Below are 114,549 nucleotides of genomic sequence, written 5' to 3'. Positions count from 1 at the left end.
TCGTCGTCGTCGCACCGGGTCAGGCCACCGAGCCGCTGCTGGAGGACCTACGCGGATTGCTCGACGGATTCACAGACTGTTCGGCCGGGGCCGGCCGCCTCCCTCGTCAGGCCGGGGTGTTCGTCCGTCTCACGGCGCCGGGCGCGCCGGAATTGCACCGCGCGCGCCGCCAGTTGTTCGACACCGCCCGCGCGGCACTGCTCGCGACGCAGGGAAAGGAGACCACGTGAAGGTCGAGTCGATCCTCGGAGACCACGATGAGCTGCGATTCCACCGGCGGCGCCGCCGGCACGTCGACATCAGCTGGGGCGATGCCGCCAAACACCGCCAGGTGGTGACCACCGACGACGGCGTACGCGTCGAGATCAAGCTGCCCCGGGGCAGCTTCCTGCGCGACGGCGCGGTGCTCGCCGACGACGGCGACCACATCGTCGTGGTGCGCCGGCCACCGGAGCCGGCCATCACCGTGCGGTTCGCCGACAACGACGGCGTGCACGGTGCGCGGCGAATGCTGCTGCTGGGTCATCTGCTGGGCAACCAGCATGCGCCCATCGACGTCGGCGACGAGCAGCTCGCTGCGCCGCTGTTCACCAGCGCCTCGGCTGCCGAGGAACTGTTGGCCGACCTCGGTGTCGTCGGCGCCGTCACGGCCGTCCCGATGGCGACCCAGGGGTGGTCGCGCACGTCAGCGGATTCCCGTGCCGGCCACCACCACTGATCCGGCGGTGGCGCTGGCGCTGTGGATGCAATTGCAGGACAGCGCCTTTCCCGCCGGAAGAATGGTGCACAGCAACGGCCTGGAGCAATGGCTGTCCCAGCACTCCGATGCCGGACCCGACGACATCGCCGCCGTCGCCCTGCAGTACCTGGGCCACGGTTTCGCGCCACTGGATGCGACGATCACCGCCGCGGCGTGGCGAGCGGACCCCGACCTCGATGCGTTGTGCGGACTCGACGAGCTCACCGCGAGCTACAAGCTGTTCGACAACGCCCGCACCGCGTCGGAGTCGGCCGGCCGGCAACTCGCCACCGCCGCCGGCCACGTCGGTCTGGCCGACGGGTCGCGTTATCTTGCCTCAGTGCGGGACGGCGCCACTCCCGGGCACAGCGCGGTGGTCGACGGCGCGCTGCAGGCGGCGCTGGGCATCCCGCAACACACCTCGGTGCTCGGGTCGATCCGGTCGATGCTCGCCACCATGCTCAGCGCAGCGGTGCGGCTGGGGCGGCTGGGACCGTTGCAGAGCCAACGCATCCAGGCCGGTGCCGCCGCCGAGCTCGTCGAACTGGCCGAGCAGGCCTGCCGCCGCGACGTCGACGACGTGTGGAGCACCGCCCCGGCACTCGAGATCAGCGGTATGCGGCACGAAACCCGCACCGGGCGGCTCTTCGCCACCTGAGTGCAGCGCTAGGCTTCGAAGCCGTGACGGTTCCACGGTTGCAGCCGTACGCGGTGACGATTTTCGCCGAGATGTCGGCGCTGGCCGCCGAGCTCGGCGCGGTCAATCTCGGCCAGGGCTTCCCGGACGAGGACGGACCGGCGGCGATGCTCGAGGCCGCGCGACAAGCCATCGCCGAGGGCGTCAACCAGTACCCGCCCGGACTGGGCATCCCGGCGCTGCGTCAGGCGATCGCCGGGCAGCGCAAGCGTCGCTACGGCACCGAATACGACCCGGACAGCGAGATCCTGGTGACGGTCGGCGCAACGGAGGCCATCGCGGCGTCGGTGCTCGGCCTCGTCGAGCCGGGTTCGGAGATCCTGCTGATCGAACCGTTCTACGACTCCTACTCCCCCGTGATCGCCATGGCCGGTTGCCACCGCCGCGCGGTTCCGCTGACCACAGCAGGCAACGGGTTCGCCATCGACGTCGACGCGCTGCGCGCCGCCGTGACACCGAACACCAAGGCGTTGATCGTGAACTCGCCGCACAACCCGACCGGCATGGTGGCAACCGACGACGAGTTGCGCGCCATCGCCGAGCTCGCAGTGGCAGCAGATCTGTTGGTGATCACCGACGAGGTCTACGAGCATCTGGTCTTCGACGGCCGCTCGCATCTTCCGCTGGCCGACTACCCCGGAATGGCCGAACGCACCATCACCATCTCCAGTGCGGCCAAGATGTTCAACGTCACGGGCTGGAAGATCGGATGGGCCTGCGGGCCAAGGGACCTCATCGCCGGTGTGCGCGCCGCCAAGCAGTATCTGACCTATGTGGGCGGGTCGGCGTTCCAGCCCGCCGTCGCGCAGGCGCTGGCCACCGAGGACGCCTGGGTGGCCGCGCTCCGCGACTCGCTGCAATCTCGACGCGACAAACTGGGAGCGGCGTTGCGCGACATCGGTTTCGAGGTGCACGCCAGCGCAGGCACCTACTTCCTGTGCGCGGACCCCCGTCCGCTGGGCTACCACGACAGCGCGCAGTTCTGCGCAGACCTCCCGAAGCGGGTCGGCGTGGCCGCCATCCCGATGACGGCGTTCTGCGACCCCGCTGCCGCGCACGCCGACCAATGGAAGCATCTGGTGCGTTTCGGATTCTGCAAGCGCGAGGACACCCTCGACGAAGGCATCCGGCGACTGCAGGCGCTGCGCTAGCGCGACGAGGTACTGAGCACGCGGCGCCGCAGATCTTCGAGCGCGACGTCGAGCACCATCCTGCGGGCCCGCTTGAGCAGGAAATCCGGAACCGGCGCAGCCAGGTCGAGAATCAGGTCGAACCGCACCCGGGTGTGGTCCTCTCCGATGGGCGTGAGGTTGTATTCGCCGTGCTGGCCCCGCTGCCCGAGGGTGCTGGCGGCGTCCCACACCACCCAGTCGTCACCCCAGTGGTACTCGAGGATTTCCTTGTCGCTGATCCCCATGATCTTGACCGTGGCTTTCACGCGGTGCGGACGGCCGTCGGGGTGACGGTCGAGCACTTCGGCGTCCTTGTGCAGCGCCGACCAGGAGGTGATGTCCTCCACGTCGGCAAGCGCGTCGAGGATCGCTTGCGGTGGCGCCTCGATCACCGTCTCGCTGCTCGCCCGGACCGCCATACCGGCAAATGTTAGCGCGGTCGGCATCCTCGCGCAGAAGTTTGCCCAGCTAATTCTGCAAACACGTGTAATCAGCCTTTGGCGACCTTGAGCACCTGCTTGCGCAGGCCGTCGGTGGCAGTTTCCATGCCGCCCTTGAGGGCGCGCTTGACCACGAACCCCGGCAGCGGAACCGCGAGATCGAGCGCCATGTCGAACCGCACCCGCGTCGCGTTGCCCTCGGGAGTCAGCGTGTAGCCCGCGTCCTGTGCCTTCAGCTGGCCGGCGGACACCAGCGTCCATGTCACTTTGTCTGTGCCCCAGGTGTACTCGAGCACCTGCTCGTCAGTCAGTCCGGCCGCCTTGACCTTCATCTTGACCTTCTTGGGACGGCCGTCGTCGAACCGTTCGAGAACTTCGGCCTCCTGGTACTGCGGGGACCACGAGGGGGTGTTCTCGACATCGGCGATCACGTCGAGGATCTGGTCGGGCGTCGCTTCGATCACGACCTCGCGGGAGTCTCGGGTTGCCATGGCGAGACGATAGCCTGCTCAGGATCCGGCGTGGCTCAATAATGCGATGGACGCCTCGACCGCCTCGTCGGTGACGTCGCCGAGCTGGCCGCCCTCCTCGACGGTGATGGCCGTCAGCTCGCGCAGACCGCCGAGCAGCATGATGACCCGCTGCCGCGAGATGGGACTGACCCCGGCGGCCCGGAACTCATCGGTCGCAGAGATCGCGTCGACCATGCCGATGAAAGCTTCCAGCGCCTCGCGCTGCAGACCGCGGGCCGCGGCGCCGAGCGAGGGCACGTCGCGGATCCAGCTCAGCATCAGCGCGCGGCGGGCCTCGCCGGTGGCGATCCAGGCCTCGACCGCCTGCCGCACCTGCTTCTGCCACGGCGCGGTGACGTCGACGGCCTCGGAGATCTGCCGCACCTGTTCGGCGTTCGCGTCGGAGAGCAGCTCGATGAAGCAGGCTTCCCGGCTGTCGAAGTGCTCGTAGAAAGTGCGACGGGAGGTGCGGGCCCGACGGACGATGTCAGCGACGGTGGTCTTGGCGTAGCCGTCCTCGGCGATCGAGGCTTCGAGCGCGTCGAGCAGCCGCTGACGGAAACCGTTGCTTGTCATGTCGGAGGACATGATTGCACGTCAGCGGCAGTAGTTCCGGGTGGCCGTATCGAGCGCCTGCCGGTAGAGCGGGTCGAACGCGCGCGCCTGCGCGACGGTGTCCCGGGCGCGGTCCAGTTCGGCCGGGCACTGCGGCGACCGCAACGCACCGCGCTGGTCGGCGATCAGGGTGACCAGTTCGCGGTTCACCGCGTCCAGGACCGCCCGCGACGAACTCAGGTCTTCGGCGGGTGCCGGCGCGGACGCGGGGTCCAGCGTCCACTGCGACAGCCGCGCGTACTGGATGCCGACGGACGCGTCGATCTGGTCACGGAACACCGTCGTGACCAATGCCGGGTCGGCGCCGAGGGCGGACGCCTCGGCCGAGACCGCGTCGATCACCTGCTGCTCGCGTTGCGGGTCCTTGACCGGCTGGCCGTTGTGGAACTTGGTCAGCGCGACCGGGTCGGCCACCTCGAGCCGGCGTGCGGTCGCATCGACCAGATCCGTCAGGGTGCTGTGCGGCTGCGCCGCGGCGGAGGGGGCGACCAGCAGGGAAAAGATCACGGACAACGCCGCCGCCACGGCGGTCGGACGCGATCCTGTAGTGGTCATGGTGGCCAGGGCCGGGATCGAACCGGCGACCTTCCGCTTTTCAGGCGGACGCTCGTACCAACTGAGCTACCTGGCCGGACGGCACCGATCACTGAAAAAAAGTGCCTCGCCGTGATGGCGACCCTGACGGGACTCGAACCCGCGACCTCCGCCGTGACAGGGCGGCGCGCTAACCAACTGCGCCACAGGGCCTTACTCGTACTACCTTGTGCAACTCCCACTTCCATGGTCGCTACGCGTACCCCCTACGGGATTCGAACCCGCGCTACCGCCTTGAAAGGGCGGCGTCCTAGGCCGCTAGACGAAGGGGGCCCAGCCGAATCTCTCCGGGGTACTCGCAACGCTCGTGTCGTTGGGAGCTTCGATAGCTTAGGGTACGGAGGCCAAATCCTCAAACCCGCACCACACGCTATCCTTTCAAGGCATCAAGCCCCTATAGCTCAGTTGGTAGAGCTACGGACTTTTAATCCGCAGGTCCCAGGTTCGAGCCCTGGTGGGGGCACTCAGCGGAGGTACTGCTCGCGGCCGGTCGGGTAGCCGCCGCCTGTGGTGGTGATGTGGACGTGGTCGTAGTGGCCGTACCCGCCGGCGCGCACACCGCCGGGGGTGTAGTACTTGCCGCGCCAGATGGCGTCCTGGATGCCGAACCGCTCGGCGTTCTGCAGGACATAGGCCACGATTGCGTTGCCGAGTGCGATGCCGTTGGCCGATGTCGGGTTCGGGATCATCACGTCGAGCGCCAGACCGTTGGGATGCCAGCGCAACGCGTCGGACCGCACACCGCCGATGTCGTCGATCTCCGGGAACACGGCGCTGATGCTGCGGGCGGTCAGGATGGTGCGGACCTGCAGTCCGCGTTCCGGCGCCACACCGGCCGGCAGCGTCGGGCTGACCACGCGCCACCGTGACGCCGACACCAGCTCCACCGAGTCCGCCGCCGCTCCGGGCTGCGGTGCGGTCAGGTGCGCGGTCGGTGCGCCGGGGGCTGCCACGATCTCGACGCAACAGGGTTTCTCCGGTGCGACGACCGGCTCGGGTGCCTGCTGGGCGACCGGTCGTACGTCGCCCGGTTCGGCGACCGGTCCTCCGTCTGCCTTCGCGACGAGAAGCACCGCCGCAGGGGCGAGGAAAGCTCCGAGGACTACCGATGGATTGCGCCGCTCTTGGGGCTTCGAGTGCCGACCCACACAAGCAAGATACGGAAAAAGTCCGCAATGTACAGCATCGGCCACGCCAGGTGAATACGACGCGCGGAACGTTACCGGACCGCGATCACATCTTCAGCGAAGCTTCATCGAGAGCATCGCCGCAGGTCAGGATCAGACTGCGACGAGCAGCGCAGCGAACACCAACACAGTCAGTACGGCTGCCGCGGCAAGGACTCCACCGGCACTTCGCGGGTGTGTCTCGGCACCCTCGAGGGCGACCTGCATGGCCTCCGCGGTCGGGAACCGCCACCGCGGATCCGGCGACATGGCCCGCTCGATCGTGGCCGCCAGCGTGGGGTCGACGTCGGGGCGCAATGCCCGCAGGGGCGTCACCCGGCCGGCATAGATCGCGTCGGCCAGGGCGGCCAGATTGTCCTGTGGATAGGCGCGGCGGCCCGTCAGGGCCTCGTAGGCCACCACTCCGAGGGCGTACAAATCGTCGCTGGGCGTTGCCGGTCGGCCGGCGATGCGGTCGGCGGGTAGGTAGGCCATGGTGCCGAAGACACGATTGGTCAGCGTCTGCGGCGAGTCTGCGCTCTTCGCCACCCCGAAGTCGGTGATCTTGACCCCGCCGAACGGGGTGAACAGCAGGTTGGCCGGTTTGATGTCGCGGTGCAGCACCCCGCGGGCGTGCGCGGCACCCAGCGCCGACAACACGTCGGTCATGATGGCGCGCACATGGTCGGCCGGCAGCGGACCCTGCCGGGCCAGGACGTCGGCCAGGTTCTGTCCGGGCAGCCGTTCCAGGACGATGTAGTCGCGCCCCCGGTCGACGCCCTGATCGTGCACGGCGACGACGTGCGGGTGGTTGAGCAGCGCCGCGGCGCGCGCTTCGGTCATGAAGCGACGGCGCGTGTCCGGTTGCGCGCTGACGGCGGGATGAAGCATCTTGACCGCGACCGGCCGTCCCAACCGGGTGTCCCAGGCATCACGCACCTCCGCCATGCCGCCGCGGCCGAGAACACCGCGGAGTTCATAGCGGCCGCCCAGAACTTCTGGCGCCTGCATGCCTTCAAGCTAGCCGGTGCGGCCGGAAAGCAAACCTGACGCGCCGCTACCGCGCCGGCACCGTCGGCACCACCGGGGCGCCCGGCCAGCAGCCCAGCGGGCTGAGGGCTGCTTCGCGTGCGGCATCGAGACACTTGCTCACCAACACATTCGGGTTGTCCGAAACCGAGTCGGCCAGCACCTCGTTGGCCCGCGCCTCGGCCGCGGCGGTCTGGGCGCGTTGTTCGGCCACCCGGGTGTTGGCCCGCTCGGCGTTGAGCGCGTTGATGCGGCCCTGTGTGGCTTCGTCGTAGCTGACCAGCGGGATGATCACGTTGATGATGTCGACCTGGTCGCCCACCTTGGCGCGGAGCTTGTCGGCCACGTCGTCTCCGAGCGCCTGGACGTCGGTGCCCTCCACGTTCTCCGGGGCCAGCGGGTCGAAGTCGGAGAACACCTCGTTGAGCGCGGCCCGCAGCTCACGTGTCACGAGGTTCTCGCGGACGTTGTGGAAGTCGCGGTAGTCGAGGAACAGTTCGTCGGCGGCCGCGGCCTGGATGCGCCATCGCACGCTGTTGTCCACGAACGCGGTCGAGTTGTTGCCCAGCCGGACCGTGGTGGCGTGCTCGCCGGTGTGGTTGTCGATCTGGATCGCGCCGTCCATCTCGGTCACCCGCTGCCAGGGCGCCTTGAGATGCAGCCCGTTGCTCAGCGTCCCGCTGGGCCGGCCCAGGGTGGTGACGACGCCGATGTTGCGGGTGGACACCATCGTCGTCGATCCGAGGATCAGGACGACGACCGTGAGGACCCCGCCGACGACCGCGATCCGCGTGCCCCGGGTCTCACCGGCCGCATCTGATGCCATGCGGCGTGACAGCAGCCCGAATCCGGTGAGCGCCAGCAGCGCGACAGCGGCGAAGATCTCCCACGGCATGCCGTGAGTCTAGGATCAAGATCACACGTTCGGGCAGTAGAACTGCGGCTGACCGCGGTATTCGACGGGCGGCAGGTTGCGTGCGGGAGTCTCGACCAGAGGTGCATCGGCGGGCAGACGCCCCGACGCACGATCCAACGCCGACCGCTTGCGGGGGTGCATCAGCCAGCGTTTGGGCAGCACTTTGGTCGCGAAGGTGACCACGTCGCAGAACCGCTGGTGCAGGAATTCCTGGCGCGGCGACCACGTGTAGCCCATCAGCTCACGCACCGGCGGGTCGTAGAGCGCGACGGTCATGAAGTCGAGGAAGCGCTGCATCACCATCAGGTTCAACTTCCACAGCGGATCCGGAACCCATTCCAGCGACGGATGTTTGGGCATGGTGGACAGATCCATGACCTCGCGCGCGGCCCAGTTGTTCTCCAACACGTTGTTGCACATGTGGTCCCAGTACTCTTCGAACTCCTCCCAGGTCTTGGGAACCGGTCGCATGCTCATTCCGTACATGCGGTACCAGGTGACGTGCTCGTCGAAGAGCTGGCGTTTCTCGTCCTCGGTGATCCCGCCACCGAACTTCTCCGCGGCCAGCAGCGTGGACTTGAAGAACGTCGCGTGCGCCCAGTAGAAGACGTCGGGATTCAGCGCGCTGTAGCGCCGGCCCTGCTCGTCGACCCCCTTGATACCGATGTGGTAATCGCGCACTTCGGCGCCGGTCTGGGGCGCGCGGTCACCGTCGAACACCACGCCGCCGATCGGGTAGATCGAACGCAGTAGGCGCGGGATGCGTTCCAGGAAGAAGATGGAGTGATCTTTGACCGCCGCGCCGAGCTGCGGATGCATGTTCTGCATCGACCCGGCCCAGGTGCCCTGGAAAAGACCCGTCCACTGCCCGAAGTACTTCCAGGTCAATGAGTCCGGGCCGAGCGGCATCGGAAGGTCGTCGTAGCCGCCGCCGCTGACCGGGCAGCCGGCCGCCACTGCGGGCTCGACCGGTTCGGGATTGCTGTTGGCCGGGCACGCTGCGGACGTATCTTGAGTCACTGGCGCTCTTCCTGTCGACGCGTCACGAATTTGACTACACACGTTGTCACTTGAGCTTAGGAGGGTCGTGACGTCAGGTCAACGACGAGGTAGATGGTCCGGCGTTCCGTTGTCGGACCGTCAGGCGCTGCGCCGCGACGAGTTGATCGCCGCCGGCATCGCCGCCCTCGGCGATCCTGAGCGCCCCGGTCTGACGGTGCGCGCGGTGTGCCGGTCAGCCGGCCTGACCGAGCGCTACTTCTACGAAAGCTTCACCGACCGAGACGATTTCGTCGCCGCCGTCTACGACGAGGTGTGCACCGCCGCGATGTCGGCGCTGTTGAAATCCGACAGTCCACGCGATGCCGTGGAACGGTTCGTCTCTTTGATGGTCGACGATCCGACACGCGGCCGGGTGCTGCTGCTCGCCCCGGAGGCCGAACCCGTACTGGCCCGCTCCGGTGCCCGGTGGATGCCCAACTTCATCGAACTGCTCCAGCACAAGCTGACCCAGATCACCGATCCCACGGTGCAGGCGATGATTGCCACAGGGCTGATCGGGGCACTCACTGCACTGTTCACCGCGTACCTCGACGGCAGGCTGGCGGCGACCCGCGAACAGTTCATCGACCACTGTGTTGAGCTACTGCTCAGCGGCGCAACGACTTGATAACAGTTCCGACCTGCGTGTGAGCTGCGGCGCGGTGGCTTGAATGTCACCGAAAGACACAGATATATTGACTGCAACTAACAGGTACAGATAACTGGGAGGCGTTGTGTCGAAAGACCTGACCGACCTGCAACTGCTGAAAGAACTCGAGCCCGTCGTCGAGCCCTTGGTCAACCGGCACCTGCGGATGAGGAAGGATTGGAACCCCCACGACTTCATCCCGTGGTCGGACGGCAAGAACTACTACGCCCTCGGCGGCCAGGACTGGGACATCGAGCAGTCGAAGCTCTCCGAGGTCGCCCGGGTCGCGATGCTGACGAACCTCCTGACCGAGGACAACCTGCCGTCGTACCACCGCGAGATCGCGATGAACTTCAGCATGGACGGGCCGTGGGGCTTCTGGGTCAACCGCTGGACCGCCGAGGAGAACCGGCACGGCATCGCCCTGCGCGACTACCTCGTCGTCACCCGCAACGTCGATCCGGTCGAACTGGAGATGCTGCGCATCGAGCAGATGACCCGCGGCTTCTCCCCCGGCCAGAACCAGCAGGGTGGGGACGAACTGTTCGCCGAGAGCCTGTTCGACTCGGTGATCTACGTGACGTTCCAGGAGCTCGCCACCCGGGTGTCGCACCGCAACACCGGCAAGGCGTGCGACGACCCGATCGCCGACCAGCTGCTGCAGCGCGTGTCGGCCGACGAGAACCTGCACATGATCTTCTACCGCGACGTGTCCGAAGCCGGCTTCGACATCGCCCCCGACCAGGCGATGAAGTCGCTGCACAAGGTGCTGCGCAACTTCAAGATGCCCGGCTACACCATCCCGGACTTCCGCCGCCGCGCCGTGACCATCGCCTCCGGCGGTGTGTACGACCCGAAGATCCACCTCGACGACATCGTGATGCCGGTGTTGAAGAAGTGGCGCATCTTCGAACGCGAGGACTTCAACGGCGAGAGCGCCCGGCTGCGCGACGACCTCGGCCTTCTGGTCGAAGAGCTGCAGGAGGCCGTCGACAAGTTCGAGGTGGCCAAACAGCGCCGCGAGGCGCGGCTGGCCCAGATGGCCGAGAAGAAGGCGGCCAAGGCCCAGCTGGTGGGGACTTCAGCGGCATCGTGACCACCAGCGTCGACGCGCCGCGACCGGCCCGATCTGCGTTGCGGATCGGGCCGATCGCATTGCGCAGTCCGGTCGTGCTGGCCCCGATGGCCGGCGTGACCAATGTCGCGTTCCGCACGTTGTGCCGCGAGCTCGAGCTCAGCCGGGCCGGCACGGTCAGCGGGTTGTACGTGTGCGAGATGGTGACGGCCCGCGCGCTGGTCGAGCGCCATCCCGTCACCATGCACATGACGACGTTCGCACCTGACGAACAGCCGCGGTCCCTGCAGCTCTACACCGTCGACCCGGCCACCACCTACGCCGCGGCGAAGATGATCGTCGACGAAGACATGGCCGATCACATCGACATGAACTTCGGCTGCCCGGTACCGAAGGTCACCCGCCGGGGCGGCGGTGCCGCGTTGCCCTACAAGCGTCGGCTGTTCGGGCAGATCGTCGCGGCCGCCGTCCGCGCCACCGAGGGCACCGACATCCCGGTGACCGTCAAATTCCGCATCGGCATCGACGCGGAACACCACACCCATCTGGACGCCGGCCGTATCGCCGCCGAGGAGGGCGCCGCAGCGGTGGCGCTGCACGCGCGCACCGCGGCCCAGCGCTACTCCGGACAGGCCGACTGGGAGCAGATCGCCGCGCTGAAGTCGCACGTCCGCGATATTCCGGTGCTCGGAAACGGTGATATCTTCGACGCCCGAGACGCGCTGGCCATGATGGCCGCGACCGGGTGTGACGGTGTGGTGATCGGCCGTGGCTGCCTGGGGCGGCCCTGGCTGTTCGCCGAGTTGTCGGCCGCCTTTTCCGGGGCGGAACCGGCGACCCCGCCCACGCTGGGCGAGGTCGCCGCGATCATCCGAAGGCACGGCGAGCTGCTGGCCGCCCACTTCGGAGAGGACAAGGGAATGCGGGACATCCGCAAGCATGTGGCCTGGTATCTGCACGGTTTCCCCGCCGGAGCCGACCTGCGCCGGTCGATGGCGCTGGTCAAGACCATCTCGGAGCTCGACGACCTGCTCGAGCAACTCGACCACGACGAGCCGTTCCCCGCAGCCGCCTACGGCCCGCGGGGCCGCCAGGGTTCGGCCGCCTCAATCACGTTGCCGGAGGGTTGGCTCGACGACCCCGACGACTGCACCGTGCCTGCCGGCGCCGACGTGATGCACTCCGGCGGCTAGCTCGTCGAGACCATTTCGAGAGATTTCTGACACTTTTCCCGGCTGGATGTCTCTCAGGTTGTCTCAGTACGATGAAAAACCACATGTTCGGCTCCAGTGGCGGAGCCAGAACCAGTGCTTCATGACAGAAGGCACGGGTACGGCAAGTGATGTGCCGATGCGCAACGAGGCGCATGAGCACCACGGAGCCGACACAGCTGGAGGGCCGGTACGAAGATGAGCGACGGCGACAAGCAGGACGCCGCTGCAAATTCTGGCCGTCCCATGCCCGGCGACGACGACAGGTCCGACAGTGACTGGCTTACCCGAACCCCGCGGCCGACGCCAGGCGCCGCGCCGTGGGAGCGCCGAATAGAGCCTGCCGGCGACGAAGCCGACGACGAGGCGCCCCGGCCTGTCACCGTCGCCGACCTGATCGCCAAGATCCACGGAGACACCGGCCCGATCACCCCGCGGCGTCGCCGCGCCGCACCAGAACCGGAGCCGGAACCGGTGGTCGATGCCGAACCGTACCCGGTCGACGACCTGGAGACGACGGTCCTGCCCGCCGTCGTCCCCGAGCCGGAACTGCCCGTCCTCGGCGAGGCACCGCCCGCCGCGCCCCGGCTGTCCCGGACTCGGCCGCACCGACGCAGCCTGCTGGCCGGACGCACCGCCGCCGCGCTGATCGCGGTGCTCGCCCTGGTGCTCACCGGAGGTGCCTGGCAGTGGCAATCGGCCAAGAACAACCTGCTCAACAAGGTGTCGGCGCTGGACCCGGACTCGCGCGACATCCTCGATCCCAACGCGCAGTTCGGTGACGAGAACTTCCTGATCGTCGGTACCGACAGTCGCATCGGCGACAACAGCGCCATGGGCGCCGGGACCACCGAGGACGCGGCGGGCGCCCGCTCGGACACCGTGATGCTGGTGAACATCCCGGCCAACCGCAAACGCGTGGTCGCGGTCTCGTTCCCCCGCGATCTCGAGATCGAGCCGATGAAGTGCGAACCGTGGAACGCCGAGACCCGCGAGTACGGGGTGATCACCGACGAAGAGTCACCGATGTACGGCATGGACGAGGTGTACACCGAGTACAAGCTGAACTCCGCATTCGCCGTCGGCGGCCCGAAGTGCCTGGTCAAGGTGATCCAGAAGCTGTCCGGTCTGCACGTCAACCGGTTCATGGCCGTCGACTTCGCCGGCTTCTCGAAGATGGTCGACGCGCTCGGCGGTGTCGAGGTGTGCAGTACGACCCCGATCGAGGATTACGAGCTGGGCACCGTGCTCGCCCGGGCCGGCCGTCAGGTCGTCGACGGGCACACCGCGCTGAACTACGTGCGTGCGCGCCAGGTCACCACCGAGACCAACGGCGACTACGGGCGCATCAAACGTCAGCAGCTGTTCCTGTCGTCGCTGCTGCGCTCGCTGATCTCGAAAGAGACGTTCTTCTCGCTGTCCAAGCTCAACAACGTCGTCAACATGTTCATCAACGACAGTTACGTCGACAACCTGACCACCAAGGACCTGGTGGACCTCGGTCAGTCCGTGCAGGGCGTGACAGCCGGGCGCATCACGTTCGTCACCGTGCCGACTGTCGGCTACGCCGACGAGTGGGGGAACGAGATTCCCCGCACCGACGACATGCGCGCCCTGTTCGACGCGATCATCAACGACGACCCGCTGCCCGAGGAACGCAACCCCGACAACACACCGGTCCCGGGCACCCCGGAGTCCCAGACCAACGGCGTCACCGCACCGACCGAGGACCCGTCCCCCGAGATCATCAACGCCGTCACCACCGAACCCTCCGACGTCACCGTGCAGGTATCGAACTCGACCAGCCAGTCCGGGCTCGCCTCGTCGGCCGCCGGGGCGCTACAGGCGTACGGGTTCAACGTGACCAACCCGGACGACTATCCGGGGCCGCTGGAGCAGACGACGGTGTTCTTCTCTCCCGGCAACGAGGAGGCCGCCGCCACGCTGGCCGCGTCGTTCCCCGACTCGACGATCGAGCGCATCGGCGGGCTGGGCGACGTCGTGCAGGTCGTCCTCGGCACGGACTTCAACTCTGTGTCTGCACCGCGCCCGAGCGGATCGTCGGTGCAGGTCGAGGTCATCCGCGGCACCAAGAGCAGCGGGGCGACGGCCCTGCCCGAAGACCTCACCGTCACCAACGCCGCCGACACCAGCTGCGAGTGAGCAGCACCATTTCGGCAGGTGGGCTTCACCTCTCGTTCATCGTGTGCTCGTGACGGGGGTCGGTACGCGCCGTAGTCTTGACGCATGCGTACCGCGTACCACGAGCAGTTGGATGCCCTGACCAGTCAACTCGGCGAGATGTGCGGGCTGGCGGGCGTCGCGATGGAGCGCGCCACCCAAGCCCTGCTGCAGGCCGACCTGAGCCTGGCCGAGCAGGTCATCACCGACAACGACCAGATCTCCGCGATGAGTGTCCGTGCCGAGGAGAGCGCCTTCGTGCTGTTGGCGCTGCAGGCCCCGGTGGCCGGCGACCTGCGCGCGATCGTCAGCTCGATCCAGATCGTCGCCGATGTCGACCGCATGGGCGCGCTGGCGTTGCACGTCGCCAAGATCGCCCGCAGGCGCCATCCCCAGCACGCGTTGCCCGAGGAGGTCAACGGCTACTTCGCCGAGATGGGCCGGCTGGCGGTGGAACTCGGGCACAGCGCACAGGAGGTGCTGATCACCCGCGACCCGGAGAAGGCCGCGCGGATCAGCGAAGAAGACGACGCGATGGACGACCTGCACCGCCACCTGTTCTCGGTGCTGATGGACCGGGAATGGAAGCACGGGGTCGCCGCGGCGATCGACGTGACGCTGCTGGGGCGGTTCTACGAGCGCTTCGCCGACCACGCCGTCGAGGTGGCGCGTCGGGTGATCTTCCAGGTCACCGGCAAAAATCCCGACGAAGAGCAGCTGCCCGCGTCGCGCTGAGCGACGCGGGCTTTCCCGCGATCAGCCGAACCGGCCCGAGATGTAGTCCTCGGTGGCCTTCTTGGTCGGGTTCGAGAAGATCTTCTCGGTGTCGTCGATCTCGATGAGTTTGCCCGGTTTACCGGTGGCCTCCAGATTGAAGAACGCCGTCTGGTCGCTCACCCGGGCGGCCTGCTGCATGTTGTGGGTGACGATCACGATCGTGAAGTCCTGTTTCAAGGTCGAGATCAGGTCCTCGATCGCCAGGGTCGAGATCGGGTCCAGCGCCGAGCACGGCTCGTCCATCAGCAGCACGTCAGGCTGCACGGCGATGGCGCGCGCGATGCACAGTCGTTGCTGCTGACCGCCGGACAGGCCGCCGCCCGGCTTGTCGAGCCGGTCTTTGACCTCGGTCCACAGGTTGGCACCGCGCAGCGAGCGTTCGGCGACCTCGTCGAGGGTCTTCTTGTTGCGGACGCCGGCCAGCTTGAGCCCCGCCACCACGTTGTCGCGAATCGACATGGTCGGGAACGGGTTCGGGCGTTGAAAGACCATACCGATGGTCTTGCGGACACCGACGGGGTCGACGCCTGCGCCGTAGATGTCCTCACCGTCGAGCAGCACCGAGCCTTCGACGCGGGCGCCGGGAATGACCTCGTGCATGCGGTTGAGGGTGCGCAGCACGGTGGACTTGCCGCAGCCGGAGGGGCCGATGAACGCGGTCACGCTGCGCGGCTGCACCGACAGCGACACCTCGGCGACGGCGTGGAACGCACCGTAGTAGATGTTGACGTCTTTGAGATCGAGACGTTTGGCCATGTCGGTTTTCTCCTAAACCTGCTCAGACCTTTTTAGGGGCAAAGAATTTGGCGAGGAATCGCGCGCCGACGTTGAGCAGCGCGATCAGCACGATCAGGGTCAGCGCCGCGCCCCACATGCGGTCGGTGGGCACGGGGTTGGCGCCCGCGCCGGCGGAGGTCTGGTCGTACATCATGCCGGGCAATGAGCCCATGAATCCGCTGAACATGTCGAAGTTGATCGCCTGGGCGTACCCGACCAGGATCAGCAGCGGGGCGGTCTCGCCCATCACGCGAGCGAGCGCCAGCATGATGCCGGTGACGATGCCCGACAACGCCGTCGGGATCACGATCGCGGAGATGGTCTTCCACTTCGGCACCCCGAGTGCGTAGCTGGCTTCGCGCAGGTCCATCGGCACGATCCGCAACATCTCCTCGGTGGACCGCACGATCACCGGAATCATCAACAGCACCAGGGCAAGTGACACCGCGAAACCGGAACGTTCGAAGCCCAGCGTGGCAACCCACAGCGCGTAGATGAACAGTGCGGCCACGATCGACGGCACGCCGGTGAGGATGTCGACCATGAACGTGGTGACCCGCCCGAGTCGGGTGCCACCTCCGTACTCGACGAGGTAGATGCCGACGAACACGCCGACGGGGATCGAGATCGCCGCGCAGATCAGGCCTTGCAGCAGGGTGCCGACGATTGCGTGGTACGCGCCGCCGCCGGCGGCGAACGCCGTCATGCCCGCCTGCGAGTTCCACCACCAGGTGCTCGACGTGACCGCGCCGATTCCCTTGGCCACCACGGTGTAGAGCACCCACACCAGCGGCACGAGCGCCACCAGCACCGAGGCGGTCACCAGCACCGTCGCCACCTTGTCGACGGCTTTGCGTCGCAGGCTCAGCCCCTGGAAGGTCGGCGCCTTGACGGGTTGGTCGAGTGTGCTGGTCATGACTTGCCCTTCCCGGCGACCGCGGCGCGGGCCAGCGAGTTGACCACGAACGTGAGGATGAACAGCACCAGACCCGCGGCAATGTAGGCGCCGGCCTTGTACTGGTCGTTGAATTCCGATGCGGCCGAGGCGATCAGGCTGGCGAAGGTGTAGCCGCCGTCGAAGAGTGACCAGCCGAAGGCCTCCTGCGTGCCGCGCAGGATGATCAGCAGCGCGATCGTCTCGCCGAGTGCGCGACCCAGACCGAGCATTGCACCGCTGATGTAGCCGGACATGCCGAACGGCAGCACCGTCGTCCGGACCACCTCCCAGCGCGTCGCGCCCAGCGCCAGGGCGGCCTCGATCTGGCCGCGCGGCGTCTGGACGAAAACCTCGCGAGTGACCGCGGTGATGATCGGCAGGATCATCACCGCGAGCACGATTCCGGCGGTGAAGATCGTGCCGCCACCCGACACCGAGGCAGTGCCGTCGGCGAAAAGGAACATCCAGCCCAGAGAATCGTTGAGCCACAACGCAAACGGCTTGATCGCCGGCGCCAGGACATACAGACCCCAAACGCCATAGATGATCGACGGCACCGCGGCCAGCAGATCGACCAGGTAGGCCAGCGGACTACTGATCCGTCGCGGCGCGTACTGCGTCAGATAGATCGCGATACCCAGGGCCACCGGCATCGCCAGGATCAGTGCGAACACCGACACGAACACCGTCACCTGCAACAGGTCCAGGATGCCGAAGTGCATCGCCGAGGTGTCGGTGGTGATCCAGTTGCCGCCGAAGAGGAAGAAGTTCTCCTCGTTACGCGCGAGCGCCGGGACCGCGCGCCACAGCAGGAAGATCCCGATCGCGGCGATGATCGCCACGATCAGGACGCCCGAACCTTCGGCCAGGATCCTGAAGATGCGGTCGCCGAACCGCACCTTGGCGTTCTTGGCGGGGTCCGTCGAGATCGGAGTGGGCGCGGGGAGGGGTGCGGCCAACGCCTCACCCGACCCCGAGTCGGCTGGATTGGGAATCGTCACAGAAGTTCCGTCGAAGCCCTTCTCGGTTCCGTGGTACGTCATTCGGTCAGACCCCCATCCTCGCCTCGATACCGCCCCGGTGCCAAGCAGCTAGGCAGTCGAGCCGATGGCGTCGATGGACGTGAGCAACCGCTCCTTGAACTTGTCCGGCAGCGGCACGTAGCCGGCCGAGGACAGGTCGCCCTGCCCGTTGTTGGCAGCCACCGTCAGGAACGACTTCACCGCCGTCGCGGTCTCGGCGTCATAGCCGTTGGAGCAGACGATCTCGTAGGTCGCCAGCATCAGCGGGTACGCGCCCGGCTCCTGGGTGGCGTAGATCGAGTCCAGATCCAGCACCAGGTCGTTGCCCTCGGACGCGAACGCGGCGGCGTCGATCGCCTTGCCGGCGGTCTCGTCGTTGAGTTCCACCGCACCCGCACCCGTGTCGATCTGTGCGTAGGGGACACCGGCCTGGTCGGCGAAGCCCTTCTCGACGTAACCGATCGAGCCCGGGGTGGCCTGCACGGCCTGCACCACGCCGGCGGACTTCTGCGCGCCCTCCCCGGCGCCGCCCTGGAACTCGCTGCCGGCGCCCTGCGTCCACGTTTCCGGGGCGGCGGCGGTCAGGTACTTCTGGAAGTTGTCGGTGGTGCCGGACGAATCCGAGCGGTAGACCGGGGTGATCGGGCTGTCCGGAAGGCTGGCGCCCTCGTTGAGCGCCGCGATCGCCGGGTCGTTCCAGGTGGTGATCTGGCCCGAGAAGATGCGTGCCAGCGTGTCGGCGTTGAGCACCAGCGAGTCGACCCCGTCGAGGTTGTAGGCCAGCGCGATGGGCCCGAACACCAGCGGCAGGTGCCAGGCCGGATTGCCACCGCACCGCTGGGCCGCGGCGGCGATCTGCTCGTCCTTGAGCGCAGAGTCCGAACCGGCGAAGTCGACGTTGCGCGCGATGAACTGCTCGCGGCCGGCACCCGAACCGGTCGGGTTGTAGGACAGGTTCTTGCCCGGGCACGCCTGACCCCACACCTGGTTGAACACGGCGACGGCGTTCTGCTGAGCGGTCGAGCCCTCGGCGGTCACATTGTTCTTGCCCCCGCAGTCAGCGGCCGACGCCGAACCGGTTCCCGTCCCCGTGGTGGTGGGCGCGTTGTTGTCGCTGCCACACCCCGCAAGCGTCAACGCCGCGATTGCTGCGATGGAGGCGGTCGTGCCGAACGTCCTGCCGATGCTGTTGCGCTTCACTGATCCCACTTTCCTGACTCGATGCCCAGACGGCTGCGATCTCTCGGGCAACGTATGCGGCCGTGGTGGATCGTTCGCGGACTGCAAGTGAACGCGAGGTGAACGGTTCAGCGTTCTTACAGGTTTGCGGCGTAGGCCACGTCGGCGTTGGCCACGTGGAAACCGAGACGTTCATACGTCTTCACCGCGGCAGTGTTGTCCGCCTCGACGTAGAGCATCACGTCGGGCTCGACTCCGCCGACGGTCAGCCGCTCGGCCAGGTGGTGCAGACCGAGGAGCGTCAGCGCCGCACCCAGGCCGCGGCCTTGGGCGGCCGGGTCGACGCCGACGACGTACACCTCGCCCAGCGACGCCGAATGCACCTTCGTCCAATGGAATCCGAGTAGCGCACCGGATTGCTCGTCGAACGCCAGGAACAGTCCTGCGGGATCGAACCACGGCTCTGCGCGCCGCTCGGCGATCTCGGCGTCGGTCCAGCCGCCCTGCTCGGGATGCCAGGCGAAGGCGGCGTTGTTGACCCGCAGCAGTTCGGCATCGTCGTCGGGACCCGAGTAGGTGGCCAGACGCACCGCGTCGAGCGGCGGCACCGCGGGCAGGCCGGTCAGCGGGCGACTCATCTGCAGCAGTCGGCGTACCGCCACCAGACCCAGAGCCTTCGCGGTTGCGCGCGCGGGTTCGAGGTCGCCGTGTGCCCAGAAGCGGGTGCCGACGGCATCGGTGTCCAGTGCGCTGCGGATCATCGCAGAACCGATGCCGCGGCGACGGGCGTCAGGGTGCACGACCAGTTCGGCCATGGGCGGCGCGTCGTCCGCGGCGGGCGCGAGATTCAGATAGCCCAGCACGTCCCCGTCTCCCCCGGCGACCAGATGCCGGGTCCGGCTGTGATTCAGAGCGCGCAGTACCTGCTCCCCGACCGGGGCGACCCCGTCGGAAGCGGTGGCCGCAGCGACGAGGTTGCGGATCTGCTGACGCTGCTCGTCGGAGAGTTCGCGATGCCAGTCGACCGTCACGGACTCCCCAGCGATTCGGAGACGGCTTCGCTACCCAGTTCCTCGACGTCGTCGTCGTAGGGATCGTCGTCCATGTCGTCCGGCAGCGGTGTGCCTGCCGTGGCGCCGCGACCGCGGGCCGGCCGGACCGCCTTGTATCCGACGTTGCGGACCGTGCCGATCAACGATTCGTATTCGGGGCCGAGTTTGGCGCGCAGCCGTCGCACGTGCACATCGACGGTGCGGGTGCCGCCGAAGAAGTCGTAACCCCACACCTCCTGCAGCAGTTGAGCCCTGGTGAACACTCGGCCGGCGTGCTGCGCGAGGTACTTCAGCAGCTCGAATTCCTTGTAGGTGAGGTCGAGAGGACGACCGCGCAGACGGGCCGTGTACGTGCCCTCGTCGATGACGAGCTCACCGAGGCTGATCTTGCCGACGTTCTCCTGCGTGGCGAGCCCGCCGCGTCGTCCCACCAGTAACCGCAGCCGTGCGTCGATCTCGGCCGGCCCCGTGCTGGGCAGCAGGATCTCGTCGAGACCCCACTCCACGCTGACGGCGACCAGCCCGCCTTCGTTGACGACGGCCACCACCGGCACCGAGGTGCCCGTCGTGCCGAGCAGACGACACAACCCGCGCGCGGCGGCGAGGTCGGTACGCGCGTCGACGATCGCCACATCCGCGGTTCCGGCCTCCAGCAACGACGACACCTCGGTAGGTGCCGTACGCACGTTGTGCGCGAGCAGGGCCAGCGACGGTAGGACTGATTCAGGATGCGGGTCAACCGTGAGTAGCAGTAGATCCAACTGGCCCTCCAACGGTCGTGGAGATCATTCGGCAGGCCACCGCCGGTACGTCGTTGTCGCGCGGTGACTTCCCAGATTCATGCCTGACACACGGCCGTTACCCGACCGTTGATGGTCTAACGATAGCGCGCTACCTGCCTGTAAGCCGCGCGGAACGGAGTTGCTGGACCCCGTGGGCCAGAATGTCGGGGTGCGCAAGCTCCTGCTCGGTGCCCTCGCGACCCTGTCGGCATTGGTCCTCGGCGTGGTGGGCATCGACTTCGGCGCCGCGATCTACGCGGAATATCGCCTGGCCAGAAGCGTTCGTACCGCCGCAGACCTGAACTGGGACCCGTCGGTGGCGATCCTGGGCTTCCCCTTCGTCACCCAGGCGTCCCGACACCACTACGACGAGGTCGAGATCAAAGCCAGTGGCGTCGATCACGCTGTCGTCGGGAAGGCGTCGCTGGAGGCGACCCTGCACTCGGTGGAGCTGCCCGGGTCGTGGCTGGTGCAGCCGGACTCGACGCTGTCCGTCGACAAGCTGGAAAGCCGCATCATCATCGACTCCACCCACTTGGGCCGCTTCATGGGCGTTCCCGACTTGCTCGTCGAGGCACCGACCGTCGAGACCAACGACTCGACCGGCGGCACCACCGAGTCCGGCATCTCGAGTAACCGCGGGGTGGTGTTCACGGGCACCCCGGACAAGGCCGGGTTCGGCGAGCGCGTCAGCATCGCAGTGGACCTGTCGGTGACGGGGCCGCAGGACTCGACCCTGGTCCTGACGGCGACCGGAGTCTTGACCGGGCCGGGGACCGCCGATGTGGACGTGCCCGAGGAGCAGTTGCCCGCAGTGCTGGCCGCGTTCACCACCACGCTGCCCGGCCAGCGCCTGCCGTTCGGGGTCGCACCGACCAGTCAGGGCGCCCGCGGTTCGGACATCATCATCGAGGGCATCACCGAGGACATGGAGCTCCGACTCGACCAGTTCCGCCTCCCATGACCTCGACATGGGTCGCGGTCGTCGCGGTGGTGATCGTCGTGGCCGGCCTGGCGATCTTGATCGGGCGGCTCGTCGCGCTGCGCAGCACTCTGGCCAGAGGCGCCGCCGAGTGGCCCGACGTGGACACCAGCGATCTGGGTCTGTCCACGACCGGCCCGACGATCCTGCACTTCAGCGCGCCATGGTGCGGGCCGTGCGTCGGAGTGCGACGCGTGGTCGACGACGTGTGCGCCGAGCTTCCCGCCGTCGCCCACGTCGAGATCGACATGGACGCCAATCCCGAGGCGGCGCGCAAGCTTTCGGTGCTGTCGTTGCCGACGACGTTCATCTTCGACGCCGAGGGCCGGCAGCGCTATCGGACCTCGGGTGTGCCCACCGCCGCTGACCTGCGATCGGCTCTGCATCGGCTGTTGGCTTGATCACCCTGTCATTGGGTAAGCTGTGGCCCGTGTCAGCCCGCCTCGAGCCTTCGCTCACCAAGCGCCGCGCAGTTGATCTGTGCCGCGTCGCGGGTTGTTGCTGTTGTTGTTGCTGCTGAGTAGCCGCGTTTTCGCTGTGCGCCGCACTCTCGTGAGCGGCCGCCGACCGGCCCGCCAGCCCGCCAACGCACAACAGGAGCCTCTTTCATGTCGATGATCACCACCGCCGAGCGCACAACCGTGCTGCTTCGGCGACTCGTTCCCGCCCGCACGTAGCGACCCGCCCCCAACGAAAACCGGAAGGACCCCTCTATGGCACGCTCCGACGTCCTGGTCTCAGTCGACTGGGCCGAGAGCAATCTCGACGCGCCGAACACCGTCTTCGTCGAGGTCGATGAAGACACCAGCGCTTACGACACCGGACACATCCCCGGTGCCGTCAAGATCGACTGGAAGACCGATCTGCAGGATCCGGTTCGGCGCGACTTCGTCGACGCCGAGCAGTTCTCGAAGCTGCTGTCCGAGCGCGGTATCTCCAACGATGACACCGTGATCCTCTACGGCGGCAACAACAACTGGTTCGCCGCGTACGCGTACTGGTACTTCAAGCTCTACGGCCACGAGAACGTCAAGTTGCTCGACGGTGGCCGCAAGAAGTGGGAGCTCGACGCGCGCCCCCTGTCGACCGACAAGGTGGAGCGGCCGACCACGAGCTACGCCGCCAAGGCCCCCGACAACAGCATCCGCGCGTTCCGTGACGAGGTCATCGACGCGATCGGCAAGAAGAACCTCGTCGACGTGCGCTCCCCCGACGAGTTCTCCGGCAAGATCCTCGCTCCGGCGCACCTGCCGCAGGAGCAGAGCCAGCGCGCGGGTCACATCCCCAGCGCCATCAACGTTCCGTGGAGCAAGGCCGCCAACGAAGACGGCACTTTCAAGTCCGACGAGGACCTGGCCAAGCTGTACGCCGAGGCCGGCCTCGACGGGGAGAAGGAGACCATTGCCTACTGCCGGATCGGTGAGCGTTCCTCGCACACCTGGTTCGTGCTGCAGGAGCTCCTCGGACACAAGAACGTCAAGAACTACGACGGTAGTTGGACGGAATACGGCTCCCTGGTGGGAGCCCCGATCGAGTTGGGAAGTTGATATGTGCTCTGCACCCAAGCAAGGACTGACGTTGCCCGCCAGCGTTGACCTGGAGAAGGAAACGGTCATCACCGGCCGGGTCGTGGACGGCTCGGGGCAGGCGGTCGGCGGAGCGTTCGTGCGCCTGCTGGACAGCTCGGATGAGTTCACCGCCGAGGTCGTCGCGTCGGCCACCGGTGACTTCCGCTTCTTCGCGGCGCCGGGCACCTGGACGCTGCGGGCGCTGTCGAAGGTCGGTAACGGCGACGCGGTCGTCGCGCCGTCGGGCGCCGGGATCCACGAGGTCGACGTCAAGGTCGCCTGACGGAGTCGGGCAGTGGGGCCCCGCTTAGGACCCAGGTCCGGTCGCGAGCAGGATCTCGTCGGCGGTTAGACTCTCCGTCGTGGTGCTGTTCTTCGAGATCCTGCTCGTCGCGGCCGTCGTGGTGATCACCTGGTTCGCGTTGTACGCGTTGTATCGCCTGGTCACTGACGAGTCGTAATGACGTCCGGCGACGAAGCGGTCGCCGCTGCGGCCGAGCGGGCGAAAGAGACCGCTGCACGCAACATTCCGGCGTTCAGCGACCTGCCGTTGCCCGCCGACACGGCGAATCTGCGTCAGGGCGCCGACCTCAACGACGCGCTGCTCGCGCTGCTGCCCCTGGTGGGCGTCTGGCGCGGCGAGGGCGAGGGGCGCGGCGCGCACGGCGACTACCGCTTCGGTCAGCAGATCGTCGTCTCCCACGACGGCGGTGATTACCTGAACTGGGAAGCACGGTCGTGGCGGCTGACCGAGGACGGGGACTACGACCGGCCCGATCTCCGCGAGACCGGTTACTGGCGGTTCGTCACCGATCCCGCCGACCCCGGCGAGTCCCAGGCCATCGAGCTGCTGCTGGCGCATTCGTCGGGCTATGTCGAGTTGTTCTACGGCCGGCCGCTCAACCAGTCGTCCTGGGAGTTGGTCACCGACGCTTTGGCGCGCAGCAAGTCCGGCATTCTCGTCGGCGGCGCCAAGCGGCTCTACGGAATCATCGAGGGCGGTGACCTCGCCTACGTGGAGGAGCGGGTCGACGCCGACGGCGGCCTGGTTCCGCATCTGTCGGCGCGGCTGTCCCGGTTCGCGGGCTGATCCACCGACCACACCTGTGGTAGAACTGTAATTAACAACGGCCCCCCGGGGTGACCGTTGCTTTTCCCGCCGTCGTCGTCGGCAAGATTGCGCGGACGAGTGCGGCACCAACAGTTCGCAACCAGAGGAGCCGTCGATGACTCAGAATTCCTACGCGGTGGTCATCGGCGGAGCCTCGGGCATCGGCGCCGAGATCTGTCGCGAAATGGCCGCTCAGGGCTACGCGGTGGTCATCGCAGACCGGAACGTCGAGGCCGCCGAGTCGATGCTTGCCGAACTGCCCGGCGAGGGGCACGCTGCCGCGGAAGTCGATGTCTCCGACGAGTCAAGTGTCGCAACGCTTTTCGCCTCTCTTGAGCAGCGGGACGGCCGCTTCGAGGTCGCCGTCAACTGCGCAGGTATCACCGCGCTCGGGTTGGTGACCGAACTGCCTGTGGCCAAGTTCCGCCGGGTGCTGGACGTGTGCCTGACCGGAGCGTTTCTCACCATCCAGCACGCCGGCCGCCACATCGCCGACGGAGGCGCGATCATCTCGCTCAGCTCGCTCAACGCCCGACAGCCGGCGGTCGGCATGAGCGCCTACTGCTCGGCGAAGGCAGGCCTGTCGATGCTGACGCAGGTCGCCGCCCTGGAACTGGCACCGCGCGGCATCCGAGTCAACGCGATCGCACCCGGCCTGGTGCGCACGCCGCTGACTTCCGGCGCGCTCGGTGTTCCCGGCGTCGAAAGCGAGTACGTGGAGAACGTCCCGCTGGGACGTCCGGGCACTCCGGCCGAGATCGCCGAAGCCGTCATGTATTTGGCCCGAGCACAGTGGGTCACCGGTGAGGTGCTCGACATCAACGGAGGTGCGCACATGATGCGCTACCCCAACGTGCACGCGCACTTCGAGCGGTCCACGCAGTCGACCGCCGCTCGCGGCTGACATTGCGCCTGCCCGCGTCCACATTGCCGACAGTTATTCGCAATACCGGCTTTTGATAGTCCACTGCTGTTGCAATACAGCCGCATGCCTTCGTATAGTTAGTTTCAATTCTAGTTGATTGACTGTGAGGTAGAGATGCAGCGCACTGTGTGTGTGGCGGGGGTCGGCATGACTCCGTTCGCCAAACCGGGTAAGAGCCGGGACTACCAGGAGATGGGTGCCGACGCAGCACGCGCTGCGCTCGCCGACTCCGGGTTGAACTACGAGACCGTCGAACAGGCCTATGTCGGCTACGTCTATGGAGACTCGACGTCCGGTCAGGCCGCGCTGTATCACCTCGGGCTGTCCGGAATTCCCGTGCTCAACGTCAACAACAACTGCTCGACCGGTTCATCGGCGCTCTGGCTGGCCAGGCAGGCCGTCGCCTCCGGCTCGGCCGAATGCGTCATCGCGTTGGGCTTCGAGCAGATGCGCCCCGGCGCACTCGCTGCCGTGTGGGACGACCGGCCGAGCTCGACGGGCAAGTTCGAAGAGGTGGCTCTGGGCCAGCCCGGCGCCGATCCGAAGGCACCGATGGCTGCTCAACTGTTCGGTGGCGCCGGAGTGGCACACATGGAGCGCTTCGGCACCAAACCCGAGACGTTCGGCCGGATTTCGGTGAAGGCACGCCAACACGCGGCCCGCAATCCGTTCGCGGTCTTCCGCGATCCGGTGACGCTCGAGGACGTCATGAACTCACCGACGATCTGGGGCCCGCTGACCCGTCTGCAATGTTGCCCACCCACCTGTGGCGCTGCCGCGGCGGTGGTGTGCAGCGAGGACTTCGCCCGCGCACACGGGATCGATCACGCCGTGCGCATCCGTGCACAGTCCCTTGTCACCGACCTGCCCGGAGCGTTCAACGGCGACGACATGCGCCGCGTGGTCGGCTACGACATGACCGCGAAGGCTGCGGCCGACGTCTACGAAGCCGCCGGTGTCGGCCCGGAGGACATCCCGGTGGTCGAGTTGCACGACTGCTTCACGACCAACGAACTGATCACCTATGAGGGCCTCGGCCTGACCCCGGAAGGCACCGCCGAGAAGTTCATCCTCGACGGCGACAACACCTATGGCGGTCGGGTCGTGACCAATCCTTCAGGCGGACTGCTGTCGAAGGGCCACCCGCTCGGCGCCACCGGCCTGGCTCAATGCGCCGAGCTGGTCTGGCAACTGCGCGGCCAGGCCGGCGAGCGCCAGGTGGAAGGGACGCGACTGGCGTTGCAGCACAACCTCGGCCTCGGCGGAGCTTGTGTCGTCACTCTGTACGAAAGGACATCGCGATGAGTGCCGAATCCCTGAAGGGATATCAGTGGCCGGAGAGCACGGTCGACGTCGAACGGGGGCGCGTGGCGATGTTCGCCAAGGCGATCGGGGAGACCGATCCGATCTATTTCGACGTCGAAGCCGCCCGCGCCGCGGGCCACTCCGATCTTCTTGCGCCCCCGACGTTTGTCTTCGGACTCGACCTCGAGCACTCCGACACCCTCGGCGTTCTCGAAGCCCACGGCGTGGACCTGTCCACGGTGCTGCACGGCGAGCAACGGTTCACCTACCACGGCGAGGTACACGCCGGCGACACCTTGTCGCTGCGTGCGGAGTTCACCGATTACTACTCGAAACGTAACGGCGCCTTGGAGTTTCTGGTGCGTCGTTCACAGCTGACATCCGGCGGCGACCTGGTCGCCGAGATGGAAAGCGTGTCCGTCATCAGGAATGGAGCGCCCTCATGAGCACCGATACCGCCGAGATCCAGGTTGGGACTCAGTTGCCGCCGTTGCATGTGGGGCCCGTCTCTCGTACCACGTTGGCACTGTTCGCCGGCGCCTCAGGCGATCACAATCCGATCCACATCGACATCGACGCCGCCAAGGCCGCAGGTTTCGACGACGTCTTCGCCCACGGCATGCTCTCGATGGCCTACCTGGGCCGGCTGATCACCTCCTGGGTACCGCAATCGCGATTGCGTGCCCTGAGCACCCGGTTCACTTCGATCACACCGGTTCTCGCTCAACCGACCTGCACCGGGACGGTGACCAGTGTCGAGGAGGTGGACGGCGAGAAGCGGGCGACCGTCGACGTGAAGATCACACTTGCCGACGGCACGGTCACCCTCTGCGGCGAGGCGGTCGTCGCGGTCTCCTGAAAAAGGCACACGGCGGTCGCGTTCCCAAATCAGGACCCGTGCGGCGCGGTGAACTATAATCGGGGTTCACTCTTCCAGGCCAGCACATCGGCCGAACGGCAGCAAAGGGAGGACCGCCGACGTGGCGCAGACCGTTCGCCAGCACGCACGGAGTTCGGTACGCAAACTGCAGTTGTCCCAAGCTGCTGCCCGGCTCTTCACCGAGCGCGGTTACCACAACGTGAGCATGGACGATGTCGCCTCGGCTGTAGGCCTCACCGGCCCCGCGTTATATCGGCATTTCCGCAAGAAGCACGACATCCTGGCGCAGGCCATTTCGGAACAGCTGGGCGCTGTCGAGGCGGTCGCGATCCGCGCGGTGGAGTCGGACCTCGATTCGGACGAACGCACGGCGATGTTCTTGTCCGAGCTCGCCGATCTGGTCCTGGAGCGCGATGAAGTGCTGCTGTGGAAGCGCGAGCGTCGGCAGTTGTCCGAGGCGGAGCAGAATCAGTTCCGCGCAAAGCTCAACGAGGTGCTGCGTCTGACTGTGCATGCTCTCGGCCTGGGGAACGGCGGTGAGCCGTCCAGCGACGCGGAACTGCGCGCCTGGAGTGTGTTGGGGATCTATTCGAGCGTCGCACCCGCGCGCAAACGACTCGAGGATGCCGCCGCCAAGCGTCTCCTGCAGTCGACCGCCCAGGGGGTTCTGCACTGCAACCTCGACGGCGCCACCATGAGCTCAGTTCAGCGGGTACCGACCCAGCGGCGCCCACCCGGGCGGCGGGAACGCATCCTCGCGACCGCCACGCGGTTGTTCCATGCGCAGAGCTATCACGCCGTCGGCATCGAGGAGATTGCTGCCGAGTCGGACACTGCCATCGCGACGTTCTACCAGTATTTCAACGGCAAGGCCGAGCTGCTGCAGGCGGTACTCAACCGCGGCGCCGAAGGACTGCACTACGTCACCAACCACAGGCTGCCGTCGGCCACCACGCCGCAGGAGGTTGTCGACGTCATCGTGTGCACGCTCATCGAACTGGCTCTCGGCCCGCACCAACCGATCCTGGCGATCCTGGCTGCTGACCTGATCTACCTTCCCGAGAATGCCCAGGAAGCGATTCGGATGAGCGAGCGCGAATACATCGACGAATGGGTTGCTGCCATTCTCGGGATTCGACCGGAGCTGTCCCCGTCGTATGCACGGCTGCTCGCCCGGGCGTCGATCGGCCTGGTCACCGACATCACGCAGACGCCGAGCATGCGCAATCGGCCGGGTATCGCCAACGAGTTGCACCGCCTCGTCTCTGCGGTGCTGGCCGCCTAGCGACCGGGCATCACCGCAAGACCGAAGTGCGCGGCGAACTCCCGGGCACCGGTCTCGTCGAGCACGTCGCCCGTGTCGCGCACCAACCGGCAGGCACCGGCCACCGGGCTGAGTCCACTCTGCGAAACGGCTCGGATCATCATGTCCCAGACCTGGTCTCGACGTTCGAACGGGAATTCCGGGCACCGGACCGGGAGCACATGTCCCGGCCGCCGCAGATCTGCGGCGGTCGCGTCCGGGTTGCCGAGAACCCGCAGGGTCAGCGCCCGGTCGCGCGCCGAGATACCGGTGCCGACGCCGACGGCATCCACCGAGACCGTGAATCGCAGAGATCGATCCTCCGACGCCAGCACGAGCTGGTCGTGAATCCGGAGCAGGTCGAGGCGATCTGATCGCATGACGGCATGGATCAGACCCGATGAGTACCGCGTCGCGAAGCTCAGTAGCCCAGTCGAGGCGACCTCCGCGGCGAAGAACAGTAGTGCACCACGTTCGCCGTCGAGCGCGATGACTGGTTCTCCCCGCGCGATCTGGTCGATCAGCGCGGGCATGTCGTCATCCACGGCGATACATCTCATGGTCGACTCCGTCAGCTCAAAACCCGGTGGGTGCCGAAGGTCCTGGCATGGTATGTCAGCGGCGCGATGCCACATGTTTCGACTGCGCGCACCTCCCCGATCACGACGACGTGGTCGGCGGCCTCGACAGTCTGCAGTACCGTACAAGCGAACCACACTGCGGCACCGGATAATTGCGGTACACCACCGGACAGCGTCCACTCCACGCCGGCGAACTTGTCAAGTCCTTTACGAGCGAAACCGGCCGCCTGATCGGACTGATGGTGTCCGAGAACGTTGACGCCGAAGATTCCTCCCGACCGGATGAGTGCCAACAGGTCGGAACCCTGGTCAAGGCTGACGAGCAGCGACGGCGGCGACATCGACAGGGACGCGAACGCACTCACCGTAGTGCCGTGCGGTCGCTCGCCGTCCATTGCCGTGATCACCGCCACCGGTGTGCAGACAGAAGCCATGGCGTTGCGGAATGCGTCCTGGAACGCATCGATCTGTGCCCCGGTCATTTCGGACTCTCCTGCCTTCGCATCGCGGTTCGTCACAATCCTTTTCGTTCGCGTAGGACGGTCGCGACGAACTCACCGATCTCCGCGATCGCGCGCTGCGCACGCGGCATGGACGACGCGAACATCGTCCACGCGTGACACACCCCGGCGTAGACGGACAACGTCGACACCGACCCGTCGCGCTGCATGCCGTGATGCAGCATCTTCGCGTCGTCGAGCAGCACCTCCCGATCACTGACCAGGATCAGCATCGGCGGCAGTTCGTGGAAATCGCCGAACACCGGTGAGGCGAGCGGGTCACGTGGGTCGTGGCCGGCCAGGTAGGCACCCGCCAGCGACTTGACCGAACGCCTCGAGATGGCGACATCCTCGTCGGCATGACGGTCGAAACTCTCGCCGGCCGCGGTGAAGTCAGCCAACGGCGACACCAGGACCGCGCCTGCCGGGAGCGGGGTTCCCTGCTGGCGGGCGCGGATCAGTGAAGCCACCGTCAGTCCGCCGCCGGCCGAATCGCCGGCAAGGACCCAGCGGTCACCGAAAGTCTCTGCCGCCCAGTCCATCACCGCTGCGGAGTCGAGAACCGCGCCGGGAAACGGATGCTCGGGAGCTCTCCGATAATCGGGTACGAACACCGGATGACCGCATGCCGCCGACACAGCCGCGGCCATTGCGCGGTACCCGTGCGGGGATCCCATGACGTAGCCGCCGCCGTGCAGCCAGATCACCGCGGCGCTGTCGTCGACTGATCCACCGTCGACGCGCAGAGCGGGGACCCCACCGGCATCGACCTCGGTGACCACGACGTCGTCGAGGAGGGCCTGAGCGCTCATCATCTCGTCGAGATCGACGCGCATGTCGGGTAGCGGGCGCCGCCCGTCACCGAAGACACCGCCGAGCGCGGCCTCCGCACGTTCCAGGGCCTCGGCATCCGCCTCTGTCCAGCTCTCGTCAGCTACCGACAGCACGTCGGCTCCTCTCGCCATTGCGCCACCACGGAAGAATCTCTACTAACTGTAGCGCCATAATAACTTGTCAGAGCGTTGTTGACGACGACAAATGATGAAGTTAGCCTTCACATGGGTGCATTGCACCGGGTCCGACCACGGAAAGAGGATGACATGGCGCGACTGTCCGACAAGATTGCGCTGGTGACCGGCGCGACCACCGTGAATCCGGGTGGGAACAACATCGGCGGTGCGGCAGCCACACAGGTGGTCGCCGAAGGCGCCCGCGTGGTGCTCGCGGACATCAACATCGACGGGGCCTCAGCGCTGGCCGATCAACTCAACGACACCTACGGACCGGACGTGGCGATCGCCGTTCACACCGACCTTCGTGATGAGGCGGCGATTCGGGATCTGGTCGCGACGACGGTCTCGACCTACGGCGGCCTCAACATCCTGTTCAACATCGCCGGTGTCTTTCCCGCGGGAGACGGCGACGTGGCCACCATGCCCATCGAGGTCTGGGACGACGTGATGGCGGTCAACGTGCGCAGCGCGATGCTCACGACGAAACACTCGCTGCCGCACCTTCGCGCCCACGGTGGATCCATCGTCAACACCGCCTCCACGCACGCCTTCGCGGGTGACACCAGCCTGACCGGTTACGGGGCGACCAAGGCCGCTCTGCTGGCGCTTACCGCATACACCGCGACCCAATACGGTCGCGAGGGCGTGCGGTGCAACGCGATCTGCCCCGGCACCACCAGAACCCCTCCCGCGCAACAGCTCCCGAAGGAAGTCACCGACATCTATCGCCGGCACACCCTGGCGCCGGACCTCAACGGGCCTGATGACCTCGCCAAGGTCTACGCCTTTCTCGCCTCGGACGACTCGCGTGGAATCAACGGCGAATCCATCCGGGTCGACGGCGGACTGCTCGCTCATCAACCGTTCGTGCCCGACATGAACGCCCTGGGCGCGGCGACCGCGACCTCGCAGTAAGCCGGGCTGTCTATGGCCGAGCGTCAGTCCGGTCGGCCATAGACAGCGACGACCACGGTGCGATCCAGGCTGTTCTCTGACCAGACTCCGATGCGCGTATGTGTGCAGTCCGCCATGATGGCGTGGTAGGCGGGGTTGTAGAACCACAGATTGAGCAGCTCGATCCCGCTCATCGCCAAGGCCGGATGAATCGCGATGGTCTGCGCGACGGTTCCGTTGAAGCCGGCCGCCTCCGCGCGCTGCTGCGGTGTGGAACCGTCTGAGCCCACATCCGCATTGAGATGTCGATTCCCCATCAGGTCGCGTGCATGCCACTCGGCGGCCAGCAGCAGTTGGGGGCTGACGTTCAATTCGCCCTCGCAACCGGCTTCGCGTTGGATGGCGTAGACATTCTCGACCACGCTGCTGTTGAACCTTCGGTTGTCTGCAGACGCCGTGGGCACTGTCACGCCGAGGGCCAGGCATACCGGAAGTGCCACGGCGGCCGCCCACCGCGCCGTCTGTCGTCTCAAGGGGACCTCCGTCATCGTCATATCGGCTCGAAACCCGCGATCAGCCAGGAGCTTCCGACCTTCGCCATCTCGACGTGGGCGCTGGACCGGGTATCGGTCGGCGGCTCGGCTCCCACGGTCGTCGTCTGGTTGATGTACACCAGTACCTGCGCTCGGTCACCGTCTGCCGACACCAGCGCTGCGGCGGGTACGGTCGCGACCGCCGAGATCTGCTTCTCCTCGGCGCCGGGAATGACGACCTCGGTGATCAACGTGGTGAATTCGTCGCGGAATCCGCCAGTCATCCGCTCGCTCGCAGCGGTCAGGTCCTCCTGCACATGGCCGGACCGGTAGGACAGCATCTTCACCGTGCCCTCCGTCGCCGCGACGACGGCCTCCGCGGAGGCACCGTTCGTCGGCGACGCCGCCGTCTCGGTACGTACCTTCAAGAAGCCGACCCCCGAAGCGGCAGCCAGCACCAGCAGCGGCAGCACAACATAGGCGAGGACTCGGGTCCAGGGCCGTTCCTTCACCCCATCCGGCTCCCCGGCCGTTGCCTCCGCGTTCTCCGCGGCTTCCACACAGTCATCGACCTGCAGCGTCATCACACGAACTCCACGTCCGACACCCGGGTGGCGCCATCGCTGCGTTGAACGCCGACGCGCATCCGCCAGATCTGCGGCTCCTGTTGCGGTGCACCAGCACTGGACATCTTCACCGACATCACCACCAATACGCGCGCAGTGTCGCCCTCTCGTGTTTCGAGGGCTGCCGACGTCACCGAACCCTCAGACACCGACTGTGCCTGCTTGACCACCTCAGCGAACGGCACAGCACGCTTCTCGAAGTCCTCGCGGAACACACCGGTCGACGAGTCGATGATCCGCTTGACGTCGGCATCGACCGTGGCGTGACCGATCGTGGTCAAGTTGACTGCGCCCTGCCGCGCTGCTTCCAGGAACTGGCTCTGCTCGGCCGCGTCTTGACGCTCCTCGATGAGCCGATACCCCATCCAGCCCCCGAGACCACCGAGCGCTGCCAACGCCACCAGGCACACCGCGACGGCCGACCGCCAGGGCGGAACCCGCTGTGCGCCGGTTGTCTGGGTCAACGTGCCGCCGGAGGGATCATCATGCTCTCCCATGTCCTGCCTTCTGTCTGCTGAGCCAAGTCGGCTTGGGTGTAGATCTTTCCGTCGGGTGCCACGTACTCGCCGGTGGCTGGGTCGTACTGCGCCACCGCGATCGGTGCCGGCGGCTGCGCAGGCGGCGGCGGCAACTGTGGGATGCCCTGCCCCGACAGTGTGGCGTTCGGATCGCCCTTCCAGTTGAAGCCGTCGTTGAGCGGCACGTACTCCTCGTCGCTCTCGCACATCTTCACCGTCGGTGCCCGCTTGCCGGGCCGGGTCAGGCACGGATAGTTGCGGTTGCCTCGCACCACATTCCAGGAGTCTTTCGGTATCCGGCAGTAGAGGTCTCCGGGAGGGAGATCTGCAGAGGTCTCGACGTTCGGGGTCAGCTGCTGATCCACCGGCAAGAACCCCGTGGTGCACGGCGGCGGCAGGTTCAGGTTGAGATTGAAGCTCACGTACAAGCCCGGTGACTTGCGCTTGGAATTCTTGTTCGCCAGCAACGCACCCTGCAGGCTGGCGACGAGTTGCGGTTCCAACACCAGCACCTGCTCGATTGCGGGCTGATAAACCACCGCGACCTCACCGACGCTCACCAAGTTGGCCATCAACGTCGGCAAAGTCGGCTTCAGCCGGTCGAACAGTTGCCTGCCTTCCTCCGTCGCATCACCACCGCGCTCGAGCAAGCCGGCCACGGCCGGGTCGACATCGCGAACCTGCGCCGTCAGATCAGCAAGGTGTGAAGCCCACGCGTTGATCGAATCCGCGGTCTGCGTCTGCGAATCCATCAGCGGCTTGGCGTGGTCGATCAACGTCAGCAGTGAGTCGAGGTTCGCCCGGGCATCCGATGCCAACTGCGTCGATCCCTGCACGATGCGTGACAACTCGGGCCCGAGGCGCCCGACAGCGGTGTAACTCTCATCGACGACGGTCTTGACGTTGTCACCCGGAATCGCCTGGATACCCCGGTTCGCCGCATCGAGCAATGCGTTGATCGGCGGTGGCGTCGACGCGCGGTCGACGGGGATCACGTCGCCGTCCTTCAGTGGCACCGAATCGGATCCGTTGGGGACCAGCGCGACGTACTGCTCGCCGATCGCTGAGGTGCTGTGCACCTCGGCGACCAGGTCCGACGGCACCTCGGTGCCCGAGTCCATCGACAACACCGCCTCGACCCCGCCGTCGTCGGTCAAACGGACCTCGGCGACACGCCCGATTCTGGTGCCGCGGTACATGACGTTGGCGCTTTCGTAGAGGCCGGCTGCCTGTGGGAGTTGCACGGTCACCGTGTACCGGCCGATACCCAGCATTGCCGGGACCTTGATGTAGCCGAACGCCATGATGCTGCTGGCCGTCAGTGCCACGACCGCAAAGATCAACAGCTGCAGCTTGATTCGCGTGGTCAGCATGTCATGGCCCCTGATTGTGCTGGTAGGGCGCCACCAAGGGGTTTCCGGCTGTGTACGGGCTGGGGATTTGCCCGATCGTTCGGCCCCACTGCATCTCCAATTCGGTGAGGTCGCCTTCGAACCGCGTGCCGTTGAGCAGCCCGTCGCCGAGTCGACTCAACGTCAGATCGAAGATCACATCGGTGTTCAGATAGTCCCCGCGCACGACCTTGTCGATGCTTTCGATCGGCCACGGGAAAGTCGTCAGCAGGCTCAGCGACCTGGTCATGGCCGGCCCCGCATCGGCGAATGAACTCAGCACAGGGCCTACCGCCTTCATTTCGGACACCAGGTTCGTCTTGGTCTGGTTGACCACGTCCGCGGTCAACGCACTGAACTTGCCGAAGCCGTCGACCGCCTCGGTCAGGTTCTGGCGATTGTCGCTGAGGACTTCCAAGGCGTTCGGGATGGTCTGCATCGCGTTGTCCAGCACCGGCTTCTGTTCCGAGAGCTGCCCGACGAGGTTGTTGAAGCTGTCGGTGGCGGCGATGATGTCGCCGGTCTGACCGTTCAACCGTCCGACGAATTGGTCGGTCTGCTGAATCAGGCTGCGCAGTTCACTTTCCCTGCCGGTGAACGCCGTCGCCAGCGCCGCGGTGATGTCCTGCATCTGGCCGATACCGCCACCGTTGAGCAACAACGACAACGCCGAGAGGGTCTGGTCGGTGTTCGGGTAGGACGAGCCTGCGTTCAGCGGGATCAGCGAGCCGTCGGTGAGCTTGCCCTGCGGTTCGGCATCGGCAGGGGGCGCGAGTTCGACGTGCAGCGAACCCAGCAAGCTGGTTTGACCCACGGTGGCTGTCGCGTTGGCGGGCAACTCGACATCACCGTTGAGCCGAATGGTGACCAGCGCGTGCCAGCCTTGACGTTCGATTTTCGTGATCGTCCCGACGTTGACGTCGCCGACGCGGACACGCGAGTTGGGTTCGATGGTCCCCACGTCGGGCAGTTGGGCCTGCACCACGTAGGAACCGGGGCCGCCGCCTTCGGTACCCGGCATGGGCAAGGAGTTCAGCCCACGCCATTCACAACCGGTGAGCACCAACACGGTGATCACCGCGATCACACCGAAGGCGCGGACTCGCAGCTTCCCACTCGTCTTGGACACGATCATCGTCCTTCCGCGGGCAGCAGCATTCCGGGTAGCCCCGTGGGCGCGTCTGCCTCGACCGGCGCCGGCTGCTGTGGCGGCTTCGATGGCGCCTGCGGCGGCACATAGTCCGGACGCAGGCGGTCCTCGCTGTAGGTCAGCTCATTGGGTCGAGCTGACTGACCGACGAACAGGTTCTCGCCGAGCGGCGGAAAGTTCATCTGACGGTTCTTCACGATCGGTGCGAGGTACTGCGCGCACAGCTTCGACGAGTACACGGCGTTGACCCGTGAGGCCGCCTCGACCGAGCCGCACAGGAGGGCAACCGGATCGGCCAGGTTGTTGACCGCCAGCATTCCGGTCAACGCAGCCTGCGAAGGTTGGTAGACGTTCGCGAAGTTCTGCACGGCATTCGGAAACGCGTGCAGCGCCTGCTTGACGTCGTCAAGGCCTCCGTTGACCGCTGACGTGATGGCAGCCAACTTGTCCGTGGCCAGTCCAGCTGCTTCGCGGTTCTCTCTGACGAACTCGGTAGCTTCTGCGACGACCGAGTTGAGATCTTGCACAGCATTTCCGACAGCACCCGGGTCGTCGGCGAGAAGTCCTGTGACCGCGGCCATGTTGCGGTTGAGTTGGGCGAGTAGATCCGAGCTGTCCTCGAGAGCGGAGACCACCACCGCGAGATTCCGCAGTGTGGCGAAGGTGTCCTCGCTGTGATCGCCGAGCGCGGACAGGGCGCGCGCCATCACCGTGATCGTCTCGCGGATGTTGGCACCCTGTCCACGCAGGTTGTCCGCTGCCGTGTTGACGAATTGGCCGAGAGTGCTGACGCCACCGGGCTGCTTCGGTTGCAGCGCGTCGGTGAGCTTCTCCAGTTGTATGCGCAGGTCGTCCCATTCCAGGGGGACTGCGGTGCGCTCGAGCGGAATGACCGCTCCGTTGTCCATCACCGGGCCCGAGGTGTACGCGGGGGTGAGTTGAACGGCACGTGCGGTGACCAGTTGCGGCGACACGATCACAGCCTTCACGTCGGACGGCACCTTGTGTTCGCCGTCGACCCAGAACGTCACCTTCACCCGTTCGGGCTCCGGTTCGATGGTCTCGATCGCACCCACCGGGACACCGAGGATGCGGACTTCGTCCCCTGCGAAAAGGCCGTTGCTGTTGTCGAAGTAGGCGGTGAGATGGGTCCTGCCGGCCTGGTTGAGGGAGCGAAGGACCGCCACACCGCCGAGGACCACGGCGACCACCGCCGCGACGGTCAATCCGATTCTCAGAGCACGGTTTCGCGTCACTGTCCTCCTCCTGCAGGTCCGTGTAGCGACGGCGCCTCATCGGATGCCGGTACCTGTACCGGCGGCGGGCTCGGGATCGCAGAAGGCTGCTGACCCTCAGGCCACAGTGCAGGCGGGCCCGGCGGCGGTCCGCCCGGAGCAGGGGCCGGCTCGGGCTCCCGGTAGGGGTATCGGGGATCGCCTGGCTTGCCCGTGATCGCATCCGGAACGGTGAGGTGGGGCTCTCCACCCTGACCCGTGCGCGGGAAGGGAACGGGCAGTGCGGGAGTGGCGGGTTGACCGGTCTGCGGATCCGACAGCTGAGACGGCGGAAGCACATTCGGGTCGAGCCCCAGGTCGGAGAACGCGGCGTCGATGAACGGCTGAATCAACTGACCGGGCAGGTTGGACAGGTACGCCTTGAAGAACGGTCCAGAGCCGACCGCGTCACCCAGCGACATCGTGTACTGGTTGAGGTACTTGATCGCCGTCATCACGCGTTCCTTGCGGTTGTCGACGATCGTCAGGACTCCGTTGAGCTTGTCCAGAGCGGGACGCATCTGCTGACGGTTCTCGTCGATGAAGGTCGACAACTGCTGCGCGAGGTTCGACAGGTTCCGCGAAATCTGTTCCAGCGCAGCGCTCTGCCCGCGAAGCTCAGCCAGAAGTGCATTGCTGTTGGCGACCAGTCCGGCGATCTCTTCGGCGCGCTCGGACAGGACCCCGGTCGCCTTGCTCGCGTTGCTCAGCAGCGTTCGCAACTGTCCGTCCCGTTCACCGAGACTCCGCGAGAAACGGCCCACACCCTCGACTGCCTCCTTCAGATCCGGCGGGGTGTCGGCGAAGGTTTCGGCGAGCGTGGCGAGGGAGTCGGACACGGTGTCGGTGTCCAACCCGCTGATCGTCGACGACAGATCGCCCAGTGCATCGGGGAGCTGGTACGGAGATCGCGTGCGTTCCAACGGGATCGGCGCGCTCAGGTGGCCCTCGCCACGCGGTGTGACTTCGAGGACCTTCGATCCGAGCAGGCTCTTGGTCCGGACGTGTGCTTCAGTCAGATCGCCGAGACGGATGTCGTCGTCGACGTCGAAATCGACTCGGACCCGGTCACCGTCGAGCTTCACTGCCGACACCTGCCCGACCCGGAAGCCGGCCACCTGTACCGGCGCACCGGTACGCAGCCCGCCGGCCTCGGCGAAGTAGGCGGAGTGATCCTCGGCCGAGGTACCGAAGGGGAGTTTGTCGTACTGCAGCGCGACGACGGCGATGCCGGCCGTCGCTGTCATGCCGATCAGGCCAATGACGAATGGGTTGCGTTCAGCGAAGGGTTTCATTTCGGAGCGCACCGACCTGTTGTCTGTTCCGTGAGCTTGACGTAGACCGGTTGCCCGCCCTTCCCGTTCACCTTCAGCGACAGGGAGCACAGGTACTCGGGGATGAAGTCACCGCGGCTGCCGAGCCGGGACAGCTTCTTGTAGGCATCGGGCAACATGTTGAGCAGTCCGTCGAAGTACTCGTGATCGGCGAGAACGAGCGAGGTGGTCCGGTCGGACTGTGCGACGGTCTCCTTGAACGGCGCACGCGCCTGCATCAGCAGGTCGGCGACGGTCGCCGAGGCCGCGTTGGTGTACGCAATCGCGTTGGTGACCTCGGTCTTGCGGCCCTCCAATCCCTCGATGAGAAGGGACAGGGAGTCGACCGCCTTGGCGAACTGCTCGGTTTGTCCGCCGAAGGTACCCAGAACAGAGTTCAGATTCCCGATCACCTCGCCGATCAGCACGTCCCGATCGGCGAGGGTGTTCGTGACGAGCGCCGCTTGGCTCAGGAATGACCTGATCGTGACGCCCTCCCCCTGGAAAGCCTGGATGAGTGCGCTCGACAGCGTGTTCACCTGCTCGGGATCCAACGCTCGGAACAGTGGACGGAAGCCGCCCAGGAGCGTGTCGAGGTCGAGCGCCGGTTCCGTCCTCGAAGCAGGAATCGTTTCGTCCGGCTCGAGCCGGCGCTCGCCGCCCCCCGACCCCTCCAACAGGGCCATGTAACGGTCCCCGATCGGGTTCTCCCAACGGATTTGGGCCTTCGAGACGTCGGTGAGTGCGACGGAAGGGTCTGCCGAGAATTCGACGATCGCGCGGGCACTGGAGTCCCCCGAGGCCTCTACCGAAATGGCCTTGACCTGTCCGACCTCGACACCTGCGATCCGAACGAAGTCGTTCACCTCCAGCCCACTGACATCGGTGAACTCGGCTTTGTAAACCTGTTCGGAGGAGAATCGCAGATTGGCGAAGATCGCCATCAGACCGAATGTCGCGACCAGGCACAGGGCCACGAACACCGTCAGATTGACGACTACACGTCGCAGATTGGTTCTCACTGGTGGTCCTCGGTGCTCATGGTGACGGGCTCGTCTGTGCAGGCGCTGCTGCTTCGGCCGGGAGTACCGGCGGTGCAACCCCATCTGGTGACGGCGCTGGGGCTGCCGGGGCGGGCGGTACCCCCGGCCAGAGCGGAGTTCCGTCCGGCCCGTACAGGGCGGCGCCGTAGGGTGCCCCGCCGGGATGAGCGGGAGCGGGTCCCGGAGCAGGACCGCCGGGGTGGCGGACCCGAGGTGGTTCCGGGACCGCTTTGGTGACCGGGAAGTAGTTGACCCATCCGGGGAAGCCGATCCCGGGGTTGGGTCGAATGTCGAGTCCGGTGCCGAATCCGGTGTCTGTCACCAGGTACCGCACCGGGAAGTTCTTGCTCACGTCCGGCAGCGAGCCGCAGCCCGGCTGACCTCCGGGACCGCCTGTGGCAGCCACCTTGGGTAGGTGCTGGGGATACTTGTACGGGTCGTCGCCCATGAGCAGTCCGACGTCCTGAACCACCGAACGTCCGTTGCCGCCGATGTTTTCGTAGGCCCCGTTGTCGAGGGCGAACTTCGCGCCCTGCAGCAGGCAGGTGTAGATCGGGTCGTACTTGAGCAACAGGCTCGTGGTTGGCTCCAGGATGTTGATCCCGTTGATCAGGTTGTCCCGGTTCGGAGCGATGAGATCGATTCCGCTGTTGGAGAACCCGATCGAGCTCAACAGCAGGGCATCCAGGTCTTGCGCATGCTCGGCGATCGTGCCGCTGGTGACGGTGGCGGCGTCCAAGGTGGCCAGGATGTCCGCGGCCGCGGAACTGTAGGTGTCGCTGACATCCCGGAAGGAGACCCAGTTCTCGCCTACGCGGTCCATCTTCGGATTGATGGCCAACAGCACCTCGTTGGCGTCGGTGGTCGCCCGTCCGATGCGCTCGCCCTGGCCGCGGACTCCGTCAGCGACCGCGGTCAACACGGCGTTGAGCTTCGACACGTCGATCTCGTTCAACAGCCCGACCAGGTTGTCGAACACCGTGTTCACCTCGGTGGCCACATTGCGGGACTGCAGTACCGCGCCCGTGGTGAGTCGTTGTGCGCTGGGCTGGTCCGGGTAGATCAGGTCGACGTACTTGGCGCCGAACGCGGTGGTCGTTGCGATCTCGGCCTCGATGTTGGCCGGTATGTACCCGGCCTTGTCGGGATCGATCTCCAACGCCAGCGCCACGGTGGGGTGTCCCCCGACGATGCCGGCGACCCTGCCCACCTCGACACCGCGCAGCTTCACCTTCGCGCCCGACTCCATCACGAGCCCGGAACGGTCGGAGGTCAATGTGACCGGCACGTACCGACGGAAGGTTCCGGCGAAGGCCGCCGAACACACCAGGACCAGTCCGATGACGGTCGCGAACAATGCGGCGGTCCACCACAACGGGTGCACGCGACCTCGACTACTGCTGTGCGCCATGGGATCACCCAGCCAGGTTGAAGTTGCCGGACTGGCCGTAGATGGCCAGGGAGAGGAACAGGACCACCAGGACTGCCGCGATCAACGAGGTGCGCACCGCACGGCCGACCGCCTCCCCGACACCTGCGGGCCCGCCGGAGGCGGTGAAACCGTAGTACGTGTGCACCAACATGATCACCACTGCCATCGCGATGGCCTGGAAGAACGACCAGATGATGTCGGTGCCGTTGAGGAAGGTGGTGAAGTAGTGGTCGTAGACACCCGAAGACTGGCCGTAGATCACGATCGTGCCGAAGCGGGCAGCCCAGAACGCCGACAGCACGGCAACGCAGTACAGCGGGATCACCACGATCACCCCCGCCAGCACCCGACTCGACGCGAGGTAGGCAACTGAGCGCACCCCCATCACCTCCAGGGCGTCGATTTCCTCATTGATCCGCATCGCGCCCAGTTGCGCTGTCGCGCCGGCGCCGATGGTGGCGGCCAGTCCGATGCCGGCAATCACGGGCCCGATCAGACGCACGTTGAAGTATGCGGATGCGAACCCTGTGAGTGCCTCGACACCCACTTCGGCGAACTGGTTGTATCCCTGGACGGCAACCAACGCGCCCGTGGAAAGGGTCAGGAAACCGACGATCACCACCGTGCCACCGATGACGGCCAACGCGCCGACGCCGAGGCTCATCTGCGCGATCAGCCGGAACAGCTCTTTCTTGTAATGCAGGAGAACATCTTTGGTCGACCCGAGGGTCTGGAAGTAGAACTGCGCCTGTGTGCCGATCCGGCTCAGGCCGTCCACCCACCCGGCGAGGATGCGCCGGAGCCGCGGATGAAGTCTGCTCGGAGTGCCCGCGGTCATAGCGTCGCCTTGATCCCGACGGCCGAGGCGATGATGTTGATCGCGAACAGCGCGACGAAGGTGAAGACGACGGTCTCGTTGACCGCGTTACCGACCCCGGCGGGACCGCCACCCACCGAAATCCCTTTGTAGCAGGCGATCAGCCCGGCTGCGAGCCCGAACAGTGCGGCTTTGATCAGCGAGATGACGACATCGTCAGCTCCGGTGATCACGGTCAGGCCGCCGACGAACGCACCGGGTGTCACGTGCTGGATGAACACCGAGAAGACGAATCCCCCGACGAGTCCCACCAGGATCACCACCGAGGACAACAAGGTGGCAACGAAGGTGGCGGCCAGAACGCGGGGTACCACCAGCGACTGGATCGGGTCGACACCCATCACGCGCAGAGCGTCGAGTTCGTCGCGGATGGTGCGCGCGCCGAGGTCCGCGCACATCGCCGTCGCCCCGGCACCCGCCACGACGAGCACTGTGACCACCGGGCCGATCTGCGTGACCGTTCCGTAGGCGGCGCCGGTGCCCGCGAAGTCCGCGGCACCGAACTCGAGCAACAGGATGTTGAACGTGAAGATCAGCAGGACGGTGAACGGGATGGCGAGCATCAGCGTGGGCACCAACGACACTCGCGCGACGAACCAGGACTGTTCCAGAAACTCCCGCCACGCGAACGGCCTGCGCGGGATGCACACCAGGGTGTCCAGCGCCATTGCGAAGAAGTCGCCGAGCGCGCGAACCGGCCCGGCAGCGCGGGCGGACGAGATCGCGCGTAGCCGGTCGCCGGGGCGGCGGGCTCCTGCAGCGGTGGTCACGCCGGCCTCGATCCGACGCTGCCGGTGTTCCGGCGTCGACCAGATTGTGAAGAACAATTCTGTGCGACCTCAGTCAACTTATTGCCTTTCACATACGTCCGGTGGGGCCCTCACACCGCGGGAACCTGAGTGTTCCCGATCACAACTGTAATCCGCGATAGCATCGCACATGCGAATTTCGACCGTCAAGCGGGCTTAACTGGCCGCCTTTTCAGCACGATCGATCCGACCGCCAGGGTCACTGATATTGACGCCTATGAACTGCGAATTTGGTCAGACTGCGCGTGCGCACTCGACATCCGCCCGGCGCCGCCATCAGTGAGCTCGCGACTTACTTAGTAAATCTTCGTTCTGACAAGAATGCTGTCCGGAAGTCTCGGCCCGTGGGTCCGGCGCGGAGCCGTCAGGCGCCGGCCCGTCGCCCCCCGGTTACCCGCCCTGTCGGAGTGTCGGAGTGTCGATCGGTATCTGACGCGGATCTGCTAGCCCGCTCCGGGTACCAGGACGGCGCGGCCGGTCACCTGGCCCGCTTCCAGACGCGCGAACGCCTGCAGCGCGTCGTCGAGTGCATAGCGCTCGACTTCGATGCCCAGCAGTCCGTCCCGAGCCAAGGCAACACACTCGATGAGGTCGCTGCGCGTCCCGCCATAGGACGTCCGCACCGACGCTCCCCACGGCCACCCGCGACCGTCGCGCGGCTCGGCCGCGATCGGCACCTGCCCACCGGCCAGACCGGCAATCTGCACCATGCCATTGGGCGCCACGCATTCTGCAGCGGTCTGCAGGCTGGCCCCGTTACCGACGAAGTCGAAGACCGCTGCGGCGCCCAGGCCTTCGGTCATCTCCAGGATGGCCGCTGCTGCATCCGGTCCGGCCGGCACCGTCGCATGCGCGCCGTAGGAGGTCGCTGCGGCCAGCTTGTCTGCCGCCACATCGACAGCGACGACGCGTACCGCCGAGGTGGCCCGCAGAATCTGGATCGCGCAGTGACCGAGGCCGCCGATGCCGATGACCACCGCGGTAGCCCCCGGTGTCAGCACGTCGTGGCTGTTGCGGATGCTGTGATAGGCCGTCATGGCGGCATCGGCCAGCGGCGCTGCGGTGACCGGGTCCAAGCTCTCGAGGTCCACCAGGAATCGTGCCGGCACCCGCATGAACTCGGCCATCCCACCGTCGGGCCCGAGTCCGGGCGCCGGCGGTTGCGCCCGCCGTCCCCACCGGAGGCACACGTTGTCGGCACCGGCCAGGCAGTTTCGGCACTGCCCGCACGACCAGCACAGGTGCACGATGCCCTGCTGTCCCTCCGCCCAGCCACGCACGCGGGCACCGATTGCCGCGACGGTTCCGGTCACCTCGTGCCCGAGTGTCACCGGGCGGGGAAAGAGCCGTTGGGGGTTGTGCACGACGTGCAGGTCGGAATGGCACAGTCCTGCTGCGGCCACCCGCAGCAGCACATCGTCAGGTCCGATCTCGGGCACCGAGATGTCGACGAGCTGGACCACCGTGGGCTCGACGAGTTGTACGGCACGCATCAGAAGTACTGCGCCCCACCGTCGACGCTGATGTGCTCAGCAGTGATGTACGACGACGCATCGGAGGCCAGGAACAGGACCGCCTGCGAGATCGCCTCGGGTTCGGTGGAGAAGTCCGGTAGGAACGGTGTGCCCATGCCCATCAGGGATGGATTGGTCTCGCCGGCGGCGGTGAGTTGGGCGATCATGTCCCCCGAGCCCATCGGGGTGTCGACCGCGCCCGGGTGGATGCTGTTGACCCGTACCCGATGTCGGCCCAGCTCGGCGGCGAAGGCCCGGGTCATGCCGACCACCGCGTGCTTGCTGGTGGTGTAGGGCACCATGAACGGCTGCACCTTTTTCCCGGCATACGAGCTGATCAGGATGATCGAGCCGGCACCGCGTTCCACGAGGTGCGGCGCCGAGACCATCACGGTGTTCCAGACACCGGTGACATTGATGTCCAGGGTGTCGCGGAACACTTCGGGTTTGGTCAGATTCCACGGGGCCGGGACACAGATCGCCGCGTTGGCCACCACCACGTCCAGACCACCGAGCTCGAGGACGCCTCGTGCGACCGCGGCCCGCATCCCCTCCAGATCGCGCACGTCGACCTGTTCGGTCACGATCCGACGGCCCGTGGCCTTGACCAGGTCGACGGTCTCGTCGAGATCCGCGGGCGTCGGTGAGTCGTACGGGACACCGGGTAGCGGTCCGGCCAGGTCGACGGCGATGATGTCGGCGCCCGCCTGCGCGAGCGCGACCGCGTGAGTGCGGCCCTGACCGCGTGCGGCACCGGTGATGAAAGCGACTTTGCCGTCAAGTTCTGCGGTCATGGCTGATGTCCTTACTGAAGTCGACTGAGTGACCAGGGTTTTCAACTGAACTCGAACGCGGCATAGCCCGAATCTGCGATCTCGGCGTGCTTGGCGGTCAAGCCGGACAGTCCGCCGTCGTAGTGACGGAAGGTGACCGTCTTGCCCGGGGTGTTTACGCCGTAGGTGTAGTCGAGCGCGGCCTGGGCGCCCAGGGTGCCGTGGTTCAGCTCGTAGACGTGCGCGGTCCAGGCCTCCTCGGCCTCGGGCCTGGCCTCGACGCGGGTGGCACCCCGGCGAACCGCCTCACCGATGACCTCGTTGACGAAGTCGCACTGGCGCTCCGAGATTCGCGGCACGTTGCCGCCGGAGCTGTGCGGGCCGACCAGAAAGAACAGGTTCGGGAACCCGGGGCTCGCCGCGCCGGCCACGGTGTGCGGCCCGTCGGCCCAGTAATCCTTGAGGGTGCCCTCGGTGCCGGCGATCTCGATCCGGTCGAACGCGCCGGTGATCGCGTCGAATCCGGAGGCATAGACGATGATGTCGAACTCGCGTTCACCTGCGGAGGTGACGATGCCACGGGCGGTGATGCGCTCGATGGGCGTCTCCCGCATGTCGACCAATGAGACGTGCGGCAGGTTGTAGACCTCGTAGTAGCCGGTCTCGAACGGAGGCCGCTTGACGCCGTAACCGTGGTCGGGCACCAGCTTGTCGGCGATCGCCTGGTCCTTGACGCGGGCCCGGATCTTGGTTTCCAGGAAGGCGCTGAACTCGGCGTTGAAGTCCTTGTCCGTCATGACTTCCACGTAGTTGCCCAGGAACTTGGCGAAACCCGGTGCGGCCAAGAGCGTGTCCCAGTACTCCCGACGCTGCTCAGGTGTCAGCGTGGACGGATCGTCGGGGCTGAAACTGTGCACGAATCCGGCGAAGGAGCCCATCAGGTCGGCGTGCATCTGTTCGAAGGATGCGGTGATCTGCTGCTGCTCATCAGCGGTGATCGGGCTGTTGTTCAACGGCGTGCACCAGTTGGGGGTGCGCTGGTACACCGTCAGCGACCCGACCTGCTCGGCGATCGCCGAGATGACCTGCACACCACTGGAACCGGTGCCGATCACCGCGACCCGCTTGCCGGTGAAATCCACCTCATGGTGCGGCCACAGCCCGGTGTGATAAGCCTCGCCCTCGAACTCGTCGAGTCCGGGCACCGACGGGAACTGCGGCGCGGACAGGATGCCGATCGCGGTCACCACGAAGCGGGACCGGATGGTGCTGCCGTCCGACAACGCAGTGGTCCAGGCCCGGTCGGATTCACTCCACGTCGCCGACACCACGCGCACCTCGAAGGTGATGTACCGGCGCAGGTCGAACTTGTCGACAACGGTGTTGAGGTAGCGCTCGATTTCCTGTTGTCCGGCGAAATGCTCGGTCCAGCGCCACTCCTGCGCCAGTTCCTTGGAGAAGAAGTACGCGTAGGTGTAGCTCTCGGAATCGAATCGGGCGCCCGGGTAACGGTTCCAGTACCAGGTGCCACCCACCCCGGCGCCGGCCTCCACGGCCCGGAAGGACAGGTCGGTCTGCGCCAGCTTGTAAAGCTGGTAAATGCCCGATATGCCGGCGCCGATGACCAGGACGTCGATCATCTGCGATTCCTTGTCGGCCTCAGTTGCCATGTGCTGTCGTCCTTTACCCGGTGGTGATGGCGAGATCGTTGATGAAATTCCCGATGTGTGAGATCGCGACGGCCGCCTCGGGCAGCCGCCACAGCAGAATCTGGTGCACGTGCGGCATCCCGTCCTGCACGTCGACGCGGACTTCGCCGCCAACGCCCCGGATGGCCTCGGCGACCCGCATCGTGTCGTCGTGCAGGATCTCCTCCGTGCCGACCTGTAGGTAGACCGGCGGCAGCCCGGACAGATCCCCGTACACCGGCGACACCAGCGGGTCGCGGCGGTCGTGGGAGCCGAGGTAGCCGGCGGCGTTGGCTTCCAACTGCTCCCGCGTCATCAGTGGATCGACGTCGGCGCGTTCGGTCACCGACGGGCTCGCCAGCGCGAGGTCGGTCCACGGCGACAGCGCGACGGCGGCGCGCGGCAACTCGTGCCCACGTTCGCGGGCCGCCAGCAAGGTCGCCAGAACGAGCCCACCGCCGGCGGAATCACCTGCTATGACCACGTTCTCGGAGCCCACACGTGCGATCAGCTCATACAGCACCGAGGCGGCATCGTCGAGGGCTGCCGGGAACGGCTGCTCCGGCGCCAGGCGGTAGTCCGCGACGAACACCTCCGCCGAGGCGGCGTCGGCGATGTGGCCCGCCAGTGGGCCGTGGCTGCGGCTGGAACCGAACAGATATCCCCCGCCGTGCAGGAACAGGATGGTCGGTCCCGAGCGGCTCGCGGGCCGAAACCAGGTGCCCGGCACACCGGCGACCTCGCCCGGGCCGGCCGACACCCCAGCCGGTAGCCCGGCCCGAGCCATGCTCCGGTCATAGCCGTCACGCACCTGCTCGATGGTCGCGTCGGTCGTCGCGAACGAGTACGCATCGACCACGGCATCGATCACGCGTGGTTGTGCCGTCACGATGCCGGTACCCGTTCGGGCGCAGCGGCCGCGGTGAGTTCGTAGTCCGCCAGATCCGGGTGCCGCGTCATGGTCCAGTACTGCAGCACCGTCCACGGCGAGTTGGTCACGACCCTGCCCGTGGAGTTGCGGTAATAGCTCTCGACACCGTCCTGGGCGAAAACCATTGTGCTGTTGGCTTCGTCGAGCCGACGGTTGTATTCGTCGAAGACGTCCCGGCGGCAGTCCACCGCGGTGAGCCCCTCCGACACCATGGTGGTCAGCATCTCGACGATGTAACGGGCCTGCGCTTCGGCGAGATTGATGAAGCTGCCGCCCGGCGGGTTGGTGTTGGGCCCGAACAGGTAGAACAGATTCGGGTAACCCGGTGTGGTCAGGCCGAGGTAGGCGCGCGCGTCGTCGTCGTGCCATTCGTCGCGCAAGCTGCGTCCGTCGCGCCCGAGCACCTCCAGCGGATACAGGAACCGCTGTTGCTGAAATCCGGTACACAGCACGATCGTGTCGACGTCGGTGTGCACGCCGTCTGCGGTGACGATGCCGCGCTCATCGATGTGCGTGATCTTTTCGGTGACCAGGTCGACGTCGTCGCGCAGCAGCGCATCGAACCAACCGTTGTCCAGCAGGATGCGCCGCCCGAACGGCGGGAAGGACGGTGTGGTGCGTTCGATCAGATCGGGACGATCTGCGAGTTTCTGGTGCAGGTAGGAGGTATAGAAGCGACGGATCGCCTCGCTGTAGGAGTTGACCGAATTCTTGCTGCGGTCCCACTCCGGGTCCACCACCAGGGCCGGGAACATACCCTCGGTGTAGATCCAGTAGAGCCGGAACCGGTTCCACTCCCAGTACAGCGGCACGTTCTCCAACAGCCAGTTGGTGTGCTCCGACACAGGCTGGAAGTACATCTCGTTGGGCACGATCCAGTGCGGGGAACGCTGAAAGATGGTGGCGTGCTCGACGGTGTCCACGGTGGCCGTGACGACCTGCATGGCGCTGGCGCTCGCACCGATCACCCCGACCCGCCGGCCCGTCAGGTCGAGGCCTTCCGGCCAAGCGGCCGAATGTACGACGTCACCTGTGAACTCGTCCAGACCGGGGATGTCGGGATACTTCGGTCGGTTGTGCAGACCGACGGCCGTGATCACCGCGCGGGCGGTCACCTCCTGAGTCTGTCCGTCGGCGACGACGGTCAGATGCCACACCTGCGCCCCCTCGTCCCAGCGCACCGACCGGACATCGTGACCGAATCGGATCGCGTGACGGATCCCGAGTTCCGTCGACGTGGCGATCATGTAGTCGGCGATCTCATCCCTTCTGCTGAAATGCTCGGACCAGGCCTTCGTGTTGAACGAAAAGGAGTACAGGTTGCTCGGTACATCCACCCTGGCGCCCGGATAGCGGTTCTCCCACCAGGTTCCGCCGACTTCCTCGTTCTTCTCGTACACCGTGTACGGAATCCCGGCGGCTTCGAGCGCGCGAGCAATCACGATTCCGGACACGCCGGCACCGATCACCGCGACGTTCAAGATTTCGGCGCCCTCTGCAATTTCCGCACGCTCCGGCACGAACGGACGCAGCCCGATCTGCTCGGCGATCATCGGCGAGTAATCCTCGGGCACCCGCTGCCCGATGGCCGCAGACATCAACCGGGCGAACGTCGCCGCATCCGGGTCCGGCAGTTGTACCGGCGCACCCGCGGCCCAGGCGAGTACCGCCTCGGCGGCAGCCTCGCGAACCTCGTGTTGCAGTTCCTCGGACAGGCCGCCGGACGGGTCGTCGACGAATCCGACGGGACGCGCGACGCGGAACTGGTCGGAAATCCAGCGCTCATTGCCGGTGAGCTGGGTGAGTACCGGCAGCAGGGTGGCAATACCGGCTTCCTGCAGAGCATTTCGGAGCACACCGAGGTCCGGGGAGAGTCGGGGGCGACTGACCTTCACGTTCGCTACTTCCTCGCTGGACGTCGACGTCGAGACCGTCAACCATCAGGACAATAACTAGAATTCAACCTAACATCGGAACGTCCATGCGCCAAGGTTTCGCGGATATAACCGGTCATATAGGGCTCTATGCCCACCCAGATGCCGACATAAAACGAAAGCTCAATTCACACGGCGGGCTAGCAACGGGCGATGGCCGAGAGGATCGCGGTCAGCGCACGGCGCGTGTTCGAGCGCTCCCGCAGATGTACGGTCTGCGCAATGTCGGAGGCCACACCAGTGGCGGTTCGGGCCCGCGCCCGGGATTCGAACACGGTCAACTCCGGGCGTACGCGTTGCAGCGCGCCCACCCACTCGTCGATGTGCCCGCGGTGCGCAAGCAGCAGCGCGGCGCGCTGCTGCTCGGGCAACGCCATGATCTCCTCGTCGAAGATTCCGAACATCCGCCGGTGCGGCCCCATCGCGAGATCGACGTAGTTGGCTATCAGCACGTCGATCACCGCGTCATCTGACTCGATCCCGGCCAGCAGGTGGGTGGTGAGGTAGTTGACTCCCTCGATCCCTCGGTCGAGGATCGTGTACAGCAGGCTGACCTTGTTCTCGAAGTACTGATAGATGGTCGCGATGGCGGTATCGGAAGCTGTGGCGATATCCTCGATGCTGACCTCGACGAACCCACGGTCGTCGAACAGCCGCGTGGTCGTCTCGAGGATGCGTTCGCGTCGCCCCAACGGAACATATTCACCTGCCGCCGTGTGTGAATCGCCCTCATGTACGACAGGCAGATCGCAGTATGCGACGGCCTTCGCCATCTGCACCAGCACGCCCAAACCCCGCTGGCGGCCACCCGCAGAGTCGGCAGTTCGGCGAAACCCCTTGGTGTGCGCGAAAGTCGACAACAGCGCCCAACTGAGCAGTTCGATCTCGTCGTCGCCGAGATCCGGACGAACATCCCGCAGCACTCCGGATGCGCACGTCCGGAGTCTGCGCGCCCTCCGCCGGAACTCGGCCTGGGCCGGTTCATCGAGTCGGCGACGTTCCCTGCGCCACAGCATGATTTCGTCACGGTCAAGGGCCAACCTGGCCAGATCTCCGATGAATCGCTCGAAACGCTGCTCCGGTGACCCACCGCCGTTCGCGGCGGCTTCGGCGACATCAAGGCATACGGTGATCTGCTCCAGGACGATCCGCTCCAGCAGTTCCTGCTTGCTGCGGAAGTGTCGGTAGAGTGCCGGCCCCCGCAGTCCGACCGCCTGGGCGATGTCGTCCATGCTGACCTGGTGGAAACCACGCTGCTGGAAGAGAGTTCCGGCCTGCACCACGATCTGAAGCTTGCGCGGCGAGTCCTGCCGCACTGCGACGCTCGATTGAGTCACTTGGCCACTACCCTCGCTCCACTGCCGCCCCACCGGGCCTCACCCCGTCCGTAGACTATCAGTCGATACAGAAGGCTGGATAACATTCTGACCCGCTCCAGCGGGCCCAGCCGTCCGGTAACGCACTGATAGAACTACGGGAACACGAATCATTCGGTTGACCCATAATTCCCCTGAAGTACCATCACTGGTGAAATCATGACTCGCATCCGGACCGATTTACCCTTCAGGGCGCCGGCCGCTGCGATGTAGGCGCTTCGGTGCCTGAAAGGAACGTTCGAATGCACGACGACACAACCGAACAACACTGGGGAATCGACTTGCATGCCCTGGATGCGGTTGTCGCCGAATGCCTCGGCGTCGAGGACCTACGCCGAGAACTGATGGGCGGCGGGTTGTCCCAGACCACCCTGCGCTACGTCGGCAACATCCCGGCGTGGGCCGACTCGGTGATCGTTCGGATTCCCCCGCTGCACGGCCCCCTGGAGCCCTACAGCGCCTCAGGTGAGGCAGCGCTGGGGAACTGGCTGGCGACACAGGGCATTGCGGTGCCACGGGTCATCGCCTCGGCCGCGCACGAACCCCGTATCGGCCGGGGATACCTGATCTCCGAAACCGTCGACGGCCACGTGGTGCGCGATGGCGCCCCCGGCCTCGATGACGCCACCAAGAAGGCCATGGCCCAGGCATACATCGATCAGCTCGTCGCCCTGCATCAGCTGGTCGATGCGCCCCGCCCGCACGAGGTACTGGACTGGGCACCGCCCAAGACGCCTGCCGGGGTGGTCGATCGGTGGACCCGATCAGTGCAGGAAACGTCCCTGCAGCTTCCCGATTTCCATGTCTTCCTGACCGACTGGCTGATCGCGCGGATGCCGGATGAGGACGACCGCCCCACGATCGTGCACGGCGACTACCGCTTGGGCAACGTCATGTGGACTGATACGCACACCATCGCCGCTGTGCTGGATTGGGAGGAGGCCGGAGCCGGCGATCCGTACTTCGATCTGGGGTGGACGTTGATGGGCACGGTCAGACCGGACGACCTGATGATGGGCCTTCTGCCGCGCGACGAGTTCCTGCGGATGTACGCCGAGAAGAGCGGCCGTCCGATCGACCAGGATCGCCTGATCTGGTGGGAGGTGGCCGCCGGTTGGTCACGGATCTGCATGGAGGCCAAGGCGATTGCGTTGCTGGCCAGTGGCCACTACAGCGACGTACGTCCGCTGCTGTCCAGCTATATCAATCGACGGTTGTCCATCGTGCTGCTGGAGAAGATCCACGCCTTCGAGGGCTCAGCCGCCTCGATCCCCGTCGTGCACCCCTGAGGAGGAACCAACCATGGACTACATCGACATGTCCGTCGCGCTGGACACCATCGTGCGCACCTTGGAATCGGACGTCATGAGCCGTCTCGACGATCCGTATGCCCGCGGCCAACTATGGGCTTCGACAGGCATTCTCGCCAATATCGCGGTGGACCTGCGATCCGGCGCGGGCAACACACCGGTCGCCGCGACACCGATGGCGGCCGATGCCGCAACTGCTGCGACGCTTCTCGAAAGCGTGCGCGCCGCGGTGGGCCGGCAGGCATCCCTGCACTACAAGAAGGCGGCCACCGGGGCCTGAGCAGGAGGGCTCAGGGCATGCCCTGAGCCCGTCCGCTCATGGGCACGCCTGGCCAAGCGCAGCGCGCTCGGCCGCCCGCACGCCCTGCAATCGGGCGATGTAGTCGTGCCACTGCACCTCGCCGTATCCGGTCCGGTCGCCCCATTCACAGTCGAACAGACCCATCACCAGATAGATGTTCTGCCCGCCGTCGATCTCCGCTGAGCCACGAGCACGTCCGGTGATGTGGTATTCGACGTCGTGCTCGTCGACGATCCGGTAACGGAAGCCGACAATCCGCAGGCCCGCACGATCGTAGGTGACCTGCGCCGACTTCAACGCGCGGAATTCCCCGTCCCGCAGCAGATAGCCATGCGAGACGTAGGGCTCACCATCGGGAGATTCACCGGTGTGGGTGAGCAGGGTGAGCTCTTCGCCGAAGTGCACCAGGTCGAATGTGCCAATGGTGTGACGGACCTCTGCGCGAGGGCTCCACGAGTGGTCACGGTTGGCCACACAGTCCACTTCGTGCACCACCCCGTCGATGGTGACGCTGCCCCGGACAGCCATGGTTTGGTCGATGTGACCGGACGGCTCGGTACCGTTCCGGTTCGCCGGTGTTCCGAGGCGCGGTCCACGATGAAACGCCACGAAACCCTCCGGGCCGTCCGGAATCTTGGTCGCCGACAGATCCGCCGGCTCCATGAGCGCCTCGAAGGTGAGCTCTGCGGTCATCCGGCCACAGGCCGAGCGGTAGGTCAGGTCGTAGGTCTGCGGCGCCGGACGGCCCTTCACCGACACCCCCGACTCCAGCGAGAAGTCCGACAGCCGTGCCGTACCGATCGGACTGTTGTACTGCATGTCGCACATTTCCATGTCCAGCACCGAGTCACAGAACTGCGAAAATGCGTACACCTTCGTCGTTGCGACACCGGTGTTCAACCGGAAGCCCATCCAGAAGTGCAGGCGTATGCCGTCGGTGGTCAGCGCCGAGAACCAATGCGTCTCCAGCCATCGGGTATCCCGGTAGGACGGTCGGGCGAACTCCGCGTAGCTGCGGCTCATGCTCTCCTCGGTTCTGTGATGGAAGGTCGGTCAGACCGGCTGCGACGTCCGGTATCTCTTGATCAGCTCGGTCTTCATGAGCTTTCCGTTGGTGTTTCGGGGCATCGCGTCGATCACGTCGACCGAACGCGGGCATTTGAACTTCGCCAGCCGGCCTCGGCAGAACTCGATCAGGGTGGACTCGATATTCGCAGCCGCCGCATCGTCGAGGCCGTCGCGAAGTTCCACCACGGCCTTGACCGCCTCGCCCATGTCCTCGTCCGGGACGCCGATCACCGCGACGTCGGCCACCGCGGGATGCGCCGCCAGCACGTCCTCGATCTCGCGCGGATAGATGTTCACGCCGCCAGAGACGATGGTGAAGCCGACGCGGTCGGTGAGGTACAGGTATCCGTCCTCGTCGAGATAACCGATGTCGCCGTTGGTGCTCATCGCACCGTCGGCGCTCTGCGCCGCCCTCGTCTTCTCCGGGTCATTGAGGTACTGAAAGTTGGTGGCGCCCTTGATCCACACCACACCGGGCTCCCCGGTGGGCAGTTGTTCGCCGTCCGGACCGAGAATGAACAGCTCCCCCACCAGCGGCTTACCCACGGTGCCCGGACGGGCCAGCCATTCATGCGAGTCGCAGATGACGCTGCCGTTGGCTTCGGTCGAGCCGTAGTACTCGAACAGAATCGGCCCCAGCCAGTCGATCATCGCGCGCTTCACCGACGGCGGGCATGGTGCGGCCCCGTGCGCAATGGCTTCCAAGCTCGACACGTCGTACTTCGCTCGCACCTCGGCCGGGAGTTGCAAGATGCGCGACAGCATCGTGGGCACCACAAGCGAATTGGTGACCCGGTATTGCTCCACCAGTTGCAGGAAACGCTCAGCGTCGAACTTCTGCATGATCACGCAGGTCCCGCCGCAACGCAGCGATTCGGCCGTGGCGCTCTGCGGTCCGGAGTGGTACAGCGGCGCCGGCTGTAGAAACACCATGTCCGGGCGGGTGTGATACACCTTCGGCACCAGTTGGAAGATCGGCAGCGGGTCGGCCGGGTCGACATCCAGCCGCGGCCGCAACACGCCCTTGGGCTTGCCGGTCGTGCCCGACGAATAGAGCAGCGCCAAGCCCAATTTCTCACCGTCGACCGGTGTTGACGGATAGGACGCGACGACGTCGGCGTAGTCCTCGAACTCGGTGAGTTCGTCGGGTCTGTCCACCATCACCCAGCGCTCGACATTCGGGCAGCGCTGCGGCAGTTGGCGTGCGACGTCGGCCACCGCGCGGCTGGTCACCACGATCCGCGCGGCGCTGTCGTTGACGATGTAGGACGCCTCTTCGGCGGTCAGGTGAAAGTTGATCAGGGTGTAGTAAACGCCGGTACGTTCGCCTGCACCTTGCGCGACCACGTTGGTCAGAGAGTTCTCCAACATGTAGGCGATGCGGTCGCCCGGCCGCACCCCGTGGTCACGCAGGAAATGCGCGAACTGGTTGGCCTGCGCCTCGAACTGCGCGTAGGTCAGACTGTCACCGGAATCGGCCATCACCAGGGCAATCCGGTCCGGGTACTGCTCGGCTCGCTTACCGGGGTACATCGTGGATCTCCTCGGTGTCTGTGGGGCGGCGAGGCGGTTCGGCCACCATCCAGCTGATGCCGCCGGGCGCGATGAACCGTTGTTCGTCGGCCAGCACCTGGGGCAGCACATCGTCGGCGAGCATCCGCTCCACCATCGCCTCGACCTCGTGACGGTGCTCGAAGGTCAGCTCGGTCACCGCGGCGAGGTCGATGAGGGAGTCGGTGAGGACGGTGTCCCCGCGCGCAGCCGCGAGCCGGCGCACCAAGGCCTCCGATTCGCCGGGTCCGACCCCGTAGTGCCGCCGGTATGCAACCGGCCGGCCGCCGACAAGCCGGCCGATCAACCGGATGTGCCGAGTCTCGTAGTACTCGATGAACTCTTCGCGGGACAGATCGGACCGCTTCCTGATGAACATCATGAGCGTCACCACATTCATCAGAATACTGATTCACGCAAGATTTCCAAGTGGTGACTGCAGGCGCAGTATCAAGATGATCAAATAAGCTGGTACATCGAGTAATCAACTGTTCAAGGGCACACCCGGCCGACCGTCACGGGCCGCCTTGCGATCGCAAAGGTCAGCCATCATGGGTGGAATCCCAAATCACTCCCGACCCAGGCGAGGTGGGGCAACCCACCCTCGCCACACTCCCCCGTCCACGCCGCACCGTTTCGCGGCAGTTCGAGTTCGCCCCAGAACCTGAATTCACTACAGGCGTCGGCGGAACCTCATCTCGGGAAGCTCCAATCAAAAGGTCAGCTATCTTTGAATGCGCTATTTATGCAGGTTAACAGCATCTTATGACAGTTATGGCTATCCACAGCCGCCCGCGCTCGAACAGCCCCGCCACGCCCTCCTTGACGACCAAAAACTTGTATGTGATGCTATCGCCAATCACTGTTGTGACAGAGATCATTCATTTTCCAGCGGTGTGATCCCAACTTTCCAGGAGGGCCTCAAGTGACCACCAGCGAACAGACCTCGGCCGCCGAATCCGACGCAACGACAACCAACTCCGAAGTGCTGCCGGTGTTTCCGTTCACCCGGAAGTGCCCCTTCGCGCCCGCGGATGACTACGCCGACGGTGGCCCCATCCGCAAGGTCTCGTTCAAGAACCTCGTCCCGGCCTGGCTGGTCACCGACTACAGCGATGTCAAAGCGGTGCTCGCCGACCGGCGCTCCAGCGTCCGCAACATCCCCGACCCGTCCCGGGGCGACGAGGGCGGCGAGCCACTGCCCGGCTTCTTCATCGCGATGGATCCGCCGGACCAGACCCGGTTGCGCAAGATGCTCTCCCGCGAGTTCACGCCGCGACGCATGGAAGCCATGCGGCCGGCGGTGGAACGGATAACGAACAAGCTCATCGATCAGATGCTCGAGCAGGACGGGCCCGTCGATCTGGTGCAGGCATTGGCGCTCCCGCTGCCGTCATTGGTGATCTGCGAATTGTTGGGCATCCCCTACGAGCGGCACGATTGGTTCCAGGAAGAGACAGTGAAGTTCCTGCGCCTGGACACCACACCGGAAGAGGCGGCCGAGACGGTCGCATCGGTGATGGGGTATCTCGGAGAGCTCACCGTCTCCAAAATGGACGACCCGGGCGACGACCTGATCAGTCTGCTGCTCAATCACGTTCGTAGTGGCGACCTTTCGATTCCAGAGGTGGCCGGCATGGCCGCCTTCCTGCTGATGGCCGGGCATGAGACGACGGGCAACATGATCTCGCTGGGCGTGTATGCCTTGCTGGAGCATCCCGATCAACTCGAACTGCTGCGCCAGGACCCCTCCCGGGTGCCGGCCGCGGTGGAGGAACTGCTTCGCTTCCTCGACATCATCGGAAATCTGCCCCGCTACCTGACCGAGGACATGGAACTCGCCGGTCACACCATCCCGGCCGGCGACATCGTGATGGTGGCCATGGACAAGGCCAACCGCGACCCCAAACAGTTCGAGGACCCCGACACCCTGAACATCCTGCGCACGGACGCCAAAGGTCACGTCGCCTTCGGGCACGGCATCCACGTCTGTCTCGGCGCCCCGCTGGCCCGGGTGGAACTGCAGTCGGTGATCAGCACGCTGTTCAGCCGCATCCCGACCCTCAAGGTCGCGGTGCCCAGCGAGGAGATCCAGGTGAAGACCGAGGCCAAGATCTTCGGGCTGAAGTCACTGCCCGTGACGTGGTAGATCCGATGTCAGAAGCTGACTGCCTGGAACGTCGGAGCACAGTACGCCTGGTCATGCGGGAGTACGAGGCCGACGTCGTCGTGGCCGGCAAGGATTTCATTGCCGACGGCGTCGCCGCCCTGACATTGAAAGAGGTTGGGGACCATCCACTCCCGGATTGGACACCCGGTTCACACATCGACCTCATCATGTCCTCCGGCCTGGTCCGCCAGTACTCGCTGTGCGGTGACCCCGGCGATCGGGACACCTGGCGCATCGCGGTGCTCCGCGAGCCCGACGAGCGATCACGCGGCGGATCGATCTACGTGCACGACACCCTCGAGCCGGGCGCCGAGCTCCGCATTCGTGGACCCCGAAATCATTTCCAGCTCACTGCATCGCCGAACTACCTGTTCATCGCCGGCGGCATCGGTATCACCCCGATCCGGGCGATGCTGGCCGAAGCAGAGGCTGCGGGCGCGAACTGGAAGCTGTTCTACGGCGGCCGCAGCACCGAATCCATGGCGTTCCTCGATGAACTGGCCCCTTACGGTGACCGGGTCGAGTTCTGGGCGCAGGAACAGCGTGGACTGCTGGACTTGGAGTACATCCTCGGCACCCCGCAGGCAGACACCTTGGTGTACTGCTGCGGCCCGCAGGGTCTGCTCACCGCGGTCGAAGAACGCTGCACGGCCTGGCCCGCCGGCGCGCTGCGGCTGGAACGCTTCAGCTCCAGCACTGTCGAGACCGAATGGGTCAACACCCCGATCGAGGTCGAATTGGCCCAGCAGGGTGTGACATTGACCGTGCCTGCGGACCAGACCGTGCTCGAGGCGATCGAGGCGCACGGTGTCGACGTGATGTCCTCGTGCCAGTCCGGCATGTGCGGGACCTGCGAAACACCGGTTCTCGACGGAATTCCCGAACATCGCGATGACGTCCTCACCCACGAGGAACGCGAACGCAATGACTGCATGATGATCTGCGTCTCCCGGAGCCGCAGCGACAGGCTCGTCCTCGACATCTGACCCCCTCCGATGTCGTGGACGCCCCGGCGGGGCCCTCGTTTGAGGGCCCCGCCGGTGTCGTTTACGGCCCACGCATGCCCGCCATAAAAGAATCGTCCTTTACTATTGAGACTTATTACCCAGATAACGTAGCGTTTGACTGCGTTCTCAGGTGAAGTTACGCTTCACATTGGCGTGATGATCGGCGGCCGCTCAGTCGCCCACCCGCCCAGAAAGGGATCCGCACATGCGAATCGGCACTGTCCTGGACTTCGGGAGACCGATGTCGGTCGTGGGCGATGAAATCGCCGCCTGGGAAGAGGCTGGATTGTCGTCGGTCACGCTGGGCGAGGCCTACTCCCTGGACGCCCCCACACAACTCGCCTACCTCGCGGCTCGCACCCACTCCGTCGAGCTGGCGACCGGCGTCCTTCCCCTCGACACCCGAACCCCCACCCTCATCGCGACCACCGCGGCCGGTCTGGACTACGTGTCAGCGGGACGCGCCCGGCTCGGTCTCGGGCCGTCCGGCCCCCAGGTGGTCGAGGGGTTCCACGGGCTGCCGTTCACCGACATTCCCGGCAAGACCCGGGAGACCATCCAGATCTGCCGATCGGTATGGCGTCGGGAAACCCTGCAGCATCAGGGCCGCCACTACCAGATACCGCTGGATCCGAGCCGGGGCACCGGTCTGGGAAAACCACTGAAGCTCATCAATCGCCCGGTGCGCGACCGGATTCCGGTGTCGATTGCTGCGCTCGGACCGCGCATGGTGGAACTGACCGCCGAGATCGCCGAAGGCTGGGAGCCCATCTTCTTCTATCCGGAGAAACTCCAGGATGTCTGGGGCGAGGCGCTGGCCAGAGGTAACGCCAAGCGATCGGCCGATCTCGGCCCGCTCGAGATCATCGCCCGGGTTCCGCTCGCCGTCGTCGACGGAGATGCGTCGAGCTGGATCGACGCTGCCAAGCCACAACTGGCGTTGTACGTCGGCGGCATGGGATCGCGCGAGCAGAACTTCTACAACCGACTGGTCGCGGCGTACGGATTCGCCGAGGAAGCCGCCGTCATCCAGGACCACTTCCTGGCCGGCCGCTACGCCGAAGCCGCGGCCGCGGTGCCGGACGAGTTGGTCCACGCGACTGCGTTGATCGGTGACGTCGACCGCATCCGGCAACGTCTCGTCATCCTGCGGGACGCGGGGGTGACGTTGGTGAACGTCACCCCAATGGCAACAGATCCCATCGAACGCCTGGAAGCCGTGAAAGCGGTTGCCGCACTGAGTAAGGAGCTATCGTGAGTCAACTGGCCGATCCCAGCGTCATCAACGTCGAGGAGTTGCGCGAAGCGTTGGACGTCGCCAACGTCCCCTGTCTCATCGGCGTCCTCTATCAGCTGACAGGCGACGGTAAGTGGCTCGACGAGCCCTACCGGATCGCCCCCACCGTCGGCTTCGAAGACCTCGACGACGGAGGATTACCGGCCGAGCGTGCCGCCGAGGTCCGCGACGCGGCGTTCGCCGCCGTCCAGGACTGGGCGGCCGGTACGCCGATCGCGCACCCCTCCCCCAGGGGGGAGGAACTGACCAAGCTGATGTCAGCGGTGATGGGCGAGCCGGTCACCGAGAAGTACACCGCACTGGCCGGCGAGCAGCTGGGATTTTCGCCCTACATCCCGGCTGATGTCACCGAAGGTTGCGCGCAGTCCGGGTTTTCCGTCGTCGTCATCGGAGCCGGCTTCTCCGGCCTTGCGGCCGCGGTCCAGTTGAAGCGGGCGGGGATCCCGTTCCGGGTGCTGGAGCGCAACGACCACATCGGCGGAACCTGGTTCGAGGCAAGGTATCCCGGTGCGCGCGTGGATGTGCCGAACAATCTCTACTCCTACTCGTTCTTTCACCACGACTGGAGCGAGAACTTCGCCCAGGCCGACGAGATCAGGCAGTACATCGACAACGTGGTCGCGCACTTCGACCTCGCACCGCACATCGAGACGGGCGTCGCGGTCGAGGGTGGCGAGTGGGACGCCGACGCCGGCGAATGGGTACTGACGGTGAAGTCGGCCGACGGAACCGAGACCGTGCGTACCTCGGCACTGATCACCGCAGCGGGGCTGCACAACACCCCGAACATCCCCAATTTTCCCGGCCTTTCCGAGTTCACCGGTCCGGTGGTGCATTCGGCGCGTTGGACACCGGATATCGACTACCGGGGCAAGAAGGTCGCGGTCATTGGAGCGGGCGCCAGCGCGATGCAGGTGGTCTGCAAGATCGCCGACGACGTCGAGCACATGACCGTCGTTCAGCCGGAACCGCACTGGATCACACCCAACGAACAGTACTTCCGCAAACAGCCCGCGACCCGGCACTGGCTTTTCCAGCATGTGCCGTTCTACCGGGCGTGGTTCCGGTTCCGGCTGTACTGGGTCTACACGGAGCGCAATTTCCCCGCGCTGCGGGTGGACCCCAAGGCCAAAGAGAAGGGCAAGCTGATCAGCTCGCTCAATGATGCTTACCGGCGTCACTTCACGGCTTATCTGCGTGCGCAACTGGACGGCCGGGACGACCTCATCGAGAAGTGCACACCCAGCTATCCCCCGTTCGGAAAGCGACTGCTCATGGACAACGGCTGGTTCGCGACGCTGCGCAAGCCGAACGTGACTCTCGTCGCCGAGGGCGTGGATCACCTGACCGAGAACACGCTGGTGACCACGTCCGGTGACGAGCATGAGATCGACATGCTGATCCTGTGCACCGGCTTTCAACAGCAGCGCTACCTCTACCCCATGGAGCTGCGCGGACGCGATGGCATCGAACTGCGCGACTCCTGGAGCGACGACAACGCCCGGGCATACCTGGGCCTCACCGCTCCGCAGTTCCCCAACCTGTTCTTCCTGTTCGGCCCCAACACCAACCCGCCGGGCGGCAGCTGGCTGACCATCGCCGAGGCGCAGGTTCGTTATGTCGTGGAGATGCTGACGCGGATGGTCCAGGACGATATCGCCGTGGTCGAATGCCGGCCCGAGCCGTTCGAGGACTACAACACCGAACTCGATGCCAGCAACAACGCCATGGTGTACGCGATCGACGGCGTGCAGAACTACTACCGCAACAGCGCCGGCCGGGTGGTCACGAACTCGCCGTGGGCCGTGCCGGACTACTTCGCGCTCACCTCGGAGCCGAATCTGGCCGACTACAACGTCGTTCGTCGCGGTACCGAACAGTCTTGAGCAGTAGCCCCAATCGACAAGGAATGACACATGTCTGAAGAAGCCTTCATCTATGAGGCCATCCGCACCCCGCGCGGCAAGCAGCGCGGCGGAGCCCTGAACGAGATCAAGCCCATCAGCTTGGTCGTCGGCCTGATCGACGAGATGCGGTCGCGTTACCCGGATCTGGACGAGACGATGATCAGTGACGTCATCCTCGGTGTGGTATCGCCGCTGGGTGACCAGGGTGCGGTGCTCGCGCGCACCGCGGTGCTGGCCGCGGGTCTGCCGAACACCACCGGTGGTGTGCAGCTCAATCGGTTCTGCGCCTCGGGTCTGGAGGCGGTCAACATGGCTGCGCAGAAGGTGCGTTCCGGTTGGGACGACCTGGTCCTGGCCGGCGGCGTGGAGTCGATGAGCCGGGTGCCGATGGGGTCTGATGGCGGCGCCTGGGCCAACGATCCCGATACCGCTTATGAGGTCAGCTTTGTCCCGCAGGGCATCGGTGCCGATCTGATCGCCACCATCGAGGGCTTCTCCCGCGAGGATGTCGACGCCTATGCGGCGCGCTCACAGGAGCGTGCGGCCGCAGCCTGGTCGGGCGGCTACTTCGCCAAGTCCGTCGTCCCGGTCAAGGACCAGAACGGCTTGGTCGTGCTCGACCACGACGAGCACATGCGGCCGAACACCACGGTCGAGAGCCTGGGCAAGCTGAAACCCGCATTCACCGATATCGGCGCGATGGGCGGTTTCGACGACGTGGCGCTGCAGAAGTACCACTTCGTCGAGAAGATCAACCACGTTCACCACGGCGGCAACAGCTCCGGGATCGTCGATGGCGCCGCGTTGGTGCTGATCGGTAGTGAGAAAGCAGGGGCGGCGCAAAACCTGACCCCACGTGCCCGGATCGTCGCCACCGCCACCTCCGGTGCGGACCCGGTGATCATGCTGACCGGTCCGACGCCGGCGACCAAGAAGGTGCTCGACCGTGCCGGTCTGACCGTCGATGACATCGACCTGTTCGAGCTCAACGAGGCGTTCGCCTCGGTGGTGCTGAAGTTCCAGAAGGATCTCGGCATCCCCGACGAGAAGCTCAACGTCAACGGTGGCGCCATCGCGATGGGGCACCCGCTGGGCGCCACCGGCGCCATGATCACCGGAACCATGGTCGACGAGCTCGAGCGCCGCGGCGCTCGCCGTGCGCTGATCACGCTGTGCGTCGGCGGCGGCATGGGCGTGGCCACCATCATCGAGCGCGTCTGAGCACGGGTCTGAAGGGACTGAAAAGACATGGCAGAGAACACCATCAAGTGGGACAAGGATGCCGACGGCATCGTCACCCTGACACTGGACGACCCGACCGGGTCAGCCAATGTGATGAACGAGCACTACAAGGCTTCGATGCATGATGCCGTAGAGAAGTTGGCACGGCTTGTGGCAGACGACCCTGCCTCGATCACCGGTGTGGTGATCGCCAGCGCCAAGAAGACCTTCTTCGCAGGCGGCGACCTCAAGGATCTCATCGCGGTCGACAAGGACAAGGCGGCGGAGTTCTTCGCCGACGTCGAGGCGACGAAGGCCGACCTGCGCAAGCTCGAGACGCTGGGCAAGCCCGTCGTGGCGGCCATCAACGGCGCCGCCCTCGGCGGCGGTCTGGAGATCGCGCTGGCCTGTCACCACCGCATCGCCGCCGACGCCAAGGGTGTGGTCATCGGTCTGCCCGAGGTCACCCTGGGCCTGCTGCCCGGTGGCGGCGGTGTCGCCCGCACCGTGCGCATGTTCGGCATCCAGAAGGCCTTCACCGAAATCCTGAGCAAGGGAACCCGCTTCAAACCCGCCAAGGCTCTCGAGATCGGGCTGGTGGATCAGCTCGTCGGTTCGGTGGACGACCTCGTTCCCGCCGCCAAAGCCTGGATCAAGGCCAACCCCGACGCGCACACCCAGCCCTGGGACCAGAAGGGCTACAAGATGCCCGGCGGCACCCCCGCCAGCCCGGCGCTCGCCGCGGTACTGCCGTCGTTCCCCGCACTACTCAAGAAGCAGGCCAAGGGCTCCCCAACGCCGGCACCACGCGCGATCCTCTGCGCCGCCGTCGAGGGCGCCCAGGTCGACTTCGACACCGCGTGCCGCATCGAGAGCCGCTATTTCACCACGCTGGTCACCGGCCAGACCGCCAAGAACATGATCCAGGCGTTCTTCTTCGACCTGCAGACCATCAACGGCGGCGGGTCGCGCCCGGACGGGATCGCCAAGCAGGAGATCCGCAAGATCGGTGTCCTGGGCGCGGGCATGATGGGCGCCGGCATCGCCTACGTCTCGGCCAAAGCCGGCTACGACGTCGTCCTCAAGGACGTCAGCCTCGAAGCCGCGGAAAAAGGCAAGGCCTACTCCGAGAAGCTCGAGGCCAAGGCTGTCAGTCGGGGACAAACCACCGAAGAGCGCTCTGCCGCCTTGCTTTCCAAGATCACCCCGACCGCTGATGCGGCCGACTTCAAGGGTGTGGACTTCGTCATCGAAGCCGTCTTCGAGAACACCGAACTCAAGCACAAGGTGTTCGGCGAGATCGAAGACATCGTCGAGCCCAACGCGATCCTCGGGTCCAACACCTCCAGCCTGCCGATCACCGGTCTGGCCACCGGCGTCAAGCGCCAGGAGGACTTCATCGGTATCCACTTCTTCTCCCCGGTCGACAAGATGCCGCTGGTGGAGATCATCAAGGGCGAGAAGACCTCCGACGAGGCGCTGGCCCGGGTGTTCGACTACACGCTGGCCATCGGCAAGACCCCGATCGTGGTCAACGACAGCCGCGGCTTCTTCACCAGCCGTGTCATCACCACCTTCCTCAACGAAGCGATGGCCATGCTCGGGGAGGGCGCCAACCCGGTCAGCATCGAACAGGCCGGCGGCCAAGCGGGGTACCCGGCACCTCCGCTGCAGCTGCTCGATGAGCTCAACCTGGAACTGCTGCAGAAGGTTTCGGACGAGAACCGCAAGGCCGCCGAATCGGCAGGTACCGAGTACCGGCCGCACCCCGCAGACGCCATCGTGGACAAGATGATCGAAATCGGTCGTCCGTCGCGGTTGAAGGGCGCGGGCTTCTACTCCTACGTCGACGGCAAGCGCGTCGGTCTGTGGGAGGGCCTGGCCGAGACCTTCGAGTCGGGCAAGGCTGACATCCCGCTGCAGGACATGATCGACCGCATGCTGTTCGCCGAAGCCCTCGAGACCCAGAAATGCCTCGACGAAGGCGTACTCACCTCGACCGCCGACGCGAACATCGGCTCCATCATGGGCATCGGCTACCCGGCGTACACCGGTGGCAGCGCGCAGTTCATCGTGGGCTACCAAGGTGAACTCGGCGTCGGCAAGGAGGCGTTCGTGGCCCGGGCCAAGCAACTGGCCGAACGCTACGGCGAGCGCTTCAACCCGCCCGCATCGCTGCTGTAACGATGAGGTTCTCCGTATCGCTGCCCCGTCCCGACGGGACAGCGGAGACGGGCATCCCTGCAGTAGTCGAGGTGGCCCGCACCGCGGAGGCGGCGGGCTTCCACGCGGTGTCGGTGACCGACCACCCGTTCCCGTTCCTCGGAACGGGTTCGGTCAGTCACCGCACCTACGACCCGTTCACGGCGCAGGCCTACGTGGCCGCCGCCACGGATCGGATCCGGTTGCATTTCAGCCTGCTGGTGGCGTGCCACCGCAATCCGTTCCTCACCGCCCAGATGGTCGCCACTCTCGACGAGGCAAGCGGTGGCCGAACCATCGTCGGCATCGGCGCAGGCTACAACCGCGCGGAAATCGAGGCCCTCGGCGGCGATTTCGCGCGGCGCGGACCCGCGGTCGACGAGGCCGCGACGGTCATGCGCTCGGCGTGGACCGGCAAGCCGGTGCACGCCGAAGGCGACCGCTGGACTGCCACCGGCAACCAGTTGTTCCCCGCGCTCGCCCAGGCCCCGCCGCTGTGGCGTGGGGGCAATTCCCGCACCGCTGTCAGAAGTGCCGCAACGCTCTTCGATGGTTGGGCACCGCTGGAGGTCCCGGATCCCACCGTCGCCGCCCTGGCCGGGACGAATGCGCTGACCATCGCGACCCTGCCGGAGGCCGTGGACGCTTTCAAGCAGCGGTGGCGTTCGGCCGGCCGCACCGGTGAACCCGAGATCTGCTTCGTCCGCTCCTGGCCGGACTGGCTCGCCGAACCGGCCACGATCACCGCGGATGTCGAGGCGTTGGCCGCGGCCGGTGCGACCTGGGTCGAGTTCACCATCGCCGGCAGCACGCACCGCGAACACAAGCAGTGCATCCGCGACACTGCGAGCGTGCTGCGGGCGTCGGGTCTGCTCGCCTGACGGCCCGCTAGGACACCGAGCGGGACTCGTCTTTCCAATAGCGCTCGCGCAGTTCGCGTTTGGCAACCTTGGCGGCCGGGGTCAGCGGTAGGGCGTCGACGAAATCGACGCTGCGCGGCGCCTTGTAGCGGGCGATCAGCGATCCGCAGTGCTCCCGCAGTTCTTCGGCGGTCGCGGTCGCGCCCTCGTGCAGCACCACGACGGCGTGCACGCGTTCGCCCCACTTCTCGTCGGGTACGCCGATCACCGCACTGGTCGCCACACTAGGATGCTGGGCCAGCGCATTCTCGACCTCGGCCGAGTACACGTTCTCCCCGCCCGAGACGATCATGTCCTTGATGCGGTCGACGATGAACAGGTAGCCGTCGGCATCCAGATAGCCGCCGTCGCCGGTGTGCATCCAGCCGCCGCGCAGCGCCTGGGCGGTCTCCTCGGGACGGTTCCAGTAGCCGAGCATGACGTGCGGGCCGCGGGCCACCACCTCCCCGACCGTGCCGAGTGGCACCTCGTTGTCATCAGCGTCCACGACTTTGACTTCCGCGATCGGCACCGCCCGCCCGGCCGAGCGCAGCAGGGCGGGATCCCGGTGGTCGTCGGCGGTCAACACTGTGGTGGTCGGCGACAACTCGGTCATGCCATACGCCTGCAGCAGCCGCACCTCCGGCAACAGCCGCATGGTGCGCTCCAGCAACGCCTGCGAGATGGGCGAGGCGCCGTAGAGCAGGTGCCGGAGACTGGACAGGTCGTGGGATCGCGCCGCCGACGAGTCGACCAGTGTCTGAATCATCGTGGGGGCCAGGAACATATCGGTGATCCGATACTGCGCGATGGCGGCGGCAACGGCCTCCGCGCTGAATCCGGGCAGAATCACGTGTGTCCCGCCGACCACGTTGCGCGCCACCCACCCCGATCCGTCGGCGAGATGGAACATCGGCGCACTGTGCAGCAGCCGGCCCCGGGGCCGCAGGAACTGTCCGGTCGCCAGCGCGCCGAGCGCCGCCGCCATCAGATTGGCGTGACTGAGCATCACACCCTTCGGAGTGCCCGTCGTGCCGCCGGTGTAGTAGATCGCGGCCAGCGCGTCCTGCCCACGCCGGGCGTCCTCGACGGGCTCGTGCGCCGCGATCAGATCCTCCAAACCGTGCACTCCGTCCGGGCGGGACCGCTCGCCGGTATGGATGTAGGTGCGCACCACCGGCGCCAGCGCGCGCAGTTCGTCGACCACGTCCACGAAGACGTCGTCGACGACCAGCACCACCGCGCCGCAATCCTCGAGCGAGAACGCGATCTCCTGCGGACTCCAGCGGGTGTTCACCGGGACCACGACAGCGTCGGCCCACGGCGTCGCGAACAGCACGTCGTGGTAGTCGTCGCAGTTCTGGGCAAGGATCGCCACCCGGTCGCCACTGCGTACGCCCAGGCTCGTGAGTGCGCCCGCCAGACGTGCGGCGCGATCAGCGCTCTGTCTCCACGTGCGGACGCGATCGCCGAAGACCGTGGCCGGCAGGTCCGGCGTCTGCTGAACAGCTCGGTGCAATGCCTGCGTGAGATACATGGTTAGTACCCGTTTCGGTAATGAACAGTTCCTTACAAGCCTTTGGCCTGCAATATTGCCACTTGACATTAGCACTAATTTCGTTAGGTTCATCACAGAAGCCCAATCCGGGCGCTCCCCGTCGAGGCTCCGAACAGGGTTACGGCGCGCGAGTGCTTCTGCTCGGAACTGCAAGAAAGGTATGGAGATGACAGAGACGCTGACCCGAGAAGCCGTCCCCGGTAGCAGCCGGGTAGCTGACTATTTGCAGCGCGTGCGAACCATCACTCCATTGATCCGCGCCGAGGCGGAGGGCATGGAACGGGCCCAGACGTTGTCCGATGCGGTACGCGCCGCGATCACAGAGCAGAACCTGCACCACATGCTGGTCCCGACCGAGCTCGGGGGCGGCGGCCTGCTGCCGAGCGAAGGGCTGCGCGTCTACGAGGAGATGGCCAAGGCCGATGCGTCGACCGCATGGGCGTTCATGGCGACCTCGTGGTCCACCGCAGAGGTCATCGGCTACCTCAAGCCGGAAGTGGCGGAGAAGCTCATGAGCGGCGACGAGCCCTTCATCGTCGCGGGCCAACTACTCCCCCGCTACCCGGCCACTCGGGTCGAGGGCGGGCTGATCGTCGAGGGCAACTTCAACTTCGCCAGCGGCTCGGACCACGCCACCTGGATCGGTGCGGGCGTGTTCGTCGCCGACGAGGACGGCAACACGATCCCCGGCGAGGACGGTCAGCCTCAGCCTCGGGTCGCGATGTTCCCCAAGGGCGAGGTCGACCTCAAGCACAACTGGGATGTGTGGGGCCTCGGCGCCACCGGCAGCCATGACTACCGGGTGGACAAGAAGTTCGCTCCCGACGAGCACACCATCGTCACCTTCGGTGGCAAGCCCTACCGGTCGGAGACCATTTACAAGCTGTCCAACGAGTTCGTCGGCCCACTTCCGCACGTCTCGGTGGTGCTCGGTATCGCCACTCGCGCACTGGAACTCCTTGCCGCGGTGGCGGTCAAGAAGTTCCGCCCCAACTACGGCGGCCCGATCGGCGAGGCCGACATTTTCAAGCTCGAGTTCGCCCGGATGGAAGCCCTGCTGCACGCCGTCCGGTTGTCCTTCTACGACCTGGTCGAGTCGGCCGAGGCCGGAGGTACCCGCACCACCGAGCAGATGGCCCGGATGCGTCAGCAGCTGTCCTGGAGCCATGAGGCCGCCGACGCCATCGTCGGCTTCGCCCACCGCTGGAGCGGCAGCCAGAGCATCGGCCGCACCGCCACCTTGGGCCGGTACGTCCGCGATATGCAGGTCGCCACTCAGCACCTGCTCGTCGACCCGAAGTGGTTGGCCGACGCGGCGACCGATCTGCTCCCGATCTATGCGGCAGCCGGCGAGGCCTGAACCCGGTTCCCGCGTACGCCCGGTACCCGCCCTGCGGGTACCGGGCTTTCCACTTCCTGGACGTCGGTCAGTGGGTTCGGTCGGCTTGTGCCGAGGCGCGACGGCGAAACCTCCTCCGGCCCTATTGAGCCGGAGAAGGTTTCGTTCCCTGGACTATTCGTCGGAGTCGCTGCCGGCACCCGCGGACGTGGAACCGACAGACACCTTGTCGTCAGCGTCCCGGTTGGTGTCGCGGTCGGCGTCCCGGTCGTCCGCCGTGTCGGTGTCCTTCTCGTCGGCCCTGTCGTCGGACCCGTCCGTGGCCGGCGCGTCCGTCTTCTCTTCGGTCCCCGGGTCGGTCGTCACCTCGGACTCCACGGCGGGTTCGATTTCTTCGCGGCCGGATTCCATTACGTCCCGGGCCTCGCCGACCTCGTCGATCTTCTCGACATCGGCCGCGGTGGAGGACGAGACCAATACTGCTGTGCGTTCAGAGTTGCGCGCTCTTGCCGGTGTCGCAGACGGCTGGACGTCGACCTGCTCGGTCATCGTCGCCTCCGAATCCGCGACAGCGGGCGTATCGGCACTCGACTGCGGAACCGCGGGCGTGGCCGACTTCGGGAATACGCGCGAAACAGCCTTCTCGATCCGCTCGACCACATCGGCGTTGACGGCGCGAACAAACTTGATGACCGAGAAAGCCGCAGTGCTGACTGCCCGATTCACCGCCTTGACGACAACTGACAGGTCGCGGGTGGCGAAGGCCTCGACCACCGAACGGATCTCGGCACCGACCTGCCGCACCAAGGTTCGCAGTTGCACACCCACCTCGCCGAAGAAGGTGCGGCCTTCGCTGAACTCCCTACCGTCCCAGCTCACCAACTTCCAGCCGTCCTCGGAATTTCCCTCGATCACCACATCGGCGGTGTTGCGCAGAGATGCCCGTAGCAACTCCATCTTCTGTGCCGCGGTCAGGTTTTCGACGTTCATGAACGTCCAGAACATCATGGCGGCCCCGTGCGAGAACACCGCTGCGTTGCGATCACCACTGTCATAGATCGCCTGCAGCGCGCTGTCCATCCGGGCATCGAACTCGTGCCCGTCGATCGACCCGGGAATGCGTGCGTCCAGGTTGCCCTGCAGCGACCACGCCAGCGGTGCCAGCATGTAGCCACTGGCCGCCTCACTTTCCGGGGTGCCCTCGTAATCACCGGCCTCGATTTCCTGCAGACCGTCCAAGACGTGGATCGGCAGGCCCAGATACTGCGACAACGGTGTTGCGGTCAGCTGGGTCCGGACCATCGATGAGGCGTAGACCCCGTCGTAGTTCTTGTCGCCGAGCTTGGCCGCCACCGCCGCAGCTTGCTGGTAGCCCAACGCACTGAGTACCGGCCCGGGCGTCGACGAATCGATACTGCCGGAGGCGTTTCCGAGCGATTGGCCGTGACGGATGAACGTCACCCTCATCAGTTCGGCTGCCGACGCCGGGATGGCCGCGCCGACCAGCAATGCGCCGGCGACGAAAATCGATATCAGATACCGCCGAAGTGTCGATCTTCGCCAAGTGGGCCGAGTGGTGGGTAACGCGCTGTTCATCATTTCTCCTTCGACAAATGAACCAAGCCGGAGGGTTTCCCCGGCGTCTTCGTCCCCCCAGAAGCGTTCGCGCGCAGAACAGCGCGCCTGCGCGGTGAAGCAACAGACGATCGCTGGTCGTCGAGAGTGGTGGTGCTACACGCTGAGAGCAGTCCGGAGGAATGCACCGATCTCGTCAGCGGCTTCGATGCCTTCAGGCAGGATCGAGGAGAACAGCGGCCACACGTGCACCATGTCGTCGTACAGGGAAACCGAGGCAGTGCCGCCGGCCGCCGTGATCCTGTCGACCGCGCGGCGGGAATCGTCGAGCAGCACCTCGCCAGAGCCCACCAGGAACAGCGCGGGAGGGAGTCCGTGCAGTTCGGCGAACACCGGTGAGGCCAACGGGTCTCGCGGATCATGACCCTGCAGGTACGCCTCGCGCAGGTTACCGATCGAACCGCGGGACACTGCGATGTCGGTGCCGTCGTAGAGATCTACGCTGGCACCGCTGGCAGTGAAATCGAGCAACGGAGAGATGAACACCGCCGCTGCGGGCAGTTCCGCGGCAGCATCGCGTGCCACGGTCAGCGCGGCGAGGGTCAGTCCCCCGCCGGCGGAGTCTCCACCCACCGCAACGTTGCCGGCGCCGTGAGTCGAGAGCATTCCGGCGATGACCGCGACACCGTCATCGACCGCCGCGGGAAACTTGTTCTCGGGCGCGCGACGATAGTCAGGCAGCGCAACCGTCACGCCGGCCGCACGCGAGAGTGTGTGGCCGAGTTCTTGGAAACCCTTGGCGCTGCCCAGCACGTAGCCGCCGCCGTGGAACCAGACGAGCACCTTGTCGGTACGCGCGCCCGCGGCGGTGACGAACAGCACCGGCACGCCCGCGACCACGCGTTCGACGGGTTCGACCCCATCGGGCAGTTCGAATTGCAGAAGCAGCGCGTCATAGGCGGCACGCAGCTCCTCGACCGTCGCCGTGGCGGCATCCGGGAAGCCGTTTCGGTACATCTCCTCGACGCGCGCCAACGCCTCGGTTCTCGCCATCGATCCTCCACTGATCACTCGACCGGTTTCAGCGAACTCTACATAGCGGCTCCTAACTTATGGAGCTGTTTGCAGGTTTTTTCCGCTGCTTTCGGGATGAGATACCATAATCTCTGTTCACAGATTGACCATTGACCGAAGGGCACCAGCCATGACGGGTCCGCTCGAACGCCTGCTGAACCCCCGCACCGTCGCCGTCGTCGGGCTCAGCGACAAGTCACCGGTCGCCGGCTTCATCTCCCCCACCCTCAACAGCACTGCCGAGGTCTACTTCGTCCATCCGACCGCCGAAACCGTCCTCGGCCGGCCGGCGTTCCGCGCGATCAGCGAGGTGCCCGGACCGATCGACGCGGTGCTGTCGGTGATGTCCGCCGAACGCACCGTGGCGCTCGCCGAGGAATGCGCGGATCTCGATTGCGGTGGGCTGGTCATCTACGCCGCGGGGTTCTCCGAACTCGGCGAGGCGGGCGCCGACCATCAGAGCCGCCTTGCAGATGCGGCCCGACGCGGCAACATGGCCGTCGTCGGCCCCAACAGCCTCGGTTACATCAGCGTCCCCCGCAGCCTGTACCTGACCGCGTCGGCCGATTATCAGCCCGCGCCAGGTGGCATCTCGGTGATCTCGCACAGCGGCGCGATGATCGGTGGTATCGCCATCGCGGCAAAGCAGCGCACCGGGGTGGGAATCTCGCGGCTGATCTCGGCAGGCAACGAGGCCACCACCGACGTCGCCGACTACCTCGACTTCCTGGCCACCGATCCGGACACCACGGCCATCGGCCTTGTCGTGGAAGGTATTCGGCGACCCGACGAATTCTTCGCCGCGGCACGCAAGTGCATCGCCGCGGGCAAGCCGGTGGTCGCGTTGAAGCTCGCCCGCAATGCGCGCACCCAGCAGATGGCGGCCTCCCACACCGGCGCGCTGGCCGGCAGCGCCTGGGCCTACGACGTCGCGTTCGCCCAGGCGGGGATTCAGCTCGCCTACGACCTGGAGGAACTCGTCGACCGGCTCGCGCTCGTCAGTCAGATCGATCCGGCATTGTGGAATCCAGTGCAGCGCATCGGTGTGGTCGCAGGCACCGGCGGCTTCGCCTCGCTGGCCTTCGACGTGGCCGAGGCCGAAGGACTCACGCTCCCGCCGCTGGACAGCCTCGCCGACTGGGTCGCTGCCACCATCCCCGGCATCACGGTGCCGAACCCGTTGGACACCACCGGGTTCGGCGCTACATTCTGGACCGACATCGTCGACCGCTACGTCGGCTCCGACGAACTCGACGCCGTGGTGTTCGTCAACATGTGGAGCGACGCCCCGCTCTACCATCGGCTCATCGATGACGTCGCCGTTGCCGCACGGCGTTACCGCAAGCCCGTCGCGATCGCGGCGGGCGCCGGGGCGGTGGGCGATTTCGCGATGAAGGTGATCGGTGACGACGGCGCCGTCGCACTGGGCTACGGCATCCGCGGCACCCTGCGCGGATTGCACACGCTCGGCGCCTTCGAGCGGGAACGTACGGCTGCCCGCGAGGTTGTCGATCTGCCGGCGCCGGTACCTCGGCCGGCCGACACCATCGTCGACGCCACCAGCGGCAGTCGATTCCTGCCCTTCCGTGAGGTCATGGGACTGCTGGAGCAATTCGGTATTCCCACTGCGCCTTTCGCAATCATCGACGCCACCGATGAGGTGCGGGCCCCGGCCTTCGGCGGTCCCTACGCCGTCAAGCTCGCTGACGTCGCGCACCGCACCGAGCTGGGTGCGGTGGCGTTGAACGTGGAAGCCGCCGAGCTGGCCGAGACCGTCACACGCCTACGGGAGATCGCCGCCCAACATTCGGTGGCGCCTCCCGTCGCGGTGCAGCCCATGACTGCTTTCCGCGGTGAGCTGCTGATGGGCATCGACGGCCGCAGTGAGCTCGGCCCCATGGTGATGCTCGGACTCGGCGGGATCTTCGTCGAGGTGCTGCAACGCATCGGGGGTCGTCCGGCGCCGCTGTCCCGGACCGATGCCGAAGCACTGATCGAGGAGTTCCGCGACCTGCGCCTGCTGCACGGTTTCCGGGGTTCGCAGCCCTGGCATCTCGAGCAGCTCGCCGACGCCCTGGTGGGCCTCGGGCGACTGGCCGCCGCAGGACGCGACTGGATCGAATCCCTGGACGTGAATCCGCTTCTGGTGACCACAGACGGGCTCGTCGCTGTCGATGCCCTGTGCATCGTGCGCGATTGACCTCGCTTACGCCGAGGATCCTGGTCAACAGGCGACTGCAAACCTCGGCATAGACGGTTATCCACAGATCGCCTAGGGCGCTGTCCACCCAAGACCTGCTCCGCGAGGATCGAACGCGTGGACATCGACGAAGTACTGCACCTGCAGTGCGGCGTGATCGCGCGTCGGCAGGTACTCGTCGCCGGCCCGTCTGACCACGACATTCGGCGACTGCTGCGGCGTCGACAGTGGGCGCGCGTCCACGACGGCGTGTACGTCGATCACACCGGTCCGTTGACCTGGCGACAACGCGCATGGGCCGCGGTCCTGTACGCCGCACCGGCGGCGCTGTGCCTGGAGTCGGCGCTGTCGGAACAAGGTGCGCTGATCCACGTCGCGGTCGACCGCAAACGCGCGATGCTGACCGAACCGACGGGTGTCCGGATCCACCACCTCGCGCACCTGGACGAGCGGGCGCTCTGGAACGTCGGCCCACCGCGGCTGAGGTACGAAGAAGCCGCGCTCGATGTGGCGTGCGAGGCAGCCTCGGAGTTCGAGGCGATCGCAGTGTTGGCCAACGCTTGTCAATCCCGACGCACCACCGCGATACGGCTACTGGCTACCTTGGACGCCCGCCGGCGGATACCGCGCCGACGCCGGCTGCGTGCCGTGCTCGTCGACATCGCGGAGGGCAGCTGCTCGGTCCTCGAAAGGGCCTATCTGCAAAGAGTGGAGCGGGCCCACGGCCTACCTCGGGCAGTCCGACAACGCCGGTCGGCATCCTCGGCGGGTGTGAGCTTCCGCGACGCCGAGTACGGTCAACGCCTGATCGTCGAACTCGACGGCCGCCTTTTCCACGATTCGGCAACCGCGCGGAACCGGGATCTCCAGCGCGACCTCGATGCCGCGGTCGACGGCCGATTCACCGTCCGCCTCAGCTACCAGCAGGTGATCGACCGCCCGTGCCAGACGGCGAACAAGATCGCGCAGTTGATGACTCGACTCGGCATCGCGGTGGACGGCCGGGCCTGCGGGCCGGGGTGTGCGTTCGGTCGCCGCGACCTCGCGGCGTGACGACGGCCCGCGGGTCCGAAACCTCAGAACGCCGCTTCGTCGAGCTCCATCACGTAATCGCCTACCGCCAGCGCGGCCTCGCGCTGGGCCGAGACCATGGGCAGCACCTCCTGAGCGAAGAACCGTGCAGCGGCGATCTTGCCCTGGTAGAACGGGACGTCCGCCCCACTCGCACCCGAAGCCAAAGCCCGGGCGGCGATCTGAGCGCCCCTCAGCAGCAGCCATCCGACCACCAGGTCGCCGAGGGCGTAGAGCAGCCGCGTCGCGTTGAGGCCCACACGGTAGGTGTATGCGGCGTCCTTCGCCCCGGCAGCGACGTCGCCGATCATCTTCTCGACGATGGCCTCCACATCCGACACCGCCCGACCCAGCAGCACTGACTCGGTCGCAAGCTCGGCCGTATCCGGCGCGGCGACGAAACCCTTGATTTCGTCCAGAAGATGCGTCAACGCCCGGGAGCGGTCACGAACGATCTTGCGGAAGAACAGGTCCTGGGCCTGGATCGCCGTCGTGCCTTCGTACACGGTGTCGATCTTGGCGTCGCGGACGTACTGCTCGACCGGGTACTCCTGCAGGTAGCCGGAACCGCCGAAAACCTGCAGCGATTCGGTGCCCAGTTGCACCCAGGACCGCTCCGACCCGTAGCCCTTGACGATCGGCAGCAGCAGGTCGTTGACGGACTCGGCCAGACTGGTGTCGGCACCAGCGGCGGTCTGCACTGCGATCTCGTCCTGCCACACCGCGGTATAGAGCACCAGCGACCGTAGGCCCTCGCTGTAGGCCTTCTGGGACAGCAGCGAACGGCGCACGTCCGGGTGCCGGGTGATCGCCACCCGCGGCGCCGCCTTGTCCGCTGCCTGTGCCAGGTCCGCCCCCTGGATCCGCTGCTTGGCATAGTCCAGTGCGTTGAGGTAGCCGGTGGACAGGGTGGCCAAAGCCTTGCAGCCCACCATCATTCGCGCGTCCTCGATCACCTCGAACATCTGGGCAATGCCGTCGTGCTTCTCACCCAGCAGCCAACCGCGGGCCGGGGCGTCATCACCGAGTGCCATCTCGCAGGTGGTGGACACGTTCATGCCCATCTTCTTCTCGACGTTCGTCGCGTAGATCCCGTTGTGCTCGCCGGTGAGTTCGCCGGTTTCCAGATCGAAGTCGTATTTCGGGACCAGGAACAGGCTCAACCCCTTGGTGCCGGGGCCGCCGACTCCGTCGACCCCCACCGGACGGGCCAGCACGAGGTGGATGATGTTGTCCGCCAGATCGTGTTCGCCGGCGGTGATGAATCGCTTGACGCCGTGCAGGTTCCACGTGCCGTCGGCATTGGGTACGGCACGGGTTCGCGCGGCACCGACGTCGGAGCCGGCGTCGGGCTCGGTCAGCAACATGGTTGCGCCCCAGTGGTTGTCGACGGCGATCTGGGCGATCTTCTTGTCACGGTCGGTGCCGTGCCGCCACACCACGCGCGCAGCCGTCGGGATCCCGACGTAGGTCCACAGCGCGGGGTTGGCGCCCATCACGAATTCGGCCAAGGCCCAGTTCAACGAGTTCGGAGCATTGGTGCCGCCCAACTCGGGCAGCACCCGTAGCCGCCACCATTCGGCGTCCATCCAGGTCTTGTACGTCGCGGCGAACTCAGGTGTCACCGTGACGGTCTTGGACGACGGGTCGTAGACCGGGGGATGCCGGTCGGCCGCCTCGAAGGACTCCGCGAGGTCTTCTCGCGCGAGCCGGTCCACCTCGCGCAGGATGAACTTGGCCGTGTCGAGGTCGACCTCCTCGTAGGGCGCCGCGCCGAAGAGCGGTCCGCGATCGAACAACTCGAAGAGATTGAACTCGACGTCTCGCAGATTGCTCTTGTAGTGACCCATGGCGATATTTCTCCCAACCTGTCGGCTCTGTCTGTCATTGGGGTGACCGACCGACTACGGACGGCCGGCGGTCCGGCGGTGAACCGAAACTATGGTGCGCTCCGGCCAGATTGCCGTCATCAACACAGATAATACGGTCTATAGTTAATAGAGAATATAGTAGATGTGGGTCGGTCTGGGTAGGCTCGGAGGTACTGCTGTTCGGCCCGAGTTCTTCCGCGGCGGTGATGCGACACTGGTCTGATGGCCCCGCGGATGGGAAAGAGTGAGATGTCACGATCGACGGCGACGCGCGCCGACACCGTGAAATCCACGCTGCGCTCGTCGGCCCGCGGTGTTCAACGCACCGAGCAGGTCGCCCGCGCCGCTGCTCACCTGTTTCAGGAGTTCGGATACCAGAACGTCAGCATCGACCGAATCGGCTCCGCCGTCGGCCTGACCGGGCCGGCCGTCTACCGCCATTTCAAGGGAAAGCACGACATCCTCGTGCACGCCCTGATGAGCCAGGTCAAGCTCCTCGAGCAGTTGCACACCCTCGCGGACGAGGAGGCCACCACCGCTCACGAGCAGGTGCAGCTGCTGATCGCGGGACTCTGCGACCTGACCGCGAACGGCAACGAGGCCACGCTGTGGCGCCGTGAGCGTCGGCACCTCGGACCGGATGAACTCGAGTTGTTCCGAGGTTATTTCACCGCCAATCACGACTTGATCGCCGCCAAGATCGCACAGCTGCGGCCCGAGGCGGGTGCCCGAAAGGCGGACCTCCTCGGCTTCGCGGTGCTGGCCATGTTCTCCAACACCCCGAACATTCGCGGCAACCTGTCCGCCGAACGTCTGCAGGAACTGCAGGCGGCCATGGCCTGGGGGCTGATCGACTGCGAGCTTCCCGACGCAGCCCCGGACGAAGCGCCGGCAGCGCCTCTCCCGGATCGGCAGCCGGCAGGCCGCCGCGAGCGGATCATCGACGCCGCGGCCCGATTGTTCAACGAGCGCGGCTTCTACGACGTGCGCATCGACGACATCGCCAAGGCCTCCGACATGTCGACCGCCACGCTGTACCAGCACATGTCCGGCAAGACCGAGGTGCTGCGCGCGGTCCTGGAACGCGGCGCCGAAGGCCTGCTGTACGTGACCGCCGACGTGCTCGCATACGCCACGACACCCGAACAGGTGCTGAATGCCCTGATTTCGAGCTATATCCAGCAGGCACTTGGTGTTTACGGCCGAATCATGCAGATCCTCGCCTCCGACCTGCTCTATCTGCCCGAAGACGAACAGGTTGCGTTGCGGAACGCTCAGCGCGAGTACGTGGCCGAATGGGTCGAGGCCATCATGGCCCTCTCCGATCGGTTGACGGCCGCCGACGCCCGTGCACTGGCGCAGGCCGCGATCGCCGTGGTCACCGACGTGTCGCAGGATCCTCGGCTCCGGCAGCGACCCGGACTCGCCGACGAACTGGCCACCGTGGTCCGGGCCATGGTGTTGCCGCCCGACCTCACCTCGGCCGCGGTGACGGATTAATCCGGCAGTCCCCGCCGCAGTCCGGGGGAGATCTCGGCGTCGATGTCCGCCGCGGTGAATTCGGCGACGGCGGTGACGATCGAGGGATCCGATCCGTCGGTGTACGCCGATGCGAGCGCATCCGCGATGGACGCGCGGTGCTCGCGCAGCGCATCGAGATCACCGGTCTTGGCGGGAGGTGTTGCGGTTCCGGTCGGCTGCCCCAACGCGGCACCGAGGTCGGCGGTGCGTGACGCCGAAGCGGCGAGCGGGCCCGGGTCCCAGGCCAGCCGGCCCTGCAGGCTGTCGAGCATCTCGATGACGCTGAGCAGTTCACTGCGTGCGTCGCCGGATTCGATCGCCGGCAGCACCCGTTCGGCCAGAGTGTCGCGGATGGTCTGCTGTACCTGGCTCAGATCCAGTGCGTAGATGGTCATCTCAGGATCCCCACTCTCCGTCGCGCAGCATCTGGTTGAGCCAGCCCAGGCTGTAGTAGACGCTGTGTGCCATGTTGGCGTACCGAAGTTCACGACGGTCGCCGCGTTCGAAGATCGCGACCGCTTGCAGGCAGCCGATCGCGGTCTTCGCCAGGGACTGCACCGCCCACCAGTTCAGTGTCGTCTGCTCGGGACGCCACCCCGCCGCCTCGGCGTACTCGTCGAGGAACTCGTCGACATGTAGCAGCTTGCAGGCCAGTGGCGAGCGGCCCCTGGAGGTGCGCTGGAAGAACCAGGCCAGGTCGGCCACCGGGTCGCTGAAGTGCGCGGTCTCCCAGTCGAGGATGCCCACCAAAGCGCCATTGTCGGGTTGTACGACGAGATTCCCGACCCGGAAGTCGTTGTGCACCAGTGATACCCGCCCCGAGACGTGGTCGGCCCGGTGATCCAGCCAGGCCAGCGCCAGGTCCAGGATCGGGATGCGGATGGAGGCGACCTCCTCGTACGTGCGTCGCCACTGGTTGTTCTCTGCGCGTCCGGTATCCCCCGGCGCGGGCGGCGCATCGAGTTCGGGCAGGTTCAACGAATCCGGAGCGGCGGCGTGCAATGTCGCCATTTCCCGCGCCACCCGGCGCCCGAGGGCTGCGCGGTCGTCGCCGTCGACAATCTGCCGGGTGACGTTGTGCGGCAACGGCACCGCGCCGACCAGTCGCTCCATCACGAAGAATCCGCGGTTTCCCGCCTCGGTGACCCGGTGGGCGATCACACCGGGTACCGGCAGCCCGAGTCCGGCAGCGGCGCGCAGCAGCGCGACCTCACGCGCCACGTCGTAGCTGCCCACGATGCCGCTGAGGGGTTCGCGCTTCACGGCGAAAGAGGCGCTGCCGCCATCCCACTCGGCGGTGACCAGGTAGGTCTCCCACGAGTTGCCCTCGGCGCGTCGGTCGACCTCGACGAGTTCGACCGAGCGGCCCCCGGCCACTGCTGTGCTGAGCGACTCCGCCAGCTCAGCGAGGAAATCTGTCATGCCTCAACTCCCCTCCGCATCGCGGCTAAACCACCTGGACTGCGCGGCCGCCACCGTCGACGGTGATGCGTTGCGCGGTCACGTAGGACGCGTCGTCGGAGACGAGATAGGCGACGGCACCGGCGACATCGGCGGGGGTGCACACCCGGCCGAACGGGTATGACGCGGCGATGTCCTCCATCGCCCCTCCCCCGGTCGCGGCCTTCACGAGGCGTCGGCCCATCTCGGTCTCCACCAGTCCCGGGGCCACGATGTTCGCGCGGATCCCGTGCGCGCGCTCCTCTTGCGCGATCGTCCGGATGCACATCTCCATGGCGGCCTTGGCCATCGTGTACGGCGCGGCCAGCGCCGGCGCCTCGGCGACCGTACTGCTGGACACCATCACCACGTCGCCGCGCCGAGCCGCGCGCATGTCGGGCAGTACGCGCTGCAGCAGATGGATCGGGCCCAACGCGTGAACCTGCAGCAGGGACAGGAAGTCCGCCGCCGGTGTGTCACCGACAGACTGGCCCTTGCTCGCGGTTCCCGCGTTGCTGACCACGATGTCCACCGGTCCCAGATCGGAGCGCACGGCCTCGACCATCGCATCCACAGCAGCCTCGTCGTCGATGGCCGCTCCGTAGGCCCGGGCCCGTCCGCCCGCGGCGACGATCTCGGACACCACCTCGTCGGCGGCGCCCGCCTCTCGGCGGTAGTTCACCGCGACCGCTGCTCCGTCGGCGGCCAGGCGCAGTGCGATGGCCCGTCCCACACCGCGGGAACTACCCGTGACCACTGCTATCCGTCCGTCCAATCGGGACATCAACCCACCACCGCTCGTCCGACGAGGTCCTTCATGACCTCGTTCGCTCCGCCATAGATCCGCTGGATGCGGGCATCGCGCCACATCCGGGCTATCGGATACTCCTCCATATAGCCGTAACCACCGAACAACTGCAGGACGCGGTCGAGGACCTCCCACTGCAGTTCCGTCGCTTTGTATTTCACACCGGCCGCCTCGGCTGCGGTCAGCTCGCCGTCGTTGAGCGCCAGCACACAGCGGTCGACGTACTCGCCCAGCACCGCGATGTCGGTGTGCATCTCGGCGACCTGCATACGAACCGACTGCAGTTGCGCCAACGGTCCGCCGAACGCGTCGCGCTGACGTACATGCTCGAGGCCCAATTCCAGGGCGTGCCGCGCCGAGGCGACGGCCGCCACCGCAATCGACAGCCGTTCGCGGGGCAGATTCACGATGGCGCAACCGAATCCGCGTCCCGGCTCGCCGATGATGTTCGCCACAGGCACACGGCAGTCGGTGAAGAACAACTCAGCGGTGTCCTGGGCCTTGCGACCGATCTTGTGCATCGGGCGACCGCGCTCGAATCCCGGAGTGCCGTTCTCGACTGCGACGAAGGTGGTGCCGCGCCCGTCGCGTTCGCCGGTGCGCACCAGCACGATCGCCAGATCGCAGGTCGCGCCGCTGGTGATGAACGTCTTCTGGCCGTTGAGGATCAGGTGGTCCCCCTCGCGGCGGCCGGTGCTCTTGATGGCCGCCAGGTCCGAGCCCGCCCCGGGTTCGGTCAGGCCGAGCGCGGTGACGCAGTCGCCGCGGGTGAATGCCGGCAGCCATCGTTGTTGCTGTTCGTCGGTGGCCAGGTCGCGCAGATACGGCACGATGATGTCGTTCTGCATCGAGAACAGGTCACCGACCATGCCCGAAGCCACGATTTCCTCGGTCATCACGGCGTTGTACCGGAAATCGGCGATGCCCAGACCGCCGAATTCGGGGGCGAACTCGAAGCCCAGGAACCCGCCTTCGCCGGCGGCACGGATGAACGCACGGTCGACGGTACCGGCTTCTTCCCACGCCTCGACGTGCGGTACGGCGGCGTGGTCGATGAACGCGCGGAACGCCTTGCGGAAGGCCTCGTGCTCCTCGTTGTAGAGCGTCCTACGCACTGGCCATGTCCTTCCAATATCGGTCCCGCAGTTGACGTTTGTACAGCTTGCCGGTGGGTAGCCGCGGCATTTCGTCGATGAAGTCGAACGACTTGGGGCACTTGAACCGGGCCAGGTGCTCCAGGCAGAACTCGCGCAGGCGCTGCGCGAGGTCGGGAGTCCCGCCGTCGGGGTCCAACGGCTGGATGACGGCCTTGACCGCCTCCCCGAAGTCCTCGTCCGGGACACCGAAGACCGCGGCGTCCATCACCTCGGGGTGGGTGATGAGCAGGTTCTCGATCTCTTGCGGGTAGATGTTCACCCCACCGGAGATGATGACGAACGCCTGCCGGTCGGTGAGGAACAGGAACCCGTCTTCGTTGAGGTACCCGATGTCACCGATCTTCGACATCGTGCCGGTGGGATCCTGTGCTTCAGCGGTCTTCTCGGGATCGTTGAGATATTCGAACGAGCTGTTGCCGCCGCGGAACCAGATGTTCCCGGGGGATCCGACCGGCAGCTCGTTGCCGTCGTCGTCGCGAATCACGATTTCCCCGAAGAACGCCTTGCCGACCGTGCCTGGGTTGGCCAGCCATTCCTCGGGCGTGCAGCCACAGGTCCCGTTGGCCTCGGTGCCGCCGTAGTATTCGTAGATGACCGGACCCCACCAGTCGAGCATCTGCTGCTTGACCTGCCTCGGGCACGGCGCGGCGCCGTGCACCACGGCTTCCAGCGACGAGTAGTCGTACTTGTCGCGGACATCCTTGGGCAGCTTGAGTACTCGCGAGAACATCGTCGGCACCACCATGGTGTGGGTGACGCGGAACTCGTCGATCAAGGCCAGGAACTGCTCGGCGTCGAAGCGCTCCATCACGATATGGGTGGCCCCCAACCGAAGACCGATGGAGATGCTCGACTGCGGTCCGGAGTGGTACAGCGGTGCGGTCGACAGGAACGTCATGCCCTCGCGCATCCGGAACAGGCGCTTGCCCATCTCCTCGATGCCCAGTTGTTCCTGCGGCGGGACATCGGGCAGGTGCCGCTTGACGGCCTTGGGCCGACCGGTGGTGCCCGAGGAGTAGAACATCGGGGTGCCGAGACGCTCGTCGTCACCGGGTGTCTGGGGGCACGGTTCGATGGCCGCGGCGAAGTCCGCAAACGGGGCAGGCGGCGCCGTCTCGCCGATGACGAGCCAGTGCTCCACCTTGGGGCACCGGTGCGGAAACCCGTTGGCAACCGGGAGTTTGGCGGCGGTGGTGATCACCAGTCGAGCGCCGCAGTCATCGATGATGTAAGCGGCTTCGTCGACCGCCAGGAAAGAGTTGACCGGCGTGTAATACAGTCCGCAGCGCTCGGCGGCCGACATCGTCACGATCATGTCCACATGGTTCTCGGCGAAGATCGCGATATGGTCGCCGCGCTGCAGACCGAGTCCGCGGAGGTAGTTGGCCACACGGTTGGCGCGCTCGTCGAAGTCACGGTAGGTGAGGGTCTCCCGACTGCCCGCCATGATCACTGCCGGGCGGTCGGGATCCTCGTGAACGTGGCGTCCGGGGTACATGCTCGACTCCTCGCCCGCTACTTGATCGGGCGCAGGAATTCGGCGATACCCCAACCGCCCTGGCCGTTGGCGTACCGGACCGACATCTGCCCCATGCGGGCCGCACGGTCGGCTGTGCGTTGGGTGACCGGGACGAAGTGGTTGATCGAGCCGTCGAGCACCATCAACGGCAATCCCTCCGCGGTGATCACCGCGGTGTTCCGTCCCGAATACGTTGCCTCACCGGCGTAATCGGTGTACACGGTGTAGTCGCGGATGGGATGGAAAACTCCGTCGGGAGTGACGACCACACCTCCGGACGCCCGTTCGCCGTTGGGTTCGAATTCACCGTACGCGGTGATCGCCGTGCCGTCGGCGAGCCAGGCCGCCAGCCACTCTCCGTTGTAGGACGCCCACTCTCGCGGACCCCACGAGTGGTCCCGGAACGACGTGGCACGGTCCACCTGCCAGGTGGTCCCGCCCACTCGTACCGATCCGCTGACGTGACCGAATTGTTCATAGTGATCGGTGGCGATCTGGGAACTACCCGGGGTGCAGTCCCCGTCCTCGGCGATCGTGAACATCGGCACCGACGCTTCGAACGTCAGCGCGATCTCACATTCCAGCGACGGGGCATTCTTCAGCGCCTGCCGGCCGCGGTCCGCCAGCAGGGATGGCGTGCTGATCAGCGCGACGGTGTTGCGGTAGTTCACCTCCCAGGTGCGGGTGGCTTCCCTGGGTACGATCTCCAGCCCCTGTGTCGACCAGCGGTCGTTGGTTTCGTTCGGCTGACGACCAGCCCGCAGCGCGATGCGACCGCCGGGCAGGGTCAGCTGCACGGTCGCCTCGGAGTAGCCCATGGTGGGGCGGTTCCCGATCCGCATCAGCGCGCTGACTTCGCTCACCGGGTCGACGAAGTTGACGTAGACGCTCTCGTTGTAGTTCGCGATTCCCGCTGGGTCGTGGGTGAATTCGGCGTCCGCCCCGTACTGGCATGCGGTGAATGGCGCTGGTGTGTCCATGCGGGCCTCCGTGTGCTGCTGGTCGTCAGAAGTAGTCGGCGGGATGGTCGTCGAGCGGCGGGAACACCGCGGGTCGGCGCTCCAGGAACGACACGACTCCTTCGTGCACATCCGCCGAGCGCAGTCGGCTGGCGTACACCCGTGACTCGTCCTCGGAGGCCGCCCGTGGCGTGGCATGTCCCCAGCTGCGGCCGAGCAGTCGGCGCGCCAGCGCGACCGAGGTCGGCGAGGTCTCCGTGACGAACACCCGCGCGTAGGCCAGGGCCTCCTCCAGCACCGACTCGGGTTCGACCACCTTGGTGAGCAGTCCGGCCTCGTAGGCCTCGGCGGCGTCGAACACCCGCCCACTGAGCACCCAGTCGGTGGCCCGCGTCAGGCCCACCAGTCGCGGCAGGAACCATGACGACGCACTCTCGGGCACCACGCCGCGGCGGGTGAACACGAATCCGAATCGCGAACGCTGCCCGGCGATCCGGACGTCGGCGGCGGCCATGATGGAAGCCCCGCCGCCGACGGCGTCTCCGTTGACAGCCGCGACGACGGGGGTCCTCATGTCGAACAGTCGCTCGCTGACCCGCCCGCCCGGCTCGCGGTAGCCGGTGGGGGTATGCCCGGCAGCGTCTTCTTCGAGCGCCTCGAGCAGGGTGTCCGGGCCGGTGAGCTCGGCGCCCACGCAGAAGTGGTCGCCGGACCCGGTCAGGACGACGGCGCGGACAGCCGGGTCACGGTCGGCGATGTCGAGTGCTTGCCAGAGGTCACGCAACATCTGATTGCGCAACGCATTTCGGCGCTGGGGTGCGTTGAAGCTGATGACCGCGATGCCGTCGTCGAAGCGGTAGTCGATCTCCTCGTAGGCCGGCGGCACGACGTGGCTCGCCGGACCCGTACCGGTCACGCTCCGCCGCTGCAGACCAGCGTCTGAGCGGTGATGTAGCTCGACTCCGGGGCGCACAGCAGGTACACCGCTCCGGCTGCCTCTTCGACCTCGCCGCCACGGCCGAGGGCGATCTGGGAGGTCACGGTCTCGTACACCGCCGGGTTGACCCCGACCTTGATCTCGCGACCGTCGACGTCGATGGTCTTCTCCTCGGTGGTCACCGTGGTGAGCCGGGTGTTGATCACGCCGTAGGCGATGGCGTTGACGGTGACGTTGTAGCGGCCCCACTCCTTGGCCAGCGTCTTGGTCATGCCGAGCAGGCCGGCCTTGGCGGTGGAGTAGTTGACCTGGCCCGGATTGCCCTGCATGCCCGAGATGGACGAGGTGTTGACGATGGCGCGGCGGTTGGCCTTCCCGTTCTCGGCCTTCTCCTTCTTGGCCAGCCCGGAGATCACCGGCTGGGCGGCGCGCAGGATCCGGAACGGTGCGGTCAGGTGCACGTCGATGATGTCGTTCCACTGCTGGTCGGTCATCTTCTGGATGACGTTGTCCCAGGTGTAGCCGGCGTTGTTGACGATGATGTCCAGTCCGCCGAAGTTGTCGACGGCGGCCGCGACGAAGCGGTCGGCGAACTCGGGGTCGGTGACGCTGCCGGGGCAGGCGACGGCCTGCCCGCCGGCGGCCTCGATGGCGGCGACGGTCTCTTTGGCCGGCTCGGCGTCGAGATCGTTGATGACGACCCGCGCACCCTCTGCGGCAAGTTTCTCGGCGACGGCGCGGCCGATTCCCCGCCCCGATCCGGAGACCAGTGCCACCTTGCCGTCAAGCTTTCCAGCCGTCACTTCAGCGTCCTTCCGCATAGCCCATCGTGTGTGATGTGAAGGCTAACTTCAGTTCGCACAACAGTCAACGGGCTATGAACTGGGATTTCTAGCCTTAACGTGAATCTGGAATATGCCTTGTCTGGAATTTCAGTCACGGCGTCGAAGGCTTCGGACCCCAGAAATGGAGCGGCCCCCGAGCCGTAATCCTCGGTCGGACACAACCAAGGGGCTCGGGGGCCGGGTGACTGCGGGGAATTCGCCAGCGCGCGCAGGTGTGCGTCAAGCGCTCCCCGGCGCTGCTAGCTCGCAGCCACCTCACATGTCCATAAGTCACTCAATTTGTCGGACCACCTCCTTCCCTGTGTACAGGCGAAGGTACTCGCGCACCGGCGGCGCGACAAGGGAATTACTCTCTCAGCGATCGTGCAGAACCGCGGCGTCGATCAGTTCGGTCATGTCGCCGGCCGCCGCGGCCTGCGGTAGCGCGACTCCGTCGAGGGTGTGCACGCGGGCGGCCAGAGTGATGCTCGACACCAGCCAGACCCCTTGCGCGGCAAGTAGATCGGCGGGCTTGAGCGCCTGGTAGTCGCAGTCGTAGCCGCTGTCGCGGGCCACTTCGAACAGAGCTTGCTGAGTGGTGCCGCGCAGGATCGGATACCACGGCGGCGGGGTGAGCAGGCACGGCCGGCCGTCGTCGGACACCGTGGCGATCACGACCGTCGAACGTGGTCCTTCGAGGACGAATCCGTCGGTGCTGACGAAGATCACGTCACCCGCCCCGCGTGCCTCGGCGTGCCGCAGCGCGGCCATGTTCACTGCGTAGGACAGCGTCTTGGCGCCGGCCAGCAGCCACGGCAGCTCGTCGATTCCGCGCGCGGACAGACCGCGCTCCAACGTCAGCGCCGCAAGCCCGTGTCGCCGCACCTCGGCCACCCGCGCCGGCAGCGCTCCGACGGTCACGTAGGCCGTGCCGTCTGGTGAGCTCTCGCGACCACGGCTGTACACCAGGCGCAGCACACCGTCGTCGGCGGTAGCCGACGTCCAGGCGTCGACCGCGACGGCGACCGCGGTGCGCCAGCGACCCAAGTCCGGCGCCGGCAGGTCCATCATCTGCGCCGAGTGCGAGAGCCGGTCCAGATGTGCCTCGAGCAGGCAGGGCCCGCCGTCACGCACCAGCATGGTCTCGAAGATTCCGTCGCCGCGCACCGCGGCAAGATCGTCGGCGTACAGCAGCGGAACCGTCGGATCGTGCAGCGCTCCGTCGAGCGTGACCACAACGCTGGGTCGGTCGGCCATGGGGCCAAAGCGTAGCCCCAGCCGCGGCCGCGGGAACCGTAGAGTTGACCTATGTCCGCTGTTCCCGCTCCCGATTCAGGTCCCGACGCCGGAGCCGTCTGGCATTACGGCGATCCGCTCGGCGAGCAACGGTCGGCCGCTGTCGGCGCCGTCGTCGTGGACCGCTCACACCGCGGTGTACTGACCCTGACCGGCGCCGACCGCAAGACGTGGCTGCACAGCATTTCCACCCAGCACGTCAGCGCCGTCGCCGACGGCTCGACCACCCAGAACCTGAGCCTCGATGGGCAGGGGCGCGTCGAGGACCACTGGCTGCAGGCCGAGTTCGACGGCCGCACCGTGCTCGACACCGAGCCGTGGCGAACCGAACCGCTGCTGACGTATCTGCGCAAGATGGTCTTCTGGTCCGACGTCGCGATCGAACCGGCCGAGATGTCCGTGCTCTCGCTACTGGGCCCTGAGGTCGCCGACCGGGCGGTCCTCGACGCACTCGGCCTGGCGGCGTTGCCGGACGACGGCACGGTGGCAGCAGTGGACGGCGGGGGTTTCGCACGTCGGCTTACCTCCGGGGGTGCGGACCTCGATCTGCTGGTTCCGCGATCAGACCGCCATCACTGGTGGGAGCGGCTGCTGGCGGCGCAGGTGCGGCCGGCCGGGGTGTGGGCCTATGAAGCGCACCGGGTCGCGGCCCGGATTCCCCGCCTGGGGGTGGACACCGATGAACGCACCATCCCGCACGAAGTCGGCTGGATCGGCGCGGCGGTGCATCTGGACAAGGGCTGCTACCGGGGCCAGGAGACCGTGGCGCGGGTGCACAACCTGGGCAAGCCGCCCCGGATGCTGGTGCAGCTGCATCTCGACGGGGACACCGAACGTCCGTCGCCCGGTGATCCGCTGCTGGCCGGCGGCCGTGCGGTGGGCCGGTTGGGCACCGTGGTCGACCACGTCGACGAGGGCGTGATCGCGCTGGCCCTGATCAAGCGTGGACTGCCGGCCGAGACCGAGTTGACCACGGGCGGGCAGGTGAGCTGCGCTGCGGCCATCGACCCGGACTCGGTGCCCGCCACCGATTCGGTCGGCGCCGGACGGCTGGCCGTCGAGCGGTTGCGTAGCGGTACTAAGTGAGAGCGCCCACAAAACCGCGCCGGGCTTGGAGGCCTGCCAGCGCCACGGCGTCAGGCACGGTAAGGTGTCGGCAGGACAATAAACACATTCAGATCGGAGCCGCCTAGTAATTGGGCCGCTCCGTTATTGCGCGAGGGGGTCCCCCCATGGGCCGCGGCCGGGCTAAGGCAAAGCAGACCAAGGTTGCACGTGAGCTCAAGTACAGCTCACCTCAGACAGACTTCGAGCGGCTTCAGCAGGAGTTGTCAGGGACTTCCCGTCTGGACGGCGACGGGGCGTCGGACGACGCCTGGGTCGAGGAGGACGACTGGCGCCGATAGGCTCCAGCCTCCTCGACGGTCCCACCGACCTCGTCAGAACCTGGGGTGCTGCCCCACGAGTACCGCACGGGCGCTGTCCTTACCGCCCTTCATGACGGTGCCCAGTGTCCAGCAGTCCAGGTGACGGGCGGTCAGCACGGCCAGCGCGCGATCGGTGTCCTCCGGCGCGACCACGGCCACCATGCCGACGCCCATGTTGAACGTCCGCTCCATCTCCGCGCGTTCGATCCGTCCGCGTTGAGCGATCATGCCGAACACCGGTGCCGGCGTCCACGTTCCGCGGTCCAGCTCAGCCATCAGTCCGTGCGGGATCACCCGCTCCAGATTGCCGGCCAGTCCGCCCCCGGTCACGTGGCAGAAGGTGCGCACCTGCGTTTCGGCCGCCAGTGCCAGACAGTCCTTGGCATAGATGCGGGTGGGCTCCAGGAGTTCTTCGCCCAGGGTGCGGCCGAACTCCTCGACATGGCCGGCGAGGTTCATGTGGTCGATCTCGAGGAGCACATGGCGGGCCAGTGAGTAGCCGTTGGAGTGCAGTCCGGTCGAGGCCATCGCGATGATCACGTCGCCGGGTTTGACCCGGTCGGGACCGAGCACGTCGTCGGCTTCGACGACGCCGATGCCGGTGGCCGAGATGTCGTAGTGGTCGGGCGCCATCAGACCGGGATGCTCGGCGGTCTCCCCGCCCAGCAGCGCACAGCCGGCCTGGACGCAGCCGTCGGCGATCCCGGAGACCAGCTCGGCGACGCGCTCGGGGACGGTGCGGCCCACGGCGATGTAGTCCTGCAGGAACAACGGCTCGGCCCCGCACACCACCAGGTCGTCGACGACCATCGCGACCAGGTCGATGCCGACGGTGTCGTGCTTGTCCATGGCCTGGGCGACCGCCAGCTTGGTGCCGACGCCGTCGGTCGACGACGCCAGCAGCGGCTCGCGGTAATCGCCGCGCAGCGCGAAGAGCCCCGCGAACCCGCCCAGACCGCCCCGCACCTCGGGGCGGGTGGCCTTCTTGGCGAGTGGCTTGAACAGTTCGACGGCGCGGTCACCGGCTTCGATGTCAACGCCCGCCGACGCGTAGGAAATGCCGTGTTGTTCGGCGCGTTCGGTCATCGGGTGCAAGGCTACCGCCCACCCATCAGTGTCGAACTCCCGGATTGCGGCAATCCAGGTCCGCATCGGCTCCGAACACCGGTAGACGAGCGGAGGACAAGATGTCAGCGCAGCAGACGACCTGCCTGGTGACCGGTGCCACCGGTTACATCGGGGGCCACCTGGTTCCCAAACTTCTGGACCGGGGTTTCACCGTGCGCGCCATGGCGCGCACGCCGGCCAAGCTCGACGGGACGCCGTGGCGCTCCGAGGTGGACGTGGTGCAGGGCGACCTGACCGACCCGGACTCCCTGACGGCGGCTTTCGACGGTGTGGACGTCCTCTACTACCTGGTGCACTCGATGGGGACGTCGCGCGACTTCGTGGCCGAGGAGGCCCGCTCGGCGCGCAACGTGGTCGCGGCCGCGCAGAAGGCCGGGATCAAGCGGGTGGTGTATCTCGGCGGACTGCATCCCGAGGGCGCCGAACTGTCCCGCCACCTCGCGTCCCGCGTGGAGGTCGGGGAGATCCTGCTCGACTCTCCGCTGGAGACGGTGGTGTTGCAGGCCGGCATCGTCATCGGTTCGGGCTCGGCATCGTTCGAGATGGTTCGGCATCTGACGGACCGGTTGCCGCTGTTGACGACACCCAAGTGGGTGCACAACAAGATCCAGCCGATCGCCATCGACGACGTGTTGCACTATCTCGCCGAGGCTGCGCGAGCGCCTGTTCCCGGCTCGAGGACATGGGACATCGGCGGTCCCGATGTGATGGAGTACGGCGATGCGATGCAGGTCTACGCCGAGGTCGCGGGTCTGCGCCGCCGGTTGATGGTGGTGCTGCCGTTCCTGACACCGACGATCGCCAGCTGGTGGGTCGGGTTGGTGACGCCGATCCCGGCCGGGCTGGCCCGCCCGCTGGTCGAGTCCCTCGAATGCGACGCGATCGCCGGAGAGCACGACATCGACGACGTGATCGCCCCACCGCCGGGCGGTTTGACGCGTTACCGCGACGCGGTCGAGCACGCGTTGCAGGAGGACGGCACCGTCGCCTCAGGTGGGCGCCGCCGGCTGTTGCGGTTCAGCCCGGCGCAGGGTTAGGACCTGCACGACGCCGGAGGCGTCAAGGACGACGCAGCGCCGATGCGTTGTCGTTGACGGTCTGCAGCGGGATCCCGGTGCGCGCCGCCGTGGCCAGCATGTGCTCGACGACGTTCTTGCCCAGCGCGGTCTCCCCCGGCAGCTCGATCGGGTAGTCGCCGTCAAAGCATGCCGAGCACAGCCGCGACGCGGGCTGTTCGGTGGCCGAGATCATTCCCTGCTGCGAGATGTAGCCCAGAGTGTCCGCACCGATGGCGTGCCGGACGGCTTCGAGCATCTCGTCGGGGTCGGCGTCGGCGTTGGACGCGTTGGCGATCAGCTCGGCCGGGGTGGCGAAGTCGATGCCGTAGAAGCACGGCCATTTCACCGGCGGTGAAGCGATCCGCACGTGCACCTCCACCGCGCCGGCTTCGCGCAGCATCCTGATCAGCGCGCGCTGGGTGTTTCCGCGGACGATCGAGTCGTCGACGACGATCAGCCGCTTGCCGCGGATGACTTCTTTGAGCGGGTTGAGCTTCAGCCGAATACCAAGTTGCCGAATCGTCTGCGACGGTTGAATGAAGGTGCGGCCGACGTAGGCGTTCTTCATCAGACCCTGACCGAACGGGATCCCGGACTCCTGCGCGTAGCCGACCGCGGCCGGAGTGCCCGACTCGGGGACGCCGATCACGAGGTCGGCGTCGACCGGCTTCTCGCGGGCCAGGCGCCGACCGATGTCGACGCGGGCAGCGTGCACCGAGCGACCACCGATCATGGAGTCCGGACGCGCCAGGTAGACATACTCGAACACACAACCTTTGGGCGACGGCGGCGCGAACCGGCTGGACCGGACTCCGTCGGCGTCGATGGCGAGCAGCTCGCCCGGTTCGATGTCACGGACGAACGAGGCGCCGACGATGTCGAGGGCGGCAGTCTCCGACGCCACCACCCAGCCGCGATCCAGGCGGCCCAACGACAGCGGCCGCACGCCGTACGGGTCGCGCGCCGCGTACAGGGTGTTCTCGTCCATGAAGGTCAGGCAGAACGCACCGCGCACGGTCGGCAGCAATTCCAGCGCGGCCTGCTCCAGCGAGGAGTCGGCGGCGCCGTGGGCCAGCAGTGCGCCCAGGATGTCGGAGTCGGTGGTCGCGACAGCCGCACCGCGCGGGCCCACCAGGCCTTCGTCTCGGGCGCGCGCCGCCAATTCCGCAGTGTTGACCAGGTTTCCGTTGTGGCCCAGCGCCACTCCGGTGCCCGCGGCGGTCGTGCGGAAGACCGGCTGCGCGTTCTCCCACGTCGTCGATCCGGTGGTGGAGTAGCGGCAGTGCCCCACGGCGACGTGGCCGGGCATGGCGGCCAACGTTTGCTCGTCGAACACCTGGCTCACCAGACCGAGATCCTTGAACACCAGAACTTGTGAGCCGTCAGCGACGGCGATGCCCGCGGCCTCCTGCCCTCTGTGCTGCAGCGCATACAGGCCGTAATAGGTGAGTTTGGCCACTTCTTCGCTGGGCGCCCAGACTCCGAATACTCCGCACTCTTCTCTGGGCTCGTTGTCCACGTCCGCGGACGGCTCGGCGGTCACAATCAGGCTGCTCCCTAAGGGCTGTGGGTGACATAAGCCAGTCTACGGGTCGAAGCGGGCTGCGACAGAATCGCGACCACATTGGATTCAGTCGGGCAACGTCACCACTGGCAGAGCGTCGGCGATCTCGCCTGCGCGGAAACCGGACAGCTGCAGCGTCCCGGTGGCTGCGGCGTCGTCGACCGTGAGCAGTCCGGTGGCCAGCAGCAGCCAGGTCCGCGGATCGGTTTCGACGACATTGGGTGGGTTGCCGCGGGTGTGTCGCGGACCTGCGATGCACTGCACGGCGACGAACGGCGGAACACGCACCTCCACTGCTGAACCCGGCGCCGTCGCGCTCAGCGTCCTGGCTGTCGTGCGTACGGCTTCGGCGAGTTCGCGACGCTCCGGGGTGGGTGCGTCCGGGTCGCGCAGCCATGCTGACACCGCCGCGACTGCGGCTCGGGTCTGTGCCGGATCGGCACCACGTCGAGTGGCCACCTCGTCAGCGTCCCAGATGACGGCGTTGAACTGCCACCGCCGCAACGGCTCCCGCCTCGTTGACGGCCAGGTGCGCGAGCATGGGCGCGGCAAGGCTGCCGGATCTGCGGTACAGCCAGGAGAACGCCGCACCGGCGACGCCGGTGACGACCACCGTGCCCAGGACCGGATCCCCACTTTCCCGGGCGTCGGGCACATGGCTCAGCCCGAAGACCAGTGCGGTCACGAGGTGGCCGGTTTTCGGTCCGAATGCTCGTGACGCGGCGCTGCCGAGCACGGCGCGATAGGCGACCTCCTCGGACCACACGGTGCCGAAGGGGATGCGCAGCAACAGCCAACGGCCCGGTCGCGACGGTAGGTCGCGCGTGGCCATACCGTCGCGTACCACACGAGCAGCGGTGCTGGTCGCGACTGCGCCGACCACGGGTGCCGCGGCGGCGGTCCCCCAGCGGAGACCGGTCCACAACGACGGCGGCCGCAGACCCAACGGTGCGCGGCCGAGGATTGCCATCGAAGCGCCGAACAGCATGTGTGGCAACGGGTTCCACCGCTGCGGTATGCGTGGCGACACCGCGCTCCAGGTGAGCAGCAGCGCCGAGAGCGCGAGGACCCGCGCGGCGTCCCTATTCACGCCACCGCGTCGGAGAGCCGGTCGTGCAGCACGTTTCGGATGCGCTCGGTGTCGTCGGGGGTCCATCCGGGCGGCGCCGCGACGCCGACCCAGCCGTCGAGGATGTAGTCGCCGTAGTTGTGGCCGTGCCCGCCCGGCGCCGACGCGGCGTTGGTCATGTCGGCGGCGACCTGCCAGAACGTGATGATCGGATACCACCGCATCGACGCTGTCCGGTCCCGGCCGGGCGGTTCGGCCAGCCAGTCGGGACGGGTGAACAGCAGATCCTGCGACCACCACACGATCGGGTCCGACGAGTGCTGCAGGAACAGCACCCGCGTGCCCTCCCACGGCGGCTGGGTGTCCGCCGCGATCAGGGCGGCGTCGTTGCCCTGGGAGAAGCGCACCGTGCGCCCGTTGTCGTAGCGGGGCTGCACCTCGGGTGTGCCGGGGTCCCGGCGCACGGTCAGGCCGTGCCACAGCGGGCTGGCGTTGGGCGGGCCGACCCACAGCACCGACGAGAAGCCCATGCGCGAGATGTCGGGCAGCCACTCGAAGGCGCCCTGCCCGGCCATCGAGCCCAAGCTCTCGCCGTAGAGCATCAGTCGTGGACGGCGATCCGGCGGTAGTTGCGCCCACCGCTGGTGAACGGCCTCGATCATCATGCGGCCGGACCGGATCGACTTCTCTTGGTCGCCGAGGAACGAAATCCAGCTCGGCAGAAACGAATACTGGCTTCCCACGATGGCGGTGTCGCCGTTGTACACCATTTCCATCGAGGCGGTCGCGACGGGGTTCAGCCATCCCGTGCCGGTGGTGGGCGCGATCACCAGCACCTCGCGGTCGAATGCGCCGGTGCGCTCCAATTCGCTTAGCAGCACCGCGATTCGGGCCTCGTCGGTGTCGGCGGTCTCGAGGCCCACATAAACCCGGACGGGCTCGAGCGCGGGACGGCCGTTGATCTGTTCGAGCTCCGCGGCGCTGGGCCCGCCTGCGACGAAGCTGCGGCCCTGATATCCCAGCGTCTCCCAGGACGCGAACGATTCAGGGCTGCCGGATCTTTCGGGCGCCTCGGGCTGTACCACCCCTTCCGCGGTGGTGGCATTCTGCGGCTGGAACACGCGGTTGGCGGCAGCGAAGAAGCCGCGTACCAGCACACCGTTGACCAGGGTGATGACCAGGACGACGACCACCGCAGTGCCGATCAGCAGCGCCAGTTCGTCGGACAGACGCCAGCGTCGGATCAATATGCGGGCCATCGTTTTGATGACGTCGATGACGACGCGGGTCACGGCCACGCAGACCGCAGCGACCGCGGCGGCCAGGGCCAGAGTCCGCAGATAGCTTGCGGTGCTCGGCCCCTGCAGGCCCATCAGTTCCGACACCTGCCGCTGCCAGCCGGCGGCGGGGATCACCATCAGCAGGCATGCTCCGACGGAGCCGACGAAGATCACCGCTTCCAGCGCGTGGGCGATGCGGGGCGGCGGGGGCCACCAGGAGCGCCGCTGGAGCAGGAACCGGTAGACCATGCGGCCGACGAACACGCCGATGCCGTATCCGATGGCGGCGGTCAGTCCGCCGACCAGGCCGCCGAACAGCCAGTCCCGGGGAAGAAGTGAGGGTGTGAGCGAGAGGCAGAAGAACAGCGCACCGAATGCGATGCCGGTGAAGTCCAGCCGCAGCATCCGCCACACCCAAACGGTCACCCGAACAACCTGGGTAGCACGCCCTCCGACGTGCGCCGCAACTCCTCGAGGGTCACCGTGAACATGCCCTGCACCTCGACGGCGGCCTGGCTGGGGTCGGCGCCGGGGTCGACGACGCCGATTCTGGTGGCCGGCAGGCCGCGAGCTTCGCACATTGCGGTGAAGCGGCTCTCCTCGGTGCGCGGAACCGCGACCAGGACCCGACCCGACGACTCGCTGAACAGGAAGACGAACGGACCGCTGCCTTGCTGGAAATTCTCGGGAATCACGATGCGGCAACCGGTTTCACCGGCCAGCGCCGCCTCGACGACGGCCTGGATGAGTCCACCTTCGGACAGGTCGTGTGCGGCGGAGATCAGACCGTCCCGCGAGGCCGCGACCAGCACCTCGGCCAGCAGCTGCTCGCGCTGCAGGTCGACTTTCGGCGGGAGCCCGCCGAGGTGATCGGCGGTGACCTGCGCCCAGATCGAACCGTCGAACTCGTCGCGGGTGTCGCCGAGCAGGATCAGCGATTCGCCGGGTTCGGTGCCCAGTGCCGTGGGGATGCGCCGTTTTACGTCGTCGATCACACCGAGCACACCGACCACCGGAGTGGGCAGGATCGCGGTGGCCCCGGTCTGGTTGTAGAAGCTGACGTTGCCGCCGGTCACCGGAATACCCAGTGCCGCAGCACCGTCGGCGAGACCGCGAACAGCCTGCGAGAACTGCCACATCACGCCGGGATCCTCGGGCGATCCGAAGTTCAGGCAGTTGGTGACCGCGATCGGGGTGGCGCCGGTGACGGCGACGTTGCGGTAGGCCTCCGCGAGCGCGAGCTGGGCGCCGGTGTACGGGTCGAGTGCGGTGTAGCGGCCGGACGCGTCGGTGGAGATCGCGATCCCGCGTCCGGTCTCCTCGTCGACGCGCAGCACGCCACCGTCGGCGTGTTCGGCCAGCACGGTGTTGCCGCGCACGTAGCGGTCATACTGCTCGGTGATGAAGGCGCGGCTGCACAGGTGCGGGCTGCCGATCATCTGCAGCAGAGTCGCGCGCAATTCCTCGGGCGTCGAGGGCCGCGGCAGTCGCTCAGAGGTGTCGGCGTTGAGCGCGTCCTGGGTGTCGGGGCGCTGCACGGGCCGTTCGTAGACAGGGCCTTCGTGGGCGACGGTGCGCGGTGGGACGTCGACGACGGTCTCGCCGTGCCAGGTGATCTCGAGCCGCCCGGTGTCGGTGACCTCACCGATGACGGTGGCCAGTACGTCCCACTTGCGGCAGACCGCCAGGAACGCATCCACGTTCTCGGGTGCGACGACCGCGCACATCCGTTCCTGCGACTCGCTCGACAGGATCTCGGCCGGGGTCATGTTGGCTGCCCGCAGCGGCACCGCGTTCAGCTCGACCCGCATACCACCGTCGCCGGCGGACGCCAATTCGGAAGTCGCGCAAGACAATCCGGCACCGCCGAGGTCCTGGATCCCGACCACCAGGCCGCTGGAGTACAGCTCGAGGCAGCACTCGATGAGCACCTTCTCGGTGAACGGGTCGCCGACCTGGACACTGGGCAGCTTCTTGCGCCCTGATCCGCTCTCGTCGCCGCCGAAGGTCTCCGAGGCCAGCACCGACACCCCGCCGATGCCGTCGAGGCCGGTGCGGGCGCCGAACAGGATGATCTTGTTCCCGACACCGGACGCGAACGCCAGGTGCAGGTCCTCTTTGCGCAGTACGCCGACACACAACGCGTTGACCAGGGGGTTGCCGGCATACGAGGCGTCGAACACCGTTTCACCGCCGATGTTGGGCAGGCCCAGCGAGTTGCCGTAGCCGCCGACGCCGCGCACCACGCCGTCGACGACGCGGCGGGTGTCGGGCGCGTCGGCGGGGCCGAAACGCAGCTGGTCCATGACCGCGACCGGGCGCGCACCCATCGCCATGATGTCGCGCACGATGCCGCCGACGCCGGTGGCGGCGCCCTGATAGGGCTCGATGTAGGACGGGTGGTTGTGCGACTCGACCTTGAAGGTGGCGGCCCATCCGTCGCCGATGTCGACGACGCCGGCGTTCTCGCCGATCCCGGCCAGCATCGCCTCGCGCATCGCGGGGGTGGTGGTTTCACCGAAGTAGCGCAGGTGCACCTTGGAGGACTTGTACGAGCAGTGCTCGCTCCACATCACCGAGTACATCGCCAGCTCGGCGTCGGTGGGACGCCGTCCGAGGATGCCGCGGATCCGTTCGTACTCGTCGTCCTTGAGGCCGAGTTCCCGGTAGGGCTGTGGCTGGTCGGGCGTTGCGGCCGCCCGCTCGACGGTGTCTACCTGATGGCTCGACCCAGATGTCACGGCGTCAGTTTAGCCAGCATGCCCGATGCGACTCAGGCCACACAGAACGCGTTGCCCTCCGGGTCGGCGAGCACCACCCACTCGAACTCGGGCCCGAAGTCGTGCCGACCGGTCTCCTGCGCGCCCAGACCGACCAGCCGCGCCACCTCGGCTTCACGGTCTTCGGCGTGGAAGTCCAGGTGCACCTTGTTCTTGCCCGGCGTGGGATCGGGCACCCGTTGGAACCCGAGATTGGGTCCGCTGTCACGGACGATCATCACGAAATCTCCTGGGGCGACGGCATTCACGTCGCCGCCGACGGCTTCGGCCCACCACTGGGCCAGCCGGTCAGGATCCGTACAGTCGAAGGTCACCATCTCGATTGCGAGCGCCATAACGGCACTGTAGGTCAGAGCGGCGACAAGAAAGCCGCAAGTGCGGCGGAATATTGAGCGACATCGCCCGCGCCCATGACTTCGCGTGCCGAGTGCATCGCCAGCTGGGCCGCTCCCACGTCGACGGTCGGGATGCCGGTGTTCGCGGCGGTCATCGGGCCGATGGTGGAGCCGCAGGGCAGGTCGGCGCGGTGCTCGTAGCGCTGCAACGGCACCTGCGCCTGCTCACAGGCCAGGGCGAACGCCGCCGCGGTACGGCCGTCGGTGGCGTAGCGCAGGTTCGGCTGCACTTTGAGCACCGGACCGGCATTGACCTCGATCAGGTGACCGGGCTCGTGCCGTTCCGGGTAGTTCGGGTGGGTGGCGTGCGCCATGTCCCCGGAGGCGACCATCGAGTCGGCCAGTCGACGCAGGAAATCCTCGCGGTCGCCGCCGGTGGCCAGCGTGATGCGTTCGAGCACGGTCAACAGCAGGTCGGACTGTGCACCGTGGTCGGACTGCGAACCGACCTCCTCGTGGTCGAACAGCACCAGGACGGGCACCTGTGGCCGCTGTGACACCGGTGATTCCGTCAGGAAGGCCTCCAGCCCGGCGTAGCAGGTGGCCTGGTTGTCCAGGCGCGGCGCGCTGACCAGCTCGTTGTTCGAGCCGGCCAGCCGAGATGGGTTGATGTCGTGGGTCATCAGGTCGAAACCGAGCAGCGCATCGACGTCGACGTCCGCATGCCCGGCCACGAACTCGAGGAAGGACCGGCTGCCGCTGTCGACGCCCCAGACCGCGTTGACGTGGCGTTGCGGGTTCAGCTCGACGCCCTTGCGGTCCTCGGACAGGTGGATCGCCAGCTGAGGTACCCGCAGGATCGGATCGTCGATGCGGACCAGCACGTGTTCGATTTCCGAGCCGCGGCGCACCGACAGCCGTCCGCTGATGCCGAGGTCGCGGTCCAGCCAGGAGTTCAGCCATGCTCCGCCGTAGGGCTGCAGCGCGACCACCTGCCAGCCGGAGATGAACCGGTCGGGATGCTGTTTGACCCGCAGGTTCGGACTGTCGGTGTGGGCGCCGACGATACGAAACGGCGCAGTACGGCTGCTCGCGCCGCCGCGCCACGCGATCAGCGAACCGGCACGCACGACGAAGTGGTCACCGGGTTCCGGCCACGGATCGGCTTCCGACAGCTCGGTGAAGCCGGCCCCGCGCAGCCGATCGGCGGCGGTGGCGACGGCGTGGAACGGCGACGGGGACGCGTCGATGTATTCACACAGCTGCTGCGCGGTGGCCGTCATGGTTCCCCATCATGGCCGACAGCCGGTCGGTGCGTCAGCCCGGTGCCACCAACGAGAAGAGGGTGTCGTCGGTGCGCTGGACGAGTGTGGTGCCGACCCGCCACACCTCGGTCACATGTTCCTGGGAGCCGGGCAAGGTCCACAGCGTGTCGCAGGTCGTGAGGTCGACGCCGCGGGCGAGGATTCCGTCGCCACGCGTGACAGTGACGACGCCGTCGGTGCCGACGTAGTCGAAGCCGAGGTTGCGGCTGCCGCACGTCCGACCCCGCTCGCCGGTGTTCAGGTCGAATTCCTGCCACTCGCGGTTGGCCTGGTCTTGCGCGACGAACAATCGCGAGCCGATCAGTCGCGCGTGTGGTGACGTGTCCGTACGCGGCAGCTCGAGCAGCTGTCGGCCCTCGGAGGCCATGACGCGGTACGCAGCCGGTGTCCTGACCATGGGCACGTCGAGGGAGCGGGTCTCGAGGCCTTCGGCGGCAATCGGTTCACCGCGGCGGGCGCCCGTCTCGTCGAAGAAGGCCACGAAGTCGCTACCGCCGTCGGAGTACTCGTAGCCGAACCCGCCCGGGTAGACGACGGCGCGCCGCAGTCGAACGTCGGGCGGCAACGACGGTGTGATGACCGCGCCGTCGACGGTGGAGAACACCACGTCCGCGCCACTGGCAGTGCCCTGCACTGCCAGCGCAGGCCGCCGAGTGTCGTGGTCCCAGAAGGCGAACTGCGCAGGCAGTATCCCGTCACCGGGCACGAACCACGTCAGCTCTCCGCGTGACCCCACACCATGGAGCCCCTGATTCTCGAGCGTCGCGACGACGCGGTCGCCGATCGGTTCGAGTCTCGGCCGGTCCTGAGCCCAAGCGACTTTCACGTCGGTCGGACCCTCGTACGTGATCTCTCCGGAATCGGTGTCGATCACCCACGCCGTCCCGGGTACCGCCAACTCCTGCTCCTGCCGCACACACAGCACGTCGGGAGGTCCGTTGACGTAGCAGTTGAAGGCCGCGGCCTCCCCGACCGCGCCGAGGCGCACGGGACCGAACGTCCGCTGACCGTTCCTGACGTCGATTCCCAGGAGCCACCAGCCGTCGTCGGTGATGCCCACGAAGAGGCCACGGCTCCCGATGCTGCCGATCGGCTTCAGCGTGGTCCCGGGCGGCAGCCCGAGGTCGGCGACAGTCACCGTCCACCCCGCCACGGGTTGTGCGCGCATCGACGACGCCAGCAGCGTCTGCTGCGGCAGTTCGACCGGCACCGCCGTGGGCTCTCCCTGCGTCGTGCAGCCCGTGACGACAAGCAGCACCGCCATGCCGGACAGCAGTTTTCGCACCGATACGGATCTCAAGCGAGCTGCAGCCGCGAACGTGTTGGCAGCATGTCAGAACAGCTTCGTGAACTGACCTGCCAGGCTCTCGTCGGTCACCTCGTAGCGGTCTCCGGCGCCGCGCACCGCGTCGCCGATGGCGGAGATGTCGCTGATGAGGTCCGCAGCAATCCTGCCCAACCGTTCGCCCACCTGACGGGTCGCCCACTGCGTCGACGAACCCGGTAGGCCGTCCGCTGCCGCGGTGGCGGTGGTTCCTACATCCAGCCCGCTCAGCCCAGCCGCGGCGGACTCCACTTCTGCGGCGAACGCACGCAACAGATCAGGATCAACCAGCACATTCCGAACTTAACAGCGGTGTCCGAGGAGTCAGGACACCAAAACTGCGTCCAGCGCGGAGTAGAAGATGCCCAGGCCGTCGTCGGACGGACCGGTGAGGGCTTCGGTGGCGTGCTCGGGATGCGGCATCAGGCCGACGACGCGGCCGTTGGCCGAGCTGATGCCCGCGATGCCACGCATGGAGCCGTTGAGGTTCTCGCGGTAGCGGAACACCACCCGGCCTTCGCCTTCGAGTTCGTCGAGGACCTGTTCGCTGGCGACGTAGCGGCCTTCACCGGACTTCAGCGGGATGAGCAGGTCGGCACCCTGTTCGTAGCGCGCCGTCCACGCCGAGGTGTTCGAGGCGACCTCCAGCCAGGTGTCGCGGCAGATGAAGTGCAGCCCGACGTTGCGGGTCAGGGCTCCCGGCAGCAGTCCGGCCTCGCAGAGCACCTGGAAGCCGTTGCAGATGCCGAGCACCGGCATGCCGCGTCCGGCGGCCGCGACCACCTCGGTCATCACGGGTGCGAACTTCGCGATGGCGCCCGCGCGCAGGTAGTCGCCGTAGGAGAAGCCGCCGGGCACGATCACCGCGTCGACAGCCTTGAGGTCGGTGTCGGCGTGCCACAGGCTGACGGGCTCGCCGCCGGCCAGCCGCACCGCACGTGCTGCGTCGACGTCGTCGAGCGTCCCCGGAAATGTGATGATGCCCACTCGCGCGGTCATGCGTTGCCCCCTGCCCCCTCGCGGGTGATGGTCCAATCTTCGATCACGGTGTTCGCAAGCAGCGACTCCGCGATCTCGGCCAACTGGTCGTCGTCGAGGTCTCCGTCGACCTGGAGCTCAAAACGCTTGCCCTGCCGAACATCTGAGATGCCGTCGAAACCGAGACGTTTGAGTGCACCGACGATCGCCTGACCCTGCGGATCGAGAATCTCGGCCTTCGGCATGACGTGAACCACCACTGTTGCCACGGCGACACTCTACCTGCGCGACAATGCGATCATGCAGCTCACTCACTTCGGCCATTCCTGCCTGCTGGCGAGCTTCCCGTCCGGTTCCGGCGCCGACACCACCGTGCTGTTCGATCCGGGGAACTTCAGCCACGGCTTCGAAGGCATCACCGGGCTGACGGCCATTCTGATCACCCATCAACACCCCGACCACGCCGACCCGCAGCGGCTGCCCGCGCTGGTCGAGGCCAACCCACAGGCGAAGCTGTACGCAGATCCGCAGACCGCCGCCCAGCTCGGCGGACCGTGGCAGGCCGTGCACGTCGGTGACGAACTGTCGGTCGGCCATCTGACGATCCGCGGGGCGGGCGGCCGCCACGCGATCATCCACCCGGAACTGCCTGAGATCGACAACATCTCATATCTGGTCGGCGACGCCGAGCATCCGGCGAAGCTGATGCATCCCGGCGACGCGCTGTTCGTGCCGGGTGAACCGGTCGACGTGCTGGCCACTCCGGCGGCCGCGCCGTGGCTGAAGATCTCCGAGGCGGTGGACTATCTGCGCGCCGTCGCGCCGACGCACGCGGTGCCGATCCACCAGGGCATCATCGCCGAGGCCGCCCGGCCCATCTTCTACGGCCGGCTGACCGAGATGACCGACACCGAGTTCCAGGTGCTCGAACCGGAGTCGGCCACCGAGTTCTAGAGCTCAGCCGACGTCGCGCGCAGCGGCGCGGCCGGCGGCTCGCCCGGAGAACACGCACCCGCCCAGGAACGTGCCCTCCAGCGATCGGTAGCCGTGCAGCCCTCCCCCGCCGAAGCCGGCGGCCTCCCCGGCGGCATACAACCCCGGCAGTGCGGTGCCGTCGGCTCGCAGTGCGCGGGATTCGAGGTCGGTTTCCAAGCCGCCCAACGACTTTCGGGTCAGGATGTGCAGTTTGACCGCGATCAGCGGTCCGGCCTTGGGGTCGGTGAGCCGGTGCGGGGCCACCACGCGGCTGATTCGTTCGGGCAGATAGTTGCGTGCGCCGCGGATCGCGGTGATCTGGCTGTCTTTGGTGAAGCGGTTGGCGACCTCACGGTCGCGCGCGGTCACCTCGGCTTCGACGACGTCGTAGTCCAGCTTCTCCGTGCCGGGGACGGCGTTCATGGCGGTCACGAGCTCGCGCAGTGTGTCGGCGGTGACGAAGTCGACGCCCTTGTCGATGAACGCGTGCACCGGAGCGGGGCCGTTGCGGGCGCGGTCGAGCACCGCGCGCACGCTGCGACCGGTCAGGTCGGGGTTCTGTTCCTGACCTGAGAGGCCGAATTCCTTGTCGATGATCCGCTTGTTCAGGACGAACCACGTGTAGTCGTGGCCGGTCTGGGCGATGTACTCGAGCGTGCCGAGGGTGTCGAATCCCGGGTACAGGGGGGCCGGCAGACGTTTGCCGGTGGCGTCGAGCCACAGCGACGACGGTCCGGGCAGGATCCGAATGCCGTGCCGCGGCCAGACCGGGTCGTAGTTGGTGATCCCCTCGGTGTAGTGCCACATCCGGTCGCTGTTGATGACGTGGGCGCCGGCGGTCTCGGCAATGCCGAGCATCCGGCCATCGACGTGCGCGGGCACCCCGCTGAGCAGCTGTTCGGGCACACGGCCCATACGGGGCGGCCAGTTCTTGCGGACCAGGTCGTGGTTGCCGCCGATGCCGCCGCTGGCCACGATCACCGCCTGTGCGCGAAATTCGAAGTCGCCGATGATCTCGCGGGATGACGCGACGCCGCGCGCAGCGGTGCTGGGCTCCAGCACCGCGCCGCGTACCCCGACGACGGCCCCGTCCTCGGTGATCAGCTCGTCGACGCGGTGGCGGTGGGCGAACCGCACGCCGGCCCGATTTGTCAGTTGCCGCGCGAAGATGTCGACCAGCGCCGGTCCGGTACCCCAGGTGATATGGAAGCGCGGTACCGAGTTGCCGTGTCCTCGGGCGTCGTAGCCACCGCGTTCGGCCCAGCCGACCAGCGCGAACGTCTGCAGTCCGCGGTCGCGGAGCCACTGCCGCTTCTCCCCTGCGGCGAAGTCGACGTAAGCGTGAGCCCACTGCCGGGGCCAGTGGTCCTCGTCACGGTCGAAGCCGGCGGTGCCGAGCCAGTCCTGCAGCGCGAGTTCGTAGCTGTCGCGGATGCCGAGGCGGCGCTGTTCGGGGCTGTCGACGAAAAAGAGGCCACCGAACGACCAGAAGGCCTGGCCACCGAGGTTCGCGGCGTTCTCCTGATCGACGATCAGGACGCTGCGGCCCCGGTCGGCGAGTTCGCACGCCGCCACCAAACCGGCCAAACCAGCACCGACCACGATGACATCAGCATCCGCCATTCCGCCAATCTAGCCTCGGCTTTTCCTACGCGGCGTCACTCAGCGCAGCCCGCGGCCGCCACTGGTACACCGTGGGCGTGCACGAGTGCATCAAAGCCAGGTCGACCGCATCCAGCATGGCCTGACGCGGACCCGGGCGGCGCAGATGACGCGCGGCCACCGCGACGCGCACGACGCCCTGCCGCCGAGCGGTGCGCTCGGCGGCCAGCACCAGCGCGCGGCACCACCACGGCTCGGCGAGGAATCCCTCGCCGATGCCGAGCACCCGGGCCCGCACCACGTCGCCGCGGACCAGGTCGACGATCTCGTGCAGACCGGCCGAGACGCGGAACCCGTTGCGACGCAATGCGGTCACGGTTCCGTCCGAGCTGTTCCACTTCGGTCCGGCGAACAATCGGGTTCGCAGGCCGAGGTGGTCGAGGACGCGGTCGGCGCCCATCAGGCACAGGTTGGCTTCGTGCGCCCGTGAGGTGGCAGCGGCGTCGAATCCGTGCAGCACGATCGCGTCTGCCTGTTGGCGGCGCTCGGTCAACCAGTCGACCGTGCGGGGGTCGTGGTCGAGTCGATAGCCGCCTTTGAGCCGAGGCGAAACCAGCAGCGATGCGGGGATCCCGCGATCGGCCAGCAGGTCGCGGAACTCGGTGACGTCATCGAGGGTACGGTCGCGGATTCCCGATATCGAGACAATCAGTTGCCCTGCCACACCCGCAGTGTCACAGCCGCAGGTTGCCGGACGGTGACCAGAATGACGACGTCAGATGTACTTCACTGGCCCGGCAGGACCGCTTCGATGGCCGAGATCACCTCGGGCGCGTCGGGTTCGGTACGCGGGCGGAACCTCTTGACGACGCTACCGTCAGGGGCGATCAGGAACTTCTCGAAGTTCCACTGGATGTCGCCCGCTTCGCCGTTGTCGTCGGCGGTTTCGGTCAGTTGTGCGTAGAGGGGGTGCCGGTCGGCGCCGTTGACGTCGGTCTTGGCCAGCAGCGGGAACGTCACGCCGTATGTCGTCGAGCAGAATGTCTGGATCTCCTCGGCGGTACCCGGCTCCTGGCCCATGAACTGGTTGCACGGCACCCCGATGACGGTCAGTCCGCGGCCGCCGTATTCCTTTGCGAGCTTCTCCAGCCCGCTGTATTGCGGCGTGAGCCCGCATTTGGAGGCCACGTTCACCACCAGCGCTGCGCCACCGGCCAGTTCGGCCAGCGTGGTCGCCTTGCCGTCGAGCGTGGTCAGCGGAATGTCAGTCAGCGCGGTGTCGGTCATGGCTTCGAACGTACCCAACCGGTTGCTAACTGAACAGCATCCGGGCCAACCGCTGCGTCGTCGCCACCGGATCCCGATCGCCGCCGATCACCCCGTTGAGATGCAGCATCACAAAGCCGTGCACCAGAGACCAGGCCGCCAGGCCGGCAGCCTGCGGGTCCTCGGCGGCGCGGGGGTCGTCCAAGGTTTCGACGCCGGCCGCCAGTTCGGTGCCCGCGGCCGCGCGGGCCGCCCGCAGTTCAGGGTCGTCGGGGTCGACCAGGGAGCGGTCGAACATCACCGCATAGTGGCCGGGGTTCTCGGTGGCGAAACGCACGTACGCCAGTGCGGCGTCGAGGAATTCGGGACGCGCACCGGCCAGCGCAGCCGCCAGCATCTGCCAACCCTGCGCAGCCAGCGCGGTGAACAGGCCGCGGCGGTCGGTGAAGTGATGCGCCGGCGCGGCATGGGAAACCCCTGCCGCCCGGGCCAGCTCCCGCAGCGACACCCCGTCGGCGCCCCGCTCGGCCACCAGGGTCGCTGCGTGCGTGAGGATCACGGCCTTCAGGTCGCCATGGTGGTAGGTGGTCTTGGCCATCGGCTCAGCCGTCGCTGTGCGCTGCCTTGGCGACGTCGAGCAGCCATGCGTACTGGAACGCGGTTTCCTTCCACCGCTCGTAGCGGCCGCTGATCCCACCGTGGCCCGCGTTCATCTCGGTCTTGAGCAGTACCTTGTCGCCGTCGCGGTCCGGGTTCTGTTGCGCGTGTCGCAGCGCGGCAACCCATTTGGCGGGTTCGACGTAGTACACCCGGGTGTCGTTGAGCGAGGTCATCGCCAGGATCGCCGGATAGTCCTTGCTCTCGACGTTCTCGTACGGCGAGTAGGACTTCATGTAGCGGTAGACCTCGGGGTCTTCCAGCGGGTTACCCCACTCGTCCCACTCGGTCACGGTCAGCGGCAGTGACGGATCGAGGATGGTGGTCAACGGGTCGACGAACGGCACCGCGGCAAGGATCCCGGCGAACAGTTCGGGCGCCAGGTTGGTCACTGCTCCCACCAGCAGTCCGCCGGCGCTGCCGCCGTAGCCCACCAGGTTCTCCGGGCGGGTGACACCGGTGTCGACGAGGTGACGTCCCACGGTGACGAAATCGGTGAAGGTGTTGCGTTTCTCCAGCAACTTGCCGTGTTCGTACCAGGACCGGCCGAGTTCCCCGCCGCCGCGCACGTGGGCGACCGCGAACACCATGCCACGGTCGAGCAGCGACAACCGCGCGATCGAGAAGCGCGGGTCCTCGCAGGATTCGTAGGCGCCGTACCCGTAGAGCAGTGCCGGTGCGGGGAACTGCAGATCGGCGCGATGCACGATCGAAATCGGCACGCGGGCACCATCTTCGGCGACAGCCCAGTCGCGGCGTTCGACGTAGTCCTGCGACCGGTAGTCACCCAGCACGGGTTGTTCGCGCAGCAGGGTCCGTTCGCCGGTGGCCAGGTCCAGGTCGTAGATGCGCACCGGCGTGACGAACGAGGTGGCACCGATGCGCAGCTTGGGGGCGCTCCAATTCGGGTTTGCCGACAGACCCACCGACATCAACTCGGAGTCGAAGGTGATTTCCTGCATCGTTCCGTAGCCGGCGCCATCGACCGGCCACAGCGCGATGCGGGGCAGCGCCTCACTGCGGAAGCTGACCACCAGGTGTCCGTCGAACGCGTCGACCGAGTCCAGCCGGACGTCGTCACGGTGTTCGATCAGGGTCCGGTAGGTGCTCGGATCGTCGACGGGCGCGTCGACGAGCGTGAAGTTCTCCGCCCCGTCGTTGTGCAGGATGAGGAAGCGGTCTTCTCCGCCGACGACGGCGTGATCCACGGAGTACTCCACCGAATCGCGGCGTTCCCAGACGATCTGGAACTGAGCTGTCGGATCGTCGGCCGGTCCGTAACGCAGCTCGGAGGTCACGGCGCTGCCGGCGGCGATGACGATGTACTTGTTGCTGCGCGTACGGCCGACGCCGACCCAGAACCGTTCGTCGGGCTCATGGTAGACGCGCTCGTCGGGTTCCTGCGCGCCCAGCCGGTGCCGCCAGACGGTGTCGGGACGCCAGGCGTCGTCGACGGTGACGTAGTAGACGGTCGCGTTGTCGGCGGCCCATGTCACACCGGCGCCGATGCCGGCGATCTCGTCGGGGTAGCGCTCACCGGTGCGTAAGTCCTTGAAGCGCAGCGTGTACCGCTCGTCGCCCTTGACGTCGACGGAGTAGGCCAGGATGTTGCCGTCGATGCTGACGCCGGCCGCGCCCAGGGAGAAGAAGTCGTGGCCCTCGGCCTCGACGTTCTCGTCGAGCAGGACCTGTTCACCCGGGATCTCGGTGTCCTCGTCGAGCTCGGGTGGTGTCCAGTCGTCGGGATTGCCGACGGGGCAACGGCATTGCACGCCGTACTGCTTGCCGGCGAAGCTGCGGCCGTAGTACCACCAGTCGCCGCGCCGAGTGGGCACCGACAGGTCGGTCTCCTTGGTGCGGGCCTTGATCTCGTCGAAGATCTTCTGCCGCAGTGGCGCCAGGCCGGCGGTCACCTGTTCGGTGTGGGCGTTCTCGGCTTCGAGGTAGGCCACGACATCGGGGTTGGTCTTGTCGCGCAACCATTCGTAGTGGTCGACGAAGACGTCGCCGTGGTGTTCGCGGCGGTGCTCGATCCGTTTGGCGATGGGGGCTTTCATGCGGGGTCTCCGATCCAGTCGTCGAACCGTCGGCCCGAAATTCGTTCGTAGGCCTCGATGTAACGGGCCCTGGTGGCGTCGACGATGCCGGGTGGCAGCGGCGGCGGGGGTTGGTCGCCGGCCCGGTCCCAGCCGGAGTCCGCGCTGGTCAACCAGTTGCGGACGAACTGTTTGTCGAAGCTGTTCTGCACAGCGCCTTCGGTGTAGTCGTCTGCGCGCCAATACCGAGACGAGTCGGGGGTGAACACCTCGTCGGCGAGTTTCAGCTCGCCAGCGGCGTCGACCCCGAATTCGAACTTGGTGTCGGCGACGATGATGCCCTTGCTCAGCGCGTGCTCGGCGCCCGCCGAGTAGATCTGCAGCGTGCGCTCGCGCAGCTGCTCGGCGCGCTGCTGTCCGATCAGGTCCACGACGTCGGCGAAGCTGATGTTGACGTCGTGCTCGCCGAGGTCGGCTTTCGTGGCCGGGGTGAACAGCGGTTCGGCGAACCTGCTCGCTTCGACAAGACCGGCGGGCAGTTCGATGCCGCACACGCTGCCGGTCTTCTGGTAGTCGAGCAGACCGGAGCCGGTCAGGTAGCCGCGGGCGACGGCCTCCACCGGCAGCATCTCGAGCTGTTCGACCACCAGGGCGCGGCCCAGCACGCCGGCGGGGATGCGTTCGTCGTCGGGCGGGCCGGCCAGATGGTTGGGCGCGCCCGCCGCTTCGCGCAGGTAGTCGAAGAAGAAGACGCTCATCGCGGTGAGGATGCGGCCTTTGTCCGGGATCTCGGAATCGAGGATGTGGTCGTAGGCCGAGATCCGGTCGGTCGCGACGAACAGCAGGTGTCCGTCGTCGATGCGGTAGAGCTCTCGAACCTTGCCGCTGGCCAGATGCTGGTAGTCGGACAGATCGGGACGCATTCGGCCAGCCTATCGGTCGGTCTGTGCTGGGATCGAAGCCATGACGTCGAGGTATGTTCCGTACGCCGGAACCCCGGGCCGACTCCTGGCCCAGTTGACCGCCGACATCCTGATCGCCATCTGGGTGGCGGTGTGGGTGTCGGTCGGGGTGGCCGTCCACGCTGCGGTGAACGCGATCGCCGAGGTCGGACGCCAACTGAACAGCGGCGCCACCGGCGTCTCGGAGAACCTCGATTCGGCGGGCAACCGCGCCGACAGCTTTCCGCTGATCGGCGATTCGATCGCCGGTCCGCTGCGCGCGGCCAGTGAAGCGGCGCTGGACATCGCCGGCGCGGGTCACAGCCTCGACAGCACGGCCAGTTGGCTGGCGTGGGTGCTGGCCCTGGCGGTGGCCGCACCGCCGATCATGCTGGTCGGCATGCCGTGGGTGGTGCTGCGGCTGCGGTTCGCGCGGCGCAAGTGGACCGCCGTGACGCTGGCCTCCACGCAGGCCGGCGAAGAGCTGCTGGCGCTGCGGGCGCTGGCCAACCGGCCGCTGCCGAAGCTGGCCGCGATCAGCGCGGACCCGGTGGGCGCGTGGCGCGAGCAGGATCAGGTGGCCATCCGCGGGCTCGCGGCCCTGGAGTTACGGGCCTCCGGTATCCGGGCGGGTTGACTCCGCCGAACTTGCATTCCACGCGCGTCAAACCGCGACTTGACGCGCGTGGAATGCAAGTTCGGCGAGTTACTTGAGCAGCCGCTTGAACGAGGTGCCGAACGGATGGCGAGCTGTCAGCGACCCGAACCGCACCTTGCCGGTGACCACGAGGTGCAGTCGCCGCGACGACGGACTCGTCGGCACCTTCACCGAGGTGGACGATCCGATGTTGCTGACACCGTGGAGGTCGGCGCTCGCCCCGTCGGGCAGGATCAACTCGGTCGAGCTCAGGTAGTCGTCGATGTCGATGTACACGACGGGTCCGGGCAGCACGGCCGAGGTGAAATCCAGCGTCGTCGAACACATTCGAGTGACCAGACGCAGCTGAGGCGGCACCGACCATTGGCCTTTGCGGGATATGCCCGACATCCAACTGCTCAGGACCTCTGGCGGCGGTGGGGCGGTGTCGCGACGGACGTGCGGTAGGTCGGCGATCACGGTGTCGAGTTCGCTTCGGGTGCGGGCCGCCAGCACGATGTCCACCCGCTCGGTGTCTCGTCGAGGCTCAGCATTCCCTGCCCCACCGCGTGCTCGAGGATCTTGGTCACCGCGGCGCGGTCGGCGTCGGACGCTCTCATGTCGGGTCTGCCGGAATCCACAGGGTCCATGTGGTCCCAGGTTAGACAGCCGCGAACGGATCTGGCTTCACGAGCCGAATTCCACCACCAGGTGCCGGATGCCGGTGTGCCGATTGCTGCGCGTCCACTCCACCCCCTCGGCCAGCGAAACCGAGGAATACCTGCTCAGCACTTCTTCGAAGATCACCCGCAACTCCAGCCGGGCCAGGTTCGCGCCCAGGCAGTAGTGCACGCCCTGCCCGAAGCCCAGGTGGGGATTGGGCGTTCGTGCGCTGTCGAAGCGGTCCGGGTCGGTGAAGACCGCGGAGTCACGATTGGCCGATCCCTCCCACACGAGCACCTTCTGCCCTGGCTCGAGCTGGTGCCCGCCCAGCGTGGCCGAACGGGTCACGGTGCGCCGTTTGGACGGCGACGGCGACGTCCACCGCACCATTTCCTCGATTGCCGTGGGCAGCTTCGTGGGATCGTCGCGCAGCGCACGGTAGGAGTTTGGGTTCTCGATCAGGGCGAGCAGTCCGCCGGCGATCGCGTTGCGGGTGGTTTCTGCGCCGGCGCTGAACAGCAGGTTGAAGAACAGGTAGCTCTCGAGGTCGCTGAGTGCGGGGTCGACGGAGTTCACCACCACCGACAGCATGTCGTCGGTGGGTTCGGCGCGTTTGGCCGCGATCAACTCCTGGCCGTAGTTGAACATCCGTGACCCGGCCTCTTCCACCGAGAGTCGGGTGATCGAGGCTTTGCGCGACCCGCCGAAGTCGAAGCTGGGCTCGATCGCCTCGAACAGCCAATGCCGTTCGGACTCAGGAACTCCGAGCAGGATGCAGATCATCTGCATCGGCACTTCGGCGGCGACGTGGGTGACGAAGTCGAAAGGTCCGGCATCGTGGACGTCGTCGAGCAGGCGCCGCGCGCGGGACCGCAGATCATCCTCGACGCGGGCGACCATCCGTGGGGTGAGCCCCGAGCTGACGAGTCGGCGGACTTCGGCGTGGCGCGGGTCGTCCATCATGTTCAGCAGCTGCCCGGCGATCGGCAGGTCCTGTAGGAGGGTGCCGCCGAACGGTCGATCACCTCCGGTCACCGACGAGTAGGTCTGCGGATCCCGTAGCACGGCAAGGGTTTCGGCGTGCGTGGCGACCGACCAGAAACCTTCGCCGTCGGGGGTGTTCTCGGTCGGTTCGTGCCAGTACACCGGCGCGAGTTGCCGGTGCAGCGCGAACAATTCGTGCGGGAAGCCGTCGGCGAAGTTGACCAGATCGGTGAAGTCGATCCGGGCAAGGTCGCCGGGCGCCGTCACAGAATCGCGCCGGAGGTGTACCGGGCGGCTTCGGGATGCCGGCCGATCAGGTCGTCGACCGCGGCGACGACCCGGTCCACCTGATCGCCCGCCGCGCCGCTGAACACCTGCTTGTCGGCCAGCGCGGCGTCGAGGGCAGGCCGGTCCAGCGGCAGCCGCGGGTCGCGGGCCAACCGGTCCAGCAGGTCGGGTTCGGCGCCTTTTTCCCGCATGTCGAGCGCGACGGCGACGGCGTGTTCTTTGATGACCTCGTGCGCGGTTTCCCGTCCGACGCCGGCCCGCACGGCGGCGATCAGGATGCGGGTGGTCGCCAGGAACGGCAGGTAGCGGTCGAGTTCGCGCTGGATCACCGCCGGGTAGGCGCCGAACTCGTCGAGGACGGTCAGGAACGTCTCGATCTGCCCGTCGAGGGCGAAGAACGCGTCGGGCAGCGCCACCCGGCGCACCACCGAGCAGAACACGTCGCCCTCGTTCCATTGCGCGCCGGCCAGTTCGGCCGCCATGGAGCCGTAGCCGCGCAGCACCACCTGCAGGCCGTTGACGCGTTCGCAGCTGCGGGTGTTCATCTTGTGCGGCATGGCCGAGGAGCCGACCTGGCCGGGCGCGAAACCCTCGGTGACCAGTTCGTGGCCGGCCATCAGCCGGATGGTCTGGGCCAGCGAGGACGGCCCGGCGCCGAGTTGCACCAGCGCGGAGACGACGTCGTGGTCCAGCGAGCGCGGGTACACCTGCCCGACGCTGGTGAACATCTCGGTGAAGCCCAGGAACTGGGCGACGCGGCGTTCCAGGTCGGCGAGGCGTTCGGTGTCGCCGTCGAACAGGTCGAGCATGTCCTGGGCGGTGCCCATCGGTCCTTTGACACCGCGCAGCGGGTAGCGGTCGATCAGCTCATTGACCCGGGTGATCGCGACCAAGAGTTCCTCGGCAGCGGACGCGAACCGCTTCCCCAGCGTGGTGGCCTGGGCGGCAACGTTGTGGCTGCGGCCGGCCATCACCAGGTCGCGGTACAGGGTGGCGCGTTCGGCCAGCCGGGCCAGGACCGCGATGCTGTGGTCGCGCACGAGTTCCAGGGAGCGCCGGATCTGCAGCTGCTCGACGTTCTCGGTGAGGTCCCGGCTGGTCATGCCTTTGTGGACGTGTTCGTGGCCGGCCAGCGCGTTGAACTCTTCGATGCGGGCCTTGACGTCGTGGCGGAGCACCCGCTCACGGGCGGCGATGGACGCCAGGTCGACGTTTTCGAGAACCCGCTCGTAGTCGGCGACCACGCCGTCGGGCACGTCGACCCCGAGTTCTGCCTGCGCCTTCAGCACCGCCAGCCATAGCCGTCGCTCGGCGACGATCTTGGCTTCCGGTGACCAGATCGCCACCATCTCGTCGCTGGCGTAGCGGTTGGCCAGCACATTGGGGATGCTCACGGACACACAGCCTACGAGTTCGGTCGTGCACAGTAGACACCGTGCACTTCATCGGTGTGGACCTCGCATGGGGCCAGCGCAAGCCCACGGGTGTGGCCGTCGTCGACGACAGCGGGCGGTTGGTGCTGGCCACGGTGGCCACTGACGACGCGAGCATCTGCTCGGCGCTGGAGCCCTATGCCGAGGATGACTGCGTGGTGGGGTTCGACGCCCCGCTGATCGTGAAGAACGCGACGGGCCAGCGACCCGCCGAGCGGGCGATCAACGCCGACTTCGCGCGCTTCCAGGCCGGGACGCACCCGTCGAACACGGGCCGGCCCGAGTTCGCCCACGGGACCCGTGCAGCCGCCCTGGCCGAGGCGCTCGATCTGGACCTCGATCCGTGGTCGGGTGCGTCGCGGCGGGCGCTGGAGGTGTATCCGCACGCGGCGACGATCGCGCTGTTCCGGTTGGGTCGCACGCTGAAGTACAAGGCGAAGCCCGGCCGCTCGCTGGCGCAGATGCGCACCGAGTTGCTGCGGCTGATGGAGTTGATCGAGACGCTCGCCGGCGCCGAACCCGCCATGCGGGCGAGCACCAGCGAGGACTGGGTACGGCTGCGTACTGATGTCGAGAAGGCCACGCGGAAAAGCGAATTGCGCCGTGTCGAGGATCCGGTGGACGCGGTGGTGTGCGCCTACGTGGCGATGTTCGCCGCGCGTCGACCCGACGATGTGACGTACTACGGCGACGCCGAAACCGGTTACATCGTGACCCCGACGTTGCCGTCCGATCTTGCCCCGGCACCGCCGGAGCCGACGCCCGGCACGGTGCACGAAGCGATCGCGACGTACGCCGAGCGGCGTCCGCACCTGGCCAAGGCCACTGACCGGTATCTGGCGGCGGTGACCGGCCTGCTCGACGATGCCGGGATCGACTATCTCAGCGTCACGGCGCGGACGAAGTCGGTGGCGTCGTTCGCCGCGAAGGCGGACCGGCACATCGACGGACGGCGGCTGTACACCGATCCTCTGGTGGAGATCACCGATCAGGTCGGCGTGCGCGTGATCACCTATCTGCGCGACGACGTCGACGCGGTGGCCACCGTGCTGAGCGAGGAGATGCAGCTCCTCGACGACCGCGACATGGGCATGGAGACCGCAGCCGAGGGCCGATTCGGTTATGCGAGTAGGCATCTGCTGGTGGCGGCGGCCGGTGAGCAGCAGCCGGCGTCGGTGCAGGTGCGCACGATCCTGCAGCATGCTTGGGCCGAGTTCGAACACGACGTTCGCTACAAGGGATCGATTCCCGAGGAGGACGCCCCCGACTTGAACCGCCGGTTCACGCTGGCAGCGGGTCTGCTGGAACTGGCCGACCGGGAGTTCTCGGCGATCCGCGAGCGGCTGCGTTCGACGGGGCCTGCCGAGCGTGCGCCGCAGAGCCCCGGCGATGTGGGGATCCCGACGCCGGTGCTGGCCATGTATCTGGCCAACCGGTTCCCCAGCGCCGGGTGGTCTCGCACCGATCACTACTCGTGGATGGCCAAGCTCCTGCTCGACCTTGGCATCGATTCGACCGACGGAGTGGATGCGGCTCTGGCCGGGGTCGATCCCGACGCCGTGAATGCCGCGATGGATTACCGGTTCCCGCCCGGCGCAGTTCGCCGCCTCGACGACGCCCTTCTGGCGGTGTTCGGATCGCGCTACATTCGACTGGCCGGCAATGCGCATCGAGTGTCGTTGCTGGAGAACAGGTTTGCCAAGCTCAACGCCACACCTGAAGCCTAGAACGGGGGTGTGTCGTCGGGTGGGGTGAGTTCTTCGCCGTTGGTGGTGAGGGCTTCGGTGTTGATGCGGCGCAGGACGTTGATGTAGCGGGCTTGTGCTTGGGCGCGGGTGTATCGGCGCCGGGGCATCATGGTGCCGCGGCGTTGGTGTGTTGGTGGTGGTGGGGGTGGGTCTTTGGTCCAT

General features: G+C 66.6%; 110 protein-coding genes, 4 tRNA genes and 2 pseudogenes (1 of these 116 only partly in view). 41 read left to right on the top strand and 75 right to left on the bottom strand.

The features are described from left to right. The 4 genes in view from ACQI46_RS23585 to ACQI46_RS23570 are tightly spaced (at most 23 nt apart) and all read left to right on the top strand, a layout consistent with a single transcriptional unit that may run on beyond the window. Positions 1-230 carry the 3' portion of an urease accessory protein UreD gene (locus ACQI46_RS23585; RefSeq protein WP_427096494.1) on the top strand. It extends 598 nt beyond the left edge of the window, so the window shows 230 of its 828 coding nt (coding positions 599-828); its start codon lies off the left edge, out of view; the stop codon is at positions 228-230. After that, complete coding sequence (locus tag ACQI46_RS23580) at positions 227-718, top strand: urease accessory protein UreE (protein WP_427096472.1); 492 nt, start codon at positions 227-229, stop codon at positions 716-718. The genes ACQI46_RS23585 and ACQI46_RS23580 overlap by 4 nt, the downstream gene beginning before the upstream one ends. Next, positions 699-1,397: an urease accessory protein UreF gene (locus tag ACQI46_RS23575; RefSeq protein ID WP_427096471.1), complete on the top strand. Its 699-nt coding sequence runs from the start codon at positions 699-701 to the stop codon at positions 1,395-1,397. The genes ACQI46_RS23580 and ACQI46_RS23575 overlap by 20 nt, the downstream gene beginning before the upstream one ends. Positions 1,398-1,420: 23 nt before the next feature. Beyond that, positions 1,421-2,587 (top strand): pyridoxal phosphate-dependent aminotransferase, encoded by a 1,167-nt coding sequence (locus tag ACQI46_RS23570; RefSeq protein WP_427096470.1) that lies wholly within the window; start codon positions 1,421-1,423, stop codon positions 2,585-2,587. Here ACQI46_RS23570 and ACQI46_RS23565 read toward each other — a convergent pair. The 7 genes from ACQI46_RS23565 to ACQI46_RS23535 form a co-directional block, all read right to left on the bottom strand. Continuing rightward, complete coding sequence (locus ACQI46_RS23565; protein WP_427096469.1) at positions 2,584-3,027, bottom strand: SRPBCC family protein; 444 nt, start codon at positions 3,025-3,027, stop codon at positions 2,584-2,586. The two genes, ACQI46_RS23570 and ACQI46_RS23565, sit on opposite strands and share 4 nt — an antisense overlap. A gap of 71 nt (positions 3,028-3,098) precedes the next feature. Further along, a complete protein-coding gene (locus tag ACQI46_RS23560) occupies positions 3,099-3,539 on the bottom strand; it encodes an SRPBCC family protein (protein ID WP_427096468.1) in 441 nt (146 codons plus the stop codon). An 18-nt stretch (positions 3,540-3,557) separates the two neighbouring features. Beyond that, positions 3,558-4,148, bottom strand: coding sequence for a TetR/AcrR family transcriptional regulator (locus tag ACQI46_RS23555; protein ID WP_427096467.1), 591 nt, complete (start codon positions 4,146-4,148; stop codon positions 3,558-3,560). A 9-nt stretch (positions 4,149-4,157) separates the two neighbouring features. Next, a complete protein-coding gene (locus ACQI46_RS23550; RefSeq protein ID WP_427096466.1) occupies positions 4,158-4,730 on the bottom strand; it encodes a chorismate mutase in 573 nt (190 codons plus the stop codon). After that, a tRNA-Phe gene (locus ACQI46_RS23545) sits at positions 4,730-4,806 on the bottom strand. Before ACQI46_RS23545 ends, ACQI46_RS23550 begins: the two co-directional genes overlap by 1 nt. A gap of 39 nt (positions 4,807-4,845) precedes the next feature. Then, a tRNA-Asp gene (locus ACQI46_RS23540) sits at positions 4,846-4,922 on the bottom strand. Positions 4,923-4,969: 47 nt separating this feature from the next. Next, positions 4,970-5,042 (bottom strand) — tRNA-Glu (locus ACQI46_RS23535). A 117-nt stretch (positions 5,043-5,159) separates the two neighbouring features. On the opposite strand from ACQI46_RS23535, the gene ACQI46_RS23530 reads away from it, so the two are divergent. Continuing rightward, positions 5,160-5,232: transfer RNA gene (locus ACQI46_RS23530), tRNA-Lys, on the top strand. 1 nt (position 5,233) lies between these two features. On the opposite strand, the gene ACQI46_RS23525 is transcribed toward ACQI46_RS23530, so the two are convergent. The 4 genes from ACQI46_RS23525 to ACQI46_RS23510 all read right to left on the bottom strand — a co-directional run bounded on the left by ACQI46_RS23525 (position 5,234) and on the right by ACQI46_RS23510 (position 8,900). Further along, positions 5,234-5,917 (bottom strand): hypothetical protein, encoded by a 684-nt coding sequence (locus tag ACQI46_RS23525; protein WP_427096465.1) that lies wholly within the window; start codon positions 5,915-5,917, stop codon positions 5,234-5,236. A 132-nt stretch (positions 5,918-6,049) separates the two neighbouring features. After that, positions 6,050-6,946 carry a serine/threonine-protein kinase gene (locus ACQI46_RS23520; protein ID WP_427096464.1) on the bottom strand — a complete coding sequence of 299 codons (897 nt, stop codon included), beginning with the start codon at positions 6,944-6,946 and terminating at the stop codon, positions 6,050-6,052. A 46-nt stretch (positions 6,947-6,992) separates the two neighbouring features. Next, positions 6,993-7,859 carry an SPFH domain-containing protein gene (locus ACQI46_RS23515; RefSeq protein WP_427096463.1) on the bottom strand — a complete coding sequence of 289 codons (867 nt, stop codon included), beginning with the start codon at positions 7,857-7,859 and terminating at the stop codon, positions 6,993-6,995. A 21-nt stretch (positions 7,860-7,880) separates the two neighbouring features. Next, complete coding sequence (locus ACQI46_RS23510; protein WP_427096462.1) at positions 7,881-8,900, bottom strand: oxygenase MpaB family protein; 1,020 nt, start codon at positions 8,898-8,900, stop codon at positions 7,881-7,883. A 67-nt stretch (positions 8,901-8,967) separates the two neighbouring features. Here ACQI46_RS23510 and ACQI46_RS23505 point away from each other — a divergent pair, with 67 nt between their 5' ends. The 5 genes from ACQI46_RS23505 (at position 8,968) to phoU (ending at position 14,772) form a co-directional block, all read left to right on the top strand. Continuing rightward, entirely contained in the window at positions 8,968-9,549 is a 582-nt protein-coding gene (locus ACQI46_RS23505; protein ID WP_427096461.1) for a TetR/AcrR family transcriptional regulator, read from the top strand. A 106-nt stretch (positions 9,550-9,655) separates the two neighbouring features. Next, complete coding sequence (locus tag ACQI46_RS23500; protein WP_427096460.1) at positions 9,656-10,666, top strand: acyl-ACP desaturase; 1,011 nt, start codon at positions 9,656-9,658, stop codon at positions 10,664-10,666. 38 nt (positions 10,667-10,704) lie between these two features. Continuing rightward, positions 10,705-11,838, top strand: coding sequence for a tRNA dihydrouridine synthase DusB (dusB, locus tag ACQI46_RS23495; protein ID WP_427096493.1), 1,134 nt, complete (start codon positions 10,705-10,707; stop codon positions 11,836-11,838). Between the two features lie 216 nt (positions 11,839-12,054). Next, the gene (locus tag ACQI46_RS23490) at positions 12,055-14,019 is read left to right on the top strand and encodes an LCP family protein (protein WP_427096459.1); all 1,965 of its coding nucleotides are present in this window, start codon (positions 12,055-12,057) and stop codon (positions 14,017-14,019) included. Positions 14,020-14,103: 84 nt separating this feature from the next. Continuing rightward, positions 14,104-14,772 carry a phosphate signaling complex protein PhoU gene (gene phoU, locus ACQI46_RS23485; protein WP_427096458.1) on the top strand — a complete coding sequence of 223 codons (669 nt, stop codon included), beginning with the start codon at positions 14,104-14,106 and terminating at the stop codon, positions 14,770-14,772. 21 nt (positions 14,773-14,793) lie between these two features. On the opposite strand, the gene pstB is transcribed toward phoU, so the two are convergent. From pstB to ACQI46_RS23455, 6 genes are all read right to left on the bottom strand, one after another. After that, positions 14,794-15,570 carry a phosphate ABC transporter ATP-binding protein PstB gene (pstB, locus tag ACQI46_RS23480; protein WP_427096457.1) on the bottom strand — a complete coding sequence of 259 codons (777 nt, stop codon included), beginning with the start codon at positions 15,568-15,570 and terminating at the stop codon, positions 14,794-14,796. Positions 15,571-15,592: 22 nt separating this feature from the next. Continuing rightward, positions 15,593-16,507, bottom strand: a complete 915-nt coding sequence (pstA, locus tag ACQI46_RS23475; RefSeq protein ID WP_427096456.1) for a phosphate ABC transporter permease PstA — start codon at positions 16,505-16,507, stop codon at positions 15,593-15,595. Continuing rightward, on the bottom strand, positions 16,504-17,571 hold the full coding sequence (gene pstC / locus ACQI46_RS23470) for a phosphate ABC transporter permease subunit PstC (protein WP_427096455.1): 1,068 nt from the start codon (positions 17,569-17,571) through the stop codon (positions 16,504-16,506). The genes pstA and pstC overlap by 4 nt, the downstream gene beginning before the upstream one ends. A gap of 48 nt (positions 17,572-17,619) precedes the next feature. Then, on the bottom strand, positions 17,620-18,750 hold the full coding sequence (gene pstS / locus ACQI46_RS23465) for a phosphate ABC transporter substrate-binding protein PstS (protein WP_427096454.1): 1,131 nt from the start codon (positions 18,748-18,750) through the stop codon (positions 17,620-17,622). Between the two features lie 116 nt (positions 18,751-18,866). Further along, positions 18,867-19,760: a mycothiol synthase gene (mshD, locus tag ACQI46_RS23460; protein WP_427096453.1), complete on the bottom strand. Its 894-nt coding sequence runs from the start codon at positions 19,758-19,760 to the stop codon at positions 18,867-18,869. Beyond that, positions 19,757-20,542: a winged helix-turn-helix transcriptional regulator gene (locus ACQI46_RS23455; RefSeq protein WP_427096452.1), complete on the bottom strand. Its 786-nt coding sequence runs from the start codon at positions 20,540-20,542 to the stop codon at positions 19,757-19,759. The genes mshD and ACQI46_RS23455 overlap by 4 nt, the downstream gene beginning before the upstream one ends. 190 nt (positions 20,543-20,732) lie before the next feature. On the opposite strand from ACQI46_RS23455, the gene lmeA reads away from it, so the two are divergent. The 11 genes from lmeA (at position 20,733) to ACQI46_RS23400 (ending at position 28,619) form a co-directional block, all read left to right on the top strand. Then, a complete protein-coding gene (gene lmeA, locus ACQI46_RS23450; RefSeq protein WP_427096451.1) occupies positions 20,733-21,527 on the top strand; it encodes a mannan chain length control protein LmeA in 795 nt (264 codons plus the stop codon). After that, positions 21,524-21,946, top strand: coding sequence for a TlpA family protein disulfide reductase (locus ACQI46_RS23445; protein WP_427096450.1), 423 nt, complete (start codon positions 21,524-21,526; stop codon positions 21,944-21,946). The genes lmeA and ACQI46_RS23445 overlap by 4 nt, the downstream gene beginning before the upstream one ends. A gap of 29 nt (positions 21,947-21,975) precedes the next feature. Beyond that, positions 21,976-22,065, top strand: coding sequence for an Ms5788A family Cys-rich leader peptide (locus tag ACQI46_RS23440; protein WP_427096449.1), 90 nt, complete (start codon positions 21,976-21,978; stop codon positions 22,063-22,065). A gap of 193 nt (positions 22,066-22,258) precedes the next feature. After that, positions 22,259-23,092 (top strand): sulfurtransferase, encoded by an 834-nt coding sequence (locus tag ACQI46_RS23435; RefSeq protein ID WP_427096448.1) that lies wholly within the window; start codon positions 22,259-22,261, stop codon positions 23,090-23,092. Between the two features lies 1 nt (position 23,093). After that, positions 23,094-23,396 carry a DUF1416 domain-containing protein gene (locus ACQI46_RS23430; protein WP_059098314.1) on the top strand — a complete coding sequence of 101 codons (303 nt, stop codon included), beginning with the start codon at positions 23,094-23,096 and terminating at the stop codon, positions 23,394-23,396. 177 nt (positions 23,397-23,573) lie between these two features. Beyond that, a complete protein-coding gene (locus ACQI46_RS23425) occupies positions 23,574-24,203 on the top strand; it encodes an FABP family protein (protein ID WP_427096447.1) in 630 nt (209 codons plus the stop codon). A 136-nt stretch (positions 24,204-24,339) separates the two neighbouring features. After that, positions 24,340-25,128: an SDR family NAD(P)-dependent oxidoreductase gene (locus ACQI46_RS23420; RefSeq protein WP_427096446.1), complete on the top strand. Its 789-nt coding sequence runs from the start codon at positions 24,340-24,342 to the stop codon at positions 25,126-25,128. Between the two features lie 135 nt (positions 25,129-25,263). Next, positions 25,264-26,454, top strand: a complete 1,191-nt coding sequence (locus ACQI46_RS23415) for a lipid-transfer protein (protein ID WP_427096445.1) — start codon at positions 25,264-25,266, stop codon at positions 26,452-26,454. After that, positions 26,451-26,900, top strand: a complete 450-nt coding sequence (locus tag ACQI46_RS23410; protein WP_427096444.1) for a MaoC family dehydratase N-terminal domain-containing protein — start codon at positions 26,451-26,453, stop codon at positions 26,898-26,900. The genes ACQI46_RS23415 and ACQI46_RS23410 overlap by 4 nt, the downstream gene beginning before the upstream one ends. After that, a complete protein-coding gene (locus tag ACQI46_RS23405) occupies positions 26,897-27,313 on the top strand; it encodes a MaoC family dehydratase (protein ID WP_427096443.1) in 417 nt (138 codons plus the stop codon). The genes ACQI46_RS23410 and ACQI46_RS23405 overlap by 4 nt, the downstream gene beginning before the upstream one ends. Positions 27,314-27,434: 121 nt before the next feature. Continuing rightward, positions 27,435-28,619: a TetR/AcrR family transcriptional regulator gene (locus ACQI46_RS23400; protein ID WP_427096442.1), complete on the top strand. Its 1,185-nt coding sequence runs from the start codon at positions 27,435-27,437 to the stop codon at positions 28,617-28,619. On the opposite strand, the gene ACQI46_RS23395 is transcribed toward ACQI46_RS23400, so the two are convergent. From ACQI46_RS23395 to ACQI46_RS23385, 3 genes are read right to left on the bottom strand one after another with little or no spacing between them, the layout of a single operon-like run. Continuing rightward, the gene (locus ACQI46_RS23395) at positions 28,616-29,197 is read right to left on the bottom strand and encodes a 3,4-dihydroxy-2-butanone-4-phosphate synthase (RefSeq protein WP_427096441.1); all 582 of its coding nucleotides are present in this window, start codon (positions 29,195-29,197) and stop codon (positions 28,616-28,618) included. The two genes, ACQI46_RS23400 and ACQI46_RS23395, sit on opposite strands and share 4 nt — an antisense overlap. A gap of 11 nt (positions 29,198-29,208) precedes the next feature. Beyond that, positions 29,209-29,700 carry a flavin reductase family protein gene (locus tag ACQI46_RS23390; protein ID WP_427096440.1) on the bottom strand — a complete coding sequence of 164 codons (492 nt, stop codon included), beginning with the start codon at positions 29,698-29,700 and terminating at the stop codon, positions 29,209-29,211. A gap of 32 nt (positions 29,701-29,732) precedes the next feature. Next, entirely contained in the window at positions 29,733-30,683 is a 951-nt protein-coding gene (locus ACQI46_RS23385; protein WP_427096439.1) for an alpha/beta hydrolase, read from the bottom strand. Positions 30,684-30,818: 135 nt separating this feature from the next. Between ACQI46_RS23385 and ACQI46_RS23380 the strand changes: the two genes are divergently transcribed. Continuing rightward, positions 30,819-31,646, top strand: a complete 828-nt coding sequence (locus tag ACQI46_RS23380) for an SDR family NAD(P)-dependent oxidoreductase (RefSeq protein ID WP_427096438.1) — start codon at positions 30,819-30,821, stop codon at positions 31,644-31,646. A 23-nt stretch (positions 31,647-31,669) separates the two neighbouring features. Here ACQI46_RS23380 and ACQI46_RS23375 read toward each other — a convergent pair whose 3' ends face one another. The 17 genes from ACQI46_RS23375 to ACQI46_RS23295 all read right to left on the bottom strand — a co-directional run bounded on the left by ACQI46_RS23375 (position 31,670) and on the right by ACQI46_RS23295 (position 50,768). After that, a complete protein-coding gene (locus tag ACQI46_RS23375) occupies positions 31,670-32,179 on the bottom strand; it encodes a CAP domain-containing protein (protein ID WP_427096437.1) in 510 nt (169 codons plus the stop codon). Beyond that, on the bottom strand, positions 32,176-32,742 hold the full coding sequence (locus tag ACQI46_RS23370; RefSeq protein WP_427096436.1) for a hypothetical protein: 567 nt from the start codon (positions 32,740-32,742) through the stop codon (positions 32,176-32,178). The genes ACQI46_RS23375 and ACQI46_RS23370 overlap by 4 nt, the downstream gene beginning before the upstream one ends. Then, positions 32,742-33,281, bottom strand: a complete 540-nt coding sequence (locus ACQI46_RS23365) for a mammalian cell entry protein (RefSeq protein WP_427096435.1) — start codon at positions 33,279-33,281, stop codon at positions 32,742-32,744. Before ACQI46_RS23365 ends, ACQI46_RS23370 begins: the two co-directional genes overlap by 1 nt. After that, positions 33,245-34,675 carry an MCE family protein gene (locus tag ACQI46_RS23360; RefSeq protein ID WP_427096434.1) on the bottom strand — a complete coding sequence of 477 codons (1,431 nt, stop codon included), beginning with the start codon at positions 34,673-34,675 and terminating at the stop codon, positions 33,245-33,247. Before ACQI46_RS23360 ends, ACQI46_RS23365 begins: the two co-directional genes overlap by 37 nt. Position 34,676: 1 nt before the next feature. Further along, positions 34,677-35,828 (bottom strand): MCE family protein, encoded by a 1,152-nt coding sequence (locus ACQI46_RS23355; RefSeq protein WP_427096433.1) that lies wholly within the window; start codon positions 35,826-35,828, stop codon positions 34,677-34,679. Then, positions 35,825-37,099, bottom strand: a complete 1,275-nt coding sequence (locus ACQI46_RS23350; RefSeq protein WP_427096432.1) for an MCE family protein — start codon at positions 37,097-37,099, stop codon at positions 35,825-35,827. Before ACQI46_RS23350 ends, ACQI46_RS23355 begins: the two co-directional genes overlap by 4 nt. Beyond that, a complete protein-coding gene (locus ACQI46_RS23345) occupies positions 37,096-38,412 on the bottom strand; it encodes an MCE family protein (protein WP_427096431.1) in 1,317 nt (438 codons plus the stop codon). The genes ACQI46_RS23350 and ACQI46_RS23345 overlap by 4 nt, the downstream gene beginning before the upstream one ends. Continuing rightward, a complete protein-coding gene (locus ACQI46_RS23340; protein WP_427096430.1) occupies positions 38,409-39,452 on the bottom strand; it encodes an MCE family protein in 1,044 nt (347 codons plus the stop codon). Before ACQI46_RS23340 ends, ACQI46_RS23345 begins: the two co-directional genes overlap by 4 nt. A 16-nt stretch (positions 39,453-39,468) precedes the next feature. After that, entirely contained in the window at positions 39,469-40,884 is a 1,416-nt protein-coding gene (locus ACQI46_RS23335; RefSeq protein WP_427096429.1) for an MCE family protein, read from the bottom strand. A gap of 4 nt (positions 40,885-40,888) precedes the next feature. Continuing rightward, a complete protein-coding gene (locus ACQI46_RS23330) occupies positions 40,889-41,743 on the bottom strand; it encodes an ABC transporter permease (protein ID WP_427096428.1) in 855 nt (284 codons plus the stop codon). Continuing rightward, positions 41,740-42,450, bottom strand: a complete 711-nt coding sequence (locus ACQI46_RS23325) for an MlaE family ABC transporter permease (RefSeq protein WP_427096492.1) — start codon at positions 42,448-42,450, stop codon at positions 41,740-41,742. The genes ACQI46_RS23330 and ACQI46_RS23325 overlap by 4 nt, the downstream gene beginning before the upstream one ends. A 584-nt stretch (positions 42,451-43,034) precedes the next feature. Then, positions 43,035-44,084, bottom strand: a complete 1,050-nt coding sequence (locus ACQI46_RS23320; RefSeq protein ID WP_427096427.1) for an NAD(P)-dependent alcohol dehydrogenase — start codon at positions 44,082-44,084, stop codon at positions 43,035-43,037. Next, entirely contained in the window at positions 44,084-44,899 is an 816-nt protein-coding gene (locus ACQI46_RS23315; RefSeq protein WP_427096426.1) for a mycofactocin-coupled SDR family oxidoreductase, read from the bottom strand. Before ACQI46_RS23315 ends, ACQI46_RS23320 begins: the two co-directional genes overlap by 1 nt. A gap of 41 nt (positions 44,900-44,940) precedes the next feature. Next, entirely contained in the window at positions 44,941-46,548 is a 1,608-nt protein-coding gene (locus ACQI46_RS23310; protein ID WP_427096425.1) for a flavin-containing monooxygenase, read from the bottom strand. A gap of 13 nt (positions 46,549-46,561) precedes the next feature. Continuing rightward, a complete protein-coding gene (locus tag ACQI46_RS23305) occupies positions 46,562-47,455 on the bottom strand; it encodes an alpha/beta hydrolase (protein WP_427096424.1) in 894 nt (297 codons plus the stop codon). Continuing rightward, positions 47,452-49,392 (bottom strand): FAD-dependent oxidoreductase, encoded by a 1,941-nt coding sequence (locus ACQI46_RS23300; protein ID WP_427096423.1) that lies wholly within the window; start codon positions 49,390-49,392, stop codon positions 47,452-47,454. The genes ACQI46_RS23305 and ACQI46_RS23300 overlap by 4 nt, the downstream gene beginning before the upstream one ends. Positions 49,393-49,571: 179 nt before the next feature. Then, positions 49,572-50,768 carry a TetR/AcrR family transcriptional regulator gene (locus ACQI46_RS23295; RefSeq protein ID WP_427096422.1) on the bottom strand — a complete coding sequence of 399 codons (1,197 nt, stop codon included), beginning with the start codon at positions 50,766-50,768 and terminating at the stop codon, positions 49,572-49,574. A 281-nt stretch (positions 50,769-51,049) separates the two neighbouring features. Here ACQI46_RS23295 and ACQI46_RS23290 point away from each other — a divergent pair, with 281 nt between their 5' ends. Beyond that, positions 51,050-52,096 carry a phosphotransferase family protein gene (locus ACQI46_RS23290; protein WP_427096421.1) on the top strand — a complete coding sequence of 349 codons (1,047 nt, stop codon included), beginning with the start codon at positions 51,050-51,052 and terminating at the stop codon, positions 52,094-52,096. A gap of 13 nt (positions 52,097-52,109) precedes the next feature. Beyond that, positions 52,110-52,397, top strand: a complete 288-nt coding sequence (locus ACQI46_RS23285; protein ID WP_427096420.1) for a hypothetical protein — start codon at positions 52,110-52,112, stop codon at positions 52,395-52,397. Positions 52,398-52,433: 36 nt separating this feature from the next. On the opposite strand, the gene ACQI46_RS23280 is transcribed toward ACQI46_RS23285, so the two are convergent. From ACQI46_RS23280 to ACQI46_RS23270, 3 genes are read right to left on the bottom strand one after another with little or no spacing between them, the layout of a single operon-like run. Then, on the bottom strand, positions 52,434-53,441 hold the full coding sequence (locus ACQI46_RS23280; protein ID WP_427096419.1) for a DUF7064 domain-containing protein: 1,008 nt from the start codon (positions 53,439-53,441) through the stop codon (positions 52,434-52,436). A gap of 30 nt (positions 53,442-53,471) precedes the next feature. Beyond that, positions 53,472-55,019 carry an AMP-binding protein gene (locus ACQI46_RS23275; protein ID WP_427096418.1) on the bottom strand — a complete coding sequence of 516 codons (1,548 nt, stop codon included), beginning with the start codon at positions 55,017-55,019 and terminating at the stop codon, positions 53,472-53,474. Beyond that, on the bottom strand, positions 55,006-55,431 hold the full coding sequence (locus tag ACQI46_RS23270; RefSeq protein ID WP_427096417.1) for an EthD domain-containing protein: 426 nt from the start codon (positions 55,429-55,431) through the stop codon (positions 55,006-55,008). The genes ACQI46_RS23275 and ACQI46_RS23270 overlap by 14 nt, the downstream gene beginning before the upstream one ends. 531 nt (positions 55,432-55,962) lie before the next feature. Here ACQI46_RS23270 and ACQI46_RS23265 point away from each other — a divergent pair. The 7 genes from ACQI46_RS23265 (at position 55,963) to ACQI46_RS23235 (ending at position 65,722) form a co-directional block, all read left to right on the top strand. After that, complete coding sequence (locus ACQI46_RS23265; RefSeq protein ID WP_427096416.1) at positions 55,963-57,186, top strand: cytochrome P450; 1,224 nt, start codon at positions 55,963-55,965, stop codon at positions 57,184-57,186. Between the two features lie 5 nt (positions 57,187-57,191). Then, a complete protein-coding gene (locus ACQI46_RS23260; RefSeq protein WP_427096415.1) occupies positions 57,192-58,193 on the top strand; it encodes a PDR/VanB family oxidoreductase in 1,002 nt (333 codons plus the stop codon). A gap of 226 nt (positions 58,194-58,419) precedes the next feature. Further along, on the top strand, positions 58,420-59,472 hold the full coding sequence (locus tag ACQI46_RS23255) for an LLM class F420-dependent oxidoreductase (RefSeq protein WP_427096414.1): 1,053 nt from the start codon (positions 58,420-58,422) through the stop codon (positions 59,470-59,472). Continuing rightward, positions 59,469-61,397, top strand: a complete 1,929-nt coding sequence (locus ACQI46_RS23250; protein WP_427096413.1) for a flavin-containing monooxygenase — start codon at positions 59,469-59,471, stop codon at positions 61,395-61,397. The genes ACQI46_RS23255 and ACQI46_RS23250 overlap by 4 nt, the downstream gene beginning before the upstream one ends. A gap of 30 nt (positions 61,398-61,427) precedes the next feature. Beyond that, positions 61,428-62,639: an acetyl-CoA C-acetyltransferase gene (locus tag ACQI46_RS23245; RefSeq protein WP_427096412.1), complete on the top strand. Its 1,212-nt coding sequence runs from the start codon at positions 61,428-61,430 to the stop codon at positions 62,637-62,639. Between the two features lie 27 nt (positions 62,640-62,666). Beyond that, complete coding sequence (locus tag ACQI46_RS23240) at positions 62,667-64,823, top strand: 3-hydroxyacyl-CoA dehydrogenase NAD-binding domain-containing protein (RefSeq protein ID WP_427096411.1); 2,157 nt, start codon at positions 62,667-62,669, stop codon at positions 64,821-64,823. A 2-nt stretch (positions 64,824-64,825) separates the two neighbouring features. Continuing rightward, positions 64,826-65,722, top strand: coding sequence for a TIGR03619 family F420-dependent LLM class oxidoreductase (locus tag ACQI46_RS23235; protein WP_427096410.1), 897 nt, complete (start codon positions 64,826-64,828; stop codon positions 65,720-65,722). A gap of 7 nt (positions 65,723-65,729) precedes the next feature. On the opposite strand, the gene ACQI46_RS23230 is transcribed toward ACQI46_RS23235, so the two are convergent. Beyond that, complete coding sequence (locus ACQI46_RS23230; RefSeq protein WP_427096409.1) at positions 65,730-67,277, bottom strand: acyl-CoA synthetase; 1,548 nt, start codon at positions 67,275-67,277, stop codon at positions 65,730-65,732. 187 nt (positions 67,278-67,464) lie between these two features. Between ACQI46_RS23230 and ACQI46_RS23225 the strand changes: the two genes are divergently transcribed. Continuing rightward, positions 67,465-68,658 carry an acyl-CoA dehydrogenase family protein gene (locus tag ACQI46_RS23225; protein WP_427096408.1) on the top strand — a complete coding sequence of 398 codons (1,194 nt, stop codon included), beginning with the start codon at positions 67,465-67,467 and terminating at the stop codon, positions 68,656-68,658. A 153-nt stretch (positions 68,659-68,811) separates the two neighbouring features. Here the strand turns inward: ACQI46_RS23225 and ACQI46_RS23220 are convergent, their stop codons facing one another. After that, entirely contained in the window at positions 68,812-70,104 is a 1,293-nt protein-coding gene (locus tag ACQI46_RS23220) for a histidine phosphatase family protein (protein ID WP_427096407.1), read from the bottom strand. A 264-nt stretch (positions 70,105-70,368) separates the two neighbouring features. Beyond that, the gene (locus tag ACQI46_RS23215) at positions 70,369-71,265 is read right to left on the bottom strand and encodes an alpha/beta hydrolase (RefSeq protein WP_427096406.1); all 897 of its coding nucleotides are present in this window, start codon (positions 71,263-71,265) and stop codon (positions 70,369-70,371) included. A gap of 151 nt (positions 71,266-71,416) precedes the next feature. Between ACQI46_RS23215 and ACQI46_RS23210 the strand changes: the two genes are divergently transcribed. Both ACQI46_RS23210 and ACQI46_RS23205 read left to right on the top strand, forming a co-directional pair. Next, entirely contained in the window at positions 71,417-73,486 is a 2,070-nt protein-coding gene (locus ACQI46_RS23210; RefSeq protein WP_427096405.1) for an acetate--CoA ligase family protein, read from the top strand. A gap of 117 nt (positions 73,487-73,603) precedes the next feature. After that, positions 73,604-74,539 (top strand): type IV toxin-antitoxin system AbiEi family antitoxin domain-containing protein, encoded by a 936-nt coding sequence (locus ACQI46_RS23205; RefSeq protein ID WP_427096404.1) that lies wholly within the window; start codon positions 73,604-73,606, stop codon positions 74,537-74,539. A 23-nt stretch (positions 74,540-74,562) separates the two neighbouring features. Here the strand turns inward: ACQI46_RS23205 and ACQI46_RS23200 are convergent, their stop codons facing one another. Beyond that, entirely contained in the window at positions 74,563-76,407 is a 1,845-nt protein-coding gene (locus tag ACQI46_RS23200) for an acyl-CoA dehydrogenase (RefSeq protein WP_427096403.1), read from the bottom strand. A gap of 270 nt (positions 76,408-76,677) precedes the next feature. On the opposite strand from ACQI46_RS23200, the gene ACQI46_RS23195 reads away from it, so the two are divergent. Next, positions 76,678-77,928, top strand: a complete 1,251-nt coding sequence (locus tag ACQI46_RS23195; protein WP_427096402.1) for a TetR/AcrR family transcriptional regulator — start codon at positions 76,678-76,680, stop codon at positions 77,926-77,928. Here the strand turns inward: ACQI46_RS23195 and ACQI46_RS23190 are convergent. The 9 genes from ACQI46_RS23190 to ACQI46_RS23150 form a co-directional block, all read right to left on the bottom strand. After that, positions 77,925-78,344: a hypothetical protein gene (locus tag ACQI46_RS23190; protein ID WP_427096401.1), complete on the bottom strand. Its 420-nt coding sequence runs from the start codon at positions 78,342-78,344 to the stop codon at positions 77,925-77,927. The genes ACQI46_RS23195 and ACQI46_RS23190 overlap by 4 nt on opposite strands. 1 nt (position 78,345) lies before the next feature. Next, a complete protein-coding gene (locus ACQI46_RS23185; protein WP_427096400.1) occupies positions 78,346-79,371 on the bottom strand; it encodes a phosphotransferase family protein in 1,026 nt (341 codons plus the stop codon). 25 nt (positions 79,372-79,396) lie between these two features. Continuing rightward, positions 79,397-80,173: an SDR family NAD(P)-dependent oxidoreductase gene (locus ACQI46_RS23180; protein ID WP_427096399.1), complete on the bottom strand. Its 777-nt coding sequence runs from the start codon at positions 80,171-80,173 to the stop codon at positions 79,397-79,399. Continuing rightward, on the bottom strand, positions 80,173-81,312 hold the full coding sequence (locus ACQI46_RS23175; protein ID WP_427096398.1) for an acyl-CoA dehydrogenase family protein: 1,140 nt from the start codon (positions 81,310-81,312) through the stop codon (positions 80,173-80,175). Before ACQI46_RS23175 ends, ACQI46_RS23180 begins: the two co-directional genes overlap by 1 nt. Next, on the bottom strand, positions 81,305-82,852 hold the full coding sequence (locus tag ACQI46_RS23170; RefSeq protein WP_427096397.1) for an AMP-binding protein: 1,548 nt from the start codon (positions 82,850-82,852) through the stop codon (positions 81,305-81,307). The genes ACQI46_RS23175 and ACQI46_RS23170 overlap by 8 nt, the downstream gene beginning before the upstream one ends. 17 nt (positions 82,853-82,869) lie before the next feature. Next, positions 82,870-83,853 (bottom strand): DUF7065 domain-containing protein, encoded by a 984-nt coding sequence (locus ACQI46_RS23165; protein WP_427096396.1) that lies wholly within the window; start codon positions 83,851-83,853, stop codon positions 82,870-82,872. 25 nt (positions 83,854-83,878) lie between these two features. Continuing rightward, positions 83,879-84,748 (bottom strand): enoyl-CoA hydratase-related protein, encoded by an 870-nt coding sequence (locus tag ACQI46_RS23160; protein ID WP_427096395.1) that lies wholly within the window; start codon positions 84,746-84,748, stop codon positions 83,879-83,881. Next, complete coding sequence (locus ACQI46_RS23155; protein ID WP_427096394.1) at positions 84,745-85,572, bottom strand: SDR family NAD(P)-dependent oxidoreductase; 828 nt, start codon at positions 85,570-85,572, stop codon at positions 84,745-84,747. Before ACQI46_RS23155 ends, ACQI46_RS23160 begins: the two co-directional genes overlap by 4 nt. Before the next feature lie 396 nt (positions 85,573-85,968). After that, complete coding sequence (locus ACQI46_RS23150) at positions 85,969-86,850, bottom strand: aminodeoxychorismate lyase (RefSeq protein WP_427096393.1); 882 nt, start codon at positions 86,848-86,850, stop codon at positions 85,969-85,971. 51 nt (positions 86,851-86,901) lie between these two features. Between ACQI46_RS23150 and ACQI46_RS23145 the strand changes: the two genes are divergently transcribed. Further along, the gene (locus tag ACQI46_RS23145) at positions 86,902-87,975 is read left to right on the top strand and encodes a YgfZ/GcvT domain-containing protein (protein ID WP_427096392.1); all 1,074 of its coding nucleotides are present in this window, start codon (positions 86,902-86,904) and stop codon (positions 87,973-87,975) included. A 146-nt stretch (positions 87,976-88,121) separates the two neighbouring features. Beyond that, positions 88,122-88,295 (top strand): DUF3073 domain-containing protein, encoded by a 174-nt coding sequence (locus tag ACQI46_RS23140; protein WP_427096391.1) that lies wholly within the window; start codon positions 88,122-88,124, stop codon positions 88,293-88,295. Positions 88,296-88,328: 33 nt separating this feature from the next. Here the strand turns inward: ACQI46_RS23140 and purM are convergent, their stop codons facing one another. Beyond that, positions 88,329-89,402, bottom strand: coding sequence for a phosphoribosylformylglycinamidine cyclo-ligase (gene purM / locus ACQI46_RS23135; RefSeq protein ID WP_427096390.1), 1,074 nt, complete (start codon positions 89,400-89,402; stop codon positions 88,329-88,331). 101 nt (positions 89,403-89,503) lie between these two features. Between purM and ACQI46_RS23130 the strand changes: the two genes are divergently transcribed. Beyond that, positions 89,504-90,481, top strand: a complete 978-nt coding sequence (locus ACQI46_RS23130) for an NAD(P)H-binding protein (protein ID WP_427096389.1) — start codon at positions 89,504-89,506, stop codon at positions 90,479-90,481. A gap of 22 nt (positions 90,482-90,503) precedes the next feature. Here ACQI46_RS23130 and purF read toward each other — a convergent pair whose 3' ends face one another. From purF to purS, 11 genes are all read right to left on the bottom strand, one after another. Then, on the bottom strand, positions 90,504-92,045 hold the full coding sequence (gene purF / locus ACQI46_RS23125) for an amidophosphoribosyltransferase (protein WP_427096388.1): 1,542 nt from the start codon (positions 92,043-92,045) through the stop codon (positions 90,504-90,506). An 87-nt stretch (positions 92,046-92,132) separates the two neighbouring features. Further along, the gene (locus tag ACQI46_RS23120; protein ID WP_427096387.1) at positions 92,133-92,525 is read right to left on the bottom strand and encodes a sterol carrier family protein; all 393 of its coding nucleotides are present in this window, start codon (positions 92,523-92,525) and stop codon (positions 92,133-92,135) included. A gap of 4 nt (positions 92,526-92,529) precedes the next feature. Beyond that, entirely contained in the window at positions 92,530-93,156 is a 627-nt protein-coding gene (locus ACQI46_RS23115) for an Rv0804 family intramembrane glutamic endopeptidase (RefSeq protein WP_427096386.1), read from the bottom strand. Beyond that, positions 93,153-94,820 carry an alpha/beta hydrolase gene (locus tag ACQI46_RS23110; protein WP_427096491.1) on the bottom strand — a complete coding sequence of 556 codons (1,668 nt, stop codon included), beginning with the start codon at positions 94,818-94,820 and terminating at the stop codon, positions 93,153-93,155. Before ACQI46_RS23110 ends, ACQI46_RS23115 begins: the two co-directional genes overlap by 4 nt. A gap of 17 nt (positions 94,821-94,837) precedes the next feature. After that, positions 94,838-97,156: a phosphoribosylformylglycinamidine synthase subunit PurL gene (purL, locus tag ACQI46_RS23105; RefSeq protein WP_427096385.1), complete on the bottom strand. Its 2,319-nt coding sequence runs from the start codon at positions 97,154-97,156 to the stop codon at positions 94,838-94,840. A 32-nt stretch (positions 97,157-97,188) separates the two neighbouring features. Next, complete coding sequence (locus ACQI46_RS23100; RefSeq protein WP_427096384.1) at positions 97,189-97,530, bottom strand: VOC family protein; 342 nt, start codon at positions 97,528-97,530, stop codon at positions 97,189-97,191. A gap of 14 nt (positions 97,531-97,544) precedes the next feature. After that, complete coding sequence (locus tag ACQI46_RS23095) at positions 97,545-98,813, bottom strand: M18 family aminopeptidase (RefSeq protein WP_427096383.1); 1,269 nt, start codon at positions 98,811-98,813, stop codon at positions 97,545-97,547. Positions 98,814-98,847: 34 nt separating this feature from the next. Beyond that, positions 98,848-100,140 (bottom strand): hypothetical protein, encoded by a 1,293-nt coding sequence (locus ACQI46_RS23090; protein WP_427096382.1) that lies wholly within the window; start codon positions 100,138-100,140, stop codon positions 98,848-98,850. 48 nt (positions 100,141-100,188) lie between these two features. Continuing rightward, the gene (locus ACQI46_RS23085; protein ID WP_427096381.1) at positions 100,189-100,473 is read right to left on the bottom strand and encodes a type VII secretion target; all 285 of its coding nucleotides are present in this window, start codon (positions 100,471-100,473) and stop codon (positions 100,189-100,191) included. Positions 100,474-100,503: 30 nt separating this feature from the next. Further along, positions 100,504-101,178, bottom strand: coding sequence for a phosphoribosylformylglycinamidine synthase subunit PurQ (purQ, locus tag ACQI46_RS23080; protein ID WP_427096380.1), 675 nt, complete (start codon positions 101,176-101,178; stop codon positions 100,504-100,506). Continuing rightward, positions 101,175-101,426: a phosphoribosylformylglycinamidine synthase subunit PurS gene (gene purS, locus ACQI46_RS23075; RefSeq protein ID WP_427096379.1), complete on the bottom strand. Its 252-nt coding sequence runs from the start codon at positions 101,424-101,426 to the stop codon at positions 101,175-101,177. Before purS ends, purQ begins: the two co-directional genes overlap by 4 nt. A gap of 31 nt (positions 101,427-101,457) precedes the next feature. On the opposite strand from purS, the gene ACQI46_RS23070 reads away from it, so the two are divergent. After that, positions 101,458-102,111 carry an MBL fold metallo-hydrolase gene (locus ACQI46_RS23070; protein WP_427096378.1) on the top strand — a complete coding sequence of 218 codons (654 nt, stop codon included), beginning with the start codon at positions 101,458-101,460 and terminating at the stop codon, positions 102,109-102,111. A 3-nt stretch (positions 102,112-102,114) separates the two neighbouring features. Here the strand turns inward: ACQI46_RS23070 and ACQI46_RS23065 are convergent, their stop codons facing one another. From ACQI46_RS23065 to ACQI46_RS23040, 6 genes are all read right to left on the bottom strand, one after another. Next, positions 102,115-103,755 carry an FAD-binding dehydrogenase gene (locus ACQI46_RS23065; RefSeq protein ID WP_427096377.1) on the bottom strand — a complete coding sequence of 547 codons (1,641 nt, stop codon included), beginning with the start codon at positions 103,753-103,755 and terminating at the stop codon, positions 102,115-102,117. 25 nt (positions 103,756-103,780) lie between these two features. Next, a complete protein-coding gene (locus ACQI46_RS23060; RefSeq protein WP_427096376.1) occupies positions 103,781-104,458 on the bottom strand; it encodes a DUF2334 domain-containing protein in 678 nt (225 codons plus the stop codon). Between the two features lie 62 nt (positions 104,459-104,520). Continuing rightward, positions 104,521-105,021, bottom strand: coding sequence for a glutathione peroxidase (locus ACQI46_RS23055; protein WP_427096375.1), 501 nt, complete (start codon positions 105,019-105,021; stop codon positions 104,521-104,523). A gap of 25 nt (positions 105,022-105,046) precedes the next feature. After that, complete coding sequence (locus tag ACQI46_RS23050; RefSeq protein ID WP_427096374.1) at positions 105,047-105,598, bottom strand: TetR/AcrR family transcriptional regulator; 552 nt, start codon at positions 105,596-105,598, stop codon at positions 105,047-105,049. Positions 105,599-105,602: 4 nt separating this feature from the next. After that, entirely contained in the window at positions 105,603-107,714 is a 2,112-nt protein-coding gene (locus ACQI46_RS23045) for a S9 family peptidase (protein ID WP_427096373.1), read from the bottom strand. Beyond that, positions 107,711-108,616, bottom strand: coding sequence for a phosphoribosylaminoimidazolesuccinocarboxamide synthase (locus tag ACQI46_RS23040; RefSeq protein ID WP_427096372.1), 906 nt, complete (start codon positions 108,614-108,616; stop codon positions 107,711-107,713). Before ACQI46_RS23040 ends, ACQI46_RS23045 begins: the two co-directional genes overlap by 4 nt. Before the next feature lie 40 nt (positions 108,617-108,656). Here ACQI46_RS23040 and ACQI46_RS23035 point away from each other — a divergent pair, with 40 nt between their 5' ends. Further along, complete coding sequence (locus ACQI46_RS23035) at positions 108,657-109,271, top strand: hypothetical protein (RefSeq protein WP_427096371.1); 615 nt, start codon at positions 108,657-108,659, stop codon at positions 109,269-109,271. Positions 109,272-109,340: 69 nt separating this feature from the next. On the opposite strand, the pseudogene ACQI46_RS23030 reads toward ACQI46_RS23035, so the two are convergent. The 3 genes and pseudogenes from ACQI46_RS23030 to purB form a co-directional block, all read right to left on the bottom strand. Then, positions 109,341-109,921: pseudogene (locus ACQI46_RS23030) on the bottom strand (DUF1707 SHOCT-like domain-containing protein). A 37-nt stretch (positions 109,922-109,958) separates the two neighbouring features. Then, positions 109,959-111,185 carry a cytochrome P450 gene (locus tag ACQI46_RS23025; protein ID WP_427096370.1) on the bottom strand — a complete coding sequence of 409 codons (1,227 nt, stop codon included), beginning with the start codon at positions 111,183-111,185 and terminating at the stop codon, positions 109,959-109,961. Beyond that, entirely contained in the window at positions 111,182-112,600 is a 1,419-nt protein-coding gene (purB, locus tag ACQI46_RS23020) for an adenylosuccinate lyase (protein ID WP_427096369.1), read from the bottom strand. Before purB ends, ACQI46_RS23025 begins: the two co-directional genes overlap by 4 nt. A gap of 41 nt (positions 112,601-112,641) precedes the next feature. Between purB and relZ the strand changes: the two genes are divergently transcribed. Continuing rightward, on the top strand, positions 112,642-114,366 hold the full coding sequence (relZ, locus tag ACQI46_RS23015; protein WP_427096368.1) for a bifunctional ribonuclease/(p)ppGpp synthase: 1,725 nt from the start codon (positions 112,642-112,644) through the stop codon (positions 114,364-114,366). Here the strand turns inward: relZ and ACQI46_RS23010 are convergent. Further along, positions 114,363-114,549, bottom strand: a pseudogene (locus ACQI46_RS23010) (HNH endonuclease signature motif containing protein); the annotation flags it as partial. The gene relZ and the pseudogene ACQI46_RS23010 overlap by 4 nt on opposite strands.

Origin of the sequence: Mycobacterium sp. SMC-4, assembly GCF_050205565.1 — a bacterium.
Classification (GTDB): domain Bacteria; phylum Actinomycetota; class Actinomycetes; order Mycobacteriales; family Mycobacteriaceae; genus Mycobacterium.
The sequence above is the reverse complement of the archived record's forward strand: the minus strand, read 5'-3'. Positions and strand labels throughout refer to the sequence as shown.

Excerpts from the sequence above, each read along its gene's own strand:
- ACQI46_RS23565 (WP_427096469.1), bottom strand. The coding sequence starts at position 3,027 with ATGGCGGTCCGGGCGAGCAGCGAGACGGTGATCGAGGCGCCACCGCAA.
- ACQI46_RS23560 (WP_427096468.1), bottom strand. The coding sequence starts at position 3,539 with ATGGCAACCCGAGACTCCCGCGAGGTCGTGATCGAAGCGACGCCCGAC.
- ACQI46_RS23555 (WP_427096467.1), bottom strand. The coding sequence starts at position 4,148 with ATGTCCTCCGACATGACAAGCAACGGTTTCCGTCAGCGGCTGCTCGAC.
- ACQI46_RS23550 (WP_427096466.1), bottom strand. The coding sequence starts at position 4,730 with ATGACCACTACAGGATCGCGTCCGACCGCCGTGGCGGCGGCGTTGTCC.
- ACQI46_RS23520 (WP_427096464.1), bottom strand. The coding sequence starts at position 6,946 with ATGCAGGCGCCAGAAGTTCTGGGCGGCCGCTATGAACTCCGCGGTGTT.
- ACQI46_RS23515 (WP_427096463.1), bottom strand. The coding sequence starts at position 7,859 with ATGCCGTGGGAGATCTTCGCCGCTGTCGCGCTGCTGGCGCTCACCGGA.
- ACQI46_RS23490 (WP_427096459.1), top strand. The coding sequence starts at position 12,055 with ATGAGCGACGGCGACAAGCAGGACGCCGCTGCAAATTCTGGCCGTCCC.
- phoU (WP_427096458.1), top strand. The coding sequence starts at position 14,104 with ATGCGTACCGCGTACCACGAGCAGTTGGATGCCCTGACCAGTCAACTC.
- pstB (WP_427096457.1), bottom strand. The coding sequence starts at position 15,570 with ATGGCCAAACGTCTCGATCTCAAAGACGTCAACATCTACTACGGTGCG.
- pstA (WP_427096456.1), bottom strand. The coding sequence starts at position 16,507 with ATGACCAGCACACTCGACCAACCCGTCAAGGCGCCGACCTTCCAGGGG.
- pstC (WP_427096455.1), bottom strand. The coding sequence starts at position 17,571 with ATGACGTACCACGGAACCGAGAAGGGCTTCGACGGAACTTCTGTGACG.
- ACQI46_RS23445 (WP_427096450.1), top strand. The coding sequence starts at position 21,524 with ATGACCTCGACATGGGTCGCGGTCGTCGCGGTGGTGATCGTCGTGGCC.
- ACQI46_RS23435 (WP_427096448.1), top strand. The coding sequence starts at position 22,259 with ATGGCACGCTCCGACGTCCTGGTCTCAGTCGACTGGGCCGAGAGCAAT.
- ACQI46_RS23430 (WP_059098314.1), top strand. The coding sequence starts at position 23,094 with ATGTGCTCTGCACCCAAGCAAGGACTGACGTTGCCCGCCAGCGTTGAC.
- ACQI46_RS23425 (WP_427096447.1), top strand. The coding sequence starts at position 23,574 with ATGACGTCCGGCGACGAAGCGGTCGCCGCTGCGGCCGAGCGGGCGAAA.
- ACQI46_RS23420 (WP_427096446.1), top strand. The coding sequence starts at position 24,340 with ATGACTCAGAATTCCTACGCGGTGGTCATCGGCGGAGCCTCGGGCATC.
- ACQI46_RS23415 (WP_427096445.1), top strand. The coding sequence starts at position 25,264 with ATGCAGCGCACTGTGTGTGTGGCGGGGGTCGGCATGACTCCGTTCGCC.
- ACQI46_RS23410 (WP_427096444.1), top strand. The coding sequence starts at position 26,451 with ATGAGTGCCGAATCCCTGAAGGGATATCAGTGGCCGGAGAGCACGGTC.
- ACQI46_RS23405 (WP_427096443.1), top strand. The coding sequence starts at position 26,897 with ATGAGCACCGATACCGCCGAGATCCAGGTTGGGACTCAGTTGCCGCCG.
- ACQI46_RS23395 (WP_427096441.1), bottom strand. The coding sequence starts at position 29,197 with ATGAGATGTATCGCCGTGGATGACGACATGCCCGCGCTGATCGACCAG.
- ACQI46_RS23390 (WP_427096440.1), bottom strand. The coding sequence starts at position 29,700 with ATGACCGGGGCACAGATCGATGCGTTCCAGGACGCATTCCGCAACGCC.
- ACQI46_RS23385 (WP_427096439.1), bottom strand. The coding sequence starts at position 30,683 with ATGGCGAGAGGAGCCGACGTGCTGTCGGTAGCTGACGAGAGCTGGACA.
- ACQI46_RS23380 (WP_427096438.1), top strand. The coding sequence starts at position 30,819 with ATGGCGCGACTGTCCGACAAGATTGCGCTGGTGACCGGCGCGACCACC.
- ACQI46_RS23375 (WP_427096437.1), bottom strand. The coding sequence starts at position 32,179 with ATGACGATGACGGAGGTCCCCTTGAGACGACAGACGGCGCGGTGGGCG.
- ACQI46_RS23370 (WP_427096436.1), bottom strand. The coding sequence starts at position 32,742 with ATGACGCTGCAGGTCGATGACTGTGTGGAAGCCGCGGAGAACGCGGAG.
- ACQI46_RS23365 (WP_427096435.1), bottom strand. The coding sequence starts at position 33,281 with ATGGGAGAGCATGATGATCCCTCCGGCGGCACGTTGACCCAGACAACC.
- ACQI46_RS23360 (WP_427096434.1), bottom strand. The coding sequence starts at position 34,675 with ATGCTGACCACGCGAATCAAGCTGCAGCTGTTGATCTTTGCGGTCGTG.
- ACQI46_RS23355 (WP_427096433.1), bottom strand. The coding sequence starts at position 35,828 with ATGATCGTGTCCAAGACGAGTGGGAAGCTGCGAGTCCGCGCCTTCGGT.
- ACQI46_RS23345 (WP_427096431.1), bottom strand. The coding sequence starts at position 38,412 with ATGAAACCCTTCGCTGAACGCAACCCATTCGTCATTGGCCTGATCGGC.
- ACQI46_RS23335 (WP_427096429.1), bottom strand. The coding sequence starts at position 40,884 with ATGGCGCACAGCAGTAGTCGAGGTCGCGTGCACCCGTTGTGGTGGACC.
- ACQI46_RS23330 (WP_427096428.1), bottom strand. The coding sequence starts at position 41,743 with ATGACCGCGGGCACTCCGAGCAGACTTCATCCGCGGCTCCGGCGCATC.
- ACQI46_RS23325 (WP_427096492.1), bottom strand. The coding sequence starts at position 42,450 with ATGGCGCTGGACACCCTGGTGTGCATCCCGCGCAGGCCGTTCGCGTGG.
- ACQI46_RS23320 (WP_427096427.1), bottom strand. The coding sequence starts at position 44,084 with ATGCGTGCCGTACAACTCGTCGAGCCCACGGTGGTCCAGCTCGTCGAC.
- ACQI46_RS23315 (WP_427096426.1), bottom strand. The coding sequence starts at position 44,899 with ATGACCGCAGAACTTGACGGCAAAGTCGCTTTCATCACCGGTGCCGCA.
- ACQI46_RS23310 (WP_427096425.1), bottom strand. The coding sequence starts at position 46,548 with ATGGCAACTGAGGCCGACAAGGAATCGCAGATGATCGACGTCCTGGTC.
- ACQI46_RS23290 (WP_427096421.1), top strand. The coding sequence starts at position 51,050 with ATGCACGACGACACAACCGAACAACACTGGGGAATCGACTTGCATGCC.
- ACQI46_RS23285 (WP_427096420.1), top strand. The coding sequence starts at position 52,110 with ATGGACTACATCGACATGTCCGTCGCGCTGGACACCATCGTGCGCACC.
- ACQI46_RS23280 (WP_427096419.1), bottom strand. The coding sequence starts at position 53,441 with ATGAGCCGCAGCTACGCGGAGTTCGCCCGACCGTCCTACCGGGATACC.
- ACQI46_RS23275 (WP_427096418.1), bottom strand. The coding sequence starts at position 55,019 with ATGTACCCCGGTAAGCGAGCCGAGCAGTACCCGGACCGGATTGCCCTG.
- ACQI46_RS23260 (WP_427096415.1), top strand. The coding sequence starts at position 57,192 with ATGTCAGAAGCTGACTGCCTGGAACGTCGGAGCACAGTACGCCTGGTC.
- ACQI46_RS23255 (WP_427096414.1), top strand. The coding sequence starts at position 58,420 with ATGCGAATCGGCACTGTCCTGGACTTCGGGAGACCGATGTCGGTCGTG.
- ACQI46_RS23245 (WP_427096412.1), top strand. The coding sequence starts at position 61,428 with ATGTCTGAAGAAGCCTTCATCTATGAGGCCATCCGCACCCCGCGCGGC.
- ACQI46_RS23240 (WP_427096411.1), top strand. The coding sequence starts at position 62,667 with ATGGCAGAGAACACCATCAAGTGGGACAAGGATGCCGACGGCATCGTC.
- ACQI46_RS23235 (WP_427096410.1), top strand. The coding sequence starts at position 64,826 with ATGAGGTTCTCCGTATCGCTGCCCCGTCCCGACGGGACAGCGGAGACG.
- ACQI46_RS23230 (WP_427096409.1), bottom strand. The coding sequence starts at position 67,277 with ATGTATCTCACGCAGGCATTGCACCGAGCTGTTCAGCAGACGCCGGAC.
- ACQI46_RS23225 (WP_427096408.1), top strand. The coding sequence starts at position 67,465 with ATGACAGAGACGCTGACCCGAGAAGCCGTCCCCGGTAGCAGCCGGGTA.
- ACQI46_RS23220 (WP_427096407.1), bottom strand. The coding sequence starts at position 70,104 with ATGAGGGTGACGTTCATCCGTCACGGCCAATCGCTCGGAAACGCCTCC.
- ACQI46_RS23215 (WP_427096406.1), bottom strand. The coding sequence starts at position 71,265 with ATGGCGAGAACCGAGGCGTTGGCGCGCGTCGAGGAGATGTACCGAAAC.
- ACQI46_RS23210 (WP_427096405.1), top strand. The coding sequence starts at position 71,417 with ATGACGGGTCCGCTCGAACGCCTGCTGAACCCCCGCACCGTCGCCGTC.
- ACQI46_RS23200 (WP_427096403.1), bottom strand. The coding sequence starts at position 76,407 with ATGGGTCACTACAAGAGCAATCTGCGAGACGTCGAGTTCAATCTCTTC.
- ACQI46_RS23195 (WP_427096402.1), top strand. The coding sequence starts at position 76,678 with ATGTCACGATCGACGGCGACGCGCGCCGACACCGTGAAATCCACGCTG.
- ACQI46_RS23190 (WP_427096401.1), bottom strand. The coding sequence starts at position 78,344 with ATGACCATCTACGCACTGGATCTGAGCCAGGTACAGCAGACCATCCGC.
- ACQI46_RS23185 (WP_427096400.1), bottom strand. The coding sequence starts at position 79,371 with ATGACAGATTTCCTCGCTGAGCTGGCGGAGTCGCTCAGCACAGCAGTG.
- ACQI46_RS23180 (WP_427096399.1), bottom strand. The coding sequence starts at position 80,173 with ATGTCCCGATTGGACGGACGGATAGCAGTGGTCACGGGTAGTTCCCGC.
- ACQI46_RS23170 (WP_427096397.1), bottom strand. The coding sequence starts at position 82,852 with ATGTACCCCGGACGCCACGTTCACGAGGATCCCGACCGCCCGGCAGTG.
- ACQI46_RS23165 (WP_427096396.1), bottom strand. The coding sequence starts at position 83,853 with ATGGACACACCAGCGCCATTCACCGCATGCCAGTACGGGGCGGACGCC.
- ACQI46_RS23150 (WP_427096393.1), bottom strand. The coding sequence starts at position 86,850 with ATGGCCGACCGACCCAGCGTTGTGGTCACGCTCGACGGAGCGCTGCAC.
- ACQI46_RS23145 (WP_427096392.1), top strand. The coding sequence starts at position 86,902 with ATGTCCGCTGTTCCCGCTCCCGATTCAGGTCCCGACGCCGGAGCCGTC.
- ACQI46_RS23140 (WP_427096391.1), top strand. The coding sequence starts at position 88,122 with ATGGGCCGCGGCCGGGCTAAGGCAAAGCAGACCAAGGTTGCACGTGAG.
- purM (WP_427096390.1), bottom strand. The coding sequence starts at position 89,402 with ATGACCGAACGCGCCGAACAACACGGCATTTCCTACGCGTCGGCGGGC.
- ACQI46_RS23130 (WP_427096389.1), top strand. The coding sequence starts at position 89,504 with ATGTCAGCGCAGCAGACGACCTGCCTGGTGACCGGTGCCACCGGTTAC.
- ACQI46_RS23110 (WP_427096491.1), bottom strand. The coding sequence starts at position 94,820 with ATGCTGCGGCTGGACTTCACCGGCATCGCATTCGGTGCGCTGTTCTTC.
- ACQI46_RS23100 (WP_427096384.1), bottom strand. The coding sequence starts at position 97,530 with ATGGCGCTCGCAATCGAGATGGTGACCTTCGACTGTACGGATCCTGAC.
- ACQI46_RS23095 (WP_427096383.1), bottom strand. The coding sequence starts at position 98,813 with ATGACGGCCACCGCGCAGCAGCTGTGTGAATACATCGACGCGTCCCCG.
- purQ (WP_427096380.1), bottom strand. The coding sequence starts at position 101,178 with ATGACCGCGCGAGTGGGCATCATCACATTTCCGGGGACGCTCGACGAC.
- ACQI46_RS23070 (WP_427096378.1), top strand. The coding sequence starts at position 101,458 with ATGCAGCTCACTCACTTCGGCCATTCCTGCCTGCTGGCGAGCTTCCCG.
- ACQI46_RS23065 (WP_427096377.1), bottom strand. The coding sequence starts at position 103,755 with ATGGCGGATGCTGATGTCATCGTGGTCGGTGCTGGTTTGGCCGGTTTG.
- ACQI46_RS23055 (WP_427096375.1), bottom strand. The coding sequence starts at position 105,021 with ATGACCGACACCGCGCTGACTGACATTCCGCTGACCACGCTCGACGGC.
- ACQI46_RS23050 (WP_427096374.1), bottom strand. The coding sequence starts at position 105,598 with ATGGCCAAGACCACCTACCACCATGGCGACCTGAAGGCCGTGATCCTC.
- ACQI46_RS23045 (WP_427096373.1), bottom strand. The coding sequence starts at position 107,714 with ATGAAAGCCCCCATCGCCAAACGGATCGAGCACCGCCGCGAACACCAC.
- ACQI46_RS23040 (WP_427096372.1), bottom strand. The coding sequence starts at position 108,616 with ATGCGTCCCGATCTGTCCGACTACCAGCATCTGGCCAGCGGCAAGGTT.
- ACQI46_RS23035 (WP_427096371.1), top strand. The coding sequence starts at position 108,657 with ATGACGTCGAGGTATGTTCCGTACGCCGGAACCCCGGGCCGACTCCTG.